Origin of the sequence: Limnohabitans sp. 2KL-17, assembly GCF_003063415.1 — a bacterium.
In the GTDB taxonomy this organism is placed as follows: domain Bacteria; phylum Pseudomonadota; class Gammaproteobacteria; order Burkholderiales; family Burkholderiaceae_C; genus Limnohabitans_A.
Genome location: NZ_NESK01000010.1, coordinates 1 through 115,237, shown reverse-complemented (window position 1 = coordinate 115,237; position 115,237 = coordinate 1). Strand labels below are relative to the sequence as shown.

The 115,237-nt window shown below is 55.2% G+C and carries 110 protein-coding genes, 1 tRNA gene, 3 pseudogenes and 1 riboswitch; of the genes and pseudogenes, 63 read left to right on the top strand and 51 right to left on the bottom strand.

Going from position 1 to position 115,237, the window contains the following annotated elements; translation table 11 throughout:
- A pseudogene (locus B9Z45_RS06705) lies at positions 1–637 on the top strand (IS3 family transposase); the annotation flags it as partial.
- Positions 638–673: 36 nt separating this feature from the next.
- Here B9Z45_RS06705 and B9Z45_RS16900 read toward each other — a convergent pair.
- Both B9Z45_RS16900 and B9Z45_RS06695 read right to left on the bottom strand, forming a co-directional pair.
- Positions 674–1,597 carry a hypothetical protein gene (locus tag B9Z45_RS16900; protein WP_146180894.1) on the bottom strand — a complete coding sequence of 308 codons (924 nt, stop codon included), beginning with the start codon at positions 1,595–1,597 and terminating at the stop codon, positions 674–676.
- 33 nt (positions 1,598–1,630) lie between these two features.
- Complete coding sequence (locus B9Z45_RS06695; RefSeq protein WP_146180893.1) at positions 1,631–2,680, bottom strand: hypothetical protein; 1,050 nt, start codon at positions 2,678–2,680, stop codon at positions 1,631–1,633.
- 772 nt (positions 2,681–3,452) lie between these two features.
- Here B9Z45_RS06695 and B9Z45_RS06690 point away from each other — a divergent pair.
- The 12 genes from B9Z45_RS06690 to B9Z45_RS06635 all read left to right on the top strand — a co-directional run bounded on the left by B9Z45_RS06690 (position 3,453) and on the right by B9Z45_RS06635 (position 17,530).
- A complete protein-coding gene (locus B9Z45_RS06690; RefSeq protein ID WP_146180892.1) occupies positions 3,453–3,929 on the top strand; it encodes a hypothetical protein in 477 nt (158 codons plus the stop codon).
- A gap of 40 nt (positions 3,930–3,969) precedes the next feature.
- Entirely contained in the window at positions 3,970–5,130 is a 1,161-nt protein-coding gene (locus B9Z45_RS06685) for a flagellin (RefSeq protein ID WP_108406451.1), read from the top strand.
- Between the two features lie 77 nt (positions 5,131–5,207).
- Complete coding sequence (locus B9Z45_RS06680) at positions 5,208–5,423, top strand: uracil-DNA glycosylase (RefSeq protein WP_108406450.1); 216 nt, start codon at positions 5,208–5,210, stop codon at positions 5,421–5,423.
- Positions 5,424–5,624: 201 nt separating this feature from the next.
- Positions 5,625–7,178, top strand: coding sequence for a sigma-54-dependent Fis family transcriptional regulator (locus B9Z45_RS06675; RefSeq protein WP_108406449.1), 1,554 nt, complete (start codon positions 5,625–5,627; stop codon positions 7,176–7,178).
- 11 nt (positions 7,179–7,189) lie between these two features.
- On the top strand, positions 7,190–7,549 hold the full coding sequence (fliE, locus tag B9Z45_RS06670; protein WP_108406448.1) for a flagellar hook-basal body complex protein FliE: 360 nt from the start codon (positions 7,190–7,192) through the stop codon (positions 7,547–7,549).
- Positions 7,550–7,574: 25 nt separating this feature from the next.
- Positions 7,575–9,437 carry a flagellar basal-body MS-ring/collar protein FliF gene (fliF, locus tag B9Z45_RS06665; protein ID WP_233252105.1) on the top strand — a complete coding sequence of 621 codons (1,863 nt, stop codon included), beginning with the start codon at positions 7,575–7,577 and terminating at the stop codon, positions 9,435–9,437.
- Between the two features lie 21 nt (positions 9,438–9,458).
- Positions 9,459–10,577, top strand: a complete 1,119-nt coding sequence (gene fliG, locus B9Z45_RS06660) for a flagellar motor switch protein FliG (RefSeq protein WP_108406446.1) — start codon at positions 9,459–9,461, stop codon at positions 10,575–10,577.
- The gene (locus B9Z45_RS06655; protein ID WP_158270392.1) at positions 10,564–11,481 is read left to right on the top strand and encodes a FliH/SctL family protein; all 918 of its coding nucleotides are present in this window, start codon (positions 10,564–10,566) and stop codon (positions 11,479–11,481) included. Before fliG ends, B9Z45_RS06655 begins: the two co-directional genes overlap by 14 nt.
- A complete protein-coding gene (locus B9Z45_RS06650; protein WP_233252104.1) occupies positions 11,478–12,800 on the top strand; it encodes a FliI/YscN family ATPase in 1,323 nt (440 codons plus the stop codon). Before B9Z45_RS06655 ends, B9Z45_RS06650 begins: the two co-directional genes overlap by 4 nt.
- Before the next feature lie 16 nt (positions 12,801–12,816).
- Positions 12,817–13,266 carry a flagellar FliJ family protein gene (locus B9Z45_RS06645; protein WP_108406443.1) on the top strand — a complete coding sequence of 150 codons (450 nt, stop codon included), beginning with the start codon at positions 12,817–12,819 and terminating at the stop codon, positions 13,264–13,266.
- Between the two features lie 408 nt (positions 13,267–13,674).
- Positions 13,675–14,508 (top strand): peptidylprolyl isomerase, encoded by an 834-nt coding sequence (locus B9Z45_RS06640; protein ID WP_233252103.1) that lies wholly within the window; start codon positions 13,675–13,677, stop codon positions 14,506–14,508.
- Positions 14,509–14,893: 385 nt separating this feature from the next.
- The gene (locus B9Z45_RS06635; protein ID WP_158270390.1) at positions 14,894–17,530 is read left to right on the top strand and encodes a SwmB domain-containing protein; all 2,637 of its coding nucleotides are present in this window, start codon (positions 14,894–14,896) and stop codon (positions 17,528–17,530) included.
- Between the two features lie 20 nt (positions 17,531–17,550).
- Here the strand turns inward: B9Z45_RS06635 and B9Z45_RS06630 are convergent, their stop codons facing one another.
- Positions 17,551–18,321 carry an IclR family transcriptional regulator C-terminal domain-containing protein gene (locus B9Z45_RS06630; RefSeq protein ID WP_108406440.1) on the bottom strand — a complete coding sequence of 257 codons (771 nt, stop codon included), beginning with the start codon at positions 18,319–18,321 and terminating at the stop codon, positions 17,551–17,553.
- 146 nt (positions 18,322–18,467) lie between these two features.
- On the opposite strand from B9Z45_RS06630, the gene pobA reads away from it, so the two are divergent.
- Both pobA and B9Z45_RS06620 read left to right on the top strand, forming a co-directional pair.
- Positions 18,468–19,661 carry a 4-hydroxybenzoate 3-monooxygenase gene (gene pobA, locus B9Z45_RS06625; protein ID WP_108406439.1) on the top strand — a complete coding sequence of 398 codons (1,194 nt, stop codon included), beginning with the start codon at positions 18,468–18,470 and terminating at the stop codon, positions 19,659–19,661.
- Positions 19,662–19,804: 143 nt separating this feature from the next.
- Positions 19,805–20,674, top strand: a complete 870-nt coding sequence (locus tag B9Z45_RS06620; RefSeq protein WP_108406438.1) for a CoA transferase — start codon at positions 19,805–19,807, stop codon at positions 20,672–20,674.
- Positions 20,675–20,710: 36 nt separating this feature from the next.
- Here B9Z45_RS06620 and B9Z45_RS06615 read toward each other — a convergent pair whose 3' ends face one another.
- Positions 20,711–21,934 carry an MFS transporter gene (locus tag B9Z45_RS06615; RefSeq protein WP_108406437.1) on the bottom strand — a complete coding sequence of 408 codons (1,224 nt, stop codon included), beginning with the start codon at positions 21,932–21,934 and terminating at the stop codon, positions 20,711–20,713.
- Positions 21,935–22,207: 273 nt separating this feature from the next.
- The gene (locus tag B9Z45_RS06610; RefSeq protein WP_108406436.1) at positions 22,208–22,858 is read right to left on the bottom strand and encodes a BON domain-containing protein; all 651 of its coding nucleotides are present in this window, start codon (positions 22,856–22,858) and stop codon (positions 22,208–22,210) included.
- A gap of 196 nt (positions 22,859–23,054) precedes the next feature.
- On the opposite strand from B9Z45_RS06610, the gene B9Z45_RS06605 reads away from it, so the two are divergent.
- Genes B9Z45_RS06605 through B9Z45_RS06595 form a run of 3 tightly spaced genes read left to right on the top strand, consistent with a single transcriptional unit; the run spans position 23,055 to position 25,171 of the window.
- Complete coding sequence (locus B9Z45_RS06605) at positions 23,055–23,696, top strand: LemA family protein (RefSeq protein WP_108406435.1); 642 nt, start codon at positions 23,055–23,057, stop codon at positions 23,694–23,696.
- 47 nt (positions 23,697–23,743) lie between these two features.
- Positions 23,744–24,568 (top strand): YgcG family protein, encoded by an 825-nt coding sequence (locus B9Z45_RS06600; RefSeq protein ID WP_108406464.1) that lies wholly within the window; start codon positions 23,744–23,746, stop codon positions 24,566–24,568.
- A gap of 57 nt (positions 24,569–24,625) precedes the next feature.
- Positions 24,626–25,171 (top strand): DUF1003 domain-containing protein, encoded by a 546-nt coding sequence (locus tag B9Z45_RS06595; protein WP_108406434.1) that lies wholly within the window; start codon positions 24,626–24,628, stop codon positions 25,169–25,171.
- A 216-nt stretch (positions 25,172–25,387) separates the two neighbouring features.
- On the opposite strand, the gene B9Z45_RS06590 is transcribed toward B9Z45_RS06595, so the two are convergent.
- The 3 genes from B9Z45_RS06590 to msrB form a co-directional block, all read right to left on the bottom strand.
- Positions 25,388–27,598, bottom strand: coding sequence for an OsmC domain/YcaO domain-containing protein (locus tag B9Z45_RS06590; protein ID WP_108406433.1), 2,211 nt, complete (start codon positions 27,596–27,598; stop codon positions 25,388–25,390).
- An 88-nt stretch (positions 27,599–27,686) separates the two neighbouring features.
- A complete protein-coding gene (gene msrA / locus B9Z45_RS06585) occupies positions 27,687–28,373 on the bottom strand; it encodes a peptide-methionine (S)-S-oxide reductase MsrA (protein WP_233252101.1) in 687 nt (228 codons plus the stop codon).
- 2 nt (positions 28,374–28,375) lie between these two features.
- Positions 28,376–28,870, bottom strand: coding sequence for a peptide-methionine (R)-S-oxide reductase MsrB (gene msrB, locus B9Z45_RS06580; protein ID WP_108406432.1), 495 nt, complete (start codon positions 28,868–28,870; stop codon positions 28,376–28,378).
- 169 nt (positions 28,871–29,039) lie between these two features.
- On the opposite strand from msrB, the gene B9Z45_RS06575 reads away from it, so the two are divergent.
- The 7 genes from B9Z45_RS06575 to B9Z45_RS16895 all read left to right on the top strand — a co-directional run bounded on the left by B9Z45_RS06575 (position 29,040) and on the right by B9Z45_RS16895 (position 36,967).
- Positions 29,040–30,494, top strand: a complete 1,455-nt coding sequence (locus tag B9Z45_RS06575; RefSeq protein ID WP_108406431.1) for an N-6 DNA methylase — start codon at positions 29,040–29,042, stop codon at positions 30,492–30,494.
- Positions 30,491–31,585, top strand: coding sequence for a restriction endonuclease subunit S (locus B9Z45_RS06570; protein WP_108406430.1), 1,095 nt, complete (start codon positions 30,491–30,493; stop codon positions 31,583–31,585). Before B9Z45_RS06575 ends, B9Z45_RS06570 begins: the two co-directional genes overlap by 4 nt.
- Positions 31,586–31,654: 69 nt before the next feature.
- Positions 31,655–33,355, top strand: a complete 1,701-nt coding sequence (locus tag B9Z45_RS06565) for a DUF262 domain-containing protein (RefSeq protein WP_108406462.1) — start codon at positions 31,655–31,657, stop codon at positions 33,353–33,355.
- Positions 33,356–33,590: 235 nt separating this feature from the next.
- Positions 33,591–33,854, top strand: coding sequence for a hypothetical protein (locus B9Z45_RS06560; RefSeq protein WP_199221856.1), 264 nt, complete (start codon positions 33,591–33,593; stop codon positions 33,852–33,854).
- Between the two features lie 3 nt (positions 33,855–33,857).
- A complete protein-coding gene (hsdR, locus tag B9Z45_RS06555; protein WP_108406429.1) occupies positions 33,858–36,191 on the top strand; it encodes an EcoAI/FtnUII family type I restriction enzme subunit R in 2,334 nt (777 codons plus the stop codon).
- 14 nt (positions 36,192–36,205) lie between these two features.
- The gene (locus B9Z45_RS06550) at positions 36,206–36,604 is read left to right on the top strand and encodes a hypothetical protein (RefSeq protein ID WP_108406428.1); all 399 of its coding nucleotides are present in this window, start codon (positions 36,206–36,208) and stop codon (positions 36,602–36,604) included.
- 156 nt (positions 36,605–36,760) lie between these two features.
- Positions 36,761–36,967: a hypothetical protein gene (locus B9Z45_RS16895; RefSeq protein ID WP_146180890.1), complete on the top strand. Its 207-nt coding sequence runs from the start codon at positions 36,761–36,763 to the stop codon at positions 36,965–36,967.
- Here B9Z45_RS16895 and hrpA read toward each other — a convergent pair.
- A complete protein-coding gene (hrpA, locus tag B9Z45_RS06540) occupies positions 36,927–40,844 on the bottom strand; it encodes an ATP-dependent RNA helicase HrpA (protein WP_108406461.1) in 3,918 nt (1,305 codons plus the stop codon). The two genes, B9Z45_RS16895 and hrpA, sit on opposite strands and share 41 nt — an antisense overlap.
- Positions 40,845–40,915: 71 nt before the next feature.
- Between hrpA and B9Z45_RS06535 the strand changes: the two genes are divergently transcribed.
- From B9Z45_RS06535 to argA, 3 genes are read left to right on the top strand one after another with little or no spacing between them, the layout of a single operon-like run.
- Positions 40,916–41,182: a DUF6364 family protein gene (locus B9Z45_RS06535; protein ID WP_146180889.1), complete on the top strand. Its 267-nt coding sequence runs from the start codon at positions 40,916–40,918 to the stop codon at positions 41,180–41,182.
- Entirely contained in the window at positions 41,179–41,616 is a 438-nt protein-coding gene (locus tag B9Z45_RS06530; RefSeq protein WP_108406425.1) for a TA system VapC family ribonuclease toxin, read from the top strand. Before B9Z45_RS06535 ends, B9Z45_RS06530 begins: the two co-directional genes overlap by 4 nt.
- 11 nt (positions 41,617–41,627) lie before the next feature.
- Entirely contained in the window at positions 41,628–42,974 is a 1,347-nt protein-coding gene (gene argA, locus B9Z45_RS06525) for an amino-acid N-acetyltransferase (protein ID WP_108406424.1), read from the top strand.
- 23 nt (positions 42,975–42,997) lie between these two features.
- Here the strand turns inward: argA and B9Z45_RS06520 are convergent, their stop codons facing one another.
- The gene (locus B9Z45_RS06520) at positions 42,998–43,687 is read right to left on the bottom strand and encodes an aspartate/glutamate racemase family protein (protein WP_108406423.1); all 690 of its coding nucleotides are present in this window, start codon (positions 43,685–43,687) and stop codon (positions 42,998–43,000) included.
- 113 nt (positions 43,688–43,800) lie between these two features.
- Between B9Z45_RS06520 and B9Z45_RS06515 the strand changes: the two genes are divergently transcribed.
- Positions 43,801–44,274: an Lrp/AsnC family transcriptional regulator gene (locus B9Z45_RS06515; protein WP_108406422.1), complete on the top strand. Its 474-nt coding sequence runs from the start codon at positions 43,801–43,803 to the stop codon at positions 44,272–44,274.
- On the opposite strand, the gene B9Z45_RS06510 is transcribed toward B9Z45_RS06515, so the two are convergent.
- A complete protein-coding gene (locus tag B9Z45_RS06510; protein WP_108406421.1) occupies positions 44,258–44,758 on the bottom strand; it encodes a disulfide bond formation protein B in 501 nt (166 codons plus the stop codon). The genes B9Z45_RS06515 and B9Z45_RS06510 overlap by 17 nt on opposite strands.
- Before the next feature lie 138 nt (positions 44,759–44,896).
- Positions 44,897–45,673 carry a ferredoxin--NADP reductase gene (locus tag B9Z45_RS06505; RefSeq protein ID WP_108406420.1) on the bottom strand — a complete coding sequence of 259 codons (777 nt, stop codon included), beginning with the start codon at positions 45,671–45,673 and terminating at the stop codon, positions 44,897–44,899.
- 203 nt (positions 45,674–45,876) lie between these two features.
- Here B9Z45_RS06505 and B9Z45_RS06500 point away from each other — a divergent pair, with 203 nt between their 5' ends.
- From B9Z45_RS06500 to B9Z45_RS06490, 3 genes are read left to right on the top strand one after another with little or no spacing between them, the layout of a single operon-like run.
- The gene (locus B9Z45_RS06500) at positions 45,877–46,152 is read left to right on the top strand and encodes an oxidative damage protection protein (RefSeq protein WP_108406419.1); all 276 of its coding nucleotides are present in this window, start codon (positions 45,877–45,879) and stop codon (positions 46,150–46,152) included.
- A gap of 15 nt (positions 46,153–46,167) precedes the next feature.
- Positions 46,168–47,391 carry an FAD-dependent 5-carboxymethylaminomethyl-2-thiouridine(34) oxidoreductase MnmC gene (gene mnmC, locus B9Z45_RS06495; RefSeq protein ID WP_108406418.1) on the top strand — a complete coding sequence of 408 codons (1,224 nt, stop codon included), beginning with the start codon at positions 46,168–46,170 and terminating at the stop codon, positions 47,389–47,391.
- Between the two features lie 56 nt (positions 47,392–47,447).
- Complete coding sequence (locus tag B9Z45_RS06490) at positions 47,448–49,052, top strand: FMN-binding glutamate synthase family protein (protein WP_108406417.1); 1,605 nt, start codon at positions 47,448–47,450, stop codon at positions 49,050–49,052.
- Positions 49,053–49,088: 36 nt separating this feature from the next.
- Here B9Z45_RS06490 and B9Z45_RS06485 read toward each other — a convergent pair whose 3' ends face one another.
- Positions 49,089–50,288, bottom strand: a complete 1,200-nt coding sequence (locus B9Z45_RS06485; RefSeq protein ID WP_108406416.1) for an ABC transporter substrate-binding protein — start codon at positions 50,286–50,288, stop codon at positions 49,089–49,091.
- A 382-nt stretch (positions 50,289–50,670) separates the two neighbouring features.
- On the opposite strand from B9Z45_RS06485, the gene B9Z45_RS06480 reads away from it, so the two are divergent.
- From B9Z45_RS06480 to B9Z45_RS06415, 14 genes are all read left to right on the top strand, one after another.
- Positions 50,671–52,476, top strand: a complete 1,806-nt coding sequence (locus tag B9Z45_RS06480) for a nitrite/sulfite reductase (protein WP_108406415.1) — start codon at positions 50,671–50,673, stop codon at positions 52,474–52,476.
- A 17-nt stretch (positions 52,477–52,493) separates the two neighbouring features.
- Complete coding sequence (locus tag B9Z45_RS06475) at positions 52,494–52,919, top strand: DUF934 domain-containing protein (protein WP_108406414.1); 426 nt, start codon at positions 52,494–52,496, stop codon at positions 52,917–52,919.
- Positions 52,919–53,674: a phosphoadenylyl-sulfate reductase gene (locus B9Z45_RS06470; protein WP_108406413.1), complete on the top strand. Its 756-nt coding sequence runs from the start codon at positions 52,919–52,921 to the stop codon at positions 53,672–53,674. Before B9Z45_RS06475 ends, B9Z45_RS06470 begins: the two co-directional genes overlap by 1 nt.
- 49 nt (positions 53,675–53,723) lie before the next feature.
- The gene (gene cysD / locus B9Z45_RS06465) at positions 53,724–54,674 is read left to right on the top strand and encodes a sulfate adenylyltransferase subunit CysD (protein ID WP_108406412.1); all 951 of its coding nucleotides are present in this window, start codon (positions 53,724–53,726) and stop codon (positions 54,672–54,674) included.
- A 16-nt stretch (positions 54,675–54,690) separates the two neighbouring features.
- Positions 54,691–55,983 (top strand): sulfate adenylyltransferase subunit 1, encoded by a 1,293-nt coding sequence (locus B9Z45_RS06460; protein WP_108406411.1) that lies wholly within the window; start codon positions 54,691–54,693, stop codon positions 55,981–55,983.
- 64 nt (positions 55,984–56,047) lie between these two features.
- Complete coding sequence (fdxA, locus tag B9Z45_RS06455; protein ID WP_108406410.1) at positions 56,048–56,377, top strand: ferredoxin FdxA; 330 nt, start codon at positions 56,048–56,050, stop codon at positions 56,375–56,377.
- A gap of 48 nt (positions 56,378–56,425) precedes the next feature.
- Entirely contained in the window at positions 56,426–57,463 is a 1,038-nt protein-coding gene (locus B9Z45_RS06450) for an NAD(P)/FAD-dependent oxidoreductase (RefSeq protein ID WP_108406460.1), read from the top strand.
- A 28-nt stretch (positions 57,464–57,491) separates the two neighbouring features.
- Positions 57,492–57,594, top strand: a riboswitch (TPP riboswitch).
- 71 nt (positions 57,595–57,665) lie between these two features.
- Entirely contained in the window at positions 57,666–58,925 is a 1,260-nt protein-coding gene (locus B9Z45_RS06445) for a cytosine permease (RefSeq protein ID WP_108406459.1), read from the top strand.
- A gap of 33 nt (positions 58,926–58,958) precedes the next feature.
- On the top strand, positions 58,959–60,032 hold the full coding sequence (locus B9Z45_RS06440; RefSeq protein ID WP_108406409.1) for a long-chain fatty acid--CoA ligase: 1,074 nt from the start codon (positions 58,959–58,961) through the stop codon (positions 60,030–60,032).
- A complete protein-coding gene (locus B9Z45_RS06435; RefSeq protein ID WP_108406408.1) occupies positions 60,029–61,558 on the top strand; it encodes an acyl-CoA reductase in 1,530 nt (509 codons plus the stop codon). Before B9Z45_RS06440 ends, B9Z45_RS06435 begins: the two co-directional genes overlap by 4 nt.
- Before the next feature lies 1 nt (position 61,559).
- On the top strand, positions 61,560–62,318 hold the full coding sequence (locus B9Z45_RS06430; protein ID WP_233252100.1) for an ABC transporter ATP-binding protein: 759 nt from the start codon (positions 61,560–61,562) through the stop codon (positions 62,316–62,318).
- On the top strand, positions 62,308–63,096 hold the full coding sequence (locus B9Z45_RS06425; RefSeq protein ID WP_108406406.1) for an ABC transporter permease: 789 nt from the start codon (positions 62,308–62,310) through the stop codon (positions 63,094–63,096). Before B9Z45_RS06430 ends, B9Z45_RS06425 begins: the two co-directional genes overlap by 11 nt.
- Before the next feature lie 13 nt (positions 63,097–63,109).
- On the top strand, positions 63,110–64,132 hold the full coding sequence (locus B9Z45_RS06420; protein WP_233252099.1) for an ABC transporter substrate-binding protein: 1,023 nt from the start codon (positions 63,110–63,112) through the stop codon (positions 64,130–64,132).
- On the top strand, positions 64,129–64,926 hold the full coding sequence (locus tag B9Z45_RS06415) for an SDR family oxidoreductase (protein ID WP_108406405.1): 798 nt from the start codon (positions 64,129–64,131) through the stop codon (positions 64,924–64,926). The genes B9Z45_RS06420 and B9Z45_RS06415 overlap by 4 nt, the downstream gene beginning before the upstream one ends.
- Here the strand turns inward: B9Z45_RS06415 and thiD are convergent.
- Positions 64,887–65,741, bottom strand: coding sequence for a bifunctional hydroxymethylpyrimidine kinase/phosphomethylpyrimidine kinase (gene thiD / locus B9Z45_RS06410; RefSeq protein ID WP_108406404.1), 855 nt, complete (start codon positions 65,739–65,741; stop codon positions 64,887–64,889). The two genes, B9Z45_RS06415 and thiD, sit on opposite strands and share 40 nt — an antisense overlap.
- A 38-nt stretch (positions 65,742–65,779) precedes the next feature.
- Here thiD and B9Z45_RS06405 point away from each other — a divergent pair, with 38 nt between their 5' ends.
- From B9Z45_RS06405 to B9Z45_RS06375, 7 genes are all read left to right on the top strand, one after another.
- Complete coding sequence (locus B9Z45_RS06405) at positions 65,780–66,865, top strand: FAD-dependent oxidoreductase (RefSeq protein ID WP_108406403.1); 1,086 nt, start codon at positions 65,780–65,782, stop codon at positions 66,863–66,865.
- A complete protein-coding gene (gene thiS, locus B9Z45_RS06400) occupies positions 66,858–67,070 on the top strand; it encodes a sulfur carrier protein ThiS (RefSeq protein ID WP_108406402.1) in 213 nt (70 codons plus the stop codon). Before B9Z45_RS06405 ends, thiS begins: the two co-directional genes overlap by 8 nt.
- 6 nt (positions 67,071–67,076) lie before the next feature.
- Positions 67,077–67,898 carry a thiazole synthase gene (locus B9Z45_RS06395; protein WP_108406401.1) on the top strand — a complete coding sequence of 274 codons (822 nt, stop codon included), beginning with the start codon at positions 67,077–67,079 and terminating at the stop codon, positions 67,896–67,898.
- A 38-nt stretch (positions 67,899–67,936) separates the two neighbouring features.
- A complete protein-coding gene (thiE, locus tag B9Z45_RS06390) occupies positions 67,937–68,884 on the top strand; it encodes a thiamine phosphate synthase (RefSeq protein ID WP_108406458.1) in 948 nt (315 codons plus the stop codon).
- A gap of 11 nt (positions 68,885–68,895) precedes the next feature.
- Positions 68,896–68,971, top strand: a tRNA-Asn gene (locus tag B9Z45_RS06385).
- 125 nt (positions 68,972–69,096) lie between these two features.
- Positions 69,097–70,482, top strand: a complete 1,386-nt coding sequence (locus B9Z45_RS06380; protein WP_108406400.1) for a tyrosine-type recombinase/integrase — start codon at positions 69,097–69,099, stop codon at positions 70,480–70,482.
- Between the two features lie 60 nt (positions 70,483–70,542).
- Positions 70,543–71,022: a hypothetical protein gene (locus tag B9Z45_RS06375; RefSeq protein WP_108406399.1), complete on the top strand. Its 480-nt coding sequence runs from the start codon at positions 70,543–70,545 to the stop codon at positions 71,020–71,022.
- Here the strand turns inward: B9Z45_RS06375 and B9Z45_RS06370 are convergent.
- The 4 genes from B9Z45_RS06370 to B9Z45_RS06355 form a co-directional block, all read right to left on the bottom strand.
- Entirely contained in the window at positions 71,012–71,500 is a 489-nt protein-coding gene (locus B9Z45_RS06370; protein WP_146180888.1) for a hypothetical protein, read from the bottom strand. The two genes, B9Z45_RS06375 and B9Z45_RS06370, sit on opposite strands and share 11 nt — an antisense overlap.
- A 5-nt stretch (positions 71,501–71,505) precedes the next feature.
- Positions 71,506–72,003, bottom strand: a complete 498-nt coding sequence (locus tag B9Z45_RS06365) for a hypothetical protein (protein ID WP_146180887.1) — start codon at positions 72,001–72,003, stop codon at positions 71,506–71,508.
- 12 nt (positions 72,004–72,015) lie between these two features.
- A complete protein-coding gene (locus tag B9Z45_RS06360) occupies positions 72,016–72,504 on the bottom strand; it encodes a hypothetical protein (protein ID WP_108406396.1) in 489 nt (162 codons plus the stop codon).
- A gap of 94 nt (positions 72,505–72,598) precedes the next feature.
- Complete coding sequence (locus tag B9Z45_RS06355) at positions 72,599–73,621, bottom strand: hypothetical protein (protein WP_108406395.1); 1,023 nt, start codon at positions 73,619–73,621, stop codon at positions 72,599–72,601.
- 137 nt (positions 73,622–73,758) lie between these two features.
- Between B9Z45_RS06355 and B9Z45_RS06350 the strand changes: the two genes are divergently transcribed.
- The gene (locus B9Z45_RS06350) at positions 73,759–74,706 is read left to right on the top strand and encodes a hypothetical protein (RefSeq protein ID WP_146180886.1); all 948 of its coding nucleotides are present in this window, start codon (positions 73,759–73,761) and stop codon (positions 74,704–74,706) included.
- Between the two features lie 847 nt (positions 74,707–75,553).
- Here the strand turns inward: B9Z45_RS06350 and B9Z45_RS06340 are convergent.
- From B9Z45_RS06340 to B9Z45_RS06330, 3 genes are all read right to left on the bottom strand, one after another.
- Positions 75,554–76,042, bottom strand: a complete 489-nt coding sequence (locus B9Z45_RS06340) for a DUF6641 family protein (protein WP_108406392.1) — start codon at positions 76,040–76,042, stop codon at positions 75,554–75,556.
- 117 nt (positions 76,043–76,159) lie between these two features.
- The gene (locus B9Z45_RS06335; protein ID WP_146180885.1) at positions 76,160–77,734 is read right to left on the bottom strand and encodes a hypothetical protein; all 1,575 of its coding nucleotides are present in this window, start codon (positions 77,732–77,734) and stop codon (positions 76,160–76,162) included.
- A gap of 399 nt (positions 77,735–78,133) precedes the next feature.
- Positions 78,134–78,490, bottom strand: coding sequence for a DUF6876 family protein (locus B9Z45_RS06330; protein WP_108406390.1), 357 nt, complete (start codon positions 78,488–78,490; stop codon positions 78,134–78,136).
- Between the two features lie 543 nt (positions 78,491–79,033).
- Here B9Z45_RS06330 and B9Z45_RS06325 point away from each other — a divergent pair.
- The 8 genes from B9Z45_RS06325 to B9Z45_RS16890 all read left to right on the top strand — a co-directional run bounded on the left by B9Z45_RS06325 (position 79,034) and on the right by B9Z45_RS16890 (position 87,665).
- Positions 79,034–79,645 carry a tyrosine-type recombinase/integrase gene (locus tag B9Z45_RS06325; protein WP_370445816.1) on the top strand — a complete coding sequence of 204 codons (612 nt, stop codon included), beginning with the start codon at positions 79,034–79,036 and terminating at the stop codon, positions 79,643–79,645.
- Positions 79,646–80,043: 398 nt separating this feature from the next.
- The gene (gene czcI / locus B9Z45_RS06320) at positions 80,044–80,397 is read left to right on the top strand and encodes a cation efflux protein, CzcI family (RefSeq protein ID WP_199221855.1); all 354 of its coding nucleotides are present in this window, start codon (positions 80,044–80,046) and stop codon (positions 80,395–80,397) included.
- Between the two features lie 146 nt (positions 80,398–80,543).
- Positions 80,544–81,812, top strand: coding sequence for a TolC family protein (locus B9Z45_RS06315; RefSeq protein ID WP_108406388.1), 1,269 nt, complete (start codon positions 80,544–80,546; stop codon positions 81,810–81,812).
- Between the two features lie 95 nt (positions 81,813–81,907).
- Complete coding sequence (locus B9Z45_RS06310; protein WP_108406387.1) at positions 81,908–82,381, top strand: hypothetical protein; 474 nt, start codon at positions 81,908–81,910, stop codon at positions 82,379–82,381.
- An 11-nt stretch (positions 82,382–82,392) separates the two neighbouring features.
- The gene (locus B9Z45_RS06305; RefSeq protein ID WP_108406386.1) at positions 82,393–83,523 is read left to right on the top strand and encodes an efflux RND transporter periplasmic adaptor subunit; all 1,131 of its coding nucleotides are present in this window, start codon (positions 82,393–82,395) and stop codon (positions 83,521–83,523) included.
- A 12-nt stretch (positions 83,524–83,535) separates the two neighbouring features.
- Positions 83,536–86,655, top strand: coding sequence for an efflux RND transporter permease subunit (locus tag B9Z45_RS06300; protein ID WP_108406385.1), 3,120 nt, complete (start codon positions 83,536–83,538; stop codon positions 86,653–86,655).
- A 49-nt stretch (positions 86,656–86,704) separates the two neighbouring features.
- A complete protein-coding gene (locus B9Z45_RS06295) occupies positions 86,705–87,079 on the top strand; it encodes a hypothetical protein (RefSeq protein WP_019425173.1) in 375 nt (124 codons plus the stop codon).
- Between the two features lie 16 nt (positions 87,080–87,095).
- Complete coding sequence (locus B9Z45_RS16890) at positions 87,096–87,665, top strand: hypothetical protein (protein ID WP_133176048.1); 570 nt, start codon at positions 87,096–87,098, stop codon at positions 87,663–87,665.
- Between the two features lie 243 nt (positions 87,666–87,908).
- On the opposite strand, the gene B9Z45_RS06285 is transcribed toward B9Z45_RS16890, so the two are convergent.
- The 4 genes and pseudogenes from B9Z45_RS06285 to B9Z45_RS06270 form a co-directional block, all read right to left on the bottom strand.
- Positions 87,909–88,247: a YnfA family protein gene (locus B9Z45_RS06285; protein WP_019425172.1), complete on the bottom strand. Its 339-nt coding sequence runs from the start codon at positions 88,245–88,247 to the stop codon at positions 87,909–87,911.
- Positions 88,244–88,351, bottom strand: a pseudogene (locus B9Z45_RS17600) (EamA/RhaT family transporter); the annotation flags it as partial. The pseudogene B9Z45_RS17600 and the gene B9Z45_RS06285, both read right to left, overlap by 4 nt.
- A pseudogene (locus B9Z45_RS06275) lies at positions 88,348–88,626 on the bottom strand (EamA family transporter); the annotation flags it as partial. The pseudogenes B9Z45_RS06275 and B9Z45_RS17600, both read right to left, overlap by 4 nt.
- Before the next feature lie 84 nt (positions 88,627–88,710).
- A complete protein-coding gene (locus B9Z45_RS06270; protein WP_108406456.1) occupies positions 88,711–89,367 on the bottom strand; it encodes a cation transporter in 657 nt (218 codons plus the stop codon).
- Between the two features lie 79 nt (positions 89,368–89,446).
- Between B9Z45_RS06270 and B9Z45_RS06265 the strand changes: the two genes are divergently transcribed.
- Entirely contained in the window at positions 89,447–89,542 is a 96-nt protein-coding gene (locus tag B9Z45_RS06265; RefSeq protein WP_228764541.1) for a MerR family DNA-binding transcriptional regulator, read from the top strand.
- Between the two features lie 396 nt (positions 89,543–89,938).
- Here B9Z45_RS06265 and B9Z45_RS17030 read toward each other — a convergent pair whose 3' ends face one another.
- The 26 genes from B9Z45_RS17030 to B9Z45_RS17340 form a co-directional block, all read right to left on the bottom strand.
- A complete protein-coding gene (locus B9Z45_RS17030; RefSeq protein WP_158270389.1) occupies positions 89,939–90,076 on the bottom strand; it encodes a hypothetical protein in 138 nt (45 codons plus the stop codon).
- A gap of 97 nt (positions 90,077–90,173) precedes the next feature.
- Positions 90,174–90,317 (bottom strand): hypothetical protein, encoded by a 144-nt coding sequence (locus B9Z45_RS17025; RefSeq protein ID WP_158270388.1) that lies wholly within the window; start codon positions 90,315–90,317, stop codon positions 90,174–90,176.
- Between the two features lie 7 nt (positions 90,318–90,324).
- Entirely contained in the window at positions 90,325–90,621 is a 297-nt protein-coding gene (locus tag B9Z45_RS06260) for a hypothetical protein (protein WP_146180884.1), read from the bottom strand.
- 3 nt (positions 90,622–90,624) lie between these two features.
- Positions 90,625–90,990, bottom strand: coding sequence for a hypothetical protein (locus B9Z45_RS06255; protein ID WP_108406383.1), 366 nt, complete (start codon positions 90,988–90,990; stop codon positions 90,625–90,627).
- Between the two features lie 6 nt (positions 90,991–90,996).
- A complete protein-coding gene (locus tag B9Z45_RS06250) occupies positions 90,997–91,404 on the bottom strand; it encodes a transposase (protein WP_108406382.1) in 408 nt (135 codons plus the stop codon).
- Positions 91,405–91,658: 254 nt separating this feature from the next.
- The gene (locus B9Z45_RS06245) at positions 91,659–92,624 is read right to left on the bottom strand and encodes a GDP-mannose 4,6-dehydratase (protein WP_108406381.1); all 966 of its coding nucleotides are present in this window, start codon (positions 92,622–92,624) and stop codon (positions 91,659–91,661) included.
- 38 nt (positions 92,625–92,662) lie between these two features.
- Positions 92,663–93,655 (bottom strand): NAD(P)-dependent oxidoreductase, encoded by a 993-nt coding sequence (locus tag B9Z45_RS06240; protein WP_108406380.1) that lies wholly within the window; start codon positions 93,653–93,655, stop codon positions 92,663–92,665.
- A 10-nt stretch (positions 93,656–93,665) separates the two neighbouring features.
- Positions 93,666–94,838, bottom strand: a complete 1,173-nt coding sequence (locus tag B9Z45_RS06235) for a glycosyltransferase (RefSeq protein WP_108406379.1) — start codon at positions 94,836–94,838, stop codon at positions 93,666–93,668.
- Positions 94,835–95,992, bottom strand: coding sequence for a glycosyltransferase family 1 protein (locus B9Z45_RS06230; protein ID WP_108406378.1), 1,158 nt, complete (start codon positions 95,990–95,992; stop codon positions 94,835–94,837). The genes B9Z45_RS06235 and B9Z45_RS06230 overlap by 4 nt, the downstream gene beginning before the upstream one ends.
- A gap of 474 nt (positions 95,993–96,466) precedes the next feature.
- Positions 96,467–97,639, bottom strand: a complete 1,173-nt coding sequence (locus B9Z45_RS06225) for an oligosaccharide repeat unit polymerase (protein WP_108406377.1) — start codon at positions 97,637–97,639, stop codon at positions 96,467–96,469.
- Between the two features lie 346 nt (positions 97,640–97,985).
- Positions 97,986–98,915 carry a glycosyltransferase gene (locus B9Z45_RS16885; RefSeq protein ID WP_370445815.1) on the bottom strand — a complete coding sequence of 310 codons (930 nt, stop codon included), beginning with the start codon at positions 98,913–98,915 and terminating at the stop codon, positions 97,986–97,988.
- Positions 98,916–98,926: 11 nt separating this feature from the next.
- On the bottom strand, positions 98,927–99,718 hold the full coding sequence (locus tag B9Z45_RS06220; RefSeq protein ID WP_108406376.1) for a glycosyltransferase family 2 protein: 792 nt from the start codon (positions 99,716–99,718) through the stop codon (positions 98,927–98,929).
- On the bottom strand, positions 99,711–100,895 hold the full coding sequence (locus tag B9Z45_RS06215) for a hypothetical protein (protein WP_108406375.1): 1,185 nt from the start codon (positions 100,893–100,895) through the stop codon (positions 99,711–99,713). Before B9Z45_RS06215 ends, B9Z45_RS06220 begins: the two co-directional genes overlap by 8 nt.
- Positions 100,896–100,939: 44 nt before the next feature.
- Positions 100,940–101,803, bottom strand: coding sequence for a glycosyltransferase (locus tag B9Z45_RS16880; RefSeq protein ID WP_146180881.1), 864 nt, complete (start codon positions 101,801–101,803; stop codon positions 100,940–100,942).
- 168 nt (positions 101,804–101,971) lie between these two features.
- Positions 101,972–103,744: a thiamine pyrophosphate-binding protein gene (locus tag B9Z45_RS06210; protein ID WP_108406374.1), complete on the bottom strand. Its 1,773-nt coding sequence runs from the start codon at positions 103,742–103,744 to the stop codon at positions 101,972–101,974.
- 61 nt (positions 103,745–103,805) lie between these two features.
- On the bottom strand, positions 103,806–104,720 hold the full coding sequence (locus B9Z45_RS06205; RefSeq protein ID WP_233252106.1) for an NAD(P)-dependent oxidoreductase: 915 nt from the start codon (positions 104,718–104,720) through the stop codon (positions 103,806–103,808).
- A gap of 45 nt (positions 104,721–104,765) precedes the next feature.
- Positions 104,766–105,845, bottom strand: a complete 1,080-nt coding sequence (locus B9Z45_RS06200) for a 3-dehydroquinate synthase family protein (RefSeq protein WP_108406372.1) — start codon at positions 105,843–105,845, stop codon at positions 104,766–104,768.
- Positions 105,829–106,539 (bottom strand): SDR family oxidoreductase, encoded by a 711-nt coding sequence (locus B9Z45_RS06195; RefSeq protein WP_108406371.1) that lies wholly within the window; start codon positions 106,537–106,539, stop codon positions 105,829–105,831. The genes B9Z45_RS06200 and B9Z45_RS06195 overlap by 17 nt, the downstream gene beginning before the upstream one ends.
- 30 nt (positions 106,540–106,569) lie before the next feature.
- Positions 106,570–107,658, bottom strand: a complete 1,089-nt coding sequence (locus B9Z45_RS06190) for an N-acetylneuraminate synthase family protein (RefSeq protein ID WP_108406370.1) — start codon at positions 107,656–107,658, stop codon at positions 106,570–106,572.
- Positions 107,659–107,708: 50 nt separating this feature from the next.
- A complete protein-coding gene (gene rfbH, locus B9Z45_RS06185; RefSeq protein ID WP_108406369.1) occupies positions 107,709–109,031 on the bottom strand; it encodes a lipopolysaccharide biosynthesis protein RfbH in 1,323 nt (440 codons plus the stop codon).
- Positions 109,032–109,056: 25 nt separating this feature from the next.
- Complete coding sequence (gene rfbG, locus B9Z45_RS06180; protein ID WP_199221854.1) at positions 109,057–110,130, bottom strand: CDP-glucose 4,6-dehydratase; 1,074 nt, start codon at positions 110,128–110,130, stop codon at positions 109,057–109,059.
- Positions 110,127–110,900: a glucose-1-phosphate cytidylyltransferase gene (gene rfbF, locus B9Z45_RS06175; RefSeq protein WP_108406368.1), complete on the bottom strand. Its 774-nt coding sequence runs from the start codon at positions 110,898–110,900 to the stop codon at positions 110,127–110,129. Before rfbF ends, rfbG begins: the two co-directional genes overlap by 4 nt.
- 2 nt (positions 110,901–110,902) lie before the next feature.
- Positions 110,903–112,000, bottom strand: coding sequence for a GDP-mannose 4,6-dehydratase (gmd, locus tag B9Z45_RS06170; RefSeq protein WP_108406367.1), 1,098 nt, complete (start codon positions 111,998–112,000; stop codon positions 110,903–110,905).
- Positions 111,997–112,962, bottom strand: a complete 966-nt coding sequence (locus B9Z45_RS06165) for a GDP-L-fucose synthase (protein WP_108406366.1) — start codon at positions 112,960–112,962, stop codon at positions 111,997–111,999. Before B9Z45_RS06165 ends, gmd begins: the two co-directional genes overlap by 4 nt.
- Positions 112,959–114,416, bottom strand: a complete 1,458-nt coding sequence (locus B9Z45_RS06160) for a mannose-1-phosphate guanylyltransferase/mannose-6-phosphate isomerase (protein ID WP_108406365.1) — start codon at positions 114,414–114,416, stop codon at positions 112,959–112,961. The genes B9Z45_RS06165 and B9Z45_RS06160 overlap by 4 nt, the downstream gene beginning before the upstream one ends.
- Positions 114,413–115,093: a MarR family EPS-associated transcriptional regulator gene (locus tag B9Z45_RS17340; protein ID WP_233252097.1), complete on the bottom strand. Its 681-nt coding sequence runs from the start codon at positions 115,091–115,093 to the stop codon at positions 114,413–114,415. Before B9Z45_RS17340 ends, B9Z45_RS06160 begins: the two co-directional genes overlap by 4 nt.
- Positions 115,094–115,237 lie beyond the last annotated feature (144 nt).

The following is a 115,237-nucleotide window of genomic DNA, read 5'->3' as shown; positions in this document are numbered from 1 at the left end:
CGCGTACGCCGCTTGATGCAGTTGCACGGCATCCGTGCAAGGTGCAAGCGCAAGTTTGTCGTCACCACGGACAGCAAACACCATCTGCCCATTGCGCCTGACCTGGTACAACGCAACTTCACCCCGACAGCCCCTAACCAGGTCTGGACGGGAGACATCACCTATATCGCCACCGACGAGGGCTGGTTTGTACTTGGCAGCAGTGATAGACCTGTTCAGCCGACAGGTGGTGGGCTGGAGCATGCAGCCTCACATGCAGAGCAGCCTGGTGACAGACGCGTTAAAGATGGCATGGTTCCGGCGTCAGCCAGCGCCAGGCCTGATCTTCCATTCGGACCGAGGCAGCCAATACTGCGGGCATGAGTTCCAGGGCACGCTGGCGGGTTACAAAATGAGAAGTTCCATGAGCCGCAAGGGAAACTGCTGGGACAACGCACCTACGGAGAGTCTGTGGGGTCGCTTGAAGGTGGGCAGGCTGTACGGACAGAGGTTTGCAACCCGCAGGCAGGCAATGGATGAGGTGATTGACTGGCTGACGTTCTACAACCACCGGCGGTTGCACTCCACGTTGGGCTACGTCAGTCCGATGCAGTTTGAAAAACGCTGGGACGCGGCACAGCAATTGAAGGCCGCATAATGAAGTGGCTAAGCAGTACGTCAAACAGGGGCAGGTTCAGACCTCCTGCTCCAAAATATTGTCTATCAAGCGATCAATGAATGCCGGCAGGTTAAATTCACACAGCACTCGCTCGCGTGAGCTTTCAATTTCTAATAGATTTAGATCCACATGATCCATATGATTAAGTATCAGGTCAATGGCCTGTTGAGGCTTAGCAATATCAATGGGCACCACTGAATCATTTGAAAAATACTTAGCCACGTCTGTAGCTCCGTAATAAAACACTTTGCAACGAGCCAGCAGTGGGTCAGCGAGCTTTTCTGTCCAAAAATGGGGATGGACGGCATTTTCAATGGCTAAATGGTACTGGTATGGAAGTAGCGCATCGCGCTTGTCTTCCACGGGGTTAAAACCATGGCCAAAAACTTCAAGGCGGTCACCCATAGCCTCTTTGAGCAGGCTTGTAAATTCAAGCCGAGCTCGATGTCCAGGGAGGAATGATTTGGTCGACGTAATCGTCGATGCCAAAGCCAGCTTGGGTTGTACTAATTCCGCAGCAATGGCATCCCAGTTCAAGTACTTCCCCATAGGACGATGCCCATCCATGGAAACCCCATACCACCAGAAAAGTCCGGTTGTAACGCCGGGAATTTGTACACCAGAGTATCCTGGAATCTCGTATGGACTGACAACCCAACCGAATTGGTTTAAAAGTTCGGCTGGGGGTTGCCAGTATTCTGGAGGCTCCATCACTAAAAAGATACGCCGATGTTTCGGTACCGATGTGTTCATGTTCTGTGGGGCTGGTGTTGGGCAAACCAACCAGTCGGCTCGAAGTTCCTGCCCTGTTGCAGGAATGAAGAAAGTATTCCCCACCAACGAATTTCCACACGGCCATTGCCCAGGCCATTGCCGGTAAATATGGCCCGCAAAGGGTTGTTGTGGATCATAGGCCAATATGGCTGTGCGAAGGGTCATGGCGTTCTCTTGTTGAATTTGAGGGTGCGGTTTTTACATTACCTGGGATAACACTGCGGGGTCCACCTGCTGGTCCATGTATGTCCGATAGAGGTCAGACAAACCAGGTACCCACAGATCCATGATCAGCAAACTGGCAGCCAGGCGGTCAAAGGGGGTAACGGTCACACGCAGGATAGCTCGCACAGCCTTCCACCTCTGCAAATCGAACCCTGAGGCGGGGTCTTCAGAGCCGAACTGTTTTACCAGTGTTTGAAAAAATACATCCACCGCGAAGTGCGCTGCCTCAAGCTTTTCATCAGGGCAAATTGGGGACTGTTTACGCGCAATTAGGACGAAGCTTTCCATTGCCTGAATGGCGGGCAGAATTTGCGCGCAATCCCCAGGTAAGCCCTCATCGGTAAAGGTTTTCGGTACATTGCGCTCAATGTCTTGCTGAGTAAACCAGTTTTTATTGTTGTAAACATAGAGCAAATGCGGGCACTTCAATAATGGCCCAGTTGAAATCAGGCCGAGCACAATAGCCCAGTCCATATACCCCCCCCGCGTGGGGTGATTTACAAGCGTTTCGAAATAAACACTTTTGAGAAACCGGGTATCAAATGCACTGAACAAGGTGGTATTTCCACCACCGCTATTTTGAAAGTAGGCCTTAACCCGATCCACCGCGCGCTGTGCGGTGATTTCGAATTGGTTGATTTTATAAATGCCTACTGATTCATGAAACAATGCCATAGCTGGCCGTATACCGATGGTCCCTGTAGGCGCGTCCATTTGATCTGGGCAAAAGCCAGGCAAGGGAAGCAACAAATCATCATCAGAAAGGACTGATGTGAAATCAGCTGTACAGTGCCCCAATGTAAATCTCCAATTATTTACTGCGCCGCTTTCGGGGGATGCCAAAAAGCGAAAATTCGAATCACTATGCGATGCCCAGCGATCTCGCTTAGCCAAGTCGCCAGAGTTATCTCCAATAACAACCTCTATCCCATCGAGGCTCGCGAGATCCTTCGCATTGGAGAGTGTCTGTTGAGAGTCTGCCAGACTTGCGTGAGAGGGAATGCAGATAGATAAACGGCTCATTTTGGGGTTCTATATGGTTGGCTTGTGGATATCAAGTGGGACTTGTATTGAGTTGTTTTACGAAGAAGTTGATTGGGCTTGTACATCCGGGATCTATTGCTAAACACCTGGTTTGTCAAACGTGCCAGCTGACCCTTGTGCATATATGCTGCCAAGCGCACCTTCAGCTATAGCGGACTGTCGATGTCTGACATTACATGCAGGTTTAACTCGCCCTAATCTGCCCTGTTTCACATCACCTCATTGATCTACTGCCTCACTACTCTACAAAGACTGGCCATATCCTTTCGATAGATTGTTTGTAAAATTTTCTAATGTCTATTAGCAAGACATCTGCTTTATGCTTTTAAGGTGTAAGCAAAAAATGCGCCACCTAATAATCCGGCTTGGTTCAAGCGGAATCCGATCCTGGAGCCTGTCAAATTGCCCTTGCGGCAAGCCTAACCCCTAGCGTATTCCTCCTCAACGGCAATCTTTAGCCGCACCAATAGCCTGCCATTGAGCACTTGGTGCGGCTCACAGCACAGCAGCTTTGGCAAAAGCTCACATACGGTATTTGAAAATAAAAATACAAGCCATATGAATCTTAAAGTTCATAAAGCAGATTCAATTATTTTCAAATTTTCCATTTACCCCTTCAAACTTATTCCTGCATCAAGCCCGATCAGCGGCGCCAGAAATAGCTGGCACGCCTTTTGCTTAACCCTGTTCATCACAGCCGCTGGCAAGTCATACCCGACGGCTTATCGACACCTACACAGGAGTTCAGAACATGACATCTCTTTATCAATCCATGATTGCACAGGCTTCCATGGGCCGCATGCTGAGCGACCGTGAAGTGTCGCGTTTCCTGCCCGATCAGATTCGCCAAACCATTGCCGAACTGGTCGAACAAAACCAATTAGCGCTTGCAGATGCATTGAGCAATGCAGGTCTAAGCCTTTACCCACAAAGTGAAGAAATTTTGGCCATTTCAGCTTTGCTGGCTGAGGTGCGTCAAGACTGGTTGACTGCCGGTAATTTGCTGGAGCAATTGATTGACCTCCAAGATGGCCGAACACCAGTCGCCACTTGGCAACACTGGATCCGCGTTTTGCGCTGCCAATGCGAGCCAGTAGCTGCATTGCATGCCGCTGAGTGTGCATTGACGATTTACGCCGACAACCCTGTCCTGCTGGGTGAAAAGCAATCGCTGAAGGCCTTGTTGTCAAACAACCATGCCCATGAGGCAGCGGCCAATACCCATTAATGGTCCGGCCCAACGCCACCTGAACTGAAGGAACATCATCATGACCGTCATTAACACCAACATCAAATCGCTGATTTCACAAAATGCGCTGGCAAAAAACAGCCGCTCTTTGTCTTCGGCCATGGAGCAATTGTCGACAGGCAAGCGCATCAACTCAGCCAAGGATGACGCCGCAGGTCTGGCCATTTCCTCACGAATGACTGCGCAGATTCGTGGCATGGACCAGGCGGTGCGAAACGGCAACGATTCGATGTCGATGCTTCAGACGGCTGAGGGTGCCATGATCGAGATCACGAGCATGGTTCAGCGCATGCGTGAACTGTCGGTACAAGCGGCCAACGACACTTACTCCAAAGCCGACCGCGGTTATCTGGACCTGGAATACCAGCAACTCAAAGAAGAAGTCGGCCGCGTCACCAAAGAAACCCAGTGGAACGGCTTTAATTTGCTCGATGGGTCCTTTTCAGGCGACCAGGGTGAAGCCGGAAAATTTGCCTTCCAAGTGGGTGCCAGCAAAGGCCAAGTCATCACGCACACCTTGGGTGAAGTGGGCTTTTCGGAGTTTGACTCAGCCACCACCAAGGCGGCGTTTTCAGCCATCTCGGCAGGCGCATCAACCATGGCGATGGCAGGCACCTATGCGGCTGGAGACTCCATCAGCCTGTCGATCAACGACAACATTGTGAGTTACACCGTGACTGCAGAAGATGTCGCGGCCGCAGTACCCAACACCAACATTGCCACCAACATTTTTGAGGCCGCCAAAGAGGTTTTGGGAACGACCCGTTATACGATCACCAACACGCCTGCAGGCAGTGTCAAATTTGCCGCTGGCACAGAAGCGGTGGCGACCACCACAGCCACCTCTACCACAGGCACTTTGAGTAACCTGGTGGCCCTTGAAATCAACAGCGCGCCCAATTCGAACGAGTCAATACGACAGCTCGACTTCGCCCTGGACAAGATCAACCAGGCCCGTGCTGGCCTGGGTGCGATGATCAACCGCTTGACTTACGCAGTGGACAACCTGACCAATGTGTCCCAGTACACTTCTGCTTCACGCAGCTCGATTCTGGATGCGGACTACGCCAAGGCCAGCTCGGAGCTGGCACGGACCCAGATCATCCAGCAAGCGGCTACAGCTGTTTTGGCACAGGCCAATACTGACCAGCAGACAGTGCTCAAACTTCTCCAAGGTTAATCACGGCTTCTCGCTGAACAAGGGGCTTGAAAGCCCCTTTGTCGCGGTATGAACGGATATTGTTGAATCGCACACAAATGACGCTCGACAAACCTAAGGCTCCTGCTTTGAATGCCAAAGGCCCCAACTGCTGGCAATGCCGGCATTTTGCGGTGAGCCACGTGCCGTCTTCTCCCTACGCCTGTCGAGCCATGGGCTTTCAGTCGCGCCTGCTGCCCGCACTGGAGGTTTTGCGTGTGGACGGCCAGTTTTGCCAACTCTTTCACGCCAAAGAACAACCCATCTCCCGCTGAGCAGCGTGTTCACAGGCTGCATCGGCCGCGCCTGCTTCTGTCTTTCTCGCTGTCAAACTTCCGTCAAGCACAGTGTCAATATTTCAAGAAACTTAAAAATTATTAAGTATTCATTTTTTGATTTTTTAGGCATTTAAAACACAATAAATATCTGGCACAAGGGTTGCTTAGTCAGTCTCATCTGTACATGAGGCCACCGCCGTGAAGTCACAACCCGTTTCTGCCCCTCTCGCCCTTTGGCTGGACCCCGAAAACGCCCTGAGCCCCGAGCACAGTCAGGCACTGCAAGTCTCTGGCTGGGCCGTGATGCCCGTGACCACCCTGGACAGCCTGGTCGCTCAAGCTCCCGATGCCGCCGTGGTGGTGTTGCACCTGGCCCTGGATGTCACCCGGCTCAAAGCTGTGCAACAACTGTTGCAAGACGCCGGCTTGAGCACTCCGGTGGTTTGCCGCGTTGACCGCCATGAGTTCGATCTGGCCGTCGAAGCCACCCAAGCCGGCGCTCTCACGGTGCTGGCCACACAAGATGTGCGCCCTGCTTCATGGTTGCGCTTGCTCAATCAAATCAACCCGTCGGCTGCGCGTGCAACACCGCAGCCCATGCGCAATGTGGTGTTTGTCGATCCTGCCAGCCAGCACCTGCTGGCCTTGGCCCAAAAAGTAGCCCAAGCCGAAGTGACCGCCTTGCTGGTGGGCCCCACAGGTTCGGGCAAAGAAGTTTTGGCACGCGTGCTGCATGAGGCTTCGGGTCGTTCCCGTGGCCCGTTTGTGGCGCTCAATTGCGCGGCCATGCCCGAAAACCTGATCGAAGACATGTTGTTTGGTCACGAGAAAGGGGCTTTCACCGGGGCCCACCGCGAACAAAAAGGCTTGTTTGAGCAAGCCCAGGGCGGGACCTTGTTTTTGGATGAAATCGGTGAGATGCCCATGCACCTGCAAAGCAAATTGCTGCGCGTGCTGCAAGAGCGCCAACTCACCCGCTTGGGTGGACAAAGCGTCATTCAGCTGAATGTGCGCATCGTGGCGGCCACCAATAAAGATCTGAAAAAAGCCATTGTGGAGCGCGAGTTCCGCGAAGACCTGTACTACCGCATCGCGACCTTCCGCATGCGTTTGCTGCCTTTGTGCGAGCGCCCTGGCGACATCATTCCCTTGGCCATGCAGTCGCTTTTGCAACACGACAAAAAACCTTGGCAGATTCACCCGCAAGCTCAAACGATGTTGTTGCAATACCCCTGGCCAGGCAATGTGCGCGAACTCGAAAACGTGATTCGCCGCGCCTTGGTCTTGTGCGCTGACCATGTGGTCACCCCGGCCCATTTGATGTTTGACGATTGGTTGACAGCGGCCACCATGACGCCAGCCACCCTCACCATCAACCCCACGATGGCCAGCACACCACCACCCCAGACGGTGACAGCGGCTGCATTGGTCCCGCCATCGTCCACGGTGCAGCAGTTCATGAGCGACTCCATCCAGGCCATGGACCTAGGCAACACTGCAGACAACAACGCCAAGGACAACGCAGACAACACCCCACAACACAGCCCCTTGGCTTTGACCGACGTGGCCAGCCCTGCCACCGACCTGAGCAGTGCCACCCGCATGAACGAGCACCAGGTGATCATGGCCACGCTGGCCACCACCCCCAGCAAAACAGAAGCCGCCAAGCGCCTGGGCATCAGCCCACGCACCCTGCGCTACAAACTGGCCCAACTGCGTGAGTTGGGTCTGGGCATGGCCAGCGCTTACTAAGGGAGACAAGAATGATCGACAAAGCCATTTCTCCAGCCAGCATCCAGTCGATGCTGCAAACCCTGCGCAGCCACCAGTCTGAAGCTGCGGGCAAAACAATGGGCATGCCCAGCGCGACCGATTCGATCGGTGGCACAGGCGGCGTGCAAAAAACGGGTTTCTCTGATCTGGTCTCGGGTGCGCTCGGACAAGTCAACCAACTGCAAGTCCAATCATCGGAAATGCGCAACGCTTTTGACCGAGGCGAAAACATGGCGCTGACCGATGTGGTGCTGGGCATGCAGAAATCTTCGCTGGCCTTTGAGGCCACCTTGCAAGTGCGCAACAAAGTGCTCAAGGCTTACGAAGAAATCTTGAACATGCCGGTCTGACCCTCTTAACTGAAGAAGAATAAACATGGCCACAGCAACTGCAGCAATGAACACAGGCGTGATGACCGCGCCAAACACATCCGCCAATACACCGGCCAACGTGTCCAACAGCACCGCCTTGGCCAACGCTCCGGGCGCCAATGGCGCGGCCAATGCCAATGGCGCCAGCAATGGCGGCCTCAGCCCCTGGCGCATTGAAGGCATGTCAGAGACTTTCAAAACCGTGGTCAACCAACCCGCCGTTCGTCGGGTGTTGCCGCTGATCGTCATGCTGGTTGTGCTGGTGATCTTTGGCTTGGTCTATGCGTGGATGCAAGCGACGCCCTACCGCCCAGTGATGCCTGGCCTGCAAGAGGCTGACCAACAAAAAGCCTTTGAATCGCTCAAGACAGCCGACTTCAGCCCCAAAATTGACCCGGCTACCGGCCAACTGACGGTTCCCAGCCAACGCTTCCATGAAGCCCGGATTTTTTTGGCTTCGCAAGGACTGCCCAAAGCGGGCGCCACAGGCCTGGACGGCCTGAAAGAACAGTCGTCCATGACCACCAGCCAGTTCATGGAGCAGGTCAAGGTGAATGCGGCCATGGAACAAGAGCTGGCCCGCAGCATCATGCAAATTGGCAGCGTGCAAAGTGCCCGCGTGCACCTGGCCACGCCCAAGCAAAGTGTTTTTGTGCGTGACCGCACACCGCCCAAAGCCTCGGTGGTGCTGGCACCCTACCCAGGTCGTGCAGTATCAGCCTCACAGGTTCAGGCCATCGTGCATTTGGTCTCTTCCAGCGTGCCTTATCTGGCACACGACCATGTGACCGTGGTGGACAACGTGGGCAAGCTCATGACCGAGTCGGCCACCGAGCAAAAACTGGGGCTGACATCGGCCCAAGAGCAGCACAAGCAGCACCTTGAAGAGGTTTACCGTACCCGCATCATGCAGATTTTGTCGCCCATGGTGGGCGAGGCCAATGTGCGCTCACAGGTCAATCTGTCGCTGGACTTCACCCAAATCGAAAGCACAACCGAAGATTTTGACAACCGCGACAAAGGCCCCCGCACCCGCTCAGAGGTGCTGGCCGAAGACCGCAACGCTAGCCGAAGTGCCGAGGGCGTGCCGGGCAGTTTGTCCAACACCGCACCCATCGACTCGACCACCACCACGGCCACTGCGGCGGATGCAAGCAAAGGCCAAGCCGAATCGGCCAACAAACTCAGCAGCCGGTCCACCCGCAATTTTGAGCTGGACCGCACCATTCGCCATGTGCGCAACGCCACGGGTGGCGTGATGAAGGTCAGCGTGGCCGTGGTAGTGAACGAGCGCCCAATACCGCCACCGGCCAAAGATGCACCCGTTGTGCCCAATGCCCCCACCACACAGGCCTACACACCGCAAGAGCTGGAGCAAATGCTTCAAGTGGTGCGCGGCGTGGTGGGTTTTGACCAGGAGCGGGGCGACAACGTCTCCGTGGTCCCAGCCAAATTCGAGCCTGCAGCAGCCCTGGAAACGATTCCCTGGTACCTGGAAGACGCGGTGCAAACCGGCATCAAAGGCGGCTTGCTGGCCATCAGCTTCATTGTCTTCATGCTCATCGTGGTCCGCCCCATCATGAAGAACATGTATGCCAGCAATGCGGTCACCGACGACGAACAAGCCAAGGCTGCACTGAGCGATGGCGAGTTGAGCGCAGACGACATGCGCATGATCCAGATTGGCGAAGGCGAGAGCCTGGAAGAGATCAAGGCCAAGCTCAAACCCAAGAAGTCAAGCATCTCCATGGACATGCTGGACACCGCCAACACCTACGACGACAAAGTGGCGCTGATCCGCATGCTGGTGGCCGAAGACTCAGGCCGTGTGGCCAACGTGCTCAAGAGCATGGTTAAGGTCGGCTAAATACAACAAGGACTCAATACCATGGCTACCAAGAAACCCGACGACAAAGACGCGAAAGCCGACAAGGCCAAGGATGCAAAAGGCGCTGCTGCAACGCCTGCAGCCGATGCCTCGGTACTCATGACCGAAGAATTGGCCAAGGAATTGGCCGAATTGACCAGCACACAGCGGGCAGCGGTCTTGATGCTGCTGCTGGGTGAACAACAAGCCTCCGAGATCATCCGCTTCATGAACCCCAAGGAAGTGCAGTCTTTGGGTGCCGCGATGGTCTCTGTGTCGGATTTGTCACAAGAGGCGGTGAACATCGTCCTTGATGAATTTGTCACCATGCTCAAAAAGCAGACCAGCCTGGGCTTGGGCACGGGCGACTATGTCGAAAAAGTACTCAAGCGCGCCCTGGGCGAAGACAAGGCCGCATCGGTGCTCAGCCGCATCATGCCGGGCCAAGGCAGCAAAGGGCTTGAAATCCTGAAGTGGATGGACGCCCGCTCGATCGCAGAAATGATCCGGGGCGAACACCCGCAGGTGGTGGCCATCATCTTGTCGGTGCTCGATTACACAGTGGCCGCCGATGTGCTGAACTTTTTGCCAACCGAATCCCGCCCCGAGATCTTGCAGCGTATCGCCAGTCTGGAAACGGTTCAGCCGTCCGCAATGGAAGAGCTGGAACAAATCATGATGAAGCAATTCGCTTCGAACTCTTCGTCCAAATCGTCCAGTTTCGGGGGCGTCAAGGCTGCGGCCCAGATCATGAACTCCGTGAAAATGGAGCTCGAATCGGCCATCATGTCCGGCTTGTCCCAACTGGACCCGGACTTGATGCAAAAGATCCAGGACAACATGTTCACCTTCGAAAACCTGGTGGGTGTGGACAACCGGGGCATACAGGCCATCATGCGCAAGGCAGACCCAGACTTGTTGATGGTGGCCCTGAAGGGTGCGCCAGACTTCGTCAAAGACAAGTTCCTCGACAACATGTCGGCCCGAGCCCGAGTGATGTTTGTGGACGACATGGAAGGCAAAGGCCCGCTGCGCATCACCGAAGTCGAAGAAGCACAGAAGACCGTCATGCGCCTGGCGCGCAAGCTGTCCGATGATGGTGAACTGGTGCTGGCTGGAGGCGGAGATGGCTTTGTCTGACGTACACGAAAAGCCCGCCCCCTGGAGCCCCAATGCCTTGCTCAACAGCACGGTACAGACACCTCGGTTTTTGCGCACACAGTGGGACGAAGCCTCTGCCCGCTCTTTTGGACCGTGGCGCGTCGCAGAAAAGCTGGAACCCACCGACCGCTTGATGACCGAAGACGCACCATTGGCCGCCACTCATCCTGAAGCGTCCGATGGCGCAACAGATACGGGCGAGGCGCCTGAAGAGACGCCAGATCCGGAGTCTCCTTGGACAGAGTCTGCGCTTGATCAAATGCGCGACGAAGCCTATCAGCGCGGCTTGCTCGAAGGGCAAGACCTGGTGCGCACCGAATTTGAAGCCGAGCGCAGCAAAGAGCGCGAGTTGATGCGGCATTTGGGCATCGAATTGCGCAGCATCAGCCAAGACCCTCAACGGTTTTTTGAACCCCTCAAACGGCTGTCATTGCATGTGGCCGAGCAATTGGTTCGCGCAGAACTTCAGCTCTCTGGCCAGGCCGTGCACAACCTGATCCAGGGCTGCATTCAGCAACTGGACCATCCGGTCGAACCGGTGAAGGTGAGCGTTAATCCTGAAGATTTTCAGCGCCTGAAAGCCATGGGCGAATCGGTCACCCAACACATGCAGCTCGAAGCCGATGCCCAACTGCGGCCTGGCAGTGTGCGCGTGCGGGCACAAGACACCGTTGTGCAGGACTTGATCGAAACCCGTCTGGAGCCTTTGGCACGACGCCTGTTGGCCCAACCCGAAGCCTGGATGCAACAGTCGTCCCTGGTCAAAGACCAAGCCGAAGCGCTGCCCGCTGACACGCCCAGCCGCGACTGGAATCGCCAGGTCATCGATGTCGAAGACACCGAGATGAAACCCGCATCACCTGACAGCGACGACACCCCATGATGAATTTTGACGACGAAGTCAGCCAACTGATTGGTGATCTGCATGCCCCCGATCAACAGCGCAATGGCACCTTGGTGCGGCTGGTGGGCATGCGCCTGGAAACCCGTGGCCTGATGGCGCCGCTGGGCGCCTGCTGCGAAGTGGTGGGCCAATTCGGGCACAAGGTCGAAGCCGAAGTGGTGGGCTTCAACGACGACATCCTCTACCTTTTGCCCTTCACCGAACCCAATGGCATTGGGCCTGGTGCCAAGGTCTCGGTCATCAGCCACACCTCGCAGGTGTGCCTGGGGCCAGACTTGTTGGGCCGCATCATCGATGGCCGCGGACAACCGCTGGACGGCAAACCACCCCCCCAATGCCAGGATGTGCTGAGCCTGCAAGGCCGCCCCATCAACCCCATGGAACGCGGCCCCATCAACCAGGTGCTGGACGTGGGTGTCAAAGCCATCAACGGCATGTTGACCATTGGCCGAGGCCAACGCTTGGGCCTGGTGGCCGGTTCTGGCGTTGGCAAGAGCGTGCTGCTTGGCATGATGACCCGCTTCACCGAAGCCGATGTGGTGGTGATTGGCCTGATTGGCGAGCGAGGCCGGGAGGTCCAGGCCTTCATCGAAGAATCCCTTGGCCCTGAAGGTCTGGCCAAATCGGTGCTGGTGGCAGCCCCCGCCAACGTGTCGCCGGTGCTGCGCCTGAAGGCGACCCACTTGACGCACGTGATCGCTGAATATTTCAGGGACCAAGGCAAAAACGTCTTGATGCTGGTCGACAGCCTGACCCGAGTGGCCCATGCCCAACGCGAAATCGGTCTGGCAGTGGGCGAGCCCCCCACCGCCAAGGGTTACCCCCCATCGGTTTTTGCCTTACTGCCCAACCTGATTGAACGTGCGGGTGTGGGGCGCCACGGCGTGGGATCGATCACCGCCATTTACACCGTGCTGGCCGAGGGAGACGATGCCAACGACCCGATCGTGGACATCGCTCGCGCCTCGCTGGACGGCCAAGTCATGCTGTCACGCAAACTGGCCGATGCCGCACATTACCCGGCGATTGACCTGAATGGCTCCATCTCGCGGGTCATGCAAAACCTGCTCAGCCCGGAAGACCTGAAACTGGCCAACCGCTTTCGGCGTTTGTGGTCGCTGTACCAGCAAAACCAGGACCTGATTCAGGTGGGCGCCTACGAAGCGGGCAGCAACCCCGAACTGGACCAAGCCATCCGGCTGCGCGCCTCCATGGAAACATTTTTGCAACAAGACATGCACATCAGTCAGGACGCGGACACCACGCGCCATGACATCCAGGCCCTGATGGCCAACTAAGAAAAGACCACACTGCATGAAACAAGCTCGAAACTGCTGGCCCGCTTTGGTCAAAAAAGCCAACGATGGGGTCACCCAAGTCCAAACCGATCTGGCTGCTGCTGTGGAACGCGTGGCACAACTGCATGCCAGCCACCAACGGCTTTGCCGCCTGTACGACGAATACCGGCTGAAAGAACAACAGCCCCAAAACGAGTTTCAGGGCATGCAAGCCAGCATGAACCAGCGTCAATTCATGGCCCAGTTGCTCAACTTGCAGCAACGTGTGGTGCTGGACATCAGCAGAGCCGAAACCCTGGTGGCCAGCTTGCGCAAAAAACGTGTACTTGCTGAAATTGAACTTCAGAAAATGCGCGCCCTCGAAGAACAAGACCTACTGGCCGTTCGGCGTGACCAACAACAACACGAGCAACGCCAGATGGACGAATTGGGTGTCAGGCAGTTCAATTTGCGCATGCAAACTTGATACGAACTTTTGAACCATAAGCACTCGGATGAGATGCTTGAACGCCCGGGTGTGCGTTACAAGTATGTCAACGTGGCTTGCGATTGATCAACTTGGTCCAGCGCAACAGCGTTTTGAACCCTTCGCCGACAGCATCGTGTGCACGGGTAAAAACCCTGCAGTGTTTTAAGGTTGGCTGTCATTTCAGCCGTACAAAGACGGCCCGACAAGCAGCATGATGGGGTTGGTGTCATGGGCAAAACGCCTGTTAATATGCGCACCATGAGACCTTTATTTTTATTTTTAATTACTTTTAGTATTTATTTTTTGAGCGCCTGCGGCGGCTCAGATGGCGAAAGCACGACCAACCCAGCTCCACACAACATCTCTCAACCGTCGATCTCCGGGCGTTTGTTGGCAGACAACACAGTGCGACTGACACTGATTGGTGTCGGCACCCCTGCTGGGCGTTACTGCATCCGCCAAGACGCTGCTGTTCCATTGGCTTCGGACGGCTGCTTCACCGACACCAGAGCATCGTCACTGGTGCAAGAAAAAGCAATCGCCAACCCCTCCAGTGCACTGCGAACTGTGTTTACTTCTTGGGTGCTGGAGGGTAGTACCGTTCGCCGCCACGCCAGTCTCAGCGTGCCCGGTAGAACCTGCAGCGCAACGGCCTACGACGCCTTGCAAAGGGCCGCCAGCACTTTGCCTGCCGTGTGCATTCTGACTGGCACCACCCTTGGCACGGGCACCACATTGAAAGAATCTGTTTTGCTGCTGGAGTCGGTCAAAGCGCCGGTCAGTGCAGCCAATTTTTTGCGATACGTGAACCAAGGTTTTTATGACCAAACGGTGTTTCACCGCTTCCTCAAAAGCACCAGCGCAAGCTTAGTCCAAGGCGGGGGCTTTACCCACAACGGCAGCAATTACGCAACCAAAACGCCCACCCTGGCTGCTATCCCCCTTGAATCGACCATCAGCTCGGGCTTGGGCCACACCGCCAGCACCATCGCCATGGCCAGAGCCGACGATCCTGACTCTGCCACGTCGCAGTTTTTTGTCAACCCCCAAAACAATCCGATTTTTGACAGCTCTAATCTGCGCAATGGCTACGCCGTGTTTGGCCGTTTCATTCACGGCAGCAACACCTGGACTGAGCTGCTGAACACGGTGCCCACCAGCGCATTCACCGCCACTGACGGGGGGGCAGTGAACCCCAGCACAGCCGTGCATTTGCACTGGGCTTACCAAATTCAATAAAACCCAAGCCATGACCAATTCACCCACTTTACCCACTTTGTCCCGTTCAGATGTTTCGGGCACTTCAAGCCCTGCCCGAACTGCCGCCTTGGCGGACACAACTCGCCTTGCCACACCTTTTGCCAGGCAGGCCAAGGCCGGCCAGCGAAAACCACCTCACCGCGAAGAAGACAACTTTGATAATTTGCTAACAGACTCTCCAACCGCGATGGAGTTTGACCCCCAAAATTTCGAAAACACAGCCCCATTACACCTGGCTCAGGCCGCGCCAGACAACAGGTCAGGGACTTCGGAGTCGCAAGATGCCAACACGGAGATCCCAGAACCGCCAACGGCTAGCCAGACATCCGACTCCAACGGTTTATCGTCATTCCTACTCAAGCCCATGTCAGAGCACACTCCATCAGTGGTGGCTTCATGGTTTGGCACTGCACCCATCGGGGCGGTTCTGAGCGGCTCGGTCATGGCGCTGATGGCACTGCAATCGAAGGACAAAACAACCAGCACCACGCCCGATACGCAAGCGCCCATCTTGCGCAGTGCCGACATCAGCAACAGTGCAGGCAACCAATTGGTCTTGCGTTACAGCGAGAGCTTGAATGACACTTTGCCGGCGACCAGTGCCTTTCAGGTGATGGTAGATGGCATCAGCACCACCGTCAGCAGCGTCGCGCGCAGCAGTGATATGAACAACCTGATACTCACCTTGGGCACCCCCATCACACGTGCCAGCCAAGTCTCGGTCAGCCTGAGCGATGGCAGCGTGGTCAAAGACCTCGCTGGCAACACCGCCAGCACCTTTCGCGACCAAGCCGTAACGGTGACCGACCTGGTCGCGCCCACCCTGCTGAGCAGTCAAGCCATCACCAACGCCGAAAAATCGGTCATCGTTTTGCGTTTCTCGGAAACGCTCAAGAGCGGCACCCTGGACCCTGCCAACTTCAGCATCAGTGTCGCAGGCGTATCACAAACCATCACTGCCCAAGAGGTGCTGGGGGACTCGATACGCTTGACACTGGGCAGCAAAATTACCGGCACCAGCCCCAACATCAATCTTCAATACACGCCCCCCACAGATATAAGCAAGGCGGTCAAAGACGCAGCAGGGAACCTTGCTGCAGTGATTGGACCGGTCGGGGGTGTCGCAATCACCCACACCCTGGACACCACCGCACCTGCCCTGAACACCGACACACTGGCGGTCGCCGCGACCGAACGCCAGGTCCGCGTGATCCGGCTGAACTTCAATGAAGCCCTCGACGCAGGCTCTTTACCCGACCCCTCGTCTTTCACGGTCAATGTCGCCAGTGGTGGCAGCACCCAAAGTGTGGCGGTCAGCAGCCTCCGGCTCTCAGGGTCTGTGCTGGAGTTGACGCTGGCGACGACCGTGACCGATATGCAAGCGGGCTTGCGGGTGAGCTATGCGCGGCCGAGCACGGGCAACATTTTGAAAGACTGGGCAGGTCAGGCTGTGGCCGCTTTCGCTCGCAGTGTTTCTACCGTGGACGCGGTAGCACCCAACATGTTGTCCAGCCGTTTCACCAATGACCGCACGCTGGAGTTGACCTTTGATGAAAACCTGTCCAGCCAAGGCCCCCTCGCCAGCGCATGGAGCCTGACGGCCAATGGCGGCACGGTGCTCAAAGCAGCAACCAGTTCGGTTTCGGGACGAACGCTGACCTTGAGTTTTGCCACAGCGATCGAAAGCAGCAAAACTGCCTTGCTGGCCTATACCGCGCCGACCTCAGACCAGACCGCGCTGAACCAAGCCTTGCAAGACAGCCTGGGCAACGACAGCGGCAATATTTCGCGCACGCTAGACACAACAGGTCCAAGCTTAAACAGTGTGAACGGTGCCGTGACCAGTGCCAATGGCCTGCAGGTTTTTCTGAACTACAACGAGACCTTGCTCAGCCCCAGCAGCAGCGGCACCCCGGTCATCCCTGCGGTAAGTGCCAGTGCTTTCGTGGTGCGCAAATCCACTGGCGAAAGCATCGCCGTCAGCAGTGTCAGCATTTCGGGCACGCAAGTGCTGCTGAATTTGGCCAGTGCGCTCAAGCCCAGTGACACGGTCAGTGTCTTTTACACGGCCCCCACGACCAACATCGCGGTGAACAATGCCGCACTGCAAGACAGCAGTGGCAACGATGCAGCCTCTTTGGGCAGTGGCGTCACCGGTCAGGCGGTGACCAACAACGCGGTGCTGGTGAAATTGGACTCGAATGTCGCTGCCCTGGACCAACTGGTGATCCAGCTCAACGAAAATATCACGGGCAACCTGCCTGCCCTCAGCGCCTTCACCATCAAGGCGGGGACTGTCACGCAAACCATCACCGGCATTGCCAAAGACCCAGCAGACGGCTCCAAGCTGGTGCTGTCGCTGAGTGGCTCCGTCGACGACCCGGGTGCTTTGCTGGTCAGCTACACACAACCCAGCAGCAACCCGCTCACAGGTGCCAGCGGCAAAACGCTGGCCTCTTTCACCGATCAGAACTTCGGGCAAGTGATCACTTCCACCAACGCCGCTGACACGGTCAACGGTGCCGCCAATCGTGTGGATTACTTTTTGGGCACCACTGGTAACGACTCCCTAAGCGGTTTGGGAGGGTCAGATCACTTCGTCTGGCCCGATTTCGGTGCAAGCGGTCCGAGCGGCTTCACACAAACGCTGCAGGACTTCGGCTTCAAAAAAGGCAGTGGCGTATTGCAAGGCACCGCTGAGGCCGACTTGCTGGACTTGAGCCAGTTGCTCAATGGCTACACCCAAGCCAACCAAGCCTCATTTTTGAAAGCCATCAAAAATGCCGACAATAAATTGGTGCTTCAAATTGATCACGATGGGGGATCGGTTTTCACGCCGACGGCCAATCTACTGTTCAACAATGTCACAGTCAACGCCAGCAACCAGCTGCTGATCAATGGGCAATTCATTTCAGACACCGTCAACGGTGTATCTGCCAATCTGACTTTGCTCACCCTGATAGATCACCTGCGACTAGAGGGCCAGTTGATTGTGCTTTAAAGCCTGTCTGTCGTGCAAAGCTACAACAAAGGGCGCAACTCTCTCGCTGCATCCAGCAGCAAGGGCAACCACTTGCGCTGCACGGCAGCGTCGGACAACTGGTCCGAGCTGCCCACCACATTCAACGCGGCCAGCGCTTGGCCTTGCATATTGCGCAGAGGCACAGCCAATGCGTGAATGCCCAGCTCGTGAGCATCGCGGGCCAGGCAGTGGTCATCGCAGCGAACCTGATCAATCAGCGCCTTGAATTTCCCCATGCCCACTTCCGTCTGCGGCGTGATGCGGGCCAAGGCACGGCCCTTGAGCCAGTTGTTGAAATCGGCCTTGGGCAAATTGGCCAAAAGCACCCGTCCTGTGGAGGTGGCGTGCGCAGGCAAACGTGCACCCAGGTGCAAGCCATAAGCCAGATGCCGCACCGGCTCGGCCGAGCCGGCGCTGCGGGCCACGATCACGCCCTCCCCACCGTCCAACACCACAGCACTGAAAGCCGCTTGCGTTTGCTGCGCTAGGCGGTTCAGGGTGGGCTGCAGCGAACGCGGTAGCCGCGAGGTGGCCATGTAACTGCCGGCAAAACGCAACACCCTGGCAGACAACCAGTAATGGCTGCCATCGGTCTCCAGATAACCCAGCTCGGCCAGGGTGAGCAAATGCCGCCGTGCCGCCGCCCGGGTGATGCCGGTGCGCTGTGCAGCCAAGGTGGCGTTCAGCCGCTGGCGATCGGTGTCAAATGCCTCCAACATGGCCAAGCCTTTGGCCAGACCTTCGATGAAATCGGCTTTGGCAATGGGCATATTCAGTTCTTTCAAGCTGCATTAATTTGCGCGATTATCGCACAATTAATCGATCAATCGCACAAACTTAACCAAACCTGTGCCATGTTTAAAGCCATGCGCCTAAGCTTGCATTGATTGAACTGAATGCCCCAAGTAGACAAGCCATGACCACTACCCGCACCCAGGTTGCTATCGTTGGCGCCGGCCCTTCAGGCCTTTTGCTCGGACAACTGCTGCACAAAGCGGGCATCGACGCCGTCATTGTGGAGCGCCAAAGTGGCGATTACGTGCTCTCACGCATTCGTGCAGGTGTGCTCGAACAAGTCAGCATGGACTTGCTCGATGAAGCCGGCGTGGGTGGGCGCATGCACAAGGAAGGGCTGATCCATGGCGGCTTTGACCTGCTGTTCAAGGGCGCACGCCACCGCATCGACATGAACCAACTCACAGGCGGCAAAAACGTCATGGTTTATGGCCAGACCGAAGTGACCCGCGACCTGATGGATGCACGCCAAGCGGCAGGCTTGCCAACGGTCTACGAAGCCCACAACGTACAGGTGCATGAATTCGACACCGCCAAGCCCCGCGTCACCTACGAAAAAAATGGCCAGCAGCACATCATCGAGTGCGACTTCATTGCAGGCTGCGACGGATTTCATGGCGTGTGCCGGGCCAGTGCGCCCCAAGGCGCGATCAAGGAATACGAAAAGGTTTACCCCTTCGGCTGGCTGGGCGTTTTGTCAGACACACCGCCTGTGCACCACGAACTGATTTACGCCAACAGCACACGGGGCTTTGCCCTGTGTTCGCAGCGCAGCGCCACACGCAGCCGTTATTACCTGCAAGTGCCATTGACCGACAAAGTCGAGCAATGGTCAGACGATGCCTTCTGGGCTGAGTTGCGCCACCGCCTGGACCCTGAAGCCCGCGAACATCTGGTGACGGGGCCGAGCATCGAAAAAAGCATTGCCCCTCTGCGCAGCTTTGTCACCGAACCCATGCGCTTTGGCCGCATGTTTCTAGCGGGTGACGCGGCCCACATCGTGCCACCCACTGGCGCCAAAGGCCTGAACCTGGCGGCGACCGACGTGAAATACCTGTCCACTGCTTTGATCGAGTTCTACCAGGACAAAACCGAAGCCGGTATCGACACTTATTCGGAGCGCTGCCTGCGCCGCATCTGGCGCGCCGAACGCTTCAGTTGGTGGTTCACCAGCCTGATGCACCACTTTCCGGAGAACGGCGACATCGGTCAGAAATTTCAGGATGCCGAACTGAACTACCTGATCCACAGCGAAGCGGGTTCGCGCACCATGGCTGAAAATTATGTGGGCTTGCCGTTGAACTTTGGTGAATGAAGCACTTCCATTGAGCAGTCTTCGTACCCTCCTGCCCTGCCCACTTCGCCCCCCTGGCGACAGCGCCTTGTCAGGGCACTGCCCATAATGCCATTTGAAAGGTCACCGCACGGCGCGGTGGCCTGCTGACTCAAAGGCCTTGCATGTCATCTTCAAAACCCCTGCGCGGTGTGCGCATCGTCAGCCTGGCCCTGAACCTGCCCGGCCCCGCTGCCTTGATGCGCCTGGCGCAGATGGGTGCCAGATGCACCAAGATCAATCCGCCCGCCGGCGACCCGATGCAGCACTACACGCCCAGCGGTTACGACATGCTGCACCAAGGCGTCAAGCACAAAACACTGGACCTCAAGACGGCAGCGGGCCAAGCGGCCCTGCACAAACTGCTGCCCAACACCGACATTTTGCTGGCCTCCTTTCGCCCATCGGCCCTGGCCAAACTCGGACTGAGCTGGAAAACACTGCACAAGCAATACCCCGCGCTCAGCCTGATCGAAGTGGTGGGCGCCCCGGGTCCGTTGGCCGAAATTCCCGGCCATGACCTGACTTACCAGGCCGAGGTGGGTCTGGTCACCGGCATGGATTTGCCCCCGAGTTTGTTTGCCGACATGGGCGGCGCGCTTATGGCCAGCGAAGCCACGCTGAAGGCGCTGATATCTCTCAAGACCACTGGCCAAGGCTCACGCCACGAAGTGGCTTTGTCTGATGCGGCTGCCTGGCTGGCCCTGCCCCGCCAGCTGAGGATGACCACACCCGAAGGTGCAGTGGGCGGCGCGCATGCGGGATACCGCATGTATACCTGCAAAAACGGGCGCGTGGCCGTGGCTGCGTTGGAGCCGCACTTTGCCGCCAGATTGTGCGAAGCCGCTGGCATACAGCTTGCGCATCCGGTGAAAGACCTGTTCAAGCCATCCACCCGCCAAGCCATCGAGGCTTTTCTGGCAGGCCAAACACGTGCGCAACTGGACAAACTGGCTGCAGCCAAAGACATTCCCTTGATGACGCTACCGCGCTGATCGCCGGGCCTGCGAGGTCTGCTAGGTCCGCCAGTTTCAGTCAGGCAGCGGATCGGGCAGGCGCTTCAGGGTTCGAACCTTGGACGCGCCAATAAACACCGCCTGCAGGCCAAAGCCCAGCACCACGCACCACAGGCTGACCGAGACCGGAAAGTTCACCCCCAACAGGCCGCCCAAGGCCGCACCCAGCGGCCGGGCACCCGTGCTGACCACGATGTTGATGGACGTGACCCGCCCGATCATGGCGCGCGGGGTGACGGTCTGGCGCAAGGTGGTCGACGTGATGGTCCAAATGATCGGCCCCGCGCCGAACAAAAAATAAGACAACGCCGCCAGCCAGCCCTGCGGCCAGAACAAGGTCATGGCCATCGTGAACGCCGCCAACACCGAAAAATATGGCCCCAGCAAAATCGCCTGGCCAAAAGGCAACAAGCCCACCACCCGTGGCGCGAGCAAGGCCCCCACGATCATGCCCATGCCGTAACACGCCAGTGTCACGCCCACGCCACTGGCGTCCAGCCCCAGGTCATTGATCGCATAAGGCACATAAGCGGCCTGCAGCATGAACCAAGAAATGTTCCAGGCGATCGAGCAATAAACGATGGGCCGCAGCAAATCGCTTTGCCATACCCACTTGGCCCCGTCTTGCAGCTCCAACAAAGGGTGGCGCGCGGGCATCGCAGCACGCACAGGCTCACCGATGCCCCGCAAACAAAGCACTGCCAAGATCGACAACATGCCCGACAACACAAACGCCGCCGACGCCCCGGTCCACGCGATCAAGGCCCCGGCCAGGGCTGGCCCCGCGGCAAAAGCGGCGCTGCGCGCCAGCTCCAGGCGGCCGTTGGCCTGCGCCAAAACATCGACCTGCACCAGCGCAGGTACAAGCGAAGGCGCCGCCACACTGAACGCCACCGTGCCCACCGCCGCCAAAAACCCGATGATTGCCAAGGCCGTGATCGACACATGGCCTGAAAGGATGAGCGCCAACAGCAGCAGCAAGGCCAGTGCGCGCAAAGCCTCGGCCATTGCCATCAAGCGTGTGCGCGAGGTGCGATCAGCCAACAGACCCAAAGGCATGGACAGCAGCAAAAAAGGCAGTGACTGAATGGCCGCGAGAAAACCGATTTCGCCCGGCCCGGCCTTCAGCAGCAGCACGGCCACGATGGGCACCGCCGCCAAGCTCAGTTGCTCGGCCGACTGGGCCAGAAGGTTCGACAAGGCCAAACGCCTAAACGATGCAGACAAAGGTTGAGACATCAAAAGCCTTTCGATGCCCCTATCCTAAAGTGGCAACGAACTGACCCAGGTCACTTGGGCATCAGCCCTGGTGACTGCATGCCAGCTCAGCCTGCCGTTTTCACGACACAGATCAAACAGCCCCCGCACGATTTTTTGTAAAAAGACAATGTGCCCGATGTCGTGGCGCCCACTTCAACACCCCATGCTCAAAGGCCTGCGCGTTCGAAATGAAAACTCTGCCGAAATGTCCAACAGCGCTGCTGCCGGGCATCGCTTCTACAGAGCAGGTCTTCAAACAATCACCGTCTTGTCGATCACCGAACGCACACCCGGTGCGCTCCATGCGGAATGGATGGCCAGGTTCTTTTCGGTCCAACTGTGCACCTTGCCACTGAGGGTGATGGCGTCGCCCTCCACCGTGACATTGATCTCTTGTGCATCCAGGTAAGCGCGGCGCTTGAGGGCGGCCTCAATTTCGCTTTTGACAGCGGTCAGGCTGACCTTGGGTTTGATCGACACCAGGTTGATCACGTTGCGCACCCCGTGCAGCCCACGAACCATGGACTCGGCGGCCTGTCGCTCGAAATCCCAGGCCACTTCTCCGCGCAGGGTGACCACGCCCTCTTCCACCGCAATGTGAATCGCCCCTTTGGGCATTGAGCTGGCGTAGTCCAGTGTGTTGATGGCCGACAGGGCAATGTCGGTGTCATTGCGTTTGTCGGTATCGGCCAGTTTCACCGCCAGGTCAAACGCCACGGCGCGCACACCACCCACCCGTTTGACCACCCGCTCGGCCGTCCACTTTTGGGTCAGGTTGTCGACATGCCCGGACAGCGTCACCACGCCTTGCTCGACCTCTACCCCGATGTGGGCCGCATTGATGGAAGGCTCCCACGACAGTTCGGCCATCACGTCTTTTTGCAGTTGTTTGTCTGTTTTCATGGCTTGCTTTCAAGTGTTGGGAAAAGCGCCATTGTTGAAACGAAAGCCCCGCACGTCTGTGCCTTAACTGACCTTGTCCTTGAAGGTGTCCGTGTCTGTTAGCGCACTGTGTTTCGCTTTTAACTTGCATACCCTGATCGAGGGCCCGTTATTGAAAGCCTATTGAAAGCCTGTAACTCACCCCGAAAGATCAGTCATGACATCTGCATTTCACCGATGGATCGCCCTGCTCCTGATGGCCAGCACCTTGAGCCTCACGGGTTGTGGCTACAACCGCTTTCAAAGTGGCAATGAGCAGGTCAAGGCCAGTTGGTCCGAGGTGCTCAGCCAATACCAGCGCCGCGCCGACCTGATTCCCAATCTGGTCAACGTGGTGAAAGGCCAGGCCGACTTCGAGCAGAGCACCTTGCAAGCCGTCGTGGAGGCGCGGGCCAAAGCCACATCGATTCAGGCCTCGCCCGAATTGGTGAACGACCCGCAAGCGTTCCAGAAATTTCAGCAGGCCCAAAAAGACCTGTCGGGCTCCTTGTCCCGGCTGCTGGTGGTGGCAGAAAACTACCCTACCCTGCGCGCCAACCAGGGCTTTATTGACCTGCAAGCCCAACTTGAGGGCACAGAAAACCGCATCACCGTCGCGCGCAACCGCTACATCACGGCCGTGAAAGATTACAACGTGACGGTGCACTCTTTCCCCTCCAACCTGACCGCCTGGGCGTTGGGCTACAAGGAAAAACCCAACTTCACGGTCGACAACGAACAAGCCATCTCAAAACCCCCTGTCGTTGAGTTCGGCCCTGGAGCGAAACCAACGGCACCCGCACCAGGTGCGCCCAAGTGATCTTTTTACGACAGGCCGTTGGCGGCTTTTTAGTGCTCGGGGCGCTGCTGGGTGCCTCGCTTTGCAGCGCGCAGGCGCCGCCCAAGTTGGCACCACCGGTGTCGCAGCAAGTGCCTGTCCCGCCCTTGACGGGCCATGTCATTGACCAGACCAACACCCTGACCGAAGAGCAGCAAAAAAATATCGAGCAAGAACTGGCCGCATTTGAAGCCCGCAAAGGCAGCCAGCTGGCGGTGTTGCTGGTGCCCAGCACGCAGCCCGAAACCATCGAACAATATGCGCTGCGTGTCGCTGAGCAATGGAAGCTGGGCCGCAAAAAAGTGGACGATGGCGCGATTTTGGTGGTCGCCAAAAACGACCGGACGGTGCGCATCGAGGTGGGCTACGGGCTGGAAGGCGCTTTGACCGACGCCACCAGCAAACGCATCATCGAAGAAGTCATCACCCCCGCCTTTCGGCAGCAAAACTTTGCAGGCGGCATCTCGGTGGGGGTGCAGCGCATGATGGGGGTGATCGATGGCGAACCACTGCCCTCACCTGCGGTAGGCCAGTCTGCCGACCCCTTCAACGACATCGCCTGGATCATTTTGGCGGGCGCGCTGCTTGGCGTTGTCTTGCGGGCTGTGCTGGGGCGATTTCCGGGCGCAGTGATGACCGCCGCCCTCGTCGGCGCTTTCACCTGGTTCATGCTGGGCATCTTGTCCTTGGCGCTGACCGCCTCTTTTATCACCCTGCTGACCACCTGGGTCGGCATTGCCGGGCTGCTGCGCGCCAGACTTGGTGGGCGCGGTGGCCCGGGGGGTGGTCCTGGGGGTGGCTTCAAGGGCGGCGGTGGCGGGTTTGGCGGTGGGGGCGCATCGGGCAAATGGTGAGCGCATGACATTGAGGCGCTCACCCGACCACCGCTACACACTTTTGAAAGTGTTCCCATGACCGACCAATTGCCAGAACGCCGAGCGAGCCAAATTTCGCCGGAAGATGTACACCAGCTTCGCGTGTTGCGGGCGCACAGGCGGGCACACAGGCGCAGGCAGGCACCAGAAGCCACCACGCCGCAGGAGCACTTTGACATCGGGCCACCAACTCGCGGGCAAAGGTTGGCCGACAAAGTGGCGGCCACCATCGGCTCGTGGCGATTCATTATTTTTCAGAGCAGCGCCATCGCTTTGTGGATCACGGGCAATGTGCTGGTCGGGCGAGGCGCGTGGGACCCCTACCCCTTCATATTGCTCAACCTGTTGCTGTCGTTCCAAGCCGCCTACACCGCGCCGGCCATCATGATGAGCCAGAACCGCCAGTCCGTGCTGGACCGCCGGCACGCGCAAAACGATTACGAAATCAACGTCAAAGCCGAACTGGAAATCGAGCTACTGCACGAAAAAATCGACCTCATGAAAGAGCAAGAGCTGCTGGCCCTGACCCAGGCCGTGCGCGACCTGACTGCCCAAGTCGCAGCCATGACGCCGAGGGTTTGAGACAATAGCGCCATGGACAAACCCGACTGGCTGGAACACATCACCCAGCTCACTTGGCGCTTGGCAAGCTATGCCACGCGCAACATGATCGATGATGCGGCCATGCTGTCCTTGCTATTTTGCTGAAAGAATTGGCATCTTTGTCTGGCAATTCGTGGGAGGTAAGCCGCTGCAACAGCAACGCCGCAGCATGAGCTAAGTGCCCGCTTGGTGGGTTCAAACCAAGGCCCGCTTCGCTGCCACACTTGCCCGCGCAGCGTGCAGTTTTTTGTAGCTGTCGAGCAAGCGCTGATGCCGGTCCAGGCTTTCCAGCTTGAGGCTGGTGGGCGTGAGGCCATGAAAGCGCACGCTGCCGTCCACTGAGCCAACGGCCGCGTCCATGCGCTCATCGCCGAACATGCGCCTGAAGTTGACAGCGTAATCTGCCAAGGCCAAGTCCTCGCCCAGCGTGACTTCCAGAACCACATTCAAGGCTTGGTAAAACAAGCGGCGCTCCACCGTGTTGTCGTTGTACTGCAAGAAAGCGCCCACCAGTTCGTGGGCCTCTTCCAGCTGCTGCAAAGCCAGGTGAATCAAAAGCTTCAGCTCCATCACCGTCAGCTGGCCCCACACCGTGTTGTCGTCGAACTCGATGCCGATCAGCGTAGCGATGTCGAGGTAATCGTCAAGCTCGTTGTTCTCCAACCGATCCAACAAAGCGGCCAGGGCCTCGTCGTCCAAGCGGTGCAGGTTCAGCACATCGGCGCGGAACAAGAGCGCTTTGTTGGTGTTGTCCCAAATCAAGTCATCGACCGGGTACACCTCGGAATAACCGGGCACCAAGATACGGCAAGCGGTGGCACCAAGTTGGTCGTGCACCGCCACATAGGCCTCTTTGCCCATGGCCTGCAAGATGCCGAACAGCGTGGCGGCCTCTTGGGCGGTGGCGTCTTCCCCTTGCCCGGCAAAGCCCCATTCCACAAACGCATGGTCAGCTTGGGCGCTGAAAAAACGCCACGACACGATGCCGCTGGAGTCGATGAAGTGCTCCACAAAATTATTGGGCTCGGTCACGGCGTTGCTGATGAACGTGGGCGCGGGCAGGTCGTTGAGGCCCTCAAAACTGCGGCCCTGCAGCAGCTCGGTCAGGCTGCGCTCCAGCGCCACCTCCAAACGGGGGTGTGCGCCAAAGGACGCGAACACACCGCCCGTGCGCGGGTTCATAAGGGTCACGCACATCACCGGGTACACCCCGCCCAGCGAAGCGTCTTTGACCAAGACCGGGAAACCCTGCGCTTCCAAGGCCTCGATGCCCGCCACGATGCCGGGGTATTTGGCGAGCACGGCTGGTGGCACGTCGGGCAAAGCCATTTCACCTTCCAAGATCTCGCGCTTGACGGCCCGCTCAAAAATTTCGGACAGACACTGCACCTGCGCTTCAACCAAGGTGTTGCCCGCGCTCATGCCGTTGCTCACAAACAGGTTTTCCACCAGGTTGGACGGGAAGTACACCAGCTCACCGTCGGACTGGCGCACATAGGGCAGCGCACAAATGCCGCGCTGGGTGTTGCCCGAGTTGGTGTCGAACAGGTGCGAGGCGCGCAGCTCGCCATCGGGGTTGTAAATGCGCAAGCAGTGCGCATCCAACAAGCCTTTGGGCAACGCGTCGCCCTTGCCGGGCTGGAACCAACGCTCTTGCGGATCGTGCACAAAGTCGGCTTGCGCGATGTCTTCGCCAAAAAAAACGCCCGCGTAAAAGTGGTTGTTGTTCAGCCGCTCAATGTATTCGCCCAGCGCCGAGGCCAAAGCGCTCTCTTTGCTTGAGCCCTTGCCGTTGGTGAAGCACATGGGCGAATGCGCGTCGCGAATGTGCAGCGACCACACATTGGGCACCAAGTTGCGCCACGACGCGATCTCGATCTTGATGCCCAAGTTGGCCAGCACCGCCGTCATGTTGGCGATGGTCTGCTCCAGCGGCAAGTCTTTGCCCGCAATGCGGGTCTGCGTGAGCGCATCGGGCTTGAGCATGAGCAAGGCCTGCGCGTCGGCATCCAGGTTGTCCACCGCCTCGACCACAAACACCGGCCCGGCTTGAATGGCCTTTTTGACCGTGCAGCGGTCGATGGACCGCAAGATGCCTTGGCGGTCTTTGTCGGACATATCGGCCGGCAACTCCACCTGAATCTTGATGGTCTGCAGGTAGCGGTTATCAGGGTCCACGATGTTGTTTTGCGACAAGCGGATGTGCTCGGTGGCAATGCCGCGCGTCTCGCAATACAGCTTCACAAAATACGCCGCACACAAAGCCGAAGACGCCAAAAAATAATCAAACGGCCCCGGCGCCGAGCCATCGCCCTTGTAACGAATAGGCTGATCGGCCAGCACAGTGAAGTCGTCAAACTTGGCCTCCAGGCGCAGTTTGTCGAGAAAATTGACTTTGATATCCATGCTGTGCTTCCAAAAAAACAAACGCCCACAAAGGGGCGATGGGTCTGTGATACGCCAAGGCCAAGAGAACTGGCCCGGCGCAGGGGCCTCAACCCCAGAGCTTTTTAACCCGCGCGTCCCGCCCACAACTCAATCGATAGTAGCGGTAGCGCAGTTCGTTCTTCTTGTAGTAGTCCTGGTGGTACTCCTCGGCCAGATAGAACGCAGAGCTGGGCGCCAGCTCGGTGTGAATGGTGCTGAATCGGCCGCTGCGGATCAAGGCGTCGCGGCTGGCTTCGGCAATGGCGCGTTCGGCCTCATTTTGCCAATAAATTCCGCTGCGGTATTGAGGACCGACATCACAAAACTGCTGGTCTTTGACGGTCGGGTCGATGTGCCGCCAAAAATAGTCGACCAACTGCGCGTAACTGACTTGACTCGGGTCGTACAGCACCCTCACCGCCTCGGTATGGCCCGTGCGACCGGCACTGACTTGCGCGTAGGTGGGCTGGGGCGTTTGGCCGGCGGTGTAGCCCGACTCAACGGCCAAGACATCGGCCAATTTTTCAAAGTCGGCTTCGATGCACCAGAAACAACCACCGGCAAACAGGGCATAAGCCATGGGCTGGCCGTTGATCACGGGCGCTGCCGCCAACTCGGTGGGCGTGGGCTGGGCCGCAGAGGCTTGGCCTGCGTTGGTGGACTGGCTGGGCGTGCAAGCCGTCAACAAGAAAGCGCCAGCGGCGCATGCCATGGTCAACCAACGCAGAGGCTTCCAAAAAGATGGGGTGTTCATGGTCATGCCCTCAATGCGGGGAGGGTTTGGCCTTCGGGCACAAACGCCAAGGCCACACCGTTGTTGCAAAAGCGCTTGCCCGTGGGTTTGGGCCCGTCATCGAACACATGCCCGTGGTGCCCGCCACAGCGCGAACAGTGGTATTCGGTGCGCGGGTAGATGAGCTTGAAATCAGTGGTGGTGCCCAAAGCACCCGGCAAGGCTTGGAAAAAACTGGGCCAACCCGTGCCACTCTCGTATTTGTGGGCCGCGCTGAACAAGGGCAAGTTACAGGCCACACACACAAAGGTGCCGGGCCGCTTCTCGGCGTTAAGCGGGCTGCTGCCCGGGCGTTCGGTGCCGTGCTCAAACAGCACCTCATACGCGCTCGGCGAGACCAACTTGCGCCACTCGGCTTTGGTTTTCTTCAGTGGAAAAGCGGCCGCCGCCGCGCCCAAGGGCACGGTGGCACTGGCCAGCCAGGCCGAGAAAATTTTGATCATATGACGTCGTTTCATGGGAGTGACCTGGTTGGTTGCTGAAACACGGGGCTTCATGACCCAGTTCGTTGGGGAAGGCCAAAAGTTACAGGGTCGTCAGCATTGGCTGGTGGATTGTCATGTTTTTTGAAGCCGCAAGCTCAGCAGCCCGAATGCGGGGTATGGCCGCCCCCTAAAATGCAAACCTATGTTCGAACAAACCTTTAAAAACATCGATGACATCTTGCACAAAGACGCGGGGTGCACCAGCGAGCTGGACTACACCGAGCAATCAAGTTGGCTGCTGTTTTTAAAGTACCTCGACGCCCTCGAAGCCGACAAAGCCACCGAGGCGGTGCTGGAGGGGCGTGACTACCAGTTCATCTTGGGCGAGCCCTACCGCTGGGCCACATGGGCCGCCCCCAAAGGGGCTGACGGCAAAATCGACCACAACGCCGCCATGACGGGCGACGACCTCAAAGGCTTCGTCAACGGCAAACTGTTTCCGTATCTGGCAGGCTTCAAGCAACGCGCCAGCGGGCCGCAGACCATCGAATACAAAATCGGCGAAGTCTTTGGCGAGATCACCAACAAAATCCAGAGTGGCTACAACCTGCGCGATGTGATCGACCGCATCGACGAACTGCGCTTTGGGAGCCAGGCCCAAAAGCACGAGCTGTCGCACCTGTACGAAGCCAAAATCAAAAACATGGGCAACGCCGGGCGCAACGGCGGCGAATACTACACACCACGCCCACTGATCCGCGCCATGATCGAGGTGATGCAGCCCCAAATTGGCGAACGCATCTATGACGCGGCCTGCGGGTCGGCAGGCTTTTTGTGCGAAGCCTTTGCCTACCTCAGCCCCAAAGCCACCAAGGCCGACGACCTGGACACGCTGCAAAAACGCACCTTTTACGGCAAAGAGAAAAAGAGCCTGGCTTACGTGATCGGCATCATGAACATGATCCTGCACGGCATCGAGGCACCCAACATCGTGCACACCAACACGCTGGGCGAAAACATCAACGACATCCAGGAGCGCGACCGCTACGACGTGATCCTGGCCAACCCGCCCTTTGGCGGCAAAGAGCGCAAAGAAGTGCAGCAAAACTTCCCAATCAAAACCGGGGAAACCGCTTTCTTGTTCATGCAGCACTTCATCAAAAGCCTGCGTGCCGGGGGCCGTGCGGCGGTGGTCATCAAAAACACATTCCTCAGCAACACCGACAACGCCAGTGTGGCCCTGCGCAAACAACTGCTGACCGACTGCAACCTGCACACCGTGCTGGACTGCCCCGGCGGCACCTTTCAAGGCGCGGGCGTCAAAACCGTGGTGCTGTTTTTCACCAAAGGCGAGCCCACCCGCAAGACTTGGTTCTACCAATTGGACCCCGGCCGCAACATGGGCAAGACTAATCCGCTGAACGACGCGGACTTGGTGGAGTTTGTGCAACTGCAAAAGAGCTTTGCCGACTCGCCCAAAAGCTGGAGCGTGGCGGCTGACAGCGTGAACCTGGACACGTTTGACCTGTCGGTGAAAAACCCGAACGGCGGCGAAGCAGTGGTGCACCGCAGCCCGGCAGACATACTGGACGAGATCGCGGCGCTGGATGCCGAGGCGGCGGAGGTGTTGGGGAATATTCGGGGGTTGTTGGCGTGAATGCGGGTTACAAGCCATGCTCGCTTGGCAGCGTTGCAAAAGTTATCGCTGGTCAGTCGCCAGAAGGCAAGTATTACAACGATAAGGGTGAGGGTTTGCCTTTCTACCAAGGCAAAAAAGAATTTGGAGAACGGGTCATCGGTGAACCAACGACTTGGACGACTTACGTAACGAAAATTGGAGAACCTGGCGACATCCTGATGTCAGTCAGAGCGCCAGTTGGCCCTGTCAACTTCACTGATCAAAAAATCTGTATTGGGCGTGGATTAGCGGCAATCCGGACCAATGACACTATTGATTCGGACTTTCTTTATTACCAACTGTTATCCAAACAGGACGGAATAGCCGGAACAGAAGGGGCCGTTTTCGCGTCTATCAATAAAGCCGCAATTGAAGCGCTCCAAGTTGTAGTTCCTGCAATCGAAGAACAACGCCGCATCGTCACCCTCCTCGACGAAGCCTTTGCCGACATCGCCACTGCAAAAGCCAACGCCGAAAAGAACCTCCGAAACGCCCGCGAGCTTTTTGAAAGTGCTTTGTATTTAATTGAGGGAAAAAAGGAACAACTCGGCGAATACGTGACGATCAAAACCGGAAAACTAGATGCCAATGCTGCCGTAGTTGACGGTGAGTACCCGTTCTTCACCTGCTCAAGAGAAATTTTTGAGATTGATACCTTCGCCTTTGATTGCGAGGCCATTTTGTTAGCTGGTAACAATGCCGTTGGTGATTTCAACGTCAAACACTACAGCGGCAAGTTCAACGCCTATCAACGTACCTACGTCATCACGATCCAAGATGAAGAAAAGTTGCGCTACCGCTATCTCTATTTCCAGATGATCAAAAGCCTCAAAAAATTCAAAGAACAATCCGTAGGGTCCAGCACGAAATTTCTCAAGCTTGGAATGATCAAAGAATTGGAAATCACACTCCCTTCAATCCAAGAACAGGACCGCCAACTTAAATTACTCAGCGGCTTACTTAAACAGGTCGAGGATTTGGAATTCATTTACCGCCAAAAACTCACCGCCCTCGACGACCTCAAAAAATCCCTGCTGCACCAAGCCTTCAGCGGGCAGTTGACGCAGTAGGTGCAAAATTTGCACACACTGCCACCCCCTGAAAATCCAAGCCAGTCCAAATAAATTAGGATGACGACCATGGCCAAAAGCAACTTGTTAAAGACCCAAGACGTCACCTTTCTGGACTTGATCGGTAACGGTAAGAAATACCGTGTACCTTCGTTTCAACGCGACTACGCTTGGGAAGAGGAGCAGTGGGAAGATCTGTGGAACGACATTCAGGAGTTACTGAGTGCGCCCGGGAGCTTCCACTACATGGGCGCTTTGGTGGTCGAGGCTGTTTCTGACCGCGAATTTCAGATCATTGACGGTCAACAACGGGTCGCGACACTGAGCGTGTTGGCCTTGGCGGTGATTGATCGCCTTCAGCAATTGCCCGGCGATGAAGCCACCAAAGCGGCCAATGCCGAACGCGCATCCGAGCTGCGCAAAAGGTTCATCGGAGAAAAAGACCCCGCCTCTCTGCTGCAAAGCAGTAAGCTTTTCCTGAACGACACCGACGACGGGTTTTATCAAGACTACTTGGTTCAGTTGCGCACGCCGGGCAACCCCCGCGGTCTGCCCAAGTCCAACCGGATGCTGTGGCAGTGTTTTGGGTGGTTTCAAAAACGACTGCTGGACTCTGGCTTGGAAGGCGAAGCGCTTGCGCGGTTGCTGTCTGACACGGTGGCGCGGCAACTCCTGTTCATCCTGATCACGGTCGAAGACGACATCAGCGCCTACACCGTGTTTGAAACACTCAATGCCCGTGGCCTAGAGCTGTCCTCCACTGATTTGCTCAAGAACTTCTTGTTCTCTCGCGTGCCTGTCCGCACCGATCTGGATGCCCTGCAACGCCGCTGGCGTCAGATGATCGGCAAAGTCAAACATGAGCGCTTTCCGGACTTTTTGCGTTACCACTTGTTGTGTCGGTTCCCGCAAATTCGCAAACAGCGCCTGTTCAAGAAGGTGCGCGAAGAGGTCAAAACATCGGCAGATGTGTTTGCCCTGATGGATGCACTGGAGCAACGCGCAGACTTGTTCGCTGCCATGGACGACACTGCGCACGAGTTTTGGCTGGACCGCCCGGCTGCCAAGCCCTATGTGCGGGACTTGCAGTTGTTTGGTGTGCGCCAGCACATGCCTTTGGTGTTTGCCGCATGGGAGCAAATGAGCGCGGACGACTTCACCCGCGTGCTCAAACTGCTGTGCGTGCTGTCGGTGCGCTACACCGTCATTGGCAGCTTGAACACCAACGAGCTGGAGCCTGTTTACCATCGGGCCGCCAAGGCGCTGCTGGTTAGCGCTGTCCGCACGCCTGCAGAAGTGTTTGCGCAGCTGCGCAGCGTCTACGTGGATGATGAAAAATTTGTGCGCGACTTTTCGCACAAGGAAATGGACACCACCGGCCGCCGCAAGAAAGTGGCGAAATACCTGCTGTGCGAACTGGAAAGCGACGCATCTGGCAAGCATCACGATTGGGAAAGCGACACCGGCACCATCGAGCACATCCTGCCCGAGAACCCCTCTGCGCAATGGGACGAACCCTTCAACCCAGATCGCCAGAAAGACTTCATCTACCGTTTGGGCAATCTGATGCTGCTGGAGCCAACCATCAACCGCCAATGTCAAAACGGCAGTTTTGAAGACAAGCGAGCCGAGTACGGGCGAAGCAGTTATGCCACCGCCAAAGCAATGGGGCTAAGCGATCAGGCGGATTGGTCACCCGCTACCCTGGCTCTGCGCCAGGAACGCATGGCCCAGCGGGCAGCGCATGTCTGGCGCTCGGACTTTGTTTGAGTGTTTGTGAATCAACAGTAAGCCATATGGTTTGGGTCGGTGACAAATCGTCACCAACTGCGCAGAAATCGGGAAATTCAGTCGGTTACCCGCTGTAACCGACTGAATCGGTTCAGCCGCGCGAGAAAACGTACAGTTGAAACGGTGACAAGCTGTCACCAGTTGCCCAACCCAACCAGCCGGATATTGAAACCAAATTGGCTACACTGATTCGGTTTCACTAATGAGCCCGTCCATGACACCTAACCCCGCCAGTAAGACCGCCATTGCGATTTACCAGGCCGATAACGGCTCTGTCGAGGTTCGGCTGCAAAGTGAAACCGTCTGGCTCCGTCAAGAGCAAATGACTCAGCTTTTCGGGCGGGAACGCTCTGTCATCACGAAGCACATCAAAAATGTCTTTGCTGAAGGGGAGTTGGAGGAAATAAGCAATGTGCAAAATTTGCACATTGCTGGTTCGGATAAAACCGTTATGAACATGCTGGCACAGCAGAACTGACCCATGAACGAAGCCGAAACCCGCGCCGAACACATCGACCCTGCACTTGCCGCCGCGGGCTGGGGCCAGGTGGATGGCAGCCGCGTTTTGCGAGAGCACAACATCACGGCGGGCAGGCTGCAAGGCGCGGGCAAGCGGGCGCGGGCCGACATTGCCGACTATGTGCTGGTCTACCGCAACACCAAGCTGGCGGTGATCGAGGCCAAAGCCTGGGCCAAGCCGCTGACCGAGGGCGTGGGCCAGGCCAAAAGCTACGCGGCCAAGCTGGCCATTCGCCACACCTATGCCACCAATGGCCAGGGCATTTACGGCATCGACATGCACACGGGGGCTGAAGAGCAAGTGACTCGCTACCCCACGCCCGACGAGCTGTGGGACATGGCCTTTGGCGAGAGCGAAGCGCAAGCCGCCGCCTGGCGCAAACGCTTTGCCGCCGTGCCGCTCGAAGACAAAGGCGGCACCTGGACGGGCCGCTATTACCAAGAGAGCGCCATCACCCGCGTGCTGGAGGCGGTGGCCAATGGCAAAGACCGTGTGCTGCTGACGCTGGCCACAGGCACGGGCAAGACCTTCATCGCGTTTCAGCTCGCTTGGAAGCTGTTTCACAGCCGCTGGAATCTGAAGGACTGGAAAGAAGGCACCGAGCCCAGCCGCCGCCCGCGCATTTTGTTTTTGGCAGACCGCAACATCTTGGCCAACCAGGCGTTCACCGCGTTCTCGCCCTTTCCCGAAGATGCGGTGGTTCGCATCGACCCCGGCGACATCAAGAAAAAAGGCCGCGTGCCCAAGAACGGCAGCGTGTTCTTCACGATCTTCCAGACCTTCATGAGTGGGCCTGGCGAGACCCCCTACTTTGGCGAATACCCGCCGGACTTCTTTGACTTCATCATCATCGACGAGTGCCACCGGGGCGGCGCCAACGACGAAGGCAGCTGGCGGGCCATCCTCGAATACTTCAGCCCCGCCGTGCAGCTGGGCCTGACGGCCACACCCAAGCGCACCATCAATGCCGACACCTATGGCTATTTTGGCGATCCGGTTTACACCTACTCGCTCAAGGACGGCATCAACGATGGCTTTTTGACGCCGTTTCGCGTCAAGCAAATCGTGACCACGCTGGACGATTACGTCTACACCGCCGACGACATGGTGCTGGACGGCGAAGTGCAGCAAGGCAAGCGTTACGAAGAAAAAGACTTCAACCGCAGCATCGAGATCAAAGAGCGCGAGGCCTACCGCGTCAAGCTGTTCATGGACAGCATCGACCAGCGCGAAAAAACCATCGTGTTTTGCGCCACCCAGCAACACGCCCTGGTGGTGCGCGACCTGATCAACCAGATGAAAACCAGCCCCGCGCCCGACTACTGCGTGCGCGTGACCGCCAACGACGGCAAGCTAGGCGAGCAGCACCTGAGCCAGTTTCAGGACAACGAAAAATCGCTGCCCACCATCTTGACCACCTCGCAAAAACTCTCAACGGGCGTGGACGCCCGCAACGTGCGCAACATCGTGCTGATGCGGCCCGTGAATTCGATGATCGAGTTCAAGCAAATCATCGGACGCGGCACCCGCCTTTATGACGGCAAGGACTACTTCACGATCTATGACTTTGTGAAGGCGCACCACCTGTTCTGCGACCCGGAATGGGACGGCGAACCTGTGGAGCCCGAACCACCGACAGAAAAGCCTTTGCCCCCGATCTGGCAGCCACAAGACCCCACCGAGCCACCCACGGTGCGCGAGCCTGGTGAGGAGCGCCCGGCCAAGCTGGTGGTCAAACTGGCCGACGGCAAAACCCGCACCATCCAGCACATCACCTCCACCAGCTACTGGGGGCCAGACGGCAAGCCGCTGTCACCCGCGCAGTTTTTGGAAAGCCTGTTTGGTGCCCTGCCCGAGTTCTTCAAAAACGAAGACGAACTGCGCACCCTGTGGGCCGACCCGACCACGCGCAAAGCGCTGCTAGGCGGCCTGGCCGACAAAGGTTTTGGTCGCGACCCGCTGCGCGAAATGCAACGCATCATCGACGCCGAGAAAAGCGACCTGTTCGACGTGCTGGCCTACGTGGCCTTTGCCCTGCCCACCGAAACCCGTGCCACCCGCGCAGATCGCGCCAAGGCCCACAACGCGGTGACGTATGGCCAAAAGCAACAAGCGTTTTTAGCCTTTGTGTTGGACCAGTACGTGACCCAAGGCGTGGACCAACTCGACGCTGACAAACTCACCCCACTGCTCAAGCTGCGCTACAACGCACTGAATGACGCGATGGCGGAATTGGGGGATGCGGTGCAGGTCAGGCAGGCGTTTGTGGGGATGCAGCGGTATTTGTATAAATAAAATTTACCAAAAAAATGTCTAGAGATTTAGAAAAAGAATTAACAGAAAAAATATCAACGACGAATTTTAATGCCCTTGAAGAGAGCTTGGGAGTAAGTAAAAATTTCTTCCAAAAAATCTTTCAGGATGAATTCGATTGGTCACTAGTTATAAAACTCTGCGTCATCATTAAAGCAGCTGCAGATCGCTTATTAAAGATTTATTTTGATGATTTACCAGAAAAATTTATCTCAAAACTAAATATAAATGGACCAACAGGAAAAATACAACTTCTAATTGATTTGAATTTAATTAACCAAACTGAAAAAATTAGAATTATCGAAATAATAAAAATTAGAAATAAATTTGCTCACAGAATTGAATTCATTGATAAAAATATATTTCAATATTATTTAACGCTTAGTCCAGATTAATCTCACAATTTTTTCCACAAACTCATAACTGGAGAAAACAATCCAAACAAGCCAGAACACTCGGAAGAGTCAGCATCAAGCATTAACTCACTAAGGTTAATATTTTTTACCGCCTGCATCATATCTCTAATATCGATTACAGAAACTTGGCAGAAGTTGATCGCTGAAAAAATGGCAGCCGAAGCTCCAACCTTGATCAATCAATTTAAAAATTCTCGAAATTCCGAGGAAAAAGAAGTTCTTAGAAAAAAATTGATCAATTTATTAGAAAAACTTGAAAACCACCCGAGGCGCCTGATAGAAATCAAAAACACGGACTTGCTCAATGATTCAACTGCCCCCAAGCCTTCTCCAGCCGCTTGATGCTGACCGGCTGTGGGGTGCGCAGTTCTTGCGCGAAGAAACTCACGCGCAGCTCTTCCAGTAGCCAGCGGAACTCCAGCATGCGGGCGTCTTGGGCACCTTTGCGTTCGGCCACCAGACGCCAATAGCGTTGTTCTTGCGGTTTGATTTCGGCCAGGCGCAGGGCGTCGCGGGCAGGGTCGGCGCGGTATTTGTCCAGGCGCAGGGTCACGGCTTTGAGGTAGCGGGCGCAGTGCTGCAGCTGGAGCCACGGGGTGGCGGCCATGAAGTTTTTGGGCATCAGGCGTTGCAGTTGTTGGGTGCAGTCTGCGGTGGCTTCGGGGGCGTTTTTGGTGTCTTTGATCTTGCGGGTGGCCGCGCCAAACTCCAGCAAGATGGTGCCTGCCAGCCGGGCCACTTCGTTGGCAATCAACGTCAAGCGGCCCCGGCCTTCTTCGATGCGGCGCTTGAAGGTGATTTCATCGTTGGGCAGCGGGTCGAGCAAGAAGGCGCGGTCCAGCGCCACATCGATGATCTGGGTTTTCAGCTCGTCGGCCGAACCCAGCGGCATGAACGCCACAGCCATTTTTTGCACATCGGGGATGTTTTTCTCAAGGTACTTGAGCGCGTCCTTGATCTGCAGTGCAAACAGGCGGCGCAGGCCCGCGCGGTTTTTGCTGGCCGCCACATCGGGTTCGTCAAACACCTCGATGGTGACGGCGTCGCCCATGTCCACCAAGGCCGGAAAACCGATCAGGGTCTGGCCACCCTTGCTGATTTCCATCAGCTCGGGCAGTTCGCCAAAGGTCCAGGCGGTGTAGCGCTGGGGCGTGACCGGGGTTTGTTTGACGGGGGCGTTTTGACGCCGGGGTTGTTGCGCGGAATCAATTGGCGTCAGAGCCCGATTTCCTTCGGACCATCGCGATCCGACCCCATTTGATTGGGGGTTCGCTGGCGAAGCGCTCGAAGGCGCTGCTGCGACTTTGAGCTGCGCCAGCGCCTGGAAGGCGCCGCGCGCTTTGGCGCCCAGCTCGCCCTTCAGGGCACCGAGGTTGCGGCCCATGCCGAGTTGGCGGCCGTGCTCGTCAACCACACACAGGTTCATGAACAAATGCGGGCTGAGCATCTCGTGTTTGAAGTCACCCCGCTTGACGTCCAGGCTGGTTTCGTCACGCACTTTTTTCAGCAGCACATCGGTCAGTGAGCCGGCGCCAAACAACTCGGGTGCCGACAGTTCGGTGGCCATGCGCGTGGCCGATTCGGGCAGCGGCACAAAGCGGCTGCGCGGGCGCTGCGGCAGGCTTTTCAGCAGGGCCTGAATTTTGTCTTTGAGCAAGCCGGGCACCAGCCATTCGCAACGGTCTTCACTCACCTGGTTCAGCACAAACAGCGGCACCGTCACGGTGACGCCATCACGGGCATCGCCCGGTTGGTGTAAATAGGTGGCGCTGCAGTCGGTGCCACCCAGTCGCATGTGTTTGGGAAAGGCCTGCGTGGTGATGCCTGCGGCTTCGTGGCGCATCAGTTCTTCGCGGGTCAGCAACAACAGGCGCGGCTGCTTGACGCTCTCGTCGCGGTACCAGTTTTCGAGCAAGCGGCCGCTGCACACATCGGGCGGAATCTGCTGGTCGTAAAAGGCATAAATCAGCTCATCGTCCACCAGCACATCTTGTCTGCGCGACTTGTGCTCGAGCTCTTCGACTTTGGCGATCATCTTGTGGTTGGCCGCCAAAAACGGCAGCTTGGTCTCCCACTGGTAGCCCACCAACGCTTCGCGAATGAAGATCTCGCGCGCGCCGTGCATGTCCACCCGGCTATAGGGCGTGCGCCGCCCGCTGTAGACCACCAGGCCATACAACGTGGCCCGCTCCAGCGCCACCACTTCGGCCGTTTTCTTTTCCCAATGCGGGTCGAGCAGCTGCTTCTTTAAAAGGTGCGCGCCGACTTGCTCCAGCCATTGCGGCTCGATGGCGGCAATGCCCCGGCCAAACAGGCGCGTGGTTTCCACCAGTTCGGCCACCACGATCCAGCGGCCCGGCTTTTTGGAAAGGTGCGCGCCAGGGTGCTTGTAAAACTTGATGCCGCGTGCGCCCAAATAGACGTCTTCGTCTTCGAGCTTGTAGCCCACGTTGCCCAGCAGGCCCGCCAGCATGGACAGGTGCAGTTGCTCATAACTCGCAGGCTGGGTGTTGATGCGCCACTTGTGCTCGGCCACCACCGTGAGCAGCTGGGTGTGCGTGTCGCGCCACTCGCGCACGCGGCGGATGTTGACGAAGTTCTGGCGCAGCAGCTGTTCGTATTGGCGGTTGCTGAGTTTGTGGGCCGCATCGTGGCCACCACGGGCATCGTGAATCCATTTCCACAGCTTCAGGTAGCCGGTGAATTCGCTTTTGTCGTCGTCAAACTTGGCGTGCTGTTGGTCGGCCTGGGCCTGCAAGTCCATGGGGCGGTCGCGCACATCCTGCACCGACATGGCACTCGCGATGATGAGCACTTCGTCCAGCGCTTCGCGGTGCCGCGCCTCCAAAATCATGCGGCCGACACGCGGGTCCAGCGGCAGGCGGGCCAGTTCTTTGCCAATCGGCGTGAGTTCGTTGTCATCGTCCACAGCGCCCAGCTCGGCCAGCAGCTGGTAGCCGTCAGTGATCGCCCGTTTGGAGGGCGCTTCGATGAACGGAAAGTCTTCGACCACGCCCAGGTGCAGCGACTTCATGCGCAAGATCACACCCGCCAACGAGGAACGCAAAATTTCCGGGTCGGTGAAGCGCGGGCGGCCGGCAAAGTCCTTGTCGTCGTACAGGCGAATGCAAATGCCGTTGGCCACCCGGCCGCAGCGGCCTGCGCGCTGGTTGGCTGCCGCCTGGCTGATGGGCTCGACCATGAGCTGCTCGACCTTGCTGCGCAAGCTGTAGCGCTTGACGCGGGCGGTGCCGGCGTCGATCACATAACGGATGCCAGGCACCGTGAGCGAGGTTTCGGCCACGTTGGTGGCCAGCACGATGCGGCGGCCATTCGATGCTTCAAAAATCTGGTCTTGCTCGGCCTGCGACAGGCGGGCAAACAGCGGCAGCACTTCGGCATTGCGTGTCAGCGGTTGGTGCGACAGGTGTTTGCGCAGGTGGTCGGCGGCTTCGCGGATTTCACGCTCGCCCGGCAAAAAGATCAGGATGTCGCCCCCTGCCCCACCCTGCCAAAGTTCGTCCACGCCGTCGGCAATGGCGTCGTTCAGGCCGTAGTCTCGCGATTCTTCAAACGGACGGTAGCGCTGCTCCACCGGGAAAGTGCGGCCCGAGACCATGATCACCGGGGCCGGTCCGTGGCGGGAGGCAAAGTGCTTGGCAAAGCGGTCGGCATCAATCGTGGCCGAGGTCACAACGATCTTGAGATCAGGCCTGCGCGGCAAAATCTGGCGCAAGTAGCCCAGCAAGAAGTCGATGTTCAGGCTGCGCTCGTGCGCCTCGTCGATGATGATGGTGTCGTAGGCCTGCAGCAGCGGGTCGGTCTGGGTTTCGGCCAGCAATATGCCGTCGGTCATGAGCTTGACCGAGGCGTTTTTGCTCAAGCGGTCCTGAAAGCGCACCTTGAAGCCGACCACCTCGCCCAGCGGCGTCTTCAATTCTTCGGCAATGCGCTTGGCCACCGAGCTGGCAGCGATGCGGCGCGGCTGGGTGTGGCCGATCATGCGGGCGCGCTCGCCAGGCTTGGCGTTCAGCCGCCCACGACCGAGCGACAGCGCGATTTTGGGCAACTGCGTGGTCTTGCCCGAGCCGGTTTCGCCGCACACGATGATGACCTGGTGCTGGTCCATGGCGGCGATGATTTCACCGCGGCGGGCAGAGACCGGCAGGCCTTCGGGGAACTCGATTTGGAGGGGGGTGGGTGTTGCTGGCTCAGTCACCGCCTGATTATCCCACGTCACACATTCACGTGCTACACTCATTCACGTGAACTATGCCGGGGAGTTTCATCATGACCAATTTGACGATTTCGCTGGACGAAAACCTTGTCAAACAAGCGCGCATCAAGGCGATCCAGGAGGGCACCTCGCTGAGCGCCAAGGTGCGCGAGTTGCTGTCAACTTATGTGCGGCAAGACATGCCGACGGCACCCATCGTGATTCCCAAGCTGCCGGTTTCAAAAGCCGGTGGTGGCCTGCAACCGGGCATTGACCCAAGCAGCAACCGATCTCTGTACGACGCGATGGACGCGGGCATGAATGTGCAAAAACTGTCATGACGCCTGACGTGAATGTGCTGGTTGCGGCGTTCAGGCCCGACCACCCCCGTCACTTGCCTGCCCGCGCTTGGCTGGACGATGCGGTGATTCAAGCCGCCAGTGGTCGCGCCAGCCTGATGCTGCTGGGCACCGTGGTGACCGGTTTTTTGCGCATCAGCACGAACTCCAAAATTTTTCGGGAAACCGATCCGCTGCAAGACCTGATCGACTTTGTGGACAGCTTGCTCAGTTGCCCCGGTTTGCAGTTTCAATCCCAAGGGGCCACTTGGGCCAACTTGCGCCAAGTGTGTCTGACGCAACAAGCCAGCGGGAACTTGATCACCGACGCCTGGATTGCGGCCATGGTGGTGCAATCCGGTGAGACACTCTGCACATTCGACCGCGACTTTACGCGTCTGCTGCCGCCCGGCCAACTTCATTTGCTCAAGCCTTGACACCACCGCCCATGCCAACAGTCTTCAACTTCACTTTCGTGCCCTGGTTTCGGTCGGTGGCGCCTTACATCCACATGCACCGGGGCAAAACCTTTGTCGTGGGGATCGCGGGCGAGGCCATTGCGGCCGGCAAGCTGCACAACCTGGCACAAGATCTGGCACTGATCCAGAGCATGGGCGTGAAGATCGTGCTGGTGCACGGTTTTCGGCCTCAGGTGAATGAGCAATTGGCCGCCAAAGGCCATACGCCGCAATACTCACACGGCATTCGCATCACCGATGGCGTGGCCCTGGACTGCGCCCAAGAGGCGGCTGGCCAGCTGCGCTACGAAATCGAAGCGGCTTTCAGCCAAGGCTTGCCCAACACGCCCATGGCGGGCTCAACGGTGCGGGTGATTTCGGGCAACTTCATCACCGCCCGTCCGGTGGGCATCGTGGACGGCGTGGATTTTCAGCACTCGGGCCTGGTGCGCAAAGTGGATGTGGACGGCATCATGCGCACGCTCGACATGGGCGCAATGGTGCTGCTGTCGCCGTTTGGCTTTTCGCCCACGGGCGAGGCCTTTAACCTGGCCATGGAAGAAGTGGCCACCAGCGTGGCCGCCGAACTTCAGGCCGACAAGCTGATCTTTTTGACCGAAATTCCGGGCATTCGCATCCACCCCCACGAACCGGCCAGCGAAGACAACCCGATCGACACCGAATTGCCTTTGGCCACAGCAAAGCAAATTTTGGCCGCATCTCCCAACCCGACGCAGCCGACCGATCTGGCGTTTTACCTGCAGCATTGCGTGAAGGCCTGCGAAGAAGGCGTGGAGCGCTCGCACATCCTGTCGTTTGCAGTCGATGGCGCGTTGTTGCTGGAAATTTATGTGCACGACGGCATCGGCACCATGGTGGTTGATGAAAAGCTTGAAGAGCTGCGCGAAGCCACGGCCGATGACGTGGGCGGCATTTTGCAACTGATCGAACCCTTCGAGCAAGACGGCACGCTGGTCAAACGTGACCGCACCGAGATTGAGCGCGACATCGACCATTACACGATCATCGACCACGACGGCGTAATTTTTGCCTGCGCTGCCCTGTATCCCTACCCCGAAGCCAAGACTGCCGAGATGGCGGCGCTGACGGTGTCGCCCCAGTCTCAAGGTCAGGGCGATGGCGAAAAAGTGCTCAAGCGTGTGGAACAAAGGGCCCGTGCCATGGGCTTGAAAAGCATCTTCGTTTTGACCACGCGCACCATGCACTGGTTCATCAAGCGGGGTTTTGCACAAGTAGACCCAGACTGGCTGCCCGAAGCCCGCAAGCGCAAATACAACTGGGACCGCAAAAGCAAGGTGCTGGTGAAAAAGCTCTGAGCCGAAGGCTTCGGCCCATCGCATCAGCCCAGCGAAAACTCAACGGCCGACATGGCGTGCAAAGCAGTGGTGTCAAAGCTGGGCAAGCCACCATCGCCAGGCTGCAAGATCATGGTCAGTTCGGTGCAGCCCAAGACAATGCCCTGAGCGCCTTGCGCAGCCAACTGCTGCACCAGCCCAATGAGGCTTTGGTGCGAACGCTCATTCACTTGGCCCCGGCAGAGTTCCTCGAAAATGACACGGTGCACCTCCATGCGACCAGGCTCATCGGGCACCAGGCACTCAATGCCGCGCGCAGCCAAGCGGTCGCGCAAAAACGCTTGCTCCATGGTGAACCGGGTGCCCAGCAGCCCGATCTTGTGCAGGCCAGCGGCCAACACGGCATCGGCAGTGACATCGGCAATGTGCAGCAAAGGCAGCGCGGTGACCGACTGAACCTCTTGGGCAATGCGGTGCATGGTGTTGGTGCAAATCAGCAAGACTTCGGCGCCACTGCGCTCCAGTTGACGGGCTGCCGTTTGCAAAATGGCGGTCATTTGCACCCAGTCGCCCTGCTTTTGCAAATCTGCAATCTCCTGAAAGTTCAGGCTGATCAAGTGCACCGGCGCCGATGTCAGGCCCCCTTGGCGGCGAGCCACCTCGCGGTTGATGTTTTGGTAATAAAGGGCGGTGGACTCCCAGCTCATGCCACCGATCAAACCTATTTTTTTCATGTTGATTTTCTGCCTCAATTAAAAGCTGAAGTTTGCCAGCAATGCTGCAGCATGGCATGCCAAAATAATCCCTAAATTGATTATTTATTGGAATAATTTTCTACAATACAAGCATGAAACAGAAACTAGATGCCATAGATCGAAAAATTTTGGCCCTCTTGCAAGCCCGCAGTGACTTGCCCATCAACGAGTTGGCTGAGGCCGTACACCTGACTCCCACCCCCTGCTGGCGCCGCATTCAAAGGCTCAAGGAGATGGGCATCATCGCGCAGCAAGTGGCCTTGCTGGACCGTCAAAAAGTCAATGTGGGGGTGACCGTGTTCGTATCCGTGCGCACCCGCGACCACGATTTGCCGTGGCTGGATAAGTTTCGCACCGCTGTTCAGTCAATTGCTGAAGTTGTGGAGGCCTACCGCATGAGCGGAGATGTGGACTACCTGCTCAAAGTGGTGGTACCCGATATCGCCGCTTACGACCTGGTCTACAAACAGTTGATTCAGCAGGTGCCGTTGGCCGATGTCAGTTCAAGTTTCGCCATGGAGGAACTCAAGTTCACCACGGCGGTGCCGCTCAGTTACGCAACTTGAAAGACTTGAACGCGACCCACAGACCCATCAGCCCGAAAACCACAAAGACCACAAAAGACCAGTTGGCGATCGAGCCGCCCAAAAAAGTCCAGTCGACCTTGGTGCAATCGCCACTGCCCTTGAAGATCATGGGAATGGCGCGGTTGAGGGGGAAGTTTTCGACCATGCCATAAAAGTCGCGCCCGCAGGTGACGATTTCAGGCGGGTACCACTGCAGCCAGCTTTGGCGCGCCGCGGTGAAGCCGCCAAAACCAGCGTCCAGCGCCAGCAGCAGCGCCGTCAGGGCCAGGCCCTTTCCCTGCAAACGCCAGCCGATCAGGCCCAGCACCACCACACCGATCAGGGCGTAGCGCTGCACGATGCACATGGGACATGGGTTCAAGCCGACCATATGCTGCAAGTAAAAGCCAAAAACCAGCATACCGGTGCTCGCCAAGGCGGTCAGCAACATCCAGCGCTGGAGGGTGATGGGCGAGAGTTTCATGGGCTATCTTGGGGCAGGGTGACTGGAAAAAAGGTGACCGGCGAAGGGTGCAACATGCGGTGTTTCAAAAGCAACGGGGGCATTGTGCCCCCGTGATCGTGCCGGCTTGGTGTGGCGGCGGACAAAGCCCCGGCCAAGTCAGGAATCGGCAAAAGCCCGTTCAATGACGAAAGCCCCTGGCGTGCTGGTGTTGCCTTCTTTCAGCCCCCGTGCTTCGCAGATGTGCTTGAGGTCGCGAAGCATGGCCGAGCTGCCGCAGATCATCACCCGGTCTTCCTCAGGGTTCAGAGGGGGCAGGCCCAAGTCGGCAAACAGTTTGCCGCTGTCCATCAAGTCAGTGACACGGCCCTGATTTTTATAAGGCTCGCGGGTCACGGTGGGGTAGTACAGCAGTTGCCGGGACGCCATCTCGCCTAAAAACTCATGGGCTGGCAGTTCTTGCGTGATGTAGTCGTGGTAAGCCAATTCATTGACCTGGCGAACACCGTGCACCAGGATCACTTTTTCAAAGCGCTCATAGGTTTCGGGATCGCGAATGATGCTCATGAAGGGCGCCAGACCCGTGCCCGTGGACAGCAAATACAGGTTTTTTCCTGGCAACAAGTAATCGATCAGCAAGGTGCCCGTGGGCTTGCGGCCCACCACAATGGTGTCGCCCACCTGGATGTGTTGGAGTTTGGAGGTCAAGGGGCCATCGGGCACCTTGATGCTCAGAAACTCCAGGTGTTCTTCGTAATTGGCACTGGCAATGGAGTAGGCGCGCAGCAAGGGCTTGCCGCTTTCTTGATTCAAACCAATCATGGTGAAATGACCGTTGGAAAAGCGAAGGGCCTGATCACGGGTGGTGGTGAAACTGAACAGACGGTCGGTCCAGTGGTGAACGCTCAAAACGCGTTCTTCAAGAAAAGCACTCATGGTGATCCAACAGGTGGGATGGGGCACAGACCCCAGACCGGAAAAGGAAAGCAGAAGCTTGCTACAGTTGAGGTTTTGAAAATAACCAGTATGCAGTCGCCATTGGCGACCCAGCTGTATTGTCCAGTGACATGCTCGTTGCTGGAAATACCAAGATTTTATATCTGTATAACCCATCACTCTGAAGAGACTCAAGGACCCCCATGGCACGCACCGTTCAATGCATCAAACTCGGCAAAGAAGCAGAGGGTCTTGATTTTGCGCCCTACCCCGGCGATCTGGGCAAGCGCATCTGGGAAAGCGTCAGCAAGCAAGCCTGGGCCGACTGGCTCAAACACCAGACCATGCTGGTCAATGAAAACCGCCTGAACCTGGCCGATCTGCGCGCCCGCCAGTACCTGGCCCGCCAGATGGAAAACCACTTTTTTGGCGATGGCGCTGACGCCGCCCAAGGTTACGTGCCGCCACCCGCCAGCTGAACCAGCCAGCTGAGTTTGGCCTCTCCCTTATCGCATCCCGGCTTTTCACACACCGGCACTGAGCCACGCCAGGCATTGGTGATCGGTGCCGGCCTGTCGGGTTCGGCCGTGGCGCACAGCTTGGCCTATCGGGGTTGGGCCGTCACGGTTTTGGACCAGGCCCAAGGGTTGGGTGCTGGCGCCTCGGGCCTGCCTGCGGGTTTGGCCGCGCCCCATGTCTCGCCCGACGACAACGTGCTCTCGCGCATCACCCGTGCGGGCGTTCGGGCCACGCTGCAACGCGCCGATGCCCTGTTGCAAAGCGGCACAGACTGGGCCCTGACGGGGGTTTTGGAGCACAACCTGGCCGGCAAACGCAGGCTGCCCAAAGCCGATCCTGGCAACAGCGCCAGCGCCAACACCAGCGCTGACAATCCACACGGCATGAGCACCCTGGCCAGCGCAGCGCAAATCGCCGCTGCGGGCCTGCCACCCGAAACGCCGGCACTGTGGCATGGCCAGGCGGGCTGGATCAGGCCCCGGCAACTGGTGGCGGCGCAGCTGCAAACGCCAGGCATTGAGGTGCTTTGGGGGCAAACGGTACACGCCATTGAACGGCGCGGCGCGCTGTGGACCGCAAGCAATGCCCAGGGCCAAATTTTGGGCGAGGCCCCCTTGCTGGTGTTGGCCAGCGCCTTTGACAGCCTGGCTTTGCTGAGCCCCTTGCCGGGGTTGACCGTGCCGCTGAAACCCTTGCGTGGGCAGATCAGTTTTGGGCACATGGCTGCGCTGAACGCCCCCCAGCGCCAGCTGCTGCCCCCCTTTCCAGTCAACGGCCACGGCAGCTTCATCAGCGGCGTGCCTGCGCCAGACGGGCAGCCCGGCTGGTTCATCGGTTCGACCTTTGAGCGCGATTGCATCCAGGCCCCCGTGCGGGTGCAAGACCACGCGGCCAACCAACTGCGGCTGGCCACTTTGCTGCCTGAATTGGGCGCGGCCATGCACACGCAGTTTGCCCCTGAACTCGTGCAGGGCTGGGCAGGCTTGCGCTGCACTCTGCCCGACCGCCTGCCGGCGGTTGGCCCCATCGACAGCCAGCGCCTGCCAGGGCTGTGGCTTTGCGCCGGCATGGGCGCGCGCGGCATCAGCTTGGCCGTGTTGTGCGGCGAGCTGGCTGCCGCCTGGCTCAACAACGAGCCCCTGCCCTTGCCCCCCGCATTGGTCAAGCATTTGTCGGCAGAGCGCTTCGTTCGCACATAAATTCCACAAAAACGCCAATAACACCTAGGATGGGTGTTTTTTAGCAGGGGCACCTCATGGCTCGTCAATCCTTGTCTCGCTACCTGCCCTGGCTGGTCACGGCGCCAGCGGCCATCTTGGCCTGGCCTTTTTCTGCCTGGGCCAGCGCAGGCTTCGGGGTGTTGTTTGTGCTGGGCTGGGTGGACTTCAAGCAGGACAAACAAGCGGTGCGCCGCAACTACCCGCTGACGGGCCGACTGCGTTATGCGCTGGAATACATCCGGCCTGAACTTCGGCAGTACTTTTTGGAAGACGACGAGCAAAAGCTGCCTTTCTCGCGCAACCAGCGCGCCATGGTCTATGCGCGCTCCAAGGTTCAAAACGACAAACGTGGATTTGGCAGCATCAAGGACATGTACAGCGCTGGCACGGAGTGGATTGCCCACTCCTTGCAGCCCGTGCAGCCAGACCCGGCCTCGTTTCGCATTCGCGTCGGGGGCTCCCAGTGCCAGCAAGCTTATGAGCTGTCACGGCTCAACATTTCGGGCATGAGCTTTGGGGCCTTGTCGCCCAACGCGGTCAAGGCCTTGAACAAGGGCGCGGCTTTGGGGGGATTTGCCCACGACACGGGAGAAGGCAGCATCTCGGCGCACCACCGGGAACATGGCGGCGACCTGATCTGGCAAATCGCCTCGGGGTATTTCGGCTGTCGCACCTCGGATGGGCACTTCGACCCGGAGCGCTTTGCGCTGCAGGCGCAGTCGCCCCAAGTCAAGATGATCGAAGTCAAGCTGTCCCAAGGCGCCAAGCCCGGCCATGGCGGGGTGCTGCCCAAGGCCAAGGTCAGCCTTGAAATTGCAGAGGCACGGGGCGTGCCCATGGGCCAGGACTGCGTTTCTCCGGCAAGGCACTCGGCTTTTTCCAACCCGGTGGAGTTGTTGAACTTTGTGGCGCAACTGCGCCAGTTGTCCGGTGGCAAACCGGTGGGCATCAAGTTGTGCGTGGGCCAGCCGGCCGAATGGTTCTCACTGGTGAAAGCCATGGTGCAGACAGGCCAGACACCCGACTTTGTGGTGGTGGACGGTGCCGAAGGCGGCACGGGGGCTGCGCCCATCGAGTTTGCCGACCATGTGGGCATGCCTTTGCGCGATGGCCTGCGTCTGGTGCACAACAGCCTGGTGGGCGCTGGCTTGCGAGAGCGCATCAAGATCGGCGCATCGGGCAAGGTGATTTCGGCCTTTGACATCGCCCGTTGCCTGGCGCTGGGCGCCGACTGGTGCAACTCGGCCCGAGGCTTCATGTTTGCATTGGGCTGCATCCAGTCACGCAGTTGCCACACCGACCATTGCCCCACGGGCGTGGCCACGCAAGACCCGGTGCGCCAACGCGCCATTGTGGTCACCGACAAGGCCGAAAGGGTCTATTACTTTCATGCCAACACGATGCACGCACTGGCCGACATACTGGGCGCTGCAGGCTTGCAAAGCCCGGATGACATGAGCCCCAACCACCTGATGGTGCGCAACGACCAAGGCCATGCCTGCACACTGGCCAGCACCATTGATACGCTGGCGCCAGGCCAGTTGCTGCAAGACCCGGCAAGCCAGGCCCGCTTGCCCAGCCCCTTTGCAGAGTTTTGGCACGCCAGCGATGCTGCGCACTGGGGTGTGGCCGGAGCTTGACGGCCTGCCCGATCGCAGATCAGGCCAGCGGCCCGCTCACTTCATCGCTTCGGCCGGGCGGCGCGATTTCACATACGCATCGGTGGGCTGGTAGGCCTTGCCGTCGGCGTAGCGCCACTGCACCATGGTGCCTTTGCCACCGCGCAGGTCCAGCTTGCCCACATAGGCGCCCATGGTGGACTGCTGGTCCAGGGCGCGAAATTCGGCGGGCCCGAACGGGGTGCTGAACTTCAGGCCCCGCATGGCGATGACCAGTTTTTCGTTGTCGGTCGAGTTGGCCTTTTTGATGGCCGCAAAAATAGCTTGCATCGTGGCGTAGCCCACCACCGAGCCGACCTTGGGGTTCTCGTTGAACTTTTTGTAATAGTTGGCGGCAAAGCTGGCGTGCTCTTTGTTGTCGAGTTGGTCCCAGGGGTAGCCGGTGACGATCCAGCCCTTGGGGGTTTCGTCTTTCAGCACTTCCAGGTATTCGGGTTCGCCCGACAGCAAAGACACCACCGGTGTCTTGGGGAACACGTTGCGCTGGTTGCCCTCGCGCACCAGCTTGGCCAGGTCGGCGCCAAAGGTCACGTTGAAGATGGCATCGGGCTTGTTCGCCATGGTCGCGGTCAGCGTGCTGCCTGCATCAATCTTGCCCTGGGCGGGCCACTGCTCACTGACAAACTCCACATCGGGGCGCTTGGCCTTGAGCAGCTCCTTGAAGCTGGCCACAGCACTTTGGCCATATTCGTAGTTGGGCGCGATCGTGGCCCAACGCTTGGCGGGCATCTTGGCCGCTTCTTCCACCAACATGGCCGACTGCATGTAGGTGCTGGGGCGCAGGCGAAAGGTGTAGCGGTTGCCTTTTTCCCAGACGATCGCATCGGTCAGTGGCTCGCTGGCCACAAACAGCCGCTTGCTCTTGGCGGCATGGTCGGCCAGGGCCAGGCCCACGTTGGACAAAAAGCCCCCGGCCAATACATCCACTTTTTCTTTCGACGACAACTCGATGGCATGGCGCAAAGCCTCTTCGGGCTTGCCCGCGTCGTCACGGGCAATCACTTCCACCTTGCGGCCCAGCAACCCGCCTTGGGCGTTGACCTCTTCCACCGCCAGTTGCCAGCCTTGCTTGTAGGGTTGGGTGAACTGGGGAATGGCCGAATAGCTGTTGATCTCACCAATCTTGATCGGCGTCTGGGCGAAAACAGAAGCTGTGGTGGCGGCGGCCAGCAAGCTGGTGGCGATCAGGCGGTTCATAAATGGGTCTTGCGGTTGGGGTCAAAAATATGACTTTAACAGCCTCCACAAAACATGTGGGTGATGGGATCCCCCAAACCCCCCAAGGGTTCAGACCTCTTGCAACACCCGAACTGCGGCTGCTGGCAAGCAGCAACAGGGCCTCATCAATTGGGATCTGACCCCCATTAAAAGCAGAAGCTGACCCCAATTTTTTACCCATGGGCGGGCCCAACCTCAGGCTTATAAGGTTCAAGAATATAAGCACAACTAAAAAATCGTTTGCCTCAGCATAAAGCGCCCTTAAAGTCACGCCCATCCCCAAGCGGGTGATCCCACTTTCCTGCTGTCCGTTTTGCGGGCCTGGGCGGGCACCCCACAGGCTTTGATCCGAGTTTTCACCATGTACCAATACACCGAATTTGACAAACAATTTGTGCGCGCCCGAGCAGCGCAGCACCGCGATCAACTGGAGCGCTTCCAGGCGGGCCAGTTGACGGGCGACGAGTTCAAACCCTTGCGCCTGCAAAACGGCTGGTACGTACAGCGTTACGCCCCCATGCTGCGGGTGGCCGTGCCTTATGGCGAGATCACGGCGCCCCAGTTGCATGTGCTGGCCCAAATTGCCCGCGAATACGACACACCCGATGCTGCGTTGTTGGCCGAAGCCCAAGCGACACAAGACAAAATTGCCGGTCTGGCGCCCAAGCTGACCACCAACTACGGCCACTTCACCACCCGCCAGAACGTGCAGTTCAACTGGATCCCCCTGTCCCGGTCGGCCGACGTGATGGACTTGCTGGCCACCGTGAACCTGCACGGCATCCAGACCAGCGGTAACTGCATCCGCAACACCACCACCGATGCGCTGGCCGGTGTGGCCGTGGACGAATTGGTTGACCTCCGGCCTTATGCCGAGTTGATTCGCCAGTGGAGCACGCTGCACCCCGAGTTCGCCTTTTTGCCGCGCAAGTTCAAGATCGCCATCACCGGCGCAGCCGAAGACCGCGCCGCCATTGGCTGGCACGACGTGGGCCTGCAAATGGTGAAAAACGCCCAGGGCGAGATCGGCTTCAAGGTGCAGGTCGGTGGTGGCATGGGCCGCACCCCCGTGGTGGGCACAGAGATCCGCGCGTTCCTGCCCTGGAACCAGATCATGAATTACCTCGAAGCCGTGATCCGCGTCTACAACCGCTGGGGCCGCCGCGACAACCTGTACAAAGCCCGCATCAAAATTTTGGTGAAAGCCGAAGGCCAGCGCTACTTTGACGAAGTCGAAGCCGAGTACCGGGATATTCTGGAAAAAGACGGCGGCCTGCACACCATCCCGCAAGCCGAATTCGACCGTGTGGCCGCCAGCTTTGCGGCCCCTGTGCTGGACCTGCCGGCCAACTCCGCCGAATGGCTGGCCAATGCAGAAGCCGACGTCAGCATCGAGGCTGCCAAGACCCCGGCCTTTGCCCGCTGGATGGCGCAAAACGTCACGCCGCATCAAAACCCTGCGTTGCGTGCCGTGACCCTGTCGTTCAAGCGCAAGGGGCAAGCCCCCGGCGATGCCACGGCCGACCAACTGGACGCTGCCGCCGATTTGGTGGCCCAATATTCGGCCAGTGAAGCCCGTGTGACCCACACCCAGAACCTGGTGCTGCCTTGGGTGCGCCTGGACCAATTGCATGCCTTGTGGCTGCAGGCCAAGGCCCTGGGCCTGGCCCAACCCAACATCGGCTTGTTGACCGACATGATCGCCTGCCCCGGTGGCGACTACTGCGCGCTGGCCAATGCCCGCTCGCTGCCTTTGGCTGCGGCCATCACCGAGCGCTACCAAGACCTTGACGAGTTGAACGACCTGGGTCAGATCGACTTCCACATCAGCGGCTGCATCAACTCTTGCGGGCACCACCACTCGGGCCACATCGGCATCTTGGGTGTGGATAAAGACGGTAAAGAGTGGTACCAGGTCACGCTGGGCGGCTCGGACGGCAAAGCGCTGTCGGGCCCCACCGTGGCAGGCAAGGTGGTCGGCCCATCGTTCTCGTCGTTCGAAGTGCCTGATGTGATCGAAGCGATCCTCGACACCTACAAAGCATTGCGCACCAGCCAGGGTGGCAAAGCCGAGGCTTTTGTGGACACCTTGCGCCGTGTTGGCCAGGACCCCTTCAAGGCTGCGGCGAATGCAGCCCGCCATCCCGCCGAAGCACAGACCGCCTGATCGCCGGAAAAAAACCTATGAAAATCATTTCTGCCCAAGAGCACCAAGCTCAGCACCAAGCTCAGCACCAAGCTGCGCAGCAAGCCGCACAAACCACCGCAACCCATCCAGCGGTCATCACGCTGGCCAACGATGCAGACCCTCGCAGTCTTGACCTCGGAGGCGTGACGCGCATCGATTTGCAGTTCCCCAAATTCACCGATGGCCGCGCTTACAGCCAGGCTTTCTTGCTGCGACGCCGCTTGGGCTTTGCAGGCGAATTGCGTGCCACCGGCGATGTGCTGATCGATCAGCTGGTGCACATGCAGCGCACCGGCTTTGATGTGGCTGTGCTGCGCGATGGCGTGGACGCCTCTGCGGCCGAACGCCAGTTTGAACGCTTTGCCGGCTTCTACCAGGGCTCTGCCGTGGGGACACAACCCCCGTTTGCCAAAGTCGCCTGATGACCTCCAGCCTCATTGCTTCACGCAGCGCCCCAGCCAAGGCCACAGAGCTAAACGCCAAAGCCAGCCCTGACTTTGCCGCCAAACTGGCCGAGACTCAAGCCCTTCTGCGCCGCGTTGCCGCCGAGTTCAAGCCCGTCACGCAAGCCTCCAGCCTGGGCGCAGAAGACGTGGTGATCACCCACCTGATCAACAGCCTGCAGCTGGACATTCCGGTCTTCGTGCTGGAAACCGGCGCGCTGCACACCGAGACTTTGGCCTTGCTGGAGCGCACCCAGGCGCATTCGCGTGCGCCCATCAACGTGTTTCGCCCGGTACAGGAATCGGTCATTCAGTTCCTGCGCGACAAAGGCCAAGACGCGATTTTCCAGAGCACCGCGCTGCGCAAGGCATGCTGCGGCGTGCGCAAGATAGAGCCGCTGGCCCGCGCCCTCACAGGCCAAAGGGCCTGGATCACCGGCCTGCGCCAAGAGCAATCCACGGCCCGCGCCGAGGTGCCGCTGCAAGACGACAGCGAAGTCACCGCCAAAGAACTGTCCAAGTTCAACCCTTTGGCCAAATGGACCTGGGGTGACGTGTGGCATTACATCGCCGAAAACAAGGTGGACTACAACCCGCTGCACGACCGGTTTTTCCCCAGCATCGGCTGTGCCCCCTGCACCCGCGCCATCAGTCTGGGCGAGGAGTTCCGCGCCGGGCGATGGTGGTGGGAGGACGATGCGGCCAACGAGTGTGGATTGCACGTCAAAGCTTGACGGGGGGTCAGCCCCGAAACGCCTTGACCCCATTTGAAGAGAAACCAACATGAACGCCATGACACAAACCGAATTGCACACCCTGAGCAATTCCCATCTGGATGCACTGGAAGAAGAAACCATCTTCATCCTGCGCGAAGTCGCTGCCGCTTTCGAGCGCCCCACCCTGCTGTTTTCGGGCGGCAAGGATTCGCTGGTCATGCTCAAGTGCGCCGAAAAAGCCTTTGGGGGCAAGACCAGCCCTTCCGGCAGTGGCCGCATTCCTTACCCGCTCTTGATGATCGACACCGGCCACAACTTCCAGGAAGTGACCGACTTTCGCGACGCGCGTGCCCAAGAGCTGGGGGCCGAGCTGATCGTGCGCAGCGTCGAAGACTCCATGAAGCGCGGCACCGTGCGGCTGGCCCATCCGGGCGAAAGCCGCAACGTGCACCAGTCGATCACGCTGCTCGAAGCCATTGAAGAATTTCGCTTTGACGCGCTGATCGGCGGTGCCCGCCGCGACGAAGAAAAAGCCCGCGCCAAAGAACGCATCTTCAGCCACCGCGACAGCTTTGGCCAATGGCAGCCCAAGGCCCAGCGCCCCGAACTGTGGACCTTGTTCAACACGCGCCTGCAGCCGGGCGAGCACTTTCGCGTGTTCCCGATCAGCAACTGGACCGAGCTGGATGTGTGGCAGTACATCGCCCGCGAAAAGATCGCCCTGCCCTCGATTTATTACACCCACAAGCGCGAGGTGGTGGACCGCCGGGGCCTGCTGGTGCCGGTGACCGAACTGACCCCGCCCAAAGACGGCGAAGAAGTGGTGACCCGCAACGTGCGCTTTCGCACCGTGGGCGACATCACCTGCACCTGCCCGGTGGAAAGCACGGCGGCCACGCCCGAGCAGATCGTGATCGAAACCCTGGCCGCTGATGTCAGCGAGCGTGGCGCCACGCGCATGGACGACAAGACGTCCGAGGCTTCCATGGAGAAGCGCAAAAAAGACGGTTATTTTTGAGCTGGGAGCACAAGACATGCACAACGACAAACATTTTTCCGCCCTCAAGTTCATCACCTGCGGCTCGGTCGACGACGGCAAGAGCACCCTCATTGGCCGCCTGCTGGTGGACACCAAGGCGGTGTTGCAAGACCACTTGGCCGGCGTACAGCGCTCGGGCGAGACCGATCTGGCCTTGCTGACCGATGGTCTGAGCGCCGAGCGCGAACAAGGCATCACGATCGACGTGGCCTACCGCTACTTCAACACCGAAGCACGCAAGTTCATCATCGGTGACGCCCCCGGCCATGAACAGTACACCCGCAACATGGTCACGGCCGCATCCAGTGCCGACGCCGCTGTGGTGCTGGTCGACGCCATCAAGCTCGACTGGGCCAACCCTGCACTGCAACTGCTGCCGCAAACCCGCCGCCACGCGCTGCTGGTCAACCTGCTGCGCGTGCCATCCATCGTGTTCGCCATCAACAAACTCGACGCCGTGGCCGATCCGGCACTGGCTTACCAAAACATCGCAGGCGCCCTCGAAAAATTTGCCCAAGAAGCGGGCATCCGCATCACCGCCATGGTGCCCATATCGGCCCTCAAGGGCTGGAACGTGGTGGACACCGACAACCACGGCCAAAGCGATTGGTGCGGCTACACCGGCCCAAGCCTTTTGAGCATCCTCGAAGACCTGCCCGTGACGCCGGCCGAGACCGATGTGGCTTTCAGCTTTCCGGTGCAGTGGGTCGAAAAGTTCCATGACTCCGGCGTCACCACCCAGGGCCGCCGTGTGTTCTGGGGCCGCGTGGCCACCGGCAGCATTGCGCCAGGCCAGACCCTCCAGGTCTTCCCGAGCGGCCAGACCGCCGTGGTTTCGCAAGTGCTGTCAGCCACCCGACAACCCCAAAACAAAGCCGCAGGCCACAGCGCCGGCATCGTGCTGGACCGCGAGGTGGACGTCTCACGTGGCGACTGGCTGCTGGCCGAAAAATCGGCGTTTTTTGGGGCCCCCGAAAGCCAGCGCGAATTGAGCACCACCATCGCCTGGATGGACGACGAGCCCCTGTTGGCTGGTCGCCTGTATTGGGCGCTGCACGGCCACCGCTGGGTCAAGGTCAAAGTGCAGCGCGTGGTGCACCGGCTGAACGTGAACACCCTGGCCGAAGAAGAAGCCACCGAACTGGCCCCCAACGCCATTGGCCACGTGATATTGGCGCTGCAAGAGCCCCTGATGACGCTGCCCTTTGCCCGTTCGCGCGTGCTGGGGGCGATGGTGCTGGTGGACACCGCCACCCACAAAACCTCAGGCGCCGTGCTGGTGAACTGATCTCCTTTAAAATCACCCCCTTGGCGCTGCACGGGCAGTACCCATTCCCTTTTCCGAGTCCACCATGACCCACGTTGTTACCGAATCCTGTATCCAATGCAAATACACCGACTGCGTCGACGTTTGCCCCGTGGATTGCTTTCGCGAAGGCCCGAATTTCCTGACCATCGACCCGGACGAGTGCATTGATTGCGCCGTGTGCATCCCCGAGTGCCCCGTGAACGCCATCTACGCCGAAGAAGACCTGCCAGCCGACCAGCAGCACATGACACCACTCAACGCCGAGCTGGCCTTGTTGCCCGGCTGGAAAAGCATCACCAAGCGCAAGATCCCCATGCCCGATGCCGATGCCTGGAAAGACAAGACCGGCAAGCTGGCGCATTTGATCCGCTGAACCCGCTCCGGGCCGAGCCTTTTGGCCTTTTTCCCCCAACAGACCGCCATGACCACCCCCATCGACTCCGAAGCGCTGGTCATTGGCGCAGGCCCTGTGGGCCTGTTTCAGGTTTTCCAGTTGGGGCTGCAAGGCATCCATTGCCACCTCGTTGACGCCCTGCCCCACGTGGGTGGCCAATGCGCTGAGCTGTATGCCCACAAACCGATCTACGACATTCCGGGCATTCCCGTTTGCACCGGCCTGGAGCTGATCCAGCGCCTGCAGCAACAAATCGCGCCCTTCAAACCCACACTGCATTTGGGCAACCCCGTCAGCAGCATCCAAAGGCAAAGCGACCAGCGGCTGGAAGTGCGCACCGCACCGGGCGCCGTTTTGCACACCCAAACCCTGTTCATCGCGGCCGGTGTGGGCGCATTTGTGCCGCGCCGCATGGTGCTCAGCGGGCTGGAAGCCTTTGAAGGCAGCCAAGTCTTTGCAGAGCACCCGGCCCCTGAGCTCTGGGCGGGGCAACACCTGGTGGTGGCCGGTGACAGCGATGCCGCCTTGCAAACCTGCCTGGACGCCCTCGATGGCCCGCAAGCGGCTGCCAGCGTCACCCTGCTGCACCGCCGAGACCAGTTCAGCGCCACACCTGAATTGGTTGGGCAAATGCGCCAAGCCTGCACGGTTGGTCGCATGCGTTTTGTCCCCGGACAAGCCACGGGCCTGCGCACCGAGCAGCAGCGCCTGAACGCACTCGAGCTGCTCAACCCGCAGGGCGAAACCGAGTGGCTCAGCCTGGACATTTTGCAAACCTGCCTGGGCCTGTCGCCCAAATTGGGCCCCATCGCCGAATGGGGCCTGGCCATGGAACGCAAACAGCTGGTGGTCAACACCGAAAACTTTGCGACCTCCGAACCCGGCATTTTTGCGGTGGGTGACATCAACACCTACCCAGGCAAGAAAAAGCTCATCCTCTGCGGCTTTCATGAAGCCACCTTGGCCGCCTTTGGCGCTGCAGCCCTTTTGCGCCCGGCAGAAAAGACCCTGCTGCAGTACACGACAACGTCCAGCTTGTTGCACCAGCGCTTGGGCATCGCATAGAATTCACCCTCGCCGCAGAATTTTGCGGCGCATTCGCTAGGGGTGTTGAAGGCCGAGAGGTCTCCGACTGAGAAAGTCCCTTTGAACCTGATTGAGGTAATCCTCGCGCAGGGAAGCTCGTCAAAAGAACGTCGCCCAAGGCATTGCCAAAAGGATTGTTGCGTTCCCAGTCAGCCGAACTGCCATTCACTTGAAAAAAGCAATGGCAACTACAGTCATCTCCTCCCTCACACCGATCCGTGAAAACGAACGAGTTTTTTCGGGTTTTACGCATGCTGCGCTTTGGTTCAGCCTTGGCGTGGGCTTGCTGGTCATGCAAGTTGGGGCCTATCTGGTGCCCGCTGTGGGCACGCGTGATGCCATCATCGCGATTTTGGTTGGTTCCATTGTGGGCTCAGCCTTGCTGGCAACAACTGCCAAACTTGGCTGCGAGAGCGGCCTGTCGAGTGCCGGACTGATGCACCGTGTTTACGGCAGCTCCTTTGCGCGCCTGCCTGTACTGCTCAATATCGTGCAACTGATCGGATGGACCACCTTTGAGCTGGTCATCATGCGGGAGGGCACCCACGCCATTGGCCAACAAGCCTTGGGGCTGGACTTGGGCGTTGTTTGGCCAACCCTGTTGTGGGGCGGTGTTCTGACGCTGCTGATGATGGGCTCCATGCTCAAACTGGTCCGTCAATTTGTCAGCCGCGTGGGGCTGCCACTTGTGATCGCTTCCCTTTTATGGCTGAGCTGGCATTTCATCGGGATGGTCAATAACCAAGGCTTGAGCGTATTCATGGACCGCCCCGGCAACGGCAGCATGGGCATGCTCTCTGCCATCGACCTGGTCATGGCCATGCCAGTGTCCTGGCTGCCCTTGGTGGCAGACTTTGCGCGCCATGGCCGTCACGGCCGCAGCACCTTTGTGGGCACTTGGCTGGGGTATGCCATAGCCAATGCATGGTGCTATGCCTTGGGGTTTTTGGTAGCCAGCATGTCAGAACCCGGGGCCAACCTGGTCACGGTCTTGCTATTGGCACAAGGCGGCTTGCTGGCCTTGGGTTTGATCTTGCTGGATGAACTCGACAATGCCTATGGCGATGTCTACTCGGGCGCCGTGTCTGCCAACAGTCTGAAGTCTGCCTGGTCGGTGCGTGTCTGGGGCTTGTTGCTGGCTGGCTTGTGCACGGCACTGGCCTTGGTATTGCCCATGCACAGCCTGGAGCCTTTTTTACTCTTGCTCAGTTCGGTGTTTGTGCCCCTATACGGGGTCATCTTGGGGCGGTGGAGCACGGTGGTTCAAAGTGCAGACCTGTCGATAGCGCCAAAAATTGAACCTGTTGCCGCCGGCTTGTGGGTGCTGGGTGTGACGGTGTTTCATGCATGCGCCACCTGGGCCCCTCAGTATGGCTCTGCCCTGCCCTGCCTGGTCGTAACCTTCACGCTTGCCCGCTTGCTGCGCAGCGCAAGCCACTGAGCGATCAAAGCCCTCCAACAACAAAGTTTCAGCATGACCGACATCGCATCAGACGTTCTGGCGTTCATCGACCACTCGACGGGCAGCGATGACGCATTCAATGCCCTAGCCCTCAAGGTTTTTGCCCACCAGTTCGCACACAACCTGCCCTTTCAGCGCTTTTGCCAGGGGCGCAGCAAAACCCCGCGCATGGTGAAAAGCTGGCGCGACATTCCGGCCGTGCCCATCAACGCCTTCAAGGACCTGACACTCAGTTGCCTGCCGCCCGAAAGCTGCACGCGCACCTTCAAGACCAGCGGCACAACACGCGGCGATGTCAAAGGCCAACACCACCACCCCGACCTGGCCGTGTACGACGCGTCCATGCTGCGCAATTTTGCGCAGCACGTCATGCCCAGCGATACCCGCATGCGCATGGGCGTTTTGTTTCCTGACGAAGTGTTGATGCCCCACTCGTCACTGGCCCACTACCTGGCTTTGGCGATCACCCACTTCGGCACCCCCGACAGCAGGCATTACCTGGACGAAAACGGTTTGTGCATCGACGCCTTGTGCCAAGCCCTGGAGGCCGCGCAAGCATCGGCAGAACCCTTCATGCTGCTGGGGGCCAGCTACGGCTTTGTGCACCTGATGGACGCCCTGCAAGCGCGGGGCCAGACATTTCAATTGCCGCCCGGCAGCCGCTTGCTTGATACGGGTGGCTTCAAGGGCCAGTCGCGCGAGGTGCCCATGGACTTGTTTTACGAGCAGCTATCGGCCTGCTTTGGGGTCGGCCGCGACCAGTGCCTGAACATGTACGGCATGACCGAGCTCAGCACCCAGTTCTACGATGCGGGCAACCCCACTGTGCCCTCGGTCAAGCGCGGTCCCCACTGGATCCGATCGCGCTTGCTGGACCCGCTCACTGGCCGCGAAGTGGCGACGGGCGAGCAAGGCATCTTGGCCCACACCGACCTGGGCAATTACAACTCGGTGGTCACCATCCTGACCGAAGACGTGGGGCAGGCCACGGGCGATGGCTTTGTCTTGCTCGGGCGCGCCCAAGGCACCCAAGCCAAAGGCTGCTCGATGGCGGTGGACGAATTTTTGCAGGCGGCCAAAGCATGAACACCCCCGTCTTCAAGGCCGGCTACCTGCCCGGATTGCGCGATGCCGATGTGGCTTGGCATCGCCTGACCCTGGGCGCCCCCCATGCGCCCATGCAAGTGGATGTGCCCGAGCTCAGCCCCAGCCAAATGGCGGTGCTGGCCCTGCGCATCCGGGGTGCAAGCCAAGCCCACTTGAAGACCATGAGCGTGTCGGACATCGTGCGCGTTTTGGACCGCGCCACTGCCCGCTTGCTCGACAGCACAGACATTTACCGCCAGACGCTGGAGCGCCTTTTGCCCCAAGCCACAGGCTTTGACGCCGAGATGGTGCGGCTGAACCTGAACAGCTTTTTGCAGACCTTTCGGGCCCTGCAACTGCAACGCTTTGTGGCCGAAGATTTTGCCAACCCCAAAATTCTGGACGAATTTCAGCCCCGCACCAAAGGCGGTTGGTCCAAAGCCTTTGGCCCCGACTTGTTGCTGCATGTCTGGGCCGGCAATGTGCCCGCCTTGTCCATGTGGAGCTGGGTTTCGGGCTTGTTGGTCAAAGCGGGGGCGATTGGCAAAGTCTCCAGCGCTGAGCCGATTTTTGCCAGCCTTTATGCCCGCTTGCTGGTGGAGGTGGAGCCCCGCTGGGCTGACTGCTTTGCCGTGGTGTGGTGGCCAAGCGGTCAAGCCTCGGCTGAACCTGAGCACAGCGCTGAACAGCACGTCTTCGCCTTGGCCGACGTGGTGCTGGCTTATGGGGGCAACGCCGCCCTCGCCGTCATGCAAGCGCACGTGCCAGTGACCACCCGCTTTTTGGCGCACGGCCACAAGCTGAGTTTTGGCATGGTGTCGGCAGCCGCACTGTCGGCCAGCAAAGGGCCCAAGCTGGCGCAGCAAGCTGCACTCGATGTCGCACGTTACGACCAGCAAGGCTGCTATTCGCCGCATGTTTTTTATGTGCAGCGCAATGGGCACATCAGCCCCCAGGAATTTTCACAACACCTTGCCGGCGCCTTGGCCGCCCTGCAGCACAAGCTGCCGCAGCGCGTGTTGTCGATCGAAGAAGCCGCCCAGGTGGGCGCGTGGCGCGAGGCCCACGAGCTGGCGGTCCATAAGCTAGCGGCCAATCAGCTGGCGACCCATGATCTGGCGGCCATGAACGACGCCAGCCAGCCCCAGCACCTCCAAGCCAGTCAGGCCGCATGGGGCAGCGTGTTGTATGCCGACCGTGCCTTGCCCCTGGCACCCGGGCCACTCAACCGCAACGTCTGGGTGGTCGCAGTCGACAGCCTGGACGAGGTGATGGCCCTGGTGGCACCGCAGCGCGATTTTTTGCAAACCGCTGGTTTGGCTGCGGCCCCCGAAGAGCTCATGCACCTGGCCGAACGCCTGGGCCAGGTGGGTGTCACGCGCATTTGCGCCCTGGGGGCCATGACCTCACCCGAAGCCGGTTGGCACCACGACGGGCGCTTCAGCCTGCTCGACCTGGTGCGCATGGTGGACCTGGACGACAGCACCGAGCGCAGTGCCGAAAACTTCACCCGCTATGCGCCTTGACATGCCGAACTTCTTGCAACTCCTGGGTGTGAGTTACGCCTACCCTGAGCGTTCTGCCGCCGTCAGCGCGGTCAATTTGCAAATGGCTGCGGGTGAAATCCATTGCCTGATCGGCCGCAGCGGCTGCGGCAAAACCACCTTGCTCAAACTGGCGGCAGGGTTGCTCTCGCCGCAACACGGCCAAGTCTTGCTGAACAAGCGCGCTGTTACGGCACCCCTGCCAGAAATGGGCTTTGTCTTTCAAGCGCCCACACTGCTCGACTGGTTGAACGTGCGCGACAACGTGCTGCTGCCCTTGAGCCTGCACCGCGCGGTCACCCCAGACGACCACCGACAGGCTGAACAATGGCTGGAGCGCCTGGGGCTGGCAAATGTGTCGCAGGTCAAGGCAGACAAGCTCTCAGGGGGCCAACAAAGCCGCGTGGCCATTGCCCGCGCCCTGATCACACGGCCATCGGTGCTGTTCATGGACGAGCCCTTTGCCGCGCTCGATGCCATCACCCGTGACGAACTGCAGCACGACTTTTTAAAGCTGTGCCAGGCCGAAGGCACCACCGTGCTGTTTGTCACGCACGACATTGGCGAAGCGGTGTATTTGGGCGATCGCGTCAGCCTCATGCAGGACGGCGCGATGTCCAAGCCCCTGGCGATTGACCTGCCTCGTCCACGCAGCGCCACTTTGCGCTACGCAGCCCCCTTCAATGCCCTGTGTGCGCAGCTGCGCCAGGCGATGGACGAAGGGACGACACATGCAGCGTGATGTACGGCGTGATGTACGGCATGAGAAGAGGCGTGAACTGGTCTGGTCATGGGTTTTAGGCGCCGTCTTTTTGGCCGCCTGGGAAGCCCTGGTGCGGCTGAACCAAACCTCGCCGCTGGTCTTGCCTGCGCCATCGGTGGTGGCGCAATCTCTGGTGCAGGGTTTGGCCAGTGGCTACCTGTGGCCCCACATCGCGGCCACCCTGACCGAGGTGGTGCTGGGCTTGGCGCTGGGTGCCAGCATGGGCTTTGCGATCGGCGTGCTGCTGGGCGAAGCGCCGCGCTGGCGTGCGGTGTTGATGCCCTACTTGGTGGCCAGCCAAGTGGTGCCCAAGCTCGCACTTGCACCGCTGTTCATCGTCTGGTTTGGTTTTGGCACCTGGCCCATCGTGGTCATGACGGCGCTGATCTGTTTTTTTCCGCTGCTCGAAAACACCACCACCGCCATGCAACAGGTCAACGCCAAACAGCTGGAGCTGTTTCGCATGCTGCGTGCCAGCCGTTGGCAAACCTTGTGGCGCCTCAAGGTGCCGGCAGGGCTGGCGGGCATTTTTGCGGGCCTGCGCGTGGCCGTGGTGCTGGCGTGGGTGGGTGCGGTGGTCGGCGAGTTCATTGGTGCCAGCCGCGGGCTGGGGGCTTTGATCATTGCAGCACAAGGCTCCATGGATACCCCGTTGATGTTTGCCGTGCTCACCGTCATCACCGTGCTGGGTTTGGCTTTTTACAAATTCACCCAGTGGCTGACAGAACCGCGCCTTCGCGCTGCACAAGTTTTTTAATGAAAGACCCGAAATGAAAATTGAATGGATGAACAAGTGCTTGGCCATGGTGCTTGGCAGCTTGCTGTTGTTGGGCTTCTCGGGCGCTACCTGGGCTCAAAAAACACAAGCACTGGACAAAGTGGTGGTGGCCGGTTGGAGCAAACCCATCACCGAGATCACCAACTTGCTGGTTGAAGAAGAAAAAGGGTTTTTCAAGGCCCACCAGATCGAGCTGGGCTTCCTGCCGGGTGCGGGCGGCGGAGACGCGCTGCGCAACTTGCTCAGCGGCCAGGCCGATGTGGCGTTCACCGACCCCGGCTCGTTTTTCACGGCGCTGGACAAGGGCGAAAAACTGCGTTCCATCTACGACATCTACCCCCAAAACGTCTTCAATGTGGTGTCGCTCAAATCACAAAACATCCTCAAACCGGCGGACCTCAGGGGCAAGCGCATCGGCGTTTACAGCCTGTCCAGCGGCACCAGGCAAAACCTGCAAGTGCTGTTGCACCAGGCCGGTTTGACCGAAGCCGACGTCACCGTGGTGGTCACGGGCTTGCTCAACTTTGCCCCGCTCATGCAGGGACAAGTGGACGCCACAGCCGCCACCGACACCGGCTTGCTGATCGGGCGTCAAAGAGGGCTGGGCGGCGTGAACGTGATGGAAATCAAAAACCACCTGAACATTTCCAGCGACTTTTTTGTCGTGCGCGAAGACACCTACCAGCAGAAAAAAGAAGTCCTCAAGCGCTTCTTGAAGGCCTACCAGGACAGCGCCAAATGGATGATCGGCTCGCCTGAAGAAGCCGCCAAACTGGCCGTGAAATACGCCATCGATGGGCAAAACCCCAGCATGAACCTGGACATCATTCGGCTGCGCAACGAGTCCAGCGTGTCGGCCACCACCGCCCAGCGCGGCCTGGGTGCCTTTGACATGGTGAGCTTGCAAAAAGGTGCCAAGGCCTACCAATCTTTTGGCGTCATCCAGCGCGACATTTTGGTGAAAGATGTGGTCAGCCAAGACCTGCTGCCACCGCACACACCGGCCAAGCGATGAACTCACCGCAGCACGCTCAATTTGCCGGCAAGGTGGTGCTGGTCACAGGGGCCAGCCGTGGCATCGGTGCGGCCATTGCCCGCGCTTTTGCGCGCGAAGGCGCCATGGTCCTGGTGAATTACCTGAGCAACACCGCTGCCGCCCAAGCCGTTGTGGCGCAATGCCAAGAGCTCGGCCAAGCCACGGGCGGAGATGCCTGGGCCTTGCCCGCCGATGTGCGTTCTGCCGAGGCCGTGGATGCCATGGTGGCCCAGGCCTTGCGCGAGGTTGGGCGCATCGATGTGGTGGTGAACAACGCGTTCAGCCCCTACACGTTCGACCCAGACCATCGCACCCGATTTTGGGACACCCCCTGGCAGGCCTACCAAAGCCAATTTGACGGCGCGGTGCACGCAGCCTACAACGTGTGCCAGGCCGTGCTGCCGCATTTCAGGCAACGTGCGCAAGGCAGCATCGTCAACTTGGTGAGTGATATGGTGGACCGGCCCAGCATCGCGTACCACGACTACAGCACGGCCAAATCGGCGCTGGTGGGCTTCAGCCGCAACCTGGCCACCGAGTTGGGGCCATTGGGCATCCGCGTGAACTGCGTGGCGCCCGGTTTGGTCAGCCCCACCGATTCGAGCCGCCACACCAAAGAGGCCATCAAGGACAGCCTGATCGCACAAACGCCCATGGGCCGATTGGCAACGCCCGACGATGTGGCGGGACCGGTGCTGTTTTTGGCATCCGACTGGAGCCGCTTTGTCACCGGTCAGGTGCTGCTGGTCGATGGCGGATTGGTGATGCGATGAAGCGGCACGGGCGAGAAACCATGGTTCAAGGGGCCGTGACCGTGACCGGTCTTCACATCAGCCCCGTGGGCAATGGCGCCCAAAATGAAGGTGCGCGCCAAGGCAACGGACTCGGTCAAGTCATGGCCCAGCGCCAGATAAGCGGCCATCGCCGACGACAAGGTGCAGCCGGTGCCATGCACGTTGTTGCTGGCAATCCTGGGCGAGGCCAAGCGCCGCGATGGCCCATGGGCTTGCACCAGCAAGTCGACCACCTCATTGCCTGCCAGGTGCCCACCTTTGAGCAACACCGCCTTGGCGCCCATGGCCAGCAGATCTTGCACGGCTTGGTTCAAGGCATCGGCATCCGCAATGTCATGGCCCAGCAGCAAGGCAGCTTCATCCAGGTTGGGGGTGATGACGCTGACGCGCGGAAACAATTCGCGCACCAGCACCTGCACGGTCTCGTTGGCCATCAAGCGGTCGCCACTGGTGGCCACCATCACGGGGTCGAGCACCACGCGGGTGAGTTGGTAATGGTCTATGGCCCAGGCCACCACCTCGACCACGGCGGGTTCATGCAGCATGCCGATCTTCAGGGCGTCCACGCCAATGTCTTCCACCACCGACTGAATTTGCGCTTTCAAAAACGCGGGCGGCACCGCGTGAATGCCCTGCACGCCCAGGGTGTTTTGCGCCGTGAGTGCGGTGATGGCGCTCATGCCGTAGCAACCCAATGCGGCAAAGGTTTTCAGGTCGGCCTGAATGCCGGCACCGCCCCCGCTGTCAGAGCCGGCAATGGTGAGCACGCGTGCGTAACGGTAAGAATGAGTCATGCGGGAAATTATCCGCGAATCACCCAGGAAATCTTTTCATGAGCGCAGAAGTTTCGAGTGTGGTGCTGGGTGCTGGCCTGATGGGCCGCTTGCTCGCCAATGCCTTGGCGCAACGGGGCCACAAGGTGGTGGTGCACGAAGCCCAGGGGCCCGATGCACAAGGCGCAGCCGCGCGCGTGGCCGCTGCCATGCTGGCCCCCTTGGCCGAATCGGCCATCACCGAGCTGCCCGTGGTGCGCATGGGGCAACACGCCCTCAAGCGCTGGCCTGAGCTGATTGCGGGGCTGCCGGCGCCTGTTTTTTTCCAGCAAAACGGCACCCTGGTGGTGTGGCACCGACAAGATGCGGCAGAGGCCAGGCGCTTCACCGACATTCTGGCGCAGACCCAACAGCAATTGCCCAGCCTGCCTGCGGCTCAAATGCTGGACGCCAGCAGCTTGCCCGTTTGCGAGCCATCGCTGGCGTCGCGTTTTAACCAGGCGCTGTATTTACCCGACGAGGCCCAGCTCGACAACCGTCAACTGCTGGCCGCCTTGCTGGCCAGCCTTGAGCAGCAAGCCGTTGAGATGCGCTGGCACAGCCCACGTGCACCCGAAGATTTTCAGCCGGGACAGACTGGCCAGCCCGACTGGGTCTTTGACTGCAGGGGCCTGGGTGCGCGCAGCGAGTGGCCGCAACTGCGAGGTGTGCGCGGCGAGGTGATCCGCCTGCATGCCCCCGAGGTCACGCTGCAACGCCCCACCCGCTTGATTCACCCGCGCTACCCGATCTACATTGCCCCCAAGCAAGACCATGTGTTTGTGATCGGGGCCACTGAAATTGAAACCGAAGACCTGTCGCCTGCCAGCGTGCGCTCGACACTGGAGCTGTTGAGCGCGGCCTACACCGTGCACAGCGGCTTTGCCGAAGCGCGCATTCTGGAGGTGAGCACCCAGGCCCGGCCCACACTGACCGACAACCTGCCGGCCATCCAGCAACTGGGCGAGCGCTGCTTGCAGATCAACGGCTTGTACCGCCACGGATTTTTGATATCCCCCGCCATGCTGGACGTGGTGGTGGAATGGGTGCAACACCAAACCACCACGCTGGCCACACAATTCAACTTGAAATTCGACCATGTCTGACAACACCATCCAAGTGCGGATCAACCAAGCACTGCACACCTTGGCAGAGGGCGCCAGCTTGGCCGATGCCGTGGCCAAAGCCGCCATCCAGCCCCCTTTTGCCGCAGCGGTCAATTTGCAGTTTGTGCCGCGCGGACAATACGCCCAACACACACTGGCGCAAGACGACCAGATCGAATTGATTGCCCCCATCACCGGAGGTTGAACCCGCATGACCCTAAACACATTGCTCCCAAACACCTTGCCCCAAGACCCCTTGACCCTTTACGGCGAAAGCTTTGGCAGCCGCTTGATGCTCGGCACCTCGCGATACCCATCACCCGCTGTGTTGCTGGAAGCAATCCACACCTCGACCCCCGCCATGCTCACGGCCTCGCTGCGCAGGCAAACCGGCAGCGGCGGCGAGGCCTCACAAAGTTTCTGGAACCTGTTGCGCCAGGCCAATGTGCCGGTGTTGCCCAACACCGCTGGGTGTCACAGCGCGCAAGAAGCCATCACCACGGCAGAAATGGCCCGTGAAGTGTTCGAGACCGACTGGATCAAACTGGAGCTGATTGGGGACGACTACACCTTGCAGCCCGACACCCTGAACCTGCCCGCCGTTGCCAGCACGCTGATCAAGGCGGGCTTCAAGGTGTTGCCCTACACCACCGACGATCTGGTGCTGTGCCAGCGCCTGGTGGACGTGGGTTGCCAGGCCGTGATGCCCTGGGCCGCGCCCATCGGCACGGGCAAAGGGCCCATCAATCCGCATGCGCTGCGCACACTGCGCGACCGGCTGGATGTGCCGATGATCGTGGACGCAGGCCTGGGCTTGCCCTCGCACGCGTGCCAGGTGATGGAGTGGGGCTACGACGCCGTGCTGCTGAACACCGCCGTGGCACTGGCCCGAGACCCCGTCCAAATGGCCCGTGCATTTGCAGATGCCGTGAATGCGGGCAGAGCCGCCTTTTTGTCGGGTGCCATGCAAGCGCAAGACAGCGCCCAACCCAGCACCCCCGTGCTGGGCACACCCTTTTGGCACCAGGCATGAGCAACGCAACAGACACAACTCACGACACGACGCACGACATGACGCAGGACACACCTCAAGACATCGCCCAGGCCCTGGCGCAGCAGCATGCGGCCATGCTGGCAGGCACGGCCATCGGCTTTGAACAAGCCCAACACGCCAGCGACGCCGCTTTGAGCGCCGAGCACGCCGCGGTTTTGCAAGCCTGCCGCATGTTGGGTTTTGTAGAGCACGATGCGCAATGCGTGGCCGCGGCCTGGCATGCTCAGACCCAACGCACAGGCCAGTTCACGCTGACCGATTGGCCCTGCCAGCCCGAAGACTTTGGCATCTTGCCCACACCCAGAGCCAATGCCTTTCCTGCCTGCCCCAAAAACTTGGGGCTTTATGCGGTGCTGCCCGATGCCGCCTGGGTGGCGCGCATGGCCCAAGCGGGCGTGCCCACCTTGCAGCTGCGCTTCAAGTCTGAAAACGAGCAAGCCATTCGCCAGGAAGTGCGCGCGGCTGTCCAAGCGGTACAAGGCACCAAGGCCCTGCTTTTCATCAATGACCACTGGCAAATCGCCATCGACGAAGGGGCCTATGGCGTGCACCTGGGCCAAGAAGACATGGACGACGCACCCATAGACACCCTGCGCAGTGCCGGCCTGCGCCTGGGCCTGAGCACGCACGGGTATGCCGAAATGCTGCGCGCCGATGCCGCCAGCCCTAGCTACCTGGCGCTGGGCGCGGTGTTCCCCACCACGCTCAAGCGCATGCAAACAGCGCCTCAAGGCACAGGCCGTTTGAATGCCTACGCCAAGCTCATGCAGCACAACCCCCTGGTCGCCATCGGCGGCATCGACGAATCACGCCTGCCCGAGGTCATGCAAAGCGGTGTGGGCTCGGTTGCCGTGGTGCGCGCCATCACAGGTGCCAGCGACCCGGAAGCAGGGGCCCAGCGCTTGCAAGCGATTTTGGAAAAATTCTCTGCCCCCTCTCAAAACAGGCCAAAAACCACTCTATAATTCGAAGCTATTCCTCGATAGCTCAGTCGGTAGAGCGCCGGACTGTTAATCCGTAGGTCCCTGGTTCGAGCCCAGGTCGAGGAGCCAAAACCCCTTTAAAAACAACGACTTACCTCGTTTTTTTTATTTGATTTGTTAATTACACGGTTATTACACGAATAATTAATCTGCCGCTGGTTGCTTTTTTCAAAAAGTCATTGTAAAGTGCTGACATGCGTGTACCAGCAAGCGAAACCGTCATAGTCAAGCCTGAATTGATTAGGCTTGTGCGTCGTGACGACAGCAAAAAATGGCAAGCGCATTACAAGCTGGAGAATCTAAAAACTTGGTTCCGTCGCAGCACTGATACAGCCAATGTGAAGGAAGCAGCGCGCATTGCTGAACGCATGTGGATGAAGGCAACGTTTGACTTGGAAGAAGGTCGCCCTGTCACCAGCAGAAAGTTCAAGCCAGTGGCTGAAATCGTCCTGCACCGCTTGGAAGCTGAAATTGCCGCAGGTACCGCCAAACCTAGCTTTCGGGACTATGTTTCAGCTATTAAGTTGTACTTGATCCCCTTCTACGGCCTGTACAACGTGGATGGCGTCAAGCCCTCCGTAATTTCAGAATTCCATGTGTGGCGGCGTGACAAGGTGGGACGCGAGCTCTCTGGCAGTGCCCAGAACAATCACAACGCTGCGCTGAACCTCATCTTTGACGAAGCTATTGAGCGCGGTTACATGACCGCCTATGAGCGCCCTCTTACCAAGAACACTGGGGTTGAGAGTGACCGTCGCGCTGAGTTCAGTCATGAAGAACTGGAAGCCATGATGAAGTACGCACCCAAGTTCATCTTGGATGGCCGCACTGCACGTACAAAAATCATCCGTGAACTGCTGGCTATCTACGTCCCATTCATGGCAGCTACTGGTATGCGTCCAGGCACGGAAGCCGAATACTTGGAATGGCGACACATTGATGTGGAAGTACGTGATGGGCAGCCCATCCTGCATTTCCGTCTACAGCGCGGCAAACGCGGTGCACGTAACTTTGTAGCCCACAACAGCTGCTGGCTGCTGCTAGAGCGCCTACGTCAGCTTAGCCCAGACTTGTCCAGCATGACGCTTGAGGAAGTTTTAAAGAAAAAGATCCCCAAGTTGCTGTTCCGGCTTTCGGATGGCTCCGTGCCCGACAACTGGAACAAACCTTTCCGGCAGTGGCTTGAGGACTCAGAGCTACTCAACTGCCCTGTTACGGGCAAGGAACGCAGCTTGTACAGCTTGCGCCACTACTACGCCACTCAGCGTTTGTTGGAGGGAATTCCAATTCACGATTTGGCTGAGCAGATGGGCACATCCGTTTTGATGATCACCAAGCATTACAGCCACTTGACACCTTTGATGAAGGCCAAGCAATTCGCTGGCGTTATAGATCCAAACGCCACCAGTGGCGAAGCCGCACAGATCCGAGCCATCATGACAGCACAGATGGCCAATAACAACATCATGAACTTGGTGCAGATGAGCACAGGTCTTGTCATGCCCCTCATCGCACAGAACCCCGAACTGACAGATGACTTTGAGAATCGCCTCAAAGCTCAACGCAAGAAGTCCACCTGATCCCCTGAAATGAAATACAAACCTCGGCCTACCCTCACGACTGAATAATCAAAGCCCACCATGTCTGAACTTTTAACCCAGTACTTCGAACGCTACGCAGAAGAAGCCATCACCAAGATGAAGGCAGCTTTGATCGCGGTCGATTACTACGAGCGGATAAGGGTCAGGCTTGTGAAGAAAGAAGACTTGAGTGGCGAACTGGCCATCATTGCCAAAGTGGGCCCTGCTGGAACCATGACCGTGGTCAAAGAAGCCATGGCCGACTACAAAGGCCGAGTTGCTGGCGCTTGGGAGTTAAACCAGCGCCTGCAAGACATCGGCAAACAAAAGGTTAGTTTGATTGTTAATGAACGTGAACATCTGCCCCGGGCAGATGTCTCCTATCAATTTAAAAGTAAAGCCGGTATCGTGAAGGTTCACATCACCACTGCAGGCGAGACTTTTAAATTGGAGATCAATGCAGGCAAGAATCCCATGGCCGCGCAAATGGCCTGCATTGAACTCGAGAAGCAACTGACATTTATTGCGCTTACTGGTTAGCGCTACCCTGCTGGCGAGGAATGATGGGCTTGTTCTTGTGATGTGAGAAGTCGTACGCCTTGTCCAAAAATTCACACGCTATGTCTATATCGTAGTTTTCGATATCCATAATCTGCACACTTTTGTTCAATGCCAAGTACTCACCGAAACACTTGGGCCGAGAGTTCTTTGATAGATCGTCATAGCGCGGAAATACAAATCGCCACTCCAATCCATTCATATCGTGGTTCAAGTGGTAGCAAGATGCCAGCGTCATAGGCGACAGTCGCATGGATATGTAGATATCGAACGTTTGACTTTTCTCATCGAGTGACTGCCACATGTCCTCGAATTGGACTGCGTCAATGATGTGTCTTGTCCTAGCGGCCATGTCCAACTTGTACAGGGATGCTTCAATCGTTTCATCGTAATCAATGAAAGATGCGATCTCATCCAAGCTCATGTCGAACAAACGTTTGAAAAGTTGTGCTTGTTCCATGGTTCCTACCTTCTAGCCGTCTCACGCCTGAGCACTTGGAATTTGTACATCTCATGCAAGGCGCGTTGAAATGTGTACTCAAGATCGTTAGAACCCATCTGCTCTAGCGCACCATACACACTGATGTCATCACTTGGTGTGTAGCCTTTAAATCCGATGCTGTTTTCATAAGCCTCGTCCAAATCTGCCAAGGCCCGATCCAAAATATTCTCTGCACGATCCCTAGCTGACTGAAATGAATTGATGGCATCTTGAATACCAATGACATCATTGCGCCAAGTATCAAGAGTTTTTGGGGTGATTTCGAGTGAGCAGAACGCGTCGTCTTTAAGAACAGCAAATGTGGCAATCTTTGTATCTGCTGGTATTGCCATCAAGTAATCGGACGGGCCTGGGTAATGCAACAAGTTTTTAGCGATCTCACAAACCGTCTCTTCAGTACTGCCACCTTTATGGGTCATTGGTGAATCAGCACGACGTGGAATAACGAGGTATTTAGACATGGTCATTTCCTTTCAAACGTGATGATGTTCAAAGGATTCGACTGAATAAATTTCCTCCACCTTGGTTGAAACTTCGTAGGCAGATTCCACCTCAAAGTATTCAAACGCACGATCTAGAGCTTTTATGCTCAAACTGGTCAAATCTTTGAAATTACTGCTGGCTTCAATCGCATTGTTGTACGCAATCATTGCTTGGTAAATACCACCGGACGCCTCACCAATAGCGTCATCTACCATGTAAGCTTTTTCAACCATCTCCTGAATTTCATTGACCCAAAGTTCGGCAGTCTCATCAGTAATCTCTACTGAGAACTTAGCTAATTCCTTCAGTGACTCGAAAGAAACTTTTGGATTTTCAATTGGAAAAGCAATGTAGTAATTTGCTGGCATGCGATCTTGCGAAACAACATTAGCTATCTCACTTGCCATCTCCTCCCTGCTGCCCGGCTCATTTACTTGTCCACTATCGGGTTGATTCCTAAAAACCAAGTATTTTGTCATTTTGATTTCTCCTGTTTGATATGTTTTCCTATCTGAAGCTGACCAGCCAAGGCACAGCCGTTACTCTGCGCCCTGACCAAATCAAGGGCTGGCTTTATAGGGGCGCGTCGTCACTGTTATCCATATCAATGACTTCTACTTGCTTGTGTTTGAGCGGAATTGCCAACTGAACCTGCATTTCCTTGCGCAGGCTTTCAGGCTGAGATTTGTCCATGGAGATCTGCTTTTTGAGATTACGAACACCGTGCTCCAGCACTGTCAGATCATTTGGCAGCGTTTTGCCAATGAACTTGACCAGGTTGTCTTCGTAAGCTTTTCCAAGCTCATTGGCAGAGACCATCTTGAACTTGCTGCCACCCACATGCACGGCAACGAACACGCAAAAAGATGATTCTTCCGTTTTGCCTTCTTTTTCTTCAGCGTAAACGCAAACATCGCCATCAAAATCGAAGTCCAATTTGGATGCCTTACCAACCAACTCGTAATACTCACGAATCAGCGACGTTCTTTCCTTGTTGTTCTTATCACCAGTGCCCTTAGCCAGCGCCGCAGATTCAACGTCCTGAATCTGGCTCACACCACCGCGGCGAGCGATGTATGCGGGCAGATCGGCGGCTACAAGATTTTCTTTTTGCGCCACAGTCAAAACTTTCAAATAACGGCTCGCCGTAACCTTGTCTGAGCGAACCATGTACTTGACCATCGTATTGATGGCAGGTGTATTGGACTTGATCGTGATGCTGTGGTTATCTTTTAAATCCTTGCGGATTTCAGTCAAGATCTTTTCCTTGAAACTACTGTTTTCAATGCGCATGGAGAAGTCATAGATCGAAGCCAGGAGTTCATACAGCGCGTTGTGGCCACGCTGGACAATTTCCACTTCATAGCGTTCACCGAGCTTGAATAGCTCAGCTCCTTCAGTGAGGAATTTTTGAACCTCAGGGTTGTTACTCAAGACATCCGTGCCTGCCGAGCTGGCAGTGCGAACCTTCGCAGGCTTGGCGAAAGCGCTTAGATCAAAAGTATTCAGATCAACGCCCTCGTATTCCTCTACGGCGGTAGGGTTCAATGGGGGCGGTTGCACCCCAACTTTGATGGCTCCATTGGTTAATTGCATGGCTATTTCCTTTCAGGGTTATGCAGCCAATCGCTGCTGGAACCAAGGCTAAATGGGTTGCGTGATACAGATTCACGCTAGACAGAATCTGTATCATTTTTTATATTGATAAGCCCATAACTAGCTGGGAGATCAATTTGGACACGCCTAACCATGCGCTGCGCAGCAACGATTTACTGGCATCTAGTCTTCATTTTTGGTGGGTGGCATTACTTCGCAGTAGCAAAGATTTTTGGTGGATTTGCCAGCAAAATGGCAAGTGCCTTGATGAACGTTTGATCAAGATTTGGGAAGACTTTGGGGATCTCTACCAGTACAAATCGTTTCCAGAGTGGTGGGTCAAAAAAGGGACCAAGCTATTTGACTCGCCACAAATTGAAATGGAACTGGTCAAAGCCTTAACAGCAGGTCTTCAACTGCTGCTAAAGACTGATCTCAAAATCCCAATGCCTGGAATGGTTTGCCTTGCGATTCCATTACACCTAGATCCTAAAACCATCAGTGAGGCAATTTTCAAACTCTTCACCACAGCAAGGCTACGTGGTTCGCATTTCGATCAAGATGCCAAGTACCAAATCATCAAGTCAGGTAACAAAAAAGCATATAAGAGTATCAAGCCTGCTTACCTGACGAATGCGCTCAATGTCTGCATTGATCACAGTACCGCTTCAGATCAGATCAATCATTGGGGTACCTATCAGGTGAGTAAATTTTTGGAGCTATGCCCACAGCATCACCCCAAAGCTGGTGACTCCATTATCAGAACGAAATCAAAGCAAAAAGCCATGCGAACTAAATCAAGCCAAGCGACTTCGATGGCGGCCAAGCTGATCGCCAATGTTGAGATTGGTCGATTTCCAAGTTGTTCAGATGTGCAAATAAAGGCCAGATGGACACCCAATCAGGAAGCTGATCTGAGAACTGCAATCTCTTGTGGGCAATGGCAAAAATCCAGTTGGTTTGAATCAGAGCATTCATTCATGTTGCCTGAGCATCTGGTCGGTGACACCAGCTTTGATGGTCTCAAGCAGCCGAGGTGCTTGGACTTATTGAGTGACATGAGAAGCGTGAGCCACGCCGGCTGAGCCTCGTGTAAATCTTGCTAGCTTGACTACCCTGGAGGAAGAACCATTTTTGCTATGCCTGTCATCCCCACGGCCATGAAATTTAAAAACACAGTATTTCTCGTCATAAATCCACGGTTTCGAGCCGTTAGAAGGGTTTTTGTGCCGAATAGGATTGCCCTGCACCCTGAGGCTGCTGCTGCATGCCATGCAAATCAGCTTGGCTAAAACTACTTGAGTGAGTGGGCCTCAGAACAGGTTGAGAGCTGGGTAATGGTGAGGGCCTGCTGGGGGCCACCGATCTTTGCTGTGGGGGTACAGGACTTTTAGCTGGGGGTGGCTTGGGGGTTGGTGGTTTTGGCTTTGGGGCTGGGGGTGGTTTAGGTATGGCCTTCTTGGGCTTGAACTTTTTTGGCTTAGGGTTAGCTGCGGCCTGAGCTTTTTGAGCTGTAGCTTGCTTGGCCTGTGCCATGACCGCTGACCATACGTTGTCAGATATCAGCCTCCAAAGTGCCAGTTGGTCTTCGGGATTTGCAATTTCCATAAATCTCATCTTTGGTCTCCTTTTCCTACATTTATTTATCCGTTGCCATAAATAAATGCATGCGAATATTCGAACTAGAGAAACCAAAAACGCCAGAACAATTGAGACTGGATCAACTACGCGTCACCAGCAAACGCGCAAGTGATGCGTTAAAAACTGAACGTGAAAGGCAGAAGGCACAACGCGCACAACAAGCTCTGCAAAAGCTGCGTATGCCAACCAAGCCCAAAACTAGCACTGTCAAGCCAATCAAACCTATCACGGCCGTTTAGTCAAAAGAAAACCAGCAAGCTATTCACCTGCTGGCTCTGAACTCGCATTGGACTAAGACTTGGCTGGTAACTTCAATGTTGGGCGACTACTAGCCGCAGAGTCTTTGGCAAAGCCTGCTGTTACCTGTCCCATCACTGCATCAATACGTTTGTCCAATTCCCCTGAATCTACAGCTGTCCGAATCACCTGAAGCGAGGTGATCACATCGGCAATGCTGTCAGTCTCGATGGCATTTTTCCCCTCGACTATTTCGAGTGTGCGTGCACCATAGCGAACGGTGATGCACATCTTGCCCTTGTCGTCCGTCCACCACCAAGGCTTTAACTTCTTAGGAACTTCAACCTTGCGGTTCTGCCCTGTTACCTCGTCCTTGACTGTGCGAACTCTTACGGGCGAAAAATCAGTGCCCGACTGCTGCGCCTTGGCTAACTGGATTTGCTCACCCAACTTGGTACTGAGCTTTTGACGCCTTGCATGCTGTGGGCTCGTGCCCTTTTCACGCTTGGCTTGAACTAATTTCAACGCGCTTAAACCTGACATAGCTACTCCTTGTGTGTGTTGCAGGAATAGCTAATTTATTGTCGAACCATGGCGCAGAGCAACCAAAACGACTGGTAACCCGACTACTTGGCGGGACTCACGCTATCGGTTGACAGATCAATCAACAGACAGGTTTGAATAGTGTTCTCGAGCTCGGATAGTTTCTTGAAGTATGCGCTCTTTATGTGCAGCTTCATCCATTTTCAAATCAAAATAACGAGGCTCATAACGCTCCAACTGCTTGTGACTCAAGCGCCAATACTGATTAACGGTGCGATCTTGCATGGTCATTTCAATCTCATGGCGCAAGTCCACGCTGAGCTTGTGCTTGAAAAAGATAGCGTCATGTACACGGGCAATGGGTTCGCGGCCATGTTGGGCAGCTACTTCACAAACAATGTCCATGACTTCGGTTTCATCATGCTGGTAAAGATACGCAAGGATCTTGGACTTGCTGGGTCGGCCACTTGGCGTTTGAAGAAATGATTTGCTGAGCAAGTCCCTACGTGTTGCTTTGACTAATTCATAAAGGTGCGTATCAAGGATGCTCTGCTCGTTAATGTAGGCCTGTACTGTGGGGTCAGCAAGAAAACGTTCTCTGTCAGTGCCGTTTTTGATGATGTCAACTAGCGCTGGATTTGTCCACCCACCAGATTCATTCTGCCAGCCAGTGGTGTTTTGACGGGCGCCAAAGCTGATGGCTGTAAACGCCTGCTTGAGCAATTTCGGTTGTAGATCTTTGTGTACTGGGCTGTCATCTCCAAATGTGAAGTACTGCACTGTGCCCATGAAGTCAGCTTTGTCTTCCAGAAAATTCAACGTGGCGCTAAAGACCTTACGCAAATCCTTACCCTGTCCATACGCATCGATGTATTGTTTGGCCCAACCCATCTTCCAAGCCACAACACTTGAGCGGATGTCGTACTCCCAACAGTCACCCAACACTGCTCGACGAAGCTCCTTGTTGATGTTTTGAATACTGGTTCCCTCGTAATACATGCGCCCAAACGGGCTGGGTTTCTTACGCTGCACGTAATAGCCATCCATCACACTGGATATGGCCAAAATAATTCGCGCTTGACGCAGCGCTTGGTCCATCTTCTCTTTTGTAATGTGTTCGGATTCTGTAGTGAGCCAGATGATGTAGCTTTTGACGCTTTCCTTGTCAACCGGCACCAGGTCAAATAACTCCTCAATCTCTGGTGATTTGATCCTTTGCTTGAATTCGGGAAACAGCAGATTTAAGACTTGGTAATTGCCAAAGTCATCGCCGCATAGGTACTGGTCAATTTCTTTATCGCTTTTGCCTGAACGCAAGATCTTGTCCTCTACTGCCAGCGTGTCAACCATGGTCACGAGACTGGTTAATTTGCATTGGCTCACACTACCAGTTAGGTTTGAGCCAGTGATCACAGACTCAACCAAGTTGAAGTTGTTGTTCCTTAGCCATGCATGCACACGCAGCTTCTTGGGTCCAATCTGACCGCCTTGATTTGCAAGCTGCTGGAGTGAAATGGCAAATAAATCCAACTTGCGCTGCAGGGGCGTTGCAGCAAAATGCAGGCTTTTGAACAGCATGGCTTCTAGTACGCTGATGTATTTAGCCAGTGCTCTATGTGCTGTATTCGCAGGCTTGGGAAACGCCTTTTGCAGCGCTTCGTAGACTCGTGCATCAACGGTAATTTTGATCATCTGCCACCCCATGTAGTCAGGACTAAAGAAATCCTGGAATTCACACGTATTTAGCTGGAATATACAGATTATCTAGAAAATTAAAAAAGTCACACGCTTATAGTAATTAATCAACTAAGTCATAAGCACATATGCCCAAATGACCCATAAATGGGTCACTTGGACTGATTGAAGTCAAATCAAGCAAGTCCTTCTTTTGTTTGGCATTGGTTCCGAAATGACTAGGCGGCAATTTTGATAAGTACTTGATGCATACATACAAAGCATCAGTTCGCGCACAGGTCAAAGGCCGCAGCCAAGTGATCAGGACCGAAGTTCGGGCCATGAACGCGCAAGACGCGCGTTGGTTGCTATGGGCTCAGTGGGGATTTCACAGCATCCAGTCTGGCCCTAATCAGGTCAATACTCGCTAGGCAGCATGATTACCCAGTGCTCACCGTCCCAGCAGGCATAAAGTGAAATGGCTTGCATTGGAAAGTCCGTATATGGGATCTCTTGACGGGCATGTTCACTGCCACTGCCGTCCTCGTAGATCATTGTTGCCCTGTTGCCATTGACTGTGACACGCACTTGGACAAACCAGTCCTCAGTGCCAATCTCGCTTAGGTGGCTGGCAATCGCATCCATCATCCAAAAACACTCGGCCTCTTCAGCCAAGTATTTGGTGCCATCAGTCAGCAGATGCCTGCGGCTGATACGGAAATAGCCAGTTGTTCCAATAAATTGTGTCAATTGCGTAGAGTCGAATTTTTTCATCGCTGCGTCCTTCTTTTGTTGAATGACTACAGTTTTGTTTCAGACACACAAATGGACAACCGACATTTGGTAACCCGAAAACTTGGCGGGGTACCGGGTAAAAATCACCTGGGTGATTTGATAAGTACTCCACCTAAAAAATCCACAGCCCAGAAATTTAGACCTGCAGGACCCATTCGGGCTACAGATACAAACCGCACTACATGTATAAATTTCAGTCACTACCAGCAAAATGCCTCGCGTTTAAAAGCCCCATAGCGCTTCGATTCACCTGCCCGAATACTCGGACTGCTGAGAACCCAGATCAGCGCTTGTAGGGCTTGCTCGTCGATCTGCGCTGGTTATCCACAGCTAGCGCAAGTTATCCAAGAAAAATCACGAAAAACATTACTTTTAATAGATTTCAAAGTTTGAGCGTTGAAATCATTGAAGAAAAAAACCGCTCAAAAGTTATCCACAGCCAGTTCATTTCACCCTGCTCCAGCAGAGAAACCCATCACTTTGGCGGGACTCAGGTTGTCCAGATAAATATATGAAAACACAATGCAATTAACGCAAACAAATGATTTAGGAGATAAAACCATGGCACAAGCAAAGACACTGACAACTGCTGAAATTGAGCGCTTGTTAACGCATATCAACACACGCAAGTACGCAGCCCGAAACAGATCAATGATGCTGCTCACACACTGGGCAGGTTTGCGAATCGGTGAAGTAGCCTGCTTACGCTGGAGCGATGTTACAAACAGCGATGGGCAGATCAAAGATGAGATCCGCTTACTGCCCGACATGACCAAAGGTCGTCACGCTCGTACTGTATTTGTAAGCGCAAAGCTCAAAGCGGAGTTGCAATCCTACGCAAAAGAAGCCAAGTGCGTGGATCGCAGCTATCCATTCTTTGCAAGTCAAAAAAGCATCAAGGCAGGCTTTAACGCAAACAGCTTGGCCCAAACATTCGCTCTACTTTACGAAGGCGCTGGACTTGAAGGTGCTAGCAGTCACAGCGGTCGCAGAACGTTTTTAACAAACCTTGCCAACAAAGGCACGGCGATACACATTCTGAAAACGCTTGCTGGGCATCGCAGCATCAGCACTACAGCTGCGTATCTTTACAGCAGCCCCAGTCAATTGAAGGCAGCAGTTGAGTTGGTTTGATTGAGAGTTTGAATCCCTTTTACCCCGCCAGAACAAAGACCTCAAACCTGCTCAGCAGGCCTTGAGGCAGCCTCAGGCCCCGCACCACGCGGGGCTTTTTGCTATGGGCTCCTGACTGCGACCTCTCGCATCAGCCCGGCAAAGTCGTCTCAAACCCCGTTTGTCTCAAAACCTCATGACTTTTTCGGACTTGGTTCCGAGCCGTGAATTTGCGGGTTTGTGCAAAATGGGCTCTGAACCAAGTTGAATGAAATTTCGTTCTTCAAGTTGATTCATGCTCGACTGATATGCAATCAATAAAATTCAACATTTGAATTTTTTGTAATAAACCGGAGCATCCATGAGGGCAATTGAACAAACCTTGACGATGAAGGACTAAATCTTTAAAATTAAAATTCATGAAAAAGTTCTTGGCAATCTTCCTGCTAGTTCTGTTGCCCTTGCAGTTCAGTTGGGCAGCAATGGCAAGCTATTGCGAGCACGAAACCAGTGTGACTGCCACGCACCCTGGTCACCACACCCATGACCATGCGTCAGTTGACCAGAAAGAGTCCAGCAAAAACTCACCCCAATCGACGGGCATGGACCATGACTGTGCCACTTGCCATATGGGTTGTGCAGCTGCTCTGGTCAACGATCTGAACACGACCACAGCAGCGGTCTCTGACGATAATCCACTTCACCCTCAGGTGATTGTTTCTCAGCTTTCAAGAGAACGTCCTGAGCGGCCTAATTGGCCCGTGCTTGCCTGATCGGCGAGTCTCGGGTTTCTCCACCTCTTTTCGAATCCCCTGTGCGCGAGTGAGCATGACGCTTTTTGCGTTTTGCCTCATCGCCTAGCGACGTGTTGTCGCTGCTCGCTGATCTCCTTGGATGTTTTCACCATTGGAGATGAGCTATGAGTTTGTACAAAAAAAGATCGACACCGATTCGAATCGCGCTGTCGGTCATGACCCTGAGTGGCTTGGTGCTGACGGCCCAAGCACAAGGCACATCCGCCGCCGCGTTGAGTGGCTCGGTGTCCTTGAAAAATGTTTTCGATACGGCGTGGCAAAGGCAGCCCGAGGCGCACGCGCTTCAATCGCGTCGCGATGCAGCCCAGGCCCAGGCTAAAGCCGCATTGATGCTGTCTCCCGAGCCACCATCGTTGGATATCAGTCAGCGATCGGACCAGATGACTGGCAACAACGGTTCGCGTGAAACCGAGGTGGGAATTGCCATTCCCATTTGGCTACCCGGGCAACGCACGGCCAGTACCGATCTGGCGCAGGCTGAAATCTCGTTGGTTGAGCGCAAGCTGCTCGCCTCACAACTGCGGCTCGCCGCTTCCGTCAGGGATGCTTGGTGGGGCTGGTTGCGAGCTCGCGTCGATGCTGAACTGGCGAGCGAACAACTGGCTAATTCGCTACGCCTCGCCGCTGATGTTGCTAAACGTACCAGCGCGGGTGATCTGGCCAAGTCGGACCGGCATCAAGCCGAAGGCGCTCTCGCTGCGGCCCAGGCGCATGCCGCCCATGCTCAAGCGGCCTCTGCCGCAGCCTTGGCACAAGTGATGTCGTTGGCAGGCAGAACGGCTCAGGCTGACTTGATAGCCAACGCTGCAGCTGAACCGACCCCCAGTTCGGCTATATCAGTTGGTCATCCCTTGTTGGCTGAACTGGAGGACCGCATCACGATGGCCGAGCGGACGGCTCAGCTGATCAGCACCCAGAAGCGATCCAACCCGGAACTCACGGTGGCCACAACGCGCGGTCGTGGGGCATTTGGAGACCGCTATGGCCAGACTGTGCTCATCGGCATTCGAGTGCCGTTTGGTTCAGGGCCCAGGAATGACGCTCGTATCGCGACGGCACAGGCAGAGGCTATTGAAGTGCAGTCAAAGCTGATCCTTGAGAGGGACCAAATTCAAGCTGATCAAAGAGGCGCTGCTTCTCGACTAGAGGCTGTAAGAACCCAACTCGTCGCCGCGCAACGACGAGAAATGCTGGCCAACGAGTCCCGAGGTTTTTTCGACAAGTCGTTCAGGCTGGGCGAGACAGATCTGCCCACACGCTTGCGCATTGAGGCCGAGGCTGCAGAGGCCGCGCGACAAGCGGCTCGAAGCCGAATTGACCTAGCCTCCGCCATTTCGGCATTGCGGCAGTCCTTGGGCTTGCTGCCCGAGTGATGCTGACACCCTTCAAAATTTCAAGGAACACCATGAATTTAATTCATTCAACAGCCGCCACTCTCTTGGCGCTGATCTTCACACTGCTTAGTCCCATGGCCATTGCCGGTGCGGGTCACGACCATGGAGAAGCTGCTCCAAAAGCACAGGGCACAGCACTGCCGCGTTTCGTCGCGGTTTCAGAGGATCTGGAAATGGTTGGCATCGTCAATGGCAAGCAGCTGACGATTTACCTGGACCGTTTTAAAGACAACAGTCCCGTCAATGACGCTCAAATCGACATTGACATCGAAGGCAGCAAATACAAAGCTGAAAAACACGGCGTAGGTGAATACGAAGTCATCCTCAAGGACACGCTCAAACCTGGCGTCATTGCCATCACCGCAACCATTCAGGCCGGTGAACTGAACGACCTGCTGACTGGCGAACTCGATTTGCACGAGGACGAAGATGAACCTGTCAGTGGTTCTTCTTGGAAAGGCATCGCCCTGTGGATCGGCGGGGGGTTATTGGCCCTGATGGCATTAGCCGTGATCGTTCGCTTTCGTCAACAAGCTCGTACGGCCTAAGGAGCCTCAGCATGAAAACAATCAACACTTCAAAAAAACGTTACTGGATGGCACTGGCCACTGCTTTGACCCTTGCAGGTGCTGCGCTGCCTACGTACGCGGGCGAAGGCCATGACCACGGCGCTGCGCCTGCGACGGCCAATGCCAATGGTCCACAGCGCATGGCCGATGGCAGCGTGTTTCTGCCCAAACCAGCCCAACGCCAACTGAATGTGCGCACGATGGTGGTGGAAACCGCTGAGCTGCCACGCGCCTTTGAACTCAATGGTCGGGTGCTGATGGACCCCAACGCTGGGGGCAAAGTCCAGCCCATCAACGCCGGACGCATCGAACCCGGCCCTAATGGCCTGCCCAGCGCAGGGCAAACCGTCAAGAAGGGACAGGTCTTGGCCTACGTCGTCCCTGCGTTCGCCCCCCTGGAGCGGGCCAGCCAGTTGACTCAATTGGCCGAATTTCGCGCTGCCAAAGCGCTTGCTGAAAAGCGTTTGGCACGTTTGCGCGAGTTGTCGGACACGGTGCCGCGCAAGGAAGTGGAAGCCGCAGAGAGTGAGGTGCTCAGCCTGACCGATCGCATGTCGGCCGTCGGTGGCGGCCTCAGCAGCAAAGAAGCACTGGTCGCGCCCGTTTCTGGCGTGATTGCCTCGGCGCATGTCGTGGCAGGCCAAGTGGTGGACACGCGGGAATTGATTTTTGAAATTGTCGACCCGAAGCGGCTGCGCATTGAAGCCTTGGCTTTTGATATCTCAGTGGCCAACAACATCGGCGGTGCCACATTGGCTGTCGGCGACCAGCGCACGCCACTGGTTTTCATGGGTGCAGCGCGCAGTTTGCGAGAGCAAGCTCTGCCGCTGAACTTCCAAGTGCAAAGCCCGGAACTATTAGGCCTGGCCGTTGGACAGCCCGTCAAAGTCTATGTGCAGTCCAAGCAAAAGACACAGGGTATTGCGGTCCCCCAGTCGGCACTGATGAAAAACGCTGCCAATCAGAACGTGGTGTGGGTCAAGTCTGCAGCTGAGCAGTTTGAACCCCGCACGGTGACGTTCGAGCCCCTGGATGGAGCGCGCGTCACGGTGATCTCGGGCTTGAAGTCTGGCGATCGTGTGGCGACCCAAGGTGCCACGCTCATCAATCAAGTCCGGTAAAGGGGTCACGATATGTTCAAGTGGCTTCTCGAAAATAGCCTGACCAACCGGCTTCTGGTGTTGATAGCGGGTGCCGTATTGATGGCTTACGGGGCATTCACATTGTCTCGAACGCCAGTCGATGTCTTTCCCGATCTCAACAAACCTACTGTGACGATCATGACCGAGGCGGGTGGCATGGCGCCTGAAGAGGTCGAGCAACTGATTACCTTTCCTCTGGAGACGGCCATGAATGGCTTGCCTGGGGTCGAATCGGTTCGTTCGACCTCTTCTGCTGGCCTGTCCTTTTTGTATGTCACCTTCAACTGGGACACGGAGATTTTTCGGGCACGCCAACTGGTGTCTGAACGCCTCTCGTCCATGGAAGAAGGTTTGGCTGCCGGGGTAATACCACGGATGGGGCCGATCAGCTCCATCATGGGTGAGATCATGCAGATCGCTATTCCTGTCGATCCGCAGAAGATCTCCCCTATGGCCGTGCGTGAGTACGCCGACTGGGTGCTCCGGCCTCGACTCCTGGCCATCCCCGGCGTCGCACAGATCATCCCCATTGGCGGCGAAGTGCGCCAGTTTCAGGTGCAGCCCAACACAGCGCGCCTGTCGGACTTGGGTATCTCCTTGGACCAGTTGGAGTCGGCGTTGCGCGGGTTTTCGGCCAACACCTCAGGGGGATTTTTGGAGCTCAACGGGCGCGAGTACCTGATTCGAAATCTTGGTCGCACTTCCCGCCTGGAGGACTTGCGCAATCTGGCTATTACCGCCAAGAACGGTCAGCCCATCTTGTTGCGCCAGATCGCTGAGGTCACTTTTGCCGCAGCCATCAAACGTGGGGATGCAGGCTTTGAAGGCAAGCCAGCCGTGATTCTGGGCGTTCAAAAGCAGCCAACCGCTGACACGACCCGTTTGACACAGTCGATTGAAGAAGCGATTACGGATCTCAAGGCATCCCTTCCTGCGGGGATGGAGGCACCCCGTGTGACCTTCCGGCAGGCCAGCTTCATCGAGGCCTCGATCTCGACGCTGCAAGGCAAACTCATCGGCGCCTCGCTGTTTGTGGCCGCGATCCTGTTCTTCTTCCTGGGCACGGTTCGCCCCACCATCATTGCGCTCACCGCCATCCCAGTGTCCATCTTCATCACGGCACTGGTGTTCAAGTATTTTGGCTTGTCGATCAACACCATGACGCTGGGGGGGCTGGCGATTGCCATTGGCGGACTGGTGGACGATGCCGTGGTGGATGTGGAAAACATCTTGCGGCGCATGAAAGAAGACCGTGCAAAGGACCCAAGCCAGCGCCTGTCGCTGCTCGCGCTCGTGGCCAAGGCGTCCATGGAAGTCCGCTCGGCGATCCTCTATGCGACGGTGATCATCGTGCTGGTCTTCCTTCCGCTTTTTGCTTTGCCGGGCCTGGAAGGCAAGTTGTTTGTCCCACTGGGCATTGCCTTCATCATCTCGACACTGGCCTCTTTGTTGGTGTCGGTAACGATGACGCCGGTGCTGAGCTACTACCTCTTGCCGGGCATGAAAAACCTGGACCATGGCGACACCAAAGTGCTGGCATGGCTCAAGCAAGGCTACAAAGGCAGTTTGCAAAAAGTGCTGGACAAGCCACGCGTGGCGATAACCAGTGCATGTGTGGCGGTAGTGTTTGCCGCGGCAGCTGTTCCGTTTTTTCCGACCACCTTCTTGCCTCCTTTCAATGAAGGCACCTTGCTGGTGGGCATACGGCTGAACCCGGGCGTGACCTTGACCGAGTCCTCTGACCTGGCGCGCCAGGCCGAAGTGCTGGTCAAGCAGGTGCCCGAAGTGCTGCATGTGGGCAGACGCAGCGGACGTGCTGAATTGGATGAGCATGCCGAAGGCGTTCATGTCAGCGAATTGGACGTGGGCATCAAACCCTCAGGCGAGTTGACGCGCTCAATGGATGAGGTCCGTGCCGACATCCGTGCACGCTTGGTCAACCTGCCTGCTTCGATTGAGGTGGGGCAACCCATCTCACACCGCATCGACCATATGCTGTCTGGGGTGCGCTCCCAAATCGCCATCAAGATTTTTGGCGAAGACCTGGACGTGCTGCGCGGGCAAGCCGATGCGCTGCGCTCAAAGTTGTCAGGCATCGAGGGCATAGCCGACCTGCAAATCGAAAAACAAGTTCTTGCGCCCCAGATCAAGGTACGGTTGGACTATGCGGCAGCGGCGCAATACGGCCTGTCTGGCGCGCAAGTGCTTGCCACACTGCAGACCCTGGTGGAAGGTGAACGTGTCACGCAAATCATGGAGGGAGGTCGCCGCTTTGCGCTGGTTGTGCGTTTACCAGAATCCGCACGATCGCTGGAAGGCTTGGGCCAGGTGTTGATCGAAACACCCTCGGGCAGAATTCCGCTGTCCAAAATCGCAACGATTGAAGACGCCGATGGTCCCAACCAAATCAGTCGGGACAACGGCAAGCGGCGTATCGTGATTTCTGCCAACGCTTCGGGCCGCCCATTGTCAGAAGTCGTGGCCGACATACGCAAAGTGACGGCGGATTCTCGATTGCCTGAGGGCTACTTCATCACCCTCGGAGGGCAGTTCCAGGCGCAAGAAGAAGCCTCACGCCTGATCTCTTTGCTCTCGGTGGTCTCTGTGGTGTTGATGTTTGTGGTGCTTTACAGCCGCTACAAGTCCGCCGTTTTGTCGGCCTTGATCATGGTGAACATTCCCTTGGCGCTCGTGGGTGCCGTGTTGGGTCTTTGGCTGTCAGGTCAGCCTTTGTCGGTGGCCGCCCTGGTCGGCTTCATTACGCTGGCGGGCATTTCGGTGCGCAACGGCATTTTGAAAGTTAGCCACTACATCAACCTCATGCGCTTTGAAGGGGAGGCCTTCACCAAGCCCATGATCTTGCGCGGTTCGCTGGAGCGTCTGAGCCCGGTGTTGATGACGGCCTTGGTGACTGCCTTCGCATTGGCACCATTGCTCTTCGAGGCCGAACGCCCCGGCACCGAAATTTTGCACCCGGTCGCCGTGGTGATTTTCTCGGGCTTGATCAGCTCGACGCTGCTCGACACCTTTCTGACGCCTGCCATGTTTTGGCTCTTTGGCCGCAAACCTGCCGAGGCGCTTTTGCAAGACAAAGATGCTGAAGCATTCTGACCATTCATTCGTTTCTTCAACCTCAACCAAAACCTCAAAAGGACATCTCATGAAATTCCATACGCTCTTGATCACATCGTCACTTTTCCTCAGCGGACTCGCATGGGCAGGGCCACACGATACAGATCACAAACCCATGCAAGGGGGTGTTTTGACCACCGTCAAGGATGTTGACTACGAACTGGTCGCCAAACCTGATGTGCTGCAGTTGTTCGTGCGTGACCATGGCAAACCCGTTGACGTGAGTAAAACGACGGCAAAAGTCACACTGCTTTCTGGCGCTGACAAGCAAGAAGTTGAGTTGAAACCAACAGGCGACAAGCTTGAAGCCAAAGGTAGCTTCAAGGTAGCTCCTGGGACAAAGGTTGTTGCTCAATTCAGTTCAGCTGGGAAAACAACTTCTGCACGTTTTGTTCTGAAATGAGGCGTTTACAACTTACTTGTTTTTGCCACAAATGGTGGATCAATTTTGGGAAAATATTATGAAAACTTGGATTACTAAAACAATCGTCGTCTCAGCTTGCGTACTTGGCATCGCAGGCTGCGCTTCACCGGTTGATCGAATCGCTGAGAAGCCGCATTGCCATACGGATCGAGGAAGAAATGCTTACTGCACCAAAGATCCTGCACCCAGCATTGCCAAAGATGATGAAGCAAAGTCGTTTGCCTCAGTGCCTGAAGCTCTGACGGTTTACGTCGTGCGTTATTGGGGCGACGGACATCATCCGTTGGACATTTCTGTGGATGGTGGCGCAGCGATGGAGACTGTTCCAAACTCCATGATTCGCCTGCGATTAAAAGAGGGGACTCATCAAATCACTTTCAATGTTGGAGGTAAAACGTTTGACCGAACAATTTCAGGTACGAAGGGAGAAGTTCGGTTGTTGGGAATTACGGGTACTGATTATTTTTGGGGCAAATCTTCACATCAGTGGACGAATGACTCAGTGGATCAACTCAAACAGCGCGCACTGCGTTCTCGTTTGATCAAAGACATCACTTTGCTTTGATGCTCCGAGGCCATCCGCCATGACTGATTGTCATTGGCGGGATTGCTTCAACCTGTCTGGACAAGTACCATCTTTACTCCGCAAGACTTTGGATGGTCTTTGTAGCACTTGTTGCTCTGATGTTCTGGAAGCACCTGCCATGCCAAGCTGTCATTGGGAATGGTTCGTTTGGAGAGTTTTGAGCATGACTCTGAGAAGCGGGGGCAGCGCTTATCGCCTAGACACTCGAAAGCACATGCTGAGTCAAAGCGACACGTTGCGCGGTGCAAAATAAATCACAGCCACTCCGGCAAGCACGAGTGATGCGCCTACCAAGTCCCAGCGATCAGGCAACACGCCATCGACTAACCACAGCCACAAGACTGAAATAACGATGTATACCCCACCGTAGGCGGCATACACACGTCCAGCAGGATGTGGATGCAGCGTCAGCAGCCACGCGAACAGGCCCAAACTTGCTGCGGCAACAATCAACCACCATGGAGACGCACTTTTCTTGAGCCATAAGTACGGCAGGTAGCAACCAATAATCTCTGCGCAGGCGGTTAGCGCGTACAGGCCCAATGCTTGGATCGGTGTCATGAATGCGAATGTCGGTGGTGAATGTCCGGAAAATGTGCATGCTCGTGTTTGAGTTTTGCATGCTTGTGATCATGTGTGTGAGGCTCAACGCCATCCCATTCAAAGCTTCGAGGTTCAGCAACAGCGATGCAGTGGAACCGCTTGTTGATAGCAATCCAAACATCAGCGCCACAGGGCCTAGCATACCACCAAAAAAGATCGCCCCCAGCAGCCAGGGCCAGTCACCTTTGGGCAGGCCCGACGGCCTTACGCCGTGATCACGAATCACGCGTGCCAGACTTAGGCCAAGCCCGCTTCCCAAATAAAGTAACCCCGCCAAAAGAACTGGTGGTGTATCACCCGTCAATAGCTTGGCAAACGGGGGGCTAGCGCCAAACAGTGCTGCAGCACAAAGCGCTTAAAGGACAGCTCTATTCATACCGAGTTTGTCTGACACACAGCGGAAGGATTCCATCGGATTGGTTCAGTGGACGTGGCCATGGCGGTCTTCCTTGGCACTATCTTCGCCCAGTTCACCGCGCGCCTGCTGCAGCACGGTCCAGCCACCGTGCAAGGCGAGCGCCGCCATCAGGCTTGCCACCGCAAGATCAGGCCAAGCCGATCCAGTGCCAAACACGCCCAAGGCGGCGATGAACACGGCAAGGTTGCCGATGGCGTCGTTGCGAGAGCATAGCCACACGCTTCGCATGTTGGCATCGCCTTCTCGGAAGGCATAGAGCATCCAAGCCACTGCGATGTTGGCGACCAGTGCCACGAGTGCTATTGCACCCATTGTGGTGGCCAGAGGCATGCCGCCGTTCCACACCGACCACAGTGCTGCACTTAGCACATACAGGCCAAAACCCATCATGCTCAAGGCTTTGAGCATGGCGGCGCGCGCCCGCCATGCCAGCGCCGAAGCAAGCACCGCGAGCGACACCGCGTAGTTCATTGCGTCGCCCGCAAAATCGACCGCGTCTGCCAGCAAAGAAAGTGACCCAGACTGAACGCCAGCCACGATCTCGACCAGGAACATCGCGGCATTGACCAAGAGGGCAATCCAGAGGATCTTGCGGTAACGGGCCAGGTTGACAATGGCATCAAGTTTGGGTGCGACATGGTCACAGCAGTGGGTGGACATGGGTTTTCCTTTCAATTCTTGCATTAGAAACCCTGGAGCCGCTACAGTGTCAAATACTTATTTAAAGCAGGACCATCTAATGCAGATAAAGGAACTTGCCCTCGCCACCGGCGTGGATGTCGAAACCATCCGTTACTACGAAAAACAGGGCTTGATGCCCACGCATGGCGTCTAACTTTTTCGAAAACAAGCGCGAGCCCCAAGCCAAGCGTCTAACTTTTGGGTGCAAAATGACACGGCTCAACGCAAATTTGGATGTTTTGGCTGGAAAGTTACATAATGTAACTTTTGGGGTTATTGCACAAAATATTACACGTTTAATAAAAACACCTATAAGTCGTTGATTTATATAGATTTTTGACGAGCCTGTTTTCCTGTTAATCCGTAGGTCCCTGGTTCGAGCCCAGGTCGAGGAGCCAAGAAAAGCAAATGAAAAAAGGCCTTGCAGCGATGCAAGGCCTTTTTCTTTGGGGTGGTGCTTTTAACTATTTCATTCACGTCACTTGCGCGCAGAAGTCAGTGCCGAGTTTGGCTTGAGTGATGCCAAACAGTCGTCCCTGCAAAATTTAATTCAAGCCAGCACCCAGCGATGATCTGAGTTTTGCAGTCGATTGCGGCCAAAGTTTTTAGCCAATTTCTTAAACAAGCCCGTCAAACCGCTCGCCTGCAACAGGCACAACAAAAGGCCTAAGCCTTTATTGATGATCATCCGCAGCTGCCAGCGGATGTTTTAGCCCGCAGCGCACAGCACCGCATGCAGCGCATCACCCTCTGACCCTTTGAGGTGGCAGCGGTCCATACGTTGATCAGCTTTTAGGTGCCCGATGATCGGCTCGATCGCGGGGTTTGAGCAACCTGCGCTCTTCATCCGTGAGTCGCTTGTCTTTGCCCCGGTGTTTGATCTCAATGTCCGAGTTGTACTTGTCCACCCCGGTAGCCCAGGTGGGCATAGACCACCTAGGGCTTGACGCCCAAGCCCTGCATCAGGATGGCGCTTTGCTCGATCTGCTCATGCATCGTGTGCCCGTCATACGGGTTGCCTGGAAAGCTCCTTGCGCCCACGATCAGGTTTCCCTTGAGCGTCACGGCCAAACCCACCTTGACGCCAAATTCGTACGGATTGCGGCTCTTGCCCTTGCTGATGCACTTCACCTCGGGCGCGTGCCAGCTGTAGAGCTTGGCGCGGTTGTCCACTGCCTTGCGACTGGCCGTCTGCGTGACCAGGCGTTTGGCCTTGCACAAGATCTGGCTCAAGGCTTACTGACCGGCTTTACTGAGCGTACTCATCTTGCGAGCCACCTCGCGCTGCAACCGCCCGACGATGGTGTGTTGGCGTTTGATGACTTTGCGCATGCGTTTGAACTGACGGGCATGGGAGTAGCGCCCAGCCTTGTAGCCCAGCAGTTGGCCTTCTTTGGCGTAGGTCTGCTTGAGCTCGATGCCATTGGCTTTGGCCGCCACCACCACCTTGGACCTGGCGGTCTCCAGCAGCTTGCTGTCGGTGGGGTGTGCCACTGCTTTCTCTTGCACAGTGGAGTCCACGATCACGCGTGTCAACTCTTTCTTGGCGATCAGCTTGAGCGTAACAGCCACCTCCATGGTGCGGGCGAACAGCTTTTCCACGCCTTCTTAGCCTAGGGCTTTGCGAAACCGCCCCAGTTGCGTGGGGTCGCACGGCCATTGGTGCGCGAAATACTCATTGCTAGAAAAGTACTGCCAAGTGGGAGTCTCACCCCAACCTTGTATCACATCCTCGTCGCTCTCGTTGAACGCATGCTTAAGGTACAGCAAGGCCACCATCAAACGGATGGGCAGACGAGGACGACCGGCTTTGGAAATGCCGCCACCTGCAACGGCCGAGACCGGGCCAAATAAATCCAAGTCTTCGATCTTCTTGCCAGCCTTGAGCTGACGTGCCCAGAGCTGTGCGAGTGATGCTTCGATTTCTTGCCAAGGCATTCGATTGGACAAAACCGCCACCAAGTGGCCCAAATCGATCATCTGGTTCAGGCGGTTACGGAAAAAGTCATCGATCATGGCGCTACTTTCAAAAACTCCCAGAAAACAGGCTCTATTGGATATCTATTTGAGAGTTCTGACAATCCGGATTCACCCCAGATCACCAGCGTTCATGAGGGTTTCAGTGGTTTTGCAGGGGCGCCTTATTACCGGCTTCTACATTGGAGTCTAATTTTCAGAGCCCGTAGAATGTAAAATTCACTGAAGTTATATCAACACGGAAAATTATTTCAATATTTTAATAATTCCACACAGTTCGGCAGAGTTTTTACTCAGCCTTTACTTTTTTCCTCATCAATGATCCAAGCTACCACATCACGCATCTTCATTGTAGCTTGCCAACCCAGTTGTTGCTTTGCTCGGATTGGATTGCCACGGCTAACCATAATCTCACTGGGACGCAAAAGGGATGCATCGCTAACCACATGGTCACGCCAATCAAGATGTAACGCGTCAAACACAGCGGAAACGAAGTCTTGTAGCGTATTGGTTTGACCTGTGGCTATGACAAAATCAACAGGGTTTGGCTGCTGCAGCATACGCCACATGGCATCCACATATTCCTCGGCATTACCCCAATCTCGGGCAATCTCAATGTTTCCCAATTTCAATTTTTCAGTACTGCCGGTTGCAATTCGAAGGGCTGAATTAACAATTTTCTTTGTGACAAATCGTTCTGGCCGTAAAGGGGACTCGTGGTTGAACAAAATCCCCGTACAGGCAAAGATATCATATGCATCACGGTAATTAGCCACCTCCCAAAATGCTGTGGCTTTAGCCACGGCATAAGGACTACGCGGTCGAAATGGTGTATCTTCGTCCGCCGGTATGTCAGATGTATTTCCAAAGCACTCACTAGAGCCCGCGCTATATAATTTTATAGGTCGACTGGTAAAACGAATAGCCTCCAACAAGTTTAATGTGCCAACACTGATACTTTCCAGAGTTTCTACAGGTTGGTCAAATGACAAACCTACAGAGCTTTGACCGGCCAAATTATAAATTTCATCAGGGCGTACCTTGGATAGCACTTGAAGAACACTTCGGAAATCGTTAAGCGCCATCGAATGATAGTTGATCTGGCACTTGATGCCAAACCTTTCTAAATGTCCAAAGCTCGCCATTTGTGCATCGCGCGCAGTGCCATGGACAGCGTAGCCCTTAGCCAACAAGAGGCGAGCAAGATAAGCACCATCTTGACCAGATACACCACAAATAAGGGCAGTTTTTGTTACCATAATCTAATTTACATTCATATTAATATTGAATATACACGTTATTCTGTGTAAAAAACCCCATCCCCCTCATGCGACTCAATGAACTCATGCCGAACCGTGCGCTCAAGTGCTTCAGACAACGGAACAGGAGGAATAAAACCGGTTTTAGCTATTGAAGTCTCAAACACGGAATTAGCGCAAAATTTCTTAACCCGTATTGAACTGATTGCAAATTTTTTACCAGTAATTGCGGCCAATGCATCAAAACACTTGCCAATGGCGTAACCCACTGCAAGGGGCAACCTCAAGCTAATCTGCTCCGGCTTACCCAACATGCGGTTTACCGTACCCACCAAAACATTCATGCTGCTGTCTGGCTTGTCTATATAGTTGTAGATGTGTACACCAGGTTTAAACGCAGTGGTGGAAAACTGCAAAAATGCTGCTACGTTCTCCACATAAGCCATGGATTTTCGATTGAGACCGTCGCCCACCATAACAAAATTTCCCAACGCAATTTGATGCAGCAGATTATAAACATTTCCTCGGTTTTGCTCACCAAAGACTACTGTGGGGCGTACGATAACTAGTGTGCGTTCCATGGGTGCCTCGGCCTGCCAAGTTTTATAAACCTGCTCTGCTTCATATTTGGTGCGACCGTAGTCATTAAAAGGGGCAATCTGACCAGACTCATCGGTATTAATGGGCGCAAAGCCGTATACCGCAACGGAGCTAGTGAAGACTATGGTTTGTACATGTTTCTCCCGTGCCACGGTGCAGACGTTTCTGGCACCACCAACGTTAACATCGTCATATAGTCTAAGCGGACTAACATCATCCCTGTGTTCTGCGGCCAAGTTAATAACGGTGGCACCCTCATGAATACTTGCGCGTAGTGTTTCAACTTCTCTGACATCCGCAAGTACAGTTCGACTGGGATACACGCCACTAACAGCCTTATCCACAATTTTGAAACCATTAACTGCTTGCGTGAGTAATCGCCCTAATCTGGTACCAATAAAACCTGAACCACCAATAATTATAAGACCCATCTCCGCTCCCCTATTTATATAACGTTGCAAACGTAGACTGTTCAAAATCGGCATTCAATGCATCCCAAGTGTGGTTTACATTAACATAGCGCAGGCCCGCTTCACCTATGGCTTGGCACGAATCCGGCGAACCCAACAAATCGATAATTGATTGAACAAAATTATCAGCAGTGTCAGCCAAAACAACCTCTTGCCCTGGTTTCGCAGCAATATCGCCCAAACCCAACGAACTGGTAACCACAGGCACGCCGCAAGCCATAGCCTCCAAAATCTTGAACTGCATGCCAGAGCCTGATTGCATAGGTGCTATCGACATCCGTGCCGTATTAATTACCGCGGCAAGCGAAGGAACGCGTCCTGTTACAGTAATGGCCTCATCTGCGCTCAGTGCCAACACTTCGGCTGTTGGATTGCTGCCTGCAACCACCCAGCGAACGGCGGGCACCGCCAACTTTAGCTTTGACCAGCACTGGCCATAAAACCAAATTACAGCATCTACATTAGGCTTGTAATTCATATTGCCAGTGAAAACAATTGACGACTCCAAACTGCCTTCCGACTGTTTATAAAATTCGTGTCCATTGATTCCAAGCGGTAAAGCCTTAACTTTTTCGTGACCAATAAACTTCTGGTCAACCTTTGAAACCACGTAAGAAAGCGTCGCCTGTTGCGCCACGTAAACTTCATAAGCGCTGACCCGCTGGCTTTCCATGTCAAAAGCCAACCTTTTTAAGCCACGTTCTAAAGCAACCCGACGTGAAAAATTAAGCCCCATTGAATCAACCATGTCCACAAACAATGGCAAACCACTGGGGGGAAGATTCACAAAAGATCGAATCAACACGGCATACACGGCATCTGGCTTGAACAATGCCAATTCTTGAGCAACTGCGCGTTTGTAAGGACCTGATTGAAATAAAGCACACTGAAAAGGAAGAAGTGCGTCAAACACGGCAGTCAGCACATTAAAGCCTGCAACAAACTTATTCCACTTAACAAGTTGCACAGAAATCCCCAATGCTTCAAGTTTGGAGAGCGCATCAGCATCCGCATTGGGCGAACCAAAGCAAATAAGTTTTATGGTGTGTTTACGGGATAGATAACTTAACCGATGAAACGACAAAACTTGATCGCCTTTTTTGCCGTCTTCTGGAACACGCACACTCACTGCTAAAATTTTCATAGCTGTTGCTCATCCATACATTCATGATAAACGGTCATTGTTTTGCGTGCAGTCTCAGCCCAGGTGAACTGCTTCACACGTTCATATCCACAGGCAACTAATTCTTGGCGTAATTCAGGGTTACGAATAATCTGCAGCAATGCGGCTTCCATTGCACTCACACTCAAAGGATCAAAATATAAAGCGGCATCGCCACCCACCTCAGGTATGGACGTCAGGTTGGAGGCCATAACAGGGCAACCTGATGAAAATGCCTCAAGAATCGGGATGCCAAAGCCTTCATAGAGTGATGGATAGGCAAAAACAGTGGCTTTGTGGTAGAGCAGTGCAAGATCTTCAATAGCGACAAATTTCAGAAATTTAACATTATTTTCCGCCCCTGCTGCCCGAACAGCTTGAAAAGATGCGCTCATTTCCCAATTGGCATAACCACTTATAATGAGATTTTCTGAAATTATTCCTTTTTTAAGTAAATTCAGGTAAGCCTGAACAAAACGAAGAGTATTTTTTCGTGGGTCTTCTGCACCTAAACAGAAAATAAATGAATTACCAATCTCTTCATTTATGGAACTTATATTTGTATTGGTAGCCGCTTGAGAATCAACAAAAACTTTATCACAAGAAATATACGATACACAAACTTTATCAATAGCAACTCCATGTACTGATTTCACTATATCATCACGAGAAAAATCTGAAATCGTGATTATTTTTTTAGCATGCCGGGCAACAAATGGAACTAAATATGAGCGATAAAGGCGTCCCCATGCTTGATATCGAGTGGTGGGTTTAGGCACAAACTCACCTGATTGCAGAAACATCACATCCATAATAGAAAGAACCAATTGCACAGATGATGGCAGAAATAAAGGCGCAGTATTCCCTAAACAATGTAACAAATCGAGGTTGTCCTGCTTTGTCGCAATAGGCAATGCAATATTTTCCCAAAGTGGATAACTATATGGCCAAAGTTGGCGAATTCGCACATTGGGTAATTGAGGCAAAAGGCACTCAATATCTGACTCTGCAATATAAAGAATAAATTCAACGGAAGGATCCAGTCTCACCAATTCATTGACTAAATTTAGAGAATAAGTACCGATGCCACGTCGTGGCTGGCGAGTAATAAATCGAGCATCAATTCCAACTATCATTAAACGAATTCCAATTCTTTTAGCAGAGCAAAGTTTTTTGCAAAGTCAGAATTATTTTAAAAATACCACGACTGTGCATAAAGGAAATGGGATTTATAAACTTCGAAAGCATTTATTAAATTATAATTAAATTTCAAAAGTTTATAAAAAAATACTTAAAAGTAATTTAATAGTTTATAAAGTACATTTTGCATGAAATTTTTGATGCTGAATAATTTAAAGTAAACAACCGCGCCGCAAGAAGCGCGGCATCCATAAATAGCCAATATACCAAATCCACTTATGCTTATATATCAGAATAGCGCCCCAAGGAGCACGGTATTGACCCATATAGATTCAAACGTAGAAACTAATTTTTAGAATATAGAAATGCAACAACCGTCTACAGGACGCCTATCGCACCTTATACGATAATTTAGTTCTTAGCAAAGCTGCCCATCCATTCTCCAAAAATAAACACATACTCAGCAGAACCTATATATGTCCTTTAACCACTGTGCCTTTGTACAACCGGGAACCTTTCAGCGCAATTATGAGCAGTATGGCTAGCTGAATATGCGTAGAAAAGGACATGAGTGGATGTACTAATGCTGCCGAGATTGCAACAGGAATGAGGAATGACTCAATTACAACGCGCCGGTTATTTTCCATATTTCGCGACAATTTTACTAGCCATCCCATTAGAATACCCTGCAGAAAACTAACAACCAGAGCAAAATATGCGCCAAACTCCAGAACAAGAGTCCCCAAGCTCATTCCCCATTGGTCACCAGTGGGTGATATCGACCTGAGTTTCTCCGTGTTATCAAACAGAATCATCTCAGCGCGACTTTGTTCCATTGGAATGAGAACACCTAGGGCCTTGTACTCAGTGTAAAACAAACGATAACCCCAGGATTTTTCCATAGTAGCAGATTCTTCATATGCAATAAGATAGTTATTAAAAGTGGAGGCAAAGTAAATAGTGACAATGTTCACAGGTAGTTGAAGAAAATTGGGTAAAAGCTTCTCTTCTGCAATGAAGCCAAGTCGCTTAGCGTTGAAAACCGCCTCTAGCATTTGATCGCTGTTATCCTCGATCTGATCCCTACTTAACGAAACTGCCGTAAAAAGTAACAGTACCGAAACTATTACACCAAAAAAAATACGGCGAATTGCAACACTGTAAATTCCTCTCCGTCTAAATTCCACGATAGGCGCGATCAACATTAATACAACACCGACCACTGGTGAACGTGATCCCGTTGACAACAGATAAAGAGTATAGGCGATCATAGAGACAGTAAATGCACTCTTGCGTTTCTGAGCTAGTAACAGAACCGATGCCGGCAACAAGATTCCGATTAAAGCCGAAAAAAGTGCTTCAGAAACATAGACGATTAAATTGCGTTCTGTAATTCGCAACCATTTCATTGCGTTTCCGCTCGAAAGGTCGAACAATGATAACAGATTCCCATCGGTCAAGCTAAATATGAGAATAGCCAGAGCCAGCAGCATAGGAATCATTAGCGCTTTGACAATATTGACAAGGAATCCATTGTCTAGCCCGCCAACGTTACTAAACTTACACTCGGAACGATCCGCCGTAAGTCGGTAGCCAAAGCATGCCATGGTGACGGCGAGCAAAAAATAGATCTCGCCTAACATGGATATTCCAGTATTGAATTCAGCCCCAGAGAAAGCGTATGCCGAATAAATTAACGTTGAGAATGATAAATATAGAAACAAAGGGTTTGTTGATCTCCTTCCTCTAGCGAAGCCAAGAACTAGGAACATTAGAGCAAAGAAAACTGCTATTCGGAATAAAATAAGTATCATAGTTTTGATTAACAGATTAATAAAATTATGTCGAACCGGTTGATGCACTGAATAAAATACCGATATTGCATATTTGGTTGGAGTTGATACTAAGAAAAAAAGTCCTAGAATGCTGACTGGAGAGACAAATCAGAACAAAAAATATTCATTCATTCATTCATAAAGCAATCATCGATCAAAGTTTTTTTCCATTTGCAACCATGGAGGAGAGCCAATTATGCTGTTTGACTTCTCTACCAAAAAGTCCATCCGCAAATCCAACGAGGCGGGCCCGACTCAGCTTGACTCTTAACCCGGCCAGTTCAGGTTTAATACAATCTTTGTAAGTTCGATACCGATGAGTAGAATCGAAAATTGCAGCCACCGCAACACGTGTAATCCAATAAATTTTAGCCCATAGGGAAAAGTAATTAAAGCTAATACCGACGGCATATCCTGAACCGTAGTAGTATCCGAGCAAATTAGTAGCTGTGTTTCTAGGCTTCAAAAGACTAGGGTGTGCTACTCTTATAAAGTTGATGGTATTCAGAGAGTGGCCACACCCAAGTAAACGAGCCGCAAGAACGAATATCTCACCAGAAAGCGCCGCATGCTGTGAGCCTGTACCAATTTCCGGGAAAGCCCCACTTGAGAAAAATAACTCTCTGCGTACGATAAAGTTCCACTCGATACAGAAAGCACTGAAGTTTTGAACTGTTATACGAGTAACTCCCGTCGGCCAGTGTGATAGGTAGGTCCCGTCGATTAGTTCGCCTCGGTGACATACAGCCGCAGCGAGCTGTGGAGTAAGTTCTTCAATTAATCTACAAAATTCTTGAGGCTCAGCAATTAGGAGCGCATCGTCATCAAGGAAGAACAAGAATTCACCCACTGCTTCCAGCGCACCAAGATTTCGAGCGTTAGCTGCTGGTATGATCGTTTGCGTCATGACTTCTCGAACGTCCATTGGTAGTCCACCGCACATCGACCTTATGCTTGTACCAGATTGGTTGACTACTATCAGTTCGATATTCTTGGCACTTTTGCACGACTTAATGAGGGTGTCAAACAGCTTACCAAGGTGGGCTTCGGGTCTTACTACGGGAACAACTAGCGAAAGTTTCATATGTGGTTTTTTTAACGGATACGACGTGCACGCAGACGGGCCGCCAGTTTCTGACCAAGCGCCCACACTAGAGTCATATAGGCGTACTGCTGAAGTACTTCGTATATGTAACGTAACGTACCTTTTAAGGCACGTGGACTTTTAAGTCTCCACAAAATTCGAATACTTTCAAAGCGCGAGCCAAGCACGCAGATATCACTAGTGCCGCCAGCGAAAAATGTAGCCACGGCGAAGGGCATGTGGACAAAGTTTTCTCCTGACATTGCGAGTCTAAGCAAAAAGTGAAAATCGGCGGCGAAACTGTATGTTCGATTGTATAAGCCATAGTTTGCGTAAATAGCAGCAGGAATAAATACCGCTTGGTGGCAGATGCTCATGCCTGTGTAAAGCCGTTCGCTGCAAGCTTGCACCAGACGTCGTTGTCTCAGATCAGGGTAATAGTAGTAGGCATCGCCATAAAGGATGGAAATAGAATCACAGTGCGTTATCTCTTCGATAACGCGAGTTAAAATCTTGGGTTCAAAGACATCTCCTGCATTTAGCATACAGATCCAGGCGCCTTGGGCCAGCGCAATTCCCTTATTCATTGCGTCATAGATACCCTTATCACTTTCTGATACCCACCTGTTGACGTGGTTTGCATGAGCTCGAATGACGTCAACTGTACCATCTGACGATGCACCATCTACAACGATGTGTTCGATCTCGGGCGAATTCTGTGCTATTACACTTCGCAAAGTACGTTCCAAACCTGCAGCATCATTGCGTACGATAGTGATAACGGAGATTAGTTTTTTAGACATCTATTTTCGACTGTTTAGGTTGCGGCATCCAACCGCTTCGCTTCATCATATTCCACATGCATAATCCAGTTGCGATCTGAGAAAATAGTAATGGGTATCCAATGTTCATGACATTTAACCAATTGAATAAAACAGCAAAAGCAACTATGCAACTGAAAAGTCCGATACTGCCAATTCCGATAAAAAGACTAGTTGATCGGTTGAGTGAATGTGCAATCCCCATGGCACCTAAAATCAAATTACCACCCTCTACAAGAATTCCGAATACCAATAAATTAGCATACACAGTTAGGTTTTTAGTGGTAAGCAGACTTATGATAAGTCCTGAGAACAACCAGCCACAAAGAGCGACTACAACTATAAGAGCGACAACGCCACCCAGGTAAGCATTAATTGATCTCCCATTCGATCGATATATCTCAGGCGTTTTCATTTGCGCATATATGGATCCAGCGGAGGCCATGCAGGCCGCCCCGATACTTGACACTGTCGAAAATATTCCAACAGCTTCTGCAGCGCCAAACGGTACGAGTACAAGTTTATAACCTTGAAGTTGAAGCCAATTCAATATCGCAGAAATCGAGATTGGATAACTGAACTCGAATACTTCCTTTATATTTATAGTTTCAGTTGTTCCCGCAAAAAAAACACCCCCACGCAACATGAGTCCTAGGGAGATAGCCGATGATAAAAGTATTGCAAGTGTTGCGCTTGCGATTAAAATAATTCCATCGATAACAACAAATCGCTGCAAGATAATTAAAATAATTATCTTTAGAAGACTGTCAATGATTAGAAAGGATGCTGCCATTGACCTGTAATTAAGATTGTTGGCGAGATTTCTCGATGCATTCGAAACATGCAATACTAAGCCATAGAATAGACTAATAGTTAATGCCAAAGCGATATGCAATGAAAAAAAGATCAGCGTTAGAATAGCCACAATTGCTATTATTAATGCGCATCCAAACAAAAGGATAAGATTAAATTGAATTGCCGAGCGAAGCGAGACTCCGTTTTTCTTCCATATATAAATGCGTGATTGTTGGTAATTGTCGAATGGTACAAATACAAATGCGCTAAAAAAGTATGCTACTGTAATCCAGTAAGCGTAATGGCCAAGCTCTGAAAGCGATAATATATTTGTGTATATTTTGATGTAATAAAGTTGCAACATGACTAATGCGACTCTAGCACCAGTAACAATGGTGAACGTTCTCACTATTTTCTTTCCGAGATACGTGCAGTATCGACAAGCGATTCCCAAAGTTGTGTTGAGCGCTTTCGCGAGTAATCGATACCATATCCATCCTGACCTTCACGAACTAAAAAGTAGATTGAGAAATGCAGCATCACACGTGCCCATAGCTCGCGAGATGCGACTAGTCCTTTTGCTGACGAGTCTAGTCTTTGGTAGCGGATTAAATCACTTAAGCACCTCTTGAAAACACTTCTCAACGTAAATCGTAAGCCCCCATTTATTATTTGATTTGCTTCAACTGCCGCGTAGTTCAAGTGTTTGTGTGTTAAACTTTTTAAATCGCTATCACGTAAATGAACAATGGTGTGTTGAGGATCGTTTGGCAAATAGAGTATGTCGCCACCACGCTTTGTCTTAAAAGGTGCGTGAATAAAAATACTATCAAAGTCTAATTCGTCACGGTTATAAAATCTCTCAATGCGACGCCCGACAGGCTTAATCAAGGCATCCCATAACTGGATGTTTGAACCGCAGGTATAGGACACTACAGAAGTAGAAACCATGTTGTGTGACTTTGTACGGGCCACTTCACTGCATACTTTGAGCGTAGCTGGAGGAATGAACTCACTGCTCGACAATACGAGTACATACTGCGTAGGCGAGATAATTAATGCTTGTCGCACCCATTCGGCTGATTGAAGTGATCCATTATTTGCGATTTGAACAACCGTGCAACCTCGTTCTTTAGCTCGAGTTAACGTAGAGTCATTGCTAAAATTGTCAATGACAATAATATGACCATAATCAGAATAGTAGTCTATCAGGCGTTCAATTCTATTTTCTTCATTGTATACCGGCAAAAGTAATGTGAAGTGTTTTTGCATGAGTATTAATTTATAGTCGAATCATGAATATTTCAAAGAAATTGCAAATTACGATATGAATGCAGCTATTTTTATCGTTAAATTGTGATCTGCGATGAGAATATTTTGAATTTTAGGTAACGATAACAATTATCTTATCTAATAGTCGATAACAGGAAGTATGGATACTTACATTAAGACAGCAGGCATTGACAAAAGTTGTTGGATCTCCACCGGTAAATCCGGTGACATTTTGTGGAGTGGATTCGATTCCATAGTGCCGCTGTCGGTTACCCGGCTCATGATTTTTGGGAAATAGCTTTGCTCAGGATCAATAGTGACGAAGAAGGCTGCCGGCCCATCAGCGTTAAAAAGTTCTGTGAACTCAGCTTGTGCTTCAAAGCCTTTATTAATGCGCAAAGCAGGCACCCTGTATGCCTTAAACAGTTGCTCCCAGTCGGGTAAACCCAAGCCAGAATTGATATCACAGCCAATATACGCGCCTGGAAAGTAGTTCTTTTGGGTCATGCGGATGGACGCGTAACCATTGTCATCAAAGATAAAAATCTTCAGATTAAGTTTGTTGACAGCAACCGTGCCAATCTCCTGCAAGTTCTGCGCAAAGCCACCATCGCCTTCAACCAAAATGGTGCGGCCATTGGGATTGCCCATGGCAGCACCAATGGCCCCGGATAGCCCATAACCCATAGCGGCCAAGCCCTTGTTTGTTACTATTTTTTGACCGCGTTTTTGCGCAAATACTTGCATCATCACCGTGAATGCACCGCCACTGCTGCAAGGGATGACGACATCGCCCGCTCCGCATTGCCGTGACAATTCCTCCACAAAGCGGTACGGCGACAAGTAGCTGTCCCCCGTTGTGTTGGCTTCAATTAGCGGCACGGCTGCTTTGACTTGGTGGCAATAACCAAGCCACGCATCATGTTTGCCCAATTGTTGAGCAGATAGATCTAGCAAAAACTGGTTGGCATCCGCCAAAATTGGCAAAGCCACATTAGGGTGCCCTTTGGACAGTTCGGCCTGATCGCAATCCACCTGTACCACCTCGCCCATTGGAATAAATTGCTGCCAGTTAAAGCCGGTCTGCTGCATGCCCAGCCGGGTGCCAACCGCAATCAACAAATCGCTTTGTTGCATCAATATATTGGCATATCGCTGGCCCCAGGTGTTGGGGCGGCCAAAGTAATTGGGATGATCTGCTTCGATGCGGTCAGCGCCGTTCCAAGTGGTCATGACGGCTAAGCCCATTGCAGCAAATTGATCATGCAGAAAATCGCTGGTTTCACGGGATACACCGCCACCCAGCAGCAGCACAGGTCGCTTAGCCATGCGAATTTTTTGTGACAGTTGCTCTATTACTTCTGCACCGGCAGCCGGCATGGTCAGCACGGTCAGTGGCTCGGGTGATGCCTGCTCCATGACTGAACGTTCAACCGTGCGCCCTTGCACGTCAAGCGGCATCTCCAAAAAGACAGGGCCCTTTCGGCCACTGGCATCCGCTTGAATGAGTTGGCGAAAGCGTGCCAAATTAACGGGTTCCTCAAGCAACTCTGCTACGCAACACACCGGTTTGGCAATGCTGATGCCGTCAATTTCTTGAATACCACGCTGGCGCAGCGTTCCATGGCTCAGGTCAGCCGTTTTGACTTGACCACCAATAACCAGTAATTCGCGGCTTTCCAGATAGGCACCCGCCAGTGCTGTCACGATATTGGTTAAACCTGGTCCAGCAGTCACCAACGCAAAGGCTTTTGCCTCGGCGTTGGTTTCATTGAAATACTCAACAGCAATGCCTGCGGCCACTTCATGTATCACACTTACCATGTGAAAGTGGTTGTTGCTGCTGGCCAGCATGTGCATGATGTTGCCACCGGCCACATAAAAGCAGTGGGTATAGCCCATGTCTTTGAGCCACTGTGCCAAAAGGTCGCTGTATTTCATGTTGGTCCTTATCAATAAATGTTGATTATGTGTTTGAGCGGATGATTGAGCTGGTATGGCGCTACAACAAGCTTTGCATATACCGCGCAGTCAAAGTGATTTGCTGGTCAAGTGATCTGAGCTGCATACACAAGCTTTTTTCCAACGCACTGATTTGCTCACGGTTGCCAACATAGCGGTCTGCGACGGCGTCATCTTGTATGGGCAACCGTACCACTGCTTGGGGTTTGTATTCAACCAAAACGGACGAAACGCGCTGAGCCAATTCACCCAGCTCAACTATTTCACCGCCCGCCGTGTCAAAACAAACTGTACCCGGCGTAACTTTATTTAGCAGCAATTGCACACATAGCTCAATCAAATCTCCAATAAAGTAATACGAGCGTATAACTGGTTTTTGAGCCTGAATGGCAATGGGCTTACCAAGCAAAACTTGCTGAATAAAGGAGGCCAGCGCGTAGCTGTCAAACTTGTTGATGTAGGGGCCAGACAGGTTAAAAACGCGGGGGATGACCACACTGGTGTCATACGCCGCACAGGTGTTTGTAAAGTCAAGCTCATCCTGATACTTGAGCCTGCCATACAAAACCGCTGCTGGGTCGCGGTTTTTGTGAAGCAGATGGTCATACACGGCCCCAGACGAAGGGAGCACCACACCACGAACCTGCCCGGCATCAATCCAGCCTCTGACTTTGCTGCTGATGGCCGCATTGCGCTCAATGTATTCACTGGTGCTAATCCCGTTGACCTTGTCCTTGGTTAAAAAAGCATAGTGGAAAACGATCAAGGCCTGACCCTGGGGTGGCTGCCACTGCAGCAGTGCTTGAACGGGATGCACGTGGCGGGAGCCAAGTGCCGTCACCCGTGCGTCAAACGCATCGCCCAGCGCCTGGCGCAGCATTGCTAATGTGGCGCTGCCCAGCCATCCATTAGCGCCAGTGACTACATAGTTGCACTGCGCTGCACGCAAGCGCACAGCCAAGTTGGGGCTGAAGCTTAAAAAAGAGCACATGACCATTGATCAGGCGGCATTGCCCAAACAAACTTTGCGAAACGCCAAATCAATCAGCGCGCGATTACCCGCGTTTTTTTCGACCATCAAACGGGTCAAATAACCCGCAGTATCTGGCACGATGACACAGTAGTGTGTGCTGCTGTGTTTTTTGTCAGAGCCAAAGCGGTCCATCAATTCATCACAGGCAATTTGCCGGGTCCAAGTGGGTAGGTCGGTAACGGTTGAAAGCAACGCACGCACATAGGTCGAAAGCGCTGCGACGCGCGTGGGACTTTCTTCAAAGTGATGGTTCAACCGTGCAAACTCTATGGCTGCCAACATACCCATGCCGACGGCAATACCGTGGGGTATTAAAAAATCGCAGGCTCCTTCGATCGCATGACCAAACGTGTGCCCATAGTTCAGCAAGAGCCGCTCTTTGTGGTCGTGTTCGTCAATCTCGATGAACCAGCGCTTGGTTGCCAAGGCGAGCCGAATGACTTGGTGAAACACATCTGGGCTGCTGTCAGTCAGTGGTTGCAGGGTTATGTAATTGTCAAAAGCTTCACCGGTGTGTGCAAAGCAAATTTTGACGGCCTCTAGTAAACCTGCGGCACGCTGGTCGGCACTGAGCGTGTTGATAAATTGCAAGTCAATATAAATTTTGTCAGGTGGGTAAAAGTTACCAATCAGGTTCTTATACGGTCCCACGTTAATGGACGACTTGCCCCCAATGCAAGAGTCCACCATACCCAGCAGCGTGGTGGGCAGGTAATGCCACTTTAGCCCGCGCATGTAGACAGAGGCTACAAACGTGGCAATGTCCTGCACCACCCCACCGCCCAGGGCTAGGATGTGCGTCTTGCGGGTTGCACCCAGTTGACGTAGCGCAACAATTATGGGCTCCATCTGATCAAGGCTTTTGGCTGATTCAGTGGCATGTATACAGATTAGGTTTGAACCTTGCGCCTGCAGTGCAGAAGCAAAAAAATCATCACACAGCACAATCTGTTGGTCTGACTGAGCAAGCTGGGACTTAAGTAAGTTGCTGCCGATATGCACAGCGTATTCACCAGTGCTGGCGGCTACTTTAAAGTAATCTGACATGACTAAACCCAAGATCTGCCGCAATAAACTGACCTGTGATACCCGTGTTTTGCGGGGAGCATAAAAAATAGGCTAAATTGGCAACGTCTTGCAGTGCTGGCAGGCGGTTGAAATAGGTTGCGCCAGTCAATTTGTCCAGTTGATCTTGCGCCACGTTTTGACGTGTCATTGGGGTATCCAAGGCACCCGGCAAAATCGCGTTGATTAATATGCCGTCTTTGGCCAAGTCAGCACTGGCCGACAGCACCAAGCCCTGCAAAGCAGCTTTACTCATGCAATATGACAGCTTGTCTTGGCGCGCCAGGTTTTGCCAAATAGAGCTGATGATGCAAAGCTTTGCCTGAGGCGCAAGCAATTTGCGGTTAAGCAGCATCTTTAAAGTGGCAAGAATATAAAGGCAATTGGCATGATAGACGGCCAAGTGCTCCTCCATATCCACAGTGTTGACATCGTCACTGGCATTGCGACCTTGCGCCCAACAAACCGCATCGTAGGGTGCGTTGGAGTCAAATATGTCGTCAGGTGCAGGTGGCAGTGAAGAAAAATCGTGCACTATGGATTTTAATTCATCCTTAGTTGTTGATGTACGGAAAACGGATACAACTTGCCAGTCATTTTTACAAAAATGACTGACCATTGTTGATCCAATTGCTCCATTTGCACCAAAAATAAGTATTCTAGGCTTGTTGCTCATGAAAATTAATATATATAATTATCTTATGCCTTACAAACCTCTGGCATGAATACTTTTTAACAGATCAGGATTGTCAGAGTATGGCGTATTTAACTGATCAATCGTTATTGGCATATCTTTCTTGCAATCCATAATCATGCGATGGCCAAATTTTCCCAACATCAGTTCGCGACTTGAAATTTGTTTTTTCTGCAGAGGAATCGCAAGATATACATCATCCTCAGTTAATAAATGATTTTTCTCCAAATCACGCTTGGCATAGACACCGCGCACGTAGGAATCTAAATAAGCAACTTCACGATCAATCGGTATGCGACGTTCCGTGCCAGAATTACCTATCATTTCCTTGGCTTTCTTCCAGGCTTTGAACCAAGTATCAATTTGGTGTGGCAATGACGAATAAGTTGCTACTTTAAAGCCGTCATCATCAATGTCGATATGGCGCTCAAATGTCTTTGCACCTTTAGCCAAAGCAATTTGAACTGACGAGGTCCAATCATGATATTCATGACAAGAATAGCCAATGGTCAAGTTTGGATATCGATTCTTCAAGTAATCAATTTGCCCTAGTTCTGCCTCATTGTCTTCATGCGGATAAGCGGCAACACAATGATTGAGTGCCAGTAATACGTTACGATGTTCAAAAAATGTAACTAGATCATCAAGGTCTTTTTTTGACATGCCACCTGTGGAGACAATTACCGGCCTGCGGGTCTTCGCAATTTTTTCAAGCAACGTCCAATCATTGTTATCGGCACTTGCAACTTTAATAATTGGTAGATCGAATTCGACACAGAGATCAACAGATTTCTCATCGAAAGGTGTGGACATGGGTATGCAACCACTTCCTCGAATGGCCTCAACTAACGTTGCAAAATCTTCTTTACTTAACTTGGTATCAGCTACTCGCTTAATGTAGCGAATGTCATCTCGGCCAATAAAATCTTTGTGGACAAAGTTTTCCAGATCGCGAAATTGAAGTTTTATAGCAGTTCTTACATTATTAAATCTTGCAATTTTTGCAAATTGCTCAATAATTCTTAAACCACGCTCCACACTACCTTGGTGATTGCTGGCCATTTCTAGTACAAAGAGGTCTTCAAATATTTCATTTTTCATTTCACTGCTTCCTTTAGTTAACTAAGTTGATTTGGAAAGTTTTCGAAAATTTAGAAATTAACACCCAAATAGCTTTCAATCTTGGCTGCTGCAAACTCCAACATCTCACGCGTCAGCGCAGGTTGCACGCCGATCCAAAAGGTGTTGTTCATGACGTTGTCGGTATTGGTCAAATCACCACTCACGCGGTAGTTGGCCCCTTGCATGTAAGGCTGAGCGGTCAGGTTGCCGGCAAACAGAAGTCTGGTGCCCACTTTATTTTGGTCAAGGTAGGTCAGCAGGTCTAACCGGGTGACGGGGCAGTTGTCTTTGAGCGTGATGGGGAAGCCAAACCATGAAGGGTCTGAGTGCTCGGTGGCTTCGGGCAGGTTTACAAATTCTTCACAGTCTTTCAGGCGTGCTTTCAAAAAGGCAAAGTTGTCTTTGCGGGCCTGGATGAAGGCCGGGGCTTTGTCCAACTGAGCCAGGCCGCAAGCGGCTTGCATGTCGGTAATTTTGAGGTTGTAGCCCAGGTGGCTGTAGGTGTATTTGTGGTCGTAGCCTTCGGGCAGCTTGCCCAGTTTTTGGCAAAAGCGCTTGCCGCAGGTGTTGTCTTTGCCAGGCGCACAGTAGCAGTCACGGCCCCAGTCGCGATAGCTCTCGGCAATGGTTTTGAGTTCGTCGTTGTTGGTGAACACGGCACCGCCTTCGCCCATGGTGATGTGGTGCGCGGGGTAAAAACTGAGCGTTCCAATGTCGCCAAAAGTGCCTACCATCTGATCACGGTAGGTGGTGCCCAGGGCATCGCAGCAGTCCTCAACCAGCCACAAGTTGTACTTTTTGCACAGGGCAGTCACCACGTCTAAATTGAACGGGTTGCCCAAGCTGTGCGCCAGCATGATGGCCTTGGTTTTAGGGCCAATGGCGGCTTCTATTTTTGTCGCATCAATGTTGTGGGTAAGTGCATCCACATCTACAAAAACGGGCACGGCACCAAACTGCAAGATCGGGTTGACCGTGGTGGGGAAACCTGCCGCCACGCCAATGACTTCATCACCCTTTTGAATAGCACGCTCACCCAACTTGGGTGATGTGAGTGTGCTGAAGGCCACCAGGTTGGCAGACGACCCTGAATTGACGGTGATAAGGTGTTTGATGCCGATGAAGGCGGCTAGCTTTTTCTCAAACTCCGCATTGAAACGGCCAGTTGTGAGCCAGCCGTCCAAAGACGCCTCAACCATGTTTTTGAGTTCTTCAGCGCCCACCACCTTGCCCGATGGGGGCACCACGGTAAGCCCGGGCAAGAAGGGCTGGGGGGCTAGGGCGATAGCAGCGTACTCGTCAACGAGTTTGGCAATTTGCTCGCGCAGAGCTTGGGTTTTTGCGTTTTCCATAAGGTGCTTGCTTCTAAGTAATGACTTAACTGGTGAGAGCTTGGTAGGCGTGAATCTGAGCGAGGGTGAGCTGTTGCATATTGGCGCCCGCCGTTTGCTGCTTAGACCAGTCGATGATGAGTGCCAGAGCGTCTTGCAGGCGCAAGGCTGGATGCCAGTCCAGGCGACTGCGGGCTTTGGAAATATCCAATTTAAGATAATGAGCTTCATGAGGATGCACGCCGGTATCTACCTGCCATTGCGCGTCAGCGCCCCACAGCGCAGCCATTTGCTCAACGATCCAGCCTACCGACTTGGCGTCTTCGTCGTTAGGACCAAAGTTCCAGCCTTCGCCAAAGCTTGGGCCGTGCTCAAACAACTGCTCAGCCAACGTGAGGTAGCCACGCAAAGGCTCCATGACGTGTTGCCAAGGGCGGATGGCGTGTGGGTTGCGGATGTTGACTTGACGGCCTTGCTCAAAAGCGGCGAGGATGTCAGGAATCAACCGGTCTTGCGCCCAGTCGCCGCCGCCAATGACGTTGCCGGCGCGCACTGTGGCGGTAGCAACGCCATGTTGGGCGTAGTTATCTACATTGAAAAAAGAGGAGCGGTAGGCCGCGTTGACCAGTTCTGCGCAACCTTTGCTGTTGCTGTAAGGGTCAAAACCGCCCATCGGTTCGTTTTCACGGTAACCCCAAACCCACTCGCGGTTTTCATAGCATTTGTCTGTGGTGATGTTGACCACGGCTTTGACGCCTGGGGTGTTGCGCACGGCCTCTAGCAAATGCACGGTACCCATCACGTTGGTGGCGTAGTTTTCTACTGGTTTTTGGTAGGAATAGCGCACCAAAGGCTGCGCCGCCATGTGGATAACGATCTCTGGGCGGTGCTGTGTAAACACGACTTGCAAGTTGGCCAGGTCACGAATGTCGCCGATAACGCTGGTCATGCCTTGGCCAACTTCGGCTATCTCAAAAAGGCTGGGGTTGGTGGGCGGCGCCAGGGCATATCCGGTTACCTGTGCGCCCATGGATTGCAGCCATAGGCTAAGCCAACTGCCCTTGAAGCCAGTGTGCCCTGTTAGCAAGACGCGCTTGCCGTGCCAAAAAGAAGGGTTCACGGCCAGACCTTCCAGGGCGCTTTGCCAGACTGCCACAGTTCTTCTAGGTGAACCTTGTCGCGTAGCGTGTCCATAGGTTGCCAAAAGCCGTGGTGCTGGTAGGCGGCCAAGTTGCCCTCTTGCGCAAGGCGCTCCAGCGGTTCGCGCTCCCAGGTGGTTGTGTCGTCTTTGATGTAATCAAGCACATCAGGCGAGAGCACAAAAAAGCCGCCGTTGATCATGGCGCCGTCGCCCTTGGGCTTTTCCATAAAGCTGTTGACCTTGCTTTCCTTCAAGTCCAGCGCACCAAAGCGACCTGGGGGAATGGTGCCTGTGAGGGTGGCTTTGACGTTTTGTACTTTGTGGAACGTGACAAGTTCGGTGATGTTGACGTCCCCTACTCCGTCGCCATAGGTGAAGCAAAAAGCCTCGTCGTCTTTGACGTAATCGGCCACGCGTTTTAAGCGGCCGCCTGTCATCGTGTCTTCGCCCGTGTCCACCAAGGTGACACGCCAAGGCTCGGCGTTGCGCTGGTGTACTTCCATGCTGTTTTTGCTCATATCAAAGGTGACGTCGGACATGTGCAAGAAGTAGTTGGCGAAGTACTCTTTGATGACGTAGCCCTTGTAGCCGCAGCAGATGACAAAGTCATTGATACCGTGGTGGGAATAGGTCTTGAGGATGTGCCAAAGGATGGGCTTGCCGCCGATCTCGATCATCGGCTTAGGCCGGGTCGAGGTTTCTTCGGAAATGCGGGTGCCTAGGCCCCCGGCGAGGATGACTGCTTTCATTTTTACTCCACGCTCACGTTGACGGTGTAGCCGTTGGCTTTTAGCAGCGCGTGTTGCTTGGCTTTGGCTAGGTCGTACGCCACCATTTCGGCACACATTTCTTGCGCGGTGATTTCGGGCACCCAGCCTAGCTTTTGTTTGGCCTTAGTCGGGTCGCCAAGCAGGGTTTCGACTTCGGTGGGGCGGAAGTAGCGGGGGTCGATGCGGATGACGGCCTTGCCGTCTGCGTACCCGACTTCGTTGACGCCTTCGCCTTCCCAGCGTATTTGCATGCCAAGCTCTATAGCCGTCCACTCAATAAACTGGCGGACGCTGAATTGCTTGCCAGTGGCAATCACAAAGTCTTCTGGCTGGTCTTGTTGCAGCATCATCCATTGCATGCGCACATAGTCTTTGGCGTGGCCCCAGTCGCGCAGGGCATCGATGTTGCCCATGTAAAGGCAGTCTTCCAGGCCTTGGCTGATGTTGGCCATGCCGCGGGTGATTTTGCGGGTGACAAAGGTTTCGCCGCGGCGAGGGCTTTCGTGGTTAAACAAGATGCCGTTACAGGCATACATGCCGTAGGCTTCGCGGTAATTGACCGTGATCCAGTAGGCGTACATCTTAGCCACGGCGTAGGGGCTGCGGGGGTAGAAGGGTGTGGTTTCCTTTTGGGGGGTTTCTTGCACCTGGCCATACAGTTCAGAGGTACTGGCTTGGTAAAAGCGTGTTTTCTTTTCTAGCCCAAGGATGCGGATAGCTTCCAGCAGGCGAAGCGTACCCATACCGTCTACATCGGCGGTGTATTCGGGGGACTCGAATGACACGGCCACATGGCTTTGTGCGCCCAGATTGTAGATTTCGTCGGGCTGGGTTTCTTGCACGATGCGCACCAAGTTACTGGTGTCGCTCAGGTCACCGTAATGCAACTTGAAGTTTGCGTTGTCTATATGCGGGTCTTGGTAGATGTGGTCCACACGCTGGGTGTTGAAGCTACTGGCACGGCGCTTGATGCCGTGGACGATATAGCCCTTTTCCAGAAGGAATTCAGCGAGGTAAGAGCCGTCTTGGCCTGTGATGCCGGTAATGAGGGCGACTTTGGGTTGGGTACTTTTTGTCATAGTTTGCTCACGAAATCTTGATAGGCCGAAGAGAGGCCATGTTGTAAATCGATCTTGGCTTGCCAGCCTAAGGCATTGAGGCGCGAACTGTCCATCCACTTACGCGGAGCGCCATCAGGTTTAGTGGCATCGAACTCAATTTGGCCTAGATAACCCACAGTTTGGGCTATGGCTTGGGCCACTTCTGCGATGGTCACGTCAGACCCACTGCCCACATTGATGTGGCTTTGCATGGGGCTGGTGTGCCGGTCGTAAAGGGCCTTACCAAGCTTCATGACGTACACGCTGGCTGCGGCCATGTCGTCTACGTACAAAAACTCTCGGCGCGGTGTGCCTGTGCCCCAAATGGCGACGCTGGGGGCATTGGCCAATTTGGCTTCGTGGAAGCGGCGAATGAGTGCCGGAATAACGTGGGAGTTTTCAGGATGGTAGTTGTCACCCGGGCCATACAAGTTGGTCGGCATGACACTGCGGTAGTCCACCCCGTGGCTCGCACCATACTGGCGGTTGTAGCTTTCGCAGAGTTTGATACCGGCGATTTTGGCGATGGCATAAGGCTCGTTGGTGGGCTCCAAGGTGCCAGTAAGCAACGCGTCTTCGCGCATAGGTTGCGGCGCCATGCGGGGATAGATGCAGCTGGAGCCCAAAAAGAGCAGTTTCTTCACACCGCTCTGAAAAGCTGCATCAATCACGTTGGCCTGCACCATCAGGTTTTGATAGATGAAGTCTGCCGGGTAGGTGTTGTTGGCATGGATGCCGCCGACTTTGGCGGCGGCCAGATAGACCTGGTCGGGCTTTTCTTGCGCGAAGAAGGCTTGGACTGCCGCTTGATTGGTCAAGTCCAGCTCGGCATGGGTGCGAGTGACCAAGTGGGTCTGGCCCTGCGCCTGCAGTGTGCGGCAAATGGCGCTGCCCACCATGCCTCGGTGACCGGCTACATAAATTTTGGGCTGTTCGCTCATGAGTTGGTACGCCCGTAGGTATCTTCAAACCGCACGATGTCGTCTTCACCCAAATAACTACCCGACTGCACTTCGATGATTTCTAAAGGAATCGTGCCGGGGTTGACCAATCGGTGCACAGCCCCCAATGGAATGTAGGTGGACTGGTTTTCGGTCAGGGTGATCACTTGGTCGCCATTGGTGATTTCGGCCGTGCCGGTCACCACAATCCAATGCTCAGCGCGGTGGTGGTGTTTTTGCAAGCTCAGGCTGGCCTTTGGCTTGACCTGGATGCGCTTGACCTTGAAACGCCCTCCTTCGTCGATGCTGTCGTACCAACCCCAGGGGCGGTGCACTTTGCGGTGCAAGGTTTGTTCTTCGCGCTTTGTGTTTTGCAGTTGGGCCACGATGTGCTTGACGTCTTGGCTGCGGGTTTTGTCGGCCACCAGCACGGCGTCTGCTGTTTCAATGACGACCAAGTCGCTCACGCCCACCAGTGTGACCAAGCGGCTGCTGGCGTGCACCAAGGTGTTGCGGCTGTCGGTGGTCAGCACGTCGCCCACATGGGCGTTGCCATGTGTATCTTTGGGCAACACGTTCCACACCGCGTCCCATGCACCAAGGTCTGACCATCCGGCATCGAGCGGGACCATCTGGATAGGGAATGCGCTGCCGGGGCAGTGCTCCATGACGGCGTAGTCCACCGAATCTGAAGGGATGGCGGCGAATTCATCTTTGCCGGGGCGAATGAACTGGGCGTCTTGCTTTTTGTTGACCCATGCGGCTTGGCAGGCTTGGGCGATGTCGGGGCGAAAGGTTTCAAGGGCTTTGAGCCAGACCGAAGCACGCAGCACAAACATGCCGGCGTTCCAAAAGTAGCCGCCTTCTTTTAAGTAGGCTTCAGCGGTGGCTTGGTTGGGTTTTTCTACGAAGGCCGTGACTTGCAAGGCAATCGCGCACGAGGATGCATCCTGGCTTTGCGCGGTGCGGATGTAGCCGTAGCCTGTTTCGGGTTTGTCGGGGGTGACGCCCAGTATGACGATGTTGCCATCAGCCGCTTGGGCAATGGCTTGTTGCACGGCCGCGGTGAAGGCGGCGGCATTGGCCACGGTTTGGTCGGCGGGTGTGACCACCAAAACGGGGTCTTGGCCGTTTTCTGTGGCGGCCAGGGCAGCCAGTGTCAAGGCGGGCGCTGTGTTGCGGCCAATTGGCTCCAGCAATGCGGCGCCCAACGTGATGCCGACTTCGCGCAGCTGCTCAGACGCCAAAAACCGATGGTCTTCGCCACTGACGATCAGTGGGGCAGCGACTTGAATGCCGTCTTGGGCCAAGCCAGCCAAACGCTGAGCGGCTTGTTGAAACAGGCTTTCATTGCCTGTTAAGCAGAGGAATTGCTTGGGGAAGCCGGTACGCGATAACGGCCACAAGCGGGTGCCAGAGCCGCCACAGAGGATAACGGGGGTGACGTTGATCATGCTTTTTGTGTTTTATCTTGACCTGGGGTGTCAACTTCAGACTGGAGCGCCTGGATTTCCAACTTCAGTGCCTCGTACTCTTGCATCTTGCGACTGAGGAATCGACTGGTCAGTGCTAATTTTTCGGCGATGCCCATTGGGGTGAGCAGATACACGTACTTGAACTTGTTTTTGCTGTTTTGAAAGTTCTGCATCTTCACAAAGCCCTTGTCGATGAGGGCTTTGAGGCAATAGTTCAGCCCACTCACGCTCATGCCGAGCTGGTCGGCCAACTCGCGTTGGGTGAGGTCCGGGTTTTCTTGCAAGATGCGCATGATCCGAAAATGGGTGTCTTCTTGGATCTTGGCTTGTGGGCTTGTCATTGGGGTAGCGTTAAGGCGGCAGTCATGAGGTGAAAGAAGTGCTTTGGGCACGCTACCGCAGTGCCGTGGCGCAATTGGCAGCGCGATTAAGGGGTCAACTACAGCAAATAAGTCAGTGATTTTTAATTGAACCAGAACTGTACCGTATTTCAGGCATTTGTTCGATGTGTGAACAAAACAAATTATCGATTGAAGAATCGATTGAATGGCCGCTTTGTCAGGAAAGCCGTGGGCACCCTGTGCTAGCAGACAGAACGCATCCAGACTATCATTCGCTGCGTGCCACTGCTGGGGGTGTCGCTGGAGGCTGCCCAAGAACTGAAGTGGACCCAAAAGTCAGGACAGCCTTGATGGCAGTTTAAGTTGCACTCAACTTCTCGCAGCTGGTCGGCGCTGCCCCGCTTTTTGCCTTTTGTATTGCAGGCTCAATCTCAATCCTGACTTCCCCGGCCGCAGTCG

Bases quoted from the DNA above. Each gene is read 5' to 3' on its own strand.
- B9Z45_RS06505 (WP_108406420.1), bottom strand. From the start codon at position 45,673: ATGAGTGCTTTTCTTGAAGAACGCGTTTTGAGCGTTCACCACTGGACC.
- B9Z45_RS06395 (WP_108406401.1), top strand. From the start codon at position 67,077: ATGACCCTAAACACATTGCTCCCAAACACCTTGCCCCAAGACCCCTTG.
- B9Z45_RS06220 (WP_108406376.1), bottom strand. From the start codon at position 99,718: ATGTCTAAAAAACTAATCTCCGTTATCACTATCGTACGCAATGATGCT.
- B9Z45_RS06685 (WP_108406451.1), top strand. From the start codon at position 3,970: ATGACCGTCATTAACACCAACATCAAATCGCTGATTTCACAAAATGCG.
- B9Z45_RS06560 (WP_199221856.1), top strand. From the start codon at position 33,591: ATGACACCTAACCCCGCCAGTAAGACCGCCATTGCGATTTACCAGGCC.
- B9Z45_RS06405 (WP_108406403.1), top strand. From the start codon at position 65,780: ATGAGCGCAGAAGTTTCGAGTGTGGTGCTGGGTGCTGGCCTGATGGGC.
- cysD (WP_108406412.1), top strand. From the start codon at position 53,724: ATGAACGCCATGACACAAACCGAATTGCACACCCTGAGCAATTCCCAT.
- B9Z45_RS06300 (WP_108406385.1), top strand. From the start codon at position 83,536: ATGTTCAAGTGGCTTCTCGAAAATAGCCTGACCAACCGGCTTCTGGTG.
- B9Z45_RS06480 (WP_108406415.1), top strand. From the start codon at position 50,671: ATGTACCAATACACCGAATTTGACAAACAATTTGTGCGCGCCCGAGCA.
- B9Z45_RS06325 (WP_370445816.1), top strand. From the start codon at position 79,034: ATGCAATTAACGCAAACAAATGATTTAGGAGATAAAACCATGGCACAA.
- B9Z45_RS06535 (WP_146180889.1), top strand. From the start codon at position 40,916: ATGACCAATTTGACGATTTCGCTGGACGAAAACCTTGTCAAACAAGCG.
- B9Z45_RS06215 (WP_108406375.1), bottom strand. From the start codon at position 100,895: ATGTTGCAACTTTATTACATCAAAATATACACAAATATATTATCGCTT.
- B9Z45_RS06240 (WP_108406380.1), bottom strand. From the start codon at position 93,655: ATGGGTCTTATAATTATTGGTGGTTCAGGTTTTATTGGTACCAGATTA.
- B9Z45_RS06340 (WP_108406392.1), bottom strand. From the start codon at position 76,042: ATGTCAGGTTTAAGCGCGTTGAAATTAGTTCAAGCCAAGCGTGAAAAG.
- B9Z45_RS06510 (WP_108406421.1), bottom strand. From the start codon at position 44,758: ATGAAACTCTCGCCCATCACCCTCCAGCGCTGGATGTTGCTGACCGCC.
- B9Z45_RS06500 (WP_108406419.1), top strand. From the start codon at position 45,877: ATGGCACGCACCGTTCAATGCATCAAACTCGGCAAAGAAGCAGAGGGT.
- B9Z45_RS06695 (WP_146180893.1), bottom strand. From the start codon at position 2,680: ATGAGCCGTTTATCTATCTGCATTCCCTCTCACGCAAGTCTGGCAGAC.
- B9Z45_RS06485 (WP_108406416.1), bottom strand. From the start codon at position 50,288: ATGAACCGCCTGATCGCCACCAGCTTGCTGGCCGCCGCCACCACAGCT.
- msrB (WP_108406432.1), bottom strand. From the start codon at position 28,870: ATGAAACGACGTCATATGATCAAAATTTTCTCGGCCTGGCTGGCCAGT.
- B9Z45_RS06375 (WP_108406399.1), top strand. From the start codon at position 70,543: ATGTCTGAACTTTTAACCCAGTACTTCGAACGCTACGCAGAAGAAGCC.
- B9Z45_RS06590 (WP_108406433.1), bottom strand. From the start codon at position 27,598: ATGGATATCAAAGTCAATTTTCTCGACAAACTGCGCCTGGAGGCCAAG.
- thiS (WP_108406402.1), top strand. From the start codon at position 66,858: ATGTCTGACAACACCATCCAAGTGCGGATCAACCAAGCACTGCACACC.
- B9Z45_RS06610 (WP_108406436.1), bottom strand. From the start codon at position 22,858: ATGAAAACAGACAAACAACTGCAAAAAGACGTGATGGCCGAACTGTCG.
- B9Z45_RS06250 (WP_108406382.1), bottom strand. From the start codon at position 91,404: ATGATCGATGACTTTTTCCGTAACCGCCTGAACCAGATGATCGATTTG.
- B9Z45_RS06230 (WP_108406378.1), bottom strand. From the start codon at position 95,992: ATGATAGTTGGAATTGATGCTCGATTTATTACTCGCCAGCCACGACGT.
- thiD (WP_108406404.1), bottom strand. From the start codon at position 65,741: ATGACTCATTCTTACCGTTACGCACGCGTGCTCACCATTGCCGGCTCT.
- B9Z45_RS16900 (WP_146180894.1), bottom strand. From the start codon at position 1,597: ATGACCCTTCGCACAGCCATATTGGCCTATGATCCACAACAACCCTTT.
- B9Z45_RS06160 (WP_108406365.1), bottom strand. From the start codon at position 114,416: ATGATCAACGTCACCCCCGTTATCCTCTGTGGCGGCTCTGGCACCCGC.
- B9Z45_RS06315 (WP_108406388.1), top strand. From the start codon at position 80,544: ATGAGTTTGTACAAAAAAAGATCGACACCGATTCGAATCGCGCTGTCG.
- B9Z45_RS06370 (WP_146180888.1), bottom strand. From the start codon at position 71,500: ATGGAACAAGCACAACTTTTCAAACGTTTGTTCGACATGAGCTTGGAT.
- B9Z45_RS06595 (WP_108406434.1), top strand. From the start codon at position 24,626: ATGACCGACCAATTGCCAGAACGCCGAGCGAGCCAAATTTCGCCGGAA.
- B9Z45_RS06310 (WP_108406387.1), top strand. From the start codon at position 81,908: ATGGCCATTGCCGGTGCGGGTCACGACCATGGAGAAGCTGCTCCAAAA.
- B9Z45_RS06265 (WP_228764541.1), top strand. From the start codon at position 89,447: ATGCAGATAAAGGAACTTGCCCTCGCCACCGGCGTGGATGTCGAAACC.
- fliE (WP_108406448.1), top strand. From the start codon at position 7,190: ATGATCGACAAAGCCATTTCTCCAGCCAGCATCCAGTCGATGCTGCAA.
- B9Z45_RS06430 (WP_233252100.1), top strand. From the start codon at position 61,560: ATGCCGAACTTCTTGCAACTCCTGGGTGTGAGTTACGCCTACCCTGAG.
- B9Z45_RS06490 (WP_108406417.1), top strand. From the start codon at position 47,448: ATGGCTCGTCAATCCTTGTCTCGCTACCTGCCCTGGCTGGTCACGGCG.
- fdxA (WP_108406410.1), top strand. From the start codon at position 56,048: ATGACCCACGTTGTTACCGAATCCTGTATCCAATGCAAATACACCGAC.
- B9Z45_RS06650 (WP_233252104.1), top strand. From the start codon at position 11,478: ATGATGAATTTTGACGACGAAGTCAGCCAACTGATTGGTGATCTGCAT.
- pobA (WP_108406439.1), top strand. From the start codon at position 18,468: ATGACCACTACCCGCACCCAGGTTGCTATCGTTGGCGCCGGCCCTTCA.
- B9Z45_RS06295 (WP_019425173.1), top strand. From the start codon at position 86,705: ATGAAATTCCATACGCTCTTGATCACATCGTCACTTTTCCTCAGCGGA.
- B9Z45_RS06365 (WP_146180887.1), bottom strand. From the start codon at position 72,003: ATGTCTAAATACCTCGTTATTCCACGTCGTGCTGATTCACCAATGACC.
- B9Z45_RS06530 (WP_108406425.1), top strand. From the start codon at position 41,179: ATGACGCCTGACGTGAATGTGCTGGTTGCGGCGTTCAGGCCCGACCAC.
- B9Z45_RS06415 (WP_108406405.1), top strand. From the start codon at position 64,129: ATGAACTCACCGCAGCACGCTCAATTTGCCGGCAAGGTGGTGCTGGTC.
- hsdR (WP_108406429.1), top strand. From the start codon at position 33,858: ATGAACGAAGCCGAAACCCGCGCCGAACACATCGACCCTGCACTTGCC.
- B9Z45_RS06235 (WP_108406379.1), bottom strand. From the start codon at position 94,838: ATGAAAATTTTAGCAGTGAGTGTGCGTGTTCCAGAAGACGGCAAAAAA.
- B9Z45_RS06425 (WP_108406406.1), top strand. From the start codon at position 62,308: ATGCAGCGTGATGTACGGCGTGATGTACGGCATGAGAAGAGGCGTGAA.
- B9Z45_RS06245 (WP_108406381.1), bottom strand. From the start codon at position 92,624: ATGGTAACAAAAACTGCCCTTATTTGTGGTGTATCTGGTCAAGATGGT.
- B9Z45_RS06440 (WP_108406409.1), top strand. From the start codon at position 58,959: ATGACCGACATCGCATCAGACGTTCTGGCGTTCATCGACCACTCGACG.
- B9Z45_RS06330 (WP_108406390.1), bottom strand. From the start codon at position 78,490: ATGAAAAAATTCGACTCTACGCAATTGACACAATTTATTGGAACAACT.
- B9Z45_RS06360 (WP_108406396.1), bottom strand. From the start codon at position 72,504: ATGACAAAATACTTGGTTTTTAGGAATCAACCCGATAGTGGACAAGTA.
- B9Z45_RS06550 (WP_108406428.1), top strand. From the start codon at position 36,206: ATGTCTAGAGATTTAGAAAAAGAATTAACAGAAAAAATATCAACGACG.
- B9Z45_RS06635 (WP_158270390.1), top strand. From the start codon at position 14,894: ATGTCAGAGCACACTCCATCAGTGGTGGCTTCATGGTTTGGCACTGCA.
- B9Z45_RS06450 (WP_108406460.1), top strand. From the start codon at position 56,426: ATGACCACCCCCATCGACTCCGAAGCGCTGGTCATTGGCGCAGGCCCT.
- B9Z45_RS06355 (WP_108406395.1), bottom strand. From the start codon at position 73,621: ATGCAATTAACCAATGGAGCCATCAAAGTTGGGGTGCAACCGCCCCCA.
- B9Z45_RS06200 (WP_108406372.1), bottom strand. From the start codon at position 105,845: ATGTCAGATTACTTTAAAGTAGCCGCCAGCACTGGTGAATACGCTGTG.
- B9Z45_RS06195 (WP_108406371.1), bottom strand. From the start codon at position 106,539: ATGAGCAACAAGCCTAGAATACTTATTTTTGGTGCAAATGGAGCAATT.
- B9Z45_RS06655 (WP_158270392.1), top strand. From the start codon at position 10,564: ATGGCTTTGTCTGACGTACACGAAAAGCCCGCCCCCTGGAGCCCCAAT.
- argA (WP_108406424.1), top strand. From the start codon at position 41,628: ATGCCAACAGTCTTCAACTTCACTTTCGTGCCCTGGTTTCGGTCGGTG.
- B9Z45_RS06270 (WP_108406456.1), bottom strand. From the start codon at position 89,367: ATGTCCACCCACTGCTGTGACCATGTCGCACCCAAACTTGATGCCATT.
- rfbH (WP_108406369.1), bottom strand. From the start codon at position 109,031: ATGGAAAACGCAAAAACCCAAGCTCTGCGCGAGCAAATTGCCAAACTC.
- B9Z45_RS06435 (WP_108406408.1), top strand. From the start codon at position 60,029: ATGAACACCCCCGTCTTCAAGGCCGGCTACCTGCCCGGATTGCGCGAT.
- B9Z45_RS06210 (WP_108406374.1), bottom strand. From the start codon at position 103,744: ATGAAATACAGCGACCTTTTGGCACAGTGGCTCAAAGACATGGGCTAT.
- fliF (WP_233252105.1), top strand. From the start codon at position 7,575: ATGGCCACAGCAACTGCAGCAATGAACACAGGCGTGATGACCGCGCCA.
- B9Z45_RS16885 (WP_370445815.1), bottom strand. From the start codon at position 98,915: ATGAAACTTTCGCTAGTTGTTCCCGTAGTAAGACCCGAAGCCCACCTT.
- B9Z45_RS06460 (WP_108406411.1), top strand. From the start codon at position 54,691: ATGCACAACGACAAACATTTTTCCGCCCTCAAGTTCATCACCTGCGGC.
- B9Z45_RS06305 (WP_108406386.1), top strand. From the start codon at position 82,393: ATGAAAACAATCAACACTTCAAAAAAACGTTACTGGATGGCACTGGCC.
- B9Z45_RS06620 (WP_108406438.1), top strand. From the start codon at position 19,805: ATGTCATCTTCAAAACCCCTGCGCGGTGTGCGCATCGTCAGCCTGGCC.
- B9Z45_RS06335 (WP_146180885.1), bottom strand. From the start codon at position 77,734: ATGATCAAAATTACCGTTGATGCACGAGTCTACGAAGCGCTGCAAAAG.
- B9Z45_RS06565 (WP_108406462.1), top strand. From the start codon at position 31,655: ATGGCCAAAAGCAACTTGTTAAAGACCCAAGACGTCACCTTTCTGGAC.
- B9Z45_RS06470 (WP_108406413.1), top strand. From the start codon at position 52,919: ATGACCTCCAGCCTCATTGCTTCACGCAGCGCCCCAGCCAAGGCCACA.
- B9Z45_RS06420 (WP_233252099.1), top strand. From the start codon at position 63,110: ATGAAAATTGAATGGATGAACAAGTGCTTGGCCATGGTGCTTGGCAGC.
- B9Z45_RS06575 (WP_108406431.1), top strand. From the start codon at position 29,040: ATGTTCGAACAAACCTTTAAAAACATCGATGACATCTTGCACAAAGAC.
- B9Z45_RS06680 (WP_108406450.1), top strand. From the start codon at position 5,208: ATGACGCTCGACAAACCTAAGGCTCCTGCTTTGAATGCCAAAGGCCCC.
- B9Z45_RS06615 (WP_108406437.1), bottom strand. From the start codon at position 21,934: ATGTCTCAACCTTTGTCTGCATCGTTTAGGCGTTTGGCCTTGTCGAAC.
- thiE (WP_108406458.1), top strand. From the start codon at position 67,937: ATGACGCAGGACACACCTCAAGACATCGCCCAGGCCCTGGCGCAGCAG.
- fliG (WP_108406446.1), top strand. From the start codon at position 9,459: ATGGCTACCAAGAAACCCGACGACAAAGACGCGAAAGCCGACAAGGCC.
- B9Z45_RS06605 (WP_108406435.1), top strand. From the start codon at position 23,055: ATGACATCTGCATTTCACCGATGGATCGCCCTGCTCCTGATGGCCAGC.
- B9Z45_RS06475 (WP_108406414.1), top strand. From the start codon at position 52,494: ATGAAAATCATTTCTGCCCAAGAGCACCAAGCTCAGCACCAAGCTCAG.
- B9Z45_RS06445 (WP_108406459.1), top strand. From the start codon at position 57,666: ATGGCAACTACAGTCATCTCCTCCCTCACACCGATCCGTGAAAACGAA.
- gmd (WP_108406367.1), bottom strand. From the start codon at position 112,000: ATGACAAAAAGTACCCAACCCAAAGTCGCCCTCATTACCGGCATCACA.
- czcI (WP_199221855.1), top strand. From the start codon at position 80,044: ATGAAAAAGTTCTTGGCAATCTTCCTGCTAGTTCTGTTGCCCTTGCAG.
- msrA (WP_233252101.1), bottom strand. From the start codon at position 28,373: ATGAACACCCCATCTTTTTGGAAGCCTCTGCGTTGGTTGACCATGGCA.
- B9Z45_RS06520 (WP_108406423.1), bottom strand. From the start codon at position 43,687: ATGAAAAAAATAGGTTTGATCGGTGGCATGAGCTGGGAGTCCACCGCC.
- B9Z45_RS06380 (WP_108406400.1), top strand. From the start codon at position 69,097: ATGCGTGTACCAGCAAGCGAAACCGTCATAGTCAAGCCTGAATTGATT.
- B9Z45_RS06630 (WP_108406440.1), bottom strand. From the start codon at position 18,321: ATGCCCATTGCCAAAGCCGATTTCATCGAAGGTCTGGCCAAAGGCTTG.
- B9Z45_RS06285 (WP_019425172.1), bottom strand. From the start codon at position 88,247: ATGACACCGATCCAAGCATTGGGCCTGTACGCGCTAACCGCCTGCGCA.
- rfbF (WP_108406368.1), bottom strand. From the start codon at position 110,900: ATGAAAGCAGTCATCCTCGCCGGGGGCCTAGGCACCCGCATTTCCGAA.
- B9Z45_RS06165 (WP_108406366.1), bottom strand. From the start codon at position 112,962: ATGAGCGAACAGCCCAAAATTTATGTAGCCGGTCACCGAGGCATGGTG.
- B9Z45_RS17030 (WP_158270389.1), bottom strand. From the start codon at position 90,076: ATGATCATCAATAAAGGCTTAGGCCTTTTGTTGTGCCTGTTGCAGGCG.
- B9Z45_RS06645 (WP_108406443.1), top strand. From the start codon at position 12,817: ATGAAACAAGCTCGAAACTGCTGGCCCGCTTTGGTCAAAAAAGCCAAC.
- B9Z45_RS16880 (WP_146180881.1), bottom strand. From the start codon at position 101,803: ATGCAAAAACACTTCACATTACTTTTGCCGGTATACAATGAAGAAAAT.
- B9Z45_RS17025 (WP_158270388.1), bottom strand. From the start codon at position 90,317: ATGCCCACCTGGGCTACCGGGGTGGACAAGTACAACTCGGACATTGAG.
- B9Z45_RS06690 (WP_146180892.1), top strand. From the start codon at position 3,453: ATGACATCTCTTTATCAATCCATGATTGCACAGGCTTCCATGGGCCGC.
- B9Z45_RS06515 (WP_108406422.1), top strand. From the start codon at position 43,801: ATGAAACAGAAACTAGATGCCATAGATCGAAAAATTTTGGCCCTCTTG.
- B9Z45_RS06225 (WP_108406377.1), bottom strand. From the start codon at position 97,639: ATGTTAGGCGAGATCTATTTTTTGCTCGCCGTCACCATGGCATGCTTT.
- B9Z45_RS06190 (WP_108406370.1), bottom strand. From the start codon at position 107,658: ATGAAAAATGAAATATTTGAAGACCTCTTTGTACTAGAAATGGCCAGC.